Source organism: Oceanobacillus halotolerans (genome assembly GCF_010993955.1).
Lineage (GTDB): Bacteria > Bacillota > Bacilli > Bacillales > Amphibacillaceae > Oceanibacillus_A > Oceanibacillus_A halotolerans.
The window spans coordinates 458,906-574,248 of the sequence record NZ_WIXL01000001.1 but is presented as its reverse complement, the minus strand read 5'-3'; the positions used below and the strand labels follow the sequence as shown (position 1 = coordinate 574,248).

The 115,343-nt window shown below is 37.4% G+C and carries 89 protein-coding genes, 1 pseudogene, 1 riboswitch and 2 other annotated features (1 of these 93 cut by a window edge); of the genes and pseudogenes, 25 read left to right on the top strand and 65 right to left on the bottom strand.

Annotation, left to right across the window (positions count from 1 at the left end; genetic code table 11):
- Positions 1-1,181: the 3' portion of a SulP family inorganic anion transporter gene (locus GHC26_RS02455; RefSeq protein ID WP_163969650.1), read on the top strand. It extends 82 nt beyond the left edge of the window; only the last 1,181 of its 1,263 coding nucleotides appear in the window; the start codon falls outside the window, past its left edge; it ends in the stop codon at positions 1,179-1,181.
- 48 nt (positions 1,182-1,229) lie between these two features.
- On the opposite strand, the gene GHC26_RS02450 is transcribed toward GHC26_RS02455, so the two are convergent.
- The 5 genes from GHC26_RS02450 to GHC26_RS16095 form a co-directional block, all read right to left on the bottom strand.
- Positions 1,230-2,327, bottom strand: coding sequence for a prephenate dehydrogenase (locus GHC26_RS02450; RefSeq protein WP_163969649.1), 1,098 nt, complete (start codon positions 2,325-2,327; stop codon positions 1,230-1,232).
- Between the two features lie 15 nt (positions 2,328-2,342).
- Positions 2,343-3,428, bottom strand: coding sequence for a histidinol-phosphate transaminase (hisC, locus tag GHC26_RS02445; RefSeq protein ID WP_163969648.1), 1,086 nt, complete (start codon positions 3,426-3,428; stop codon positions 2,343-2,345).
- A 16-nt stretch (positions 3,429-3,444) separates the two neighbouring features.
- Positions 3,445-4,542, bottom strand: a complete 1,098-nt coding sequence (locus GHC26_RS02440) for a bifunctional 3-deoxy-7-phosphoheptulonate synthase/chorismate mutase (RefSeq protein ID WP_163969647.1) — start codon at positions 4,540-4,542, stop codon at positions 3,445-3,447.
- A gap of 77 nt (positions 4,543-4,619) precedes the next feature.
- Positions 4,620-4,841: a binding site (T-box leader), on the bottom strand.
- 70 nt (positions 4,842-4,911) lie between these two features.
- Positions 4,912-5,139: a binding site (T-box leader), on the bottom strand.
- 219 nt (positions 5,140-5,358) lie between these two features.
- Positions 5,359-5,631, bottom strand: coding sequence for a nucleoside hydrolase (locus GHC26_RS16100; protein WP_318936969.1), 273 nt, complete (start codon positions 5,629-5,631; stop codon positions 5,359-5,361).
- Positions 5,632-5,689: 58 nt separating this feature from the next.
- Positions 5,690-6,166 carry a nucleoside hydrolase gene (locus GHC26_RS16095; RefSeq protein ID WP_318936964.1) on the bottom strand — a complete coding sequence of 159 codons (477 nt, stop codon included), beginning with the start codon at positions 6,164-6,166 and terminating at the stop codon, positions 5,690-5,692.
- Between the two features lie 194 nt (positions 6,167-6,360).
- On the opposite strand from GHC26_RS16095, the gene GHC26_RS02430 reads away from it, so the two are divergent.
- Both GHC26_RS02430 and GHC26_RS02425 read left to right on the top strand, forming a co-directional pair.
- Positions 6,361-6,585 (top strand): hypothetical protein, encoded by a 225-nt coding sequence (locus GHC26_RS02430; protein ID WP_163969646.1) that lies wholly within the window; start codon positions 6,361-6,363, stop codon positions 6,583-6,585.
- Positions 6,575-6,919, top strand: a complete 345-nt coding sequence (locus GHC26_RS02425) for a type II toxin-antitoxin system PemK/MazF family toxin (RefSeq protein ID WP_163969645.1) — start codon at positions 6,575-6,577, stop codon at positions 6,917-6,919. Before GHC26_RS02430 ends, GHC26_RS02425 begins: the two co-directional genes overlap by 11 nt.
- Positions 6,920-7,159: 240 nt before the next feature.
- Here GHC26_RS02425 and GHC26_RS15840 read toward each other — a convergent pair whose 3' ends face one another.
- From GHC26_RS15840 to wecB, 15 genes are all read right to left on the bottom strand, one after another.
- The gene (locus tag GHC26_RS15840) at positions 7,160-7,558 is read right to left on the bottom strand and encodes a transposase (protein WP_264175945.1); all 399 of its coding nucleotides are present in this window, start codon (positions 7,556-7,558) and stop codon (positions 7,160-7,162) included.
- Positions 7,558-7,740 (bottom strand): hypothetical protein, encoded by a 183-nt coding sequence (locus GHC26_RS15835; protein ID WP_226376824.1) that lies wholly within the window; start codon positions 7,738-7,740, stop codon positions 7,558-7,560. Before GHC26_RS15835 ends, GHC26_RS15840 begins: the two co-directional genes overlap by 1 nt.
- Before the next feature lie 369 nt (positions 7,741-8,109).
- Positions 8,110-8,358, bottom strand: a complete 249-nt coding sequence (locus GHC26_RS15830) for a hypothetical protein (RefSeq protein ID WP_226376823.1) — start codon at positions 8,356-8,358, stop codon at positions 8,110-8,112.
- A gap of 1,628 nt (positions 8,359-9,986) precedes the next feature.
- A complete protein-coding gene (locus GHC26_RS02415; protein WP_163969644.1) occupies positions 9,987-10,169 on the bottom strand; it encodes a hypothetical protein in 183 nt (60 codons plus the stop codon).
- A 455-nt stretch (positions 10,170-10,624) separates the two neighbouring features.
- Positions 10,625-11,668, bottom strand: coding sequence for an Ldh family oxidoreductase (locus tag GHC26_RS02410; protein WP_163969643.1), 1,044 nt, complete (start codon positions 11,666-11,668; stop codon positions 10,625-10,627).
- A 20-nt stretch (positions 11,669-11,688) separates the two neighbouring features.
- On the bottom strand, positions 11,689-12,423 hold the full coding sequence (locus tag GHC26_RS02405; protein ID WP_163969642.1) for a FadR/GntR family transcriptional regulator: 735 nt from the start codon (positions 12,421-12,423) through the stop codon (positions 11,689-11,691).
- A gap of 36 nt (positions 12,424-12,459) precedes the next feature.
- Positions 12,460-13,731: a TRAP transporter large permease gene (locus tag GHC26_RS02400; RefSeq protein WP_163969641.1), complete on the bottom strand. Its 1,272-nt coding sequence runs from the start codon at positions 13,729-13,731 to the stop codon at positions 12,460-12,462.
- Positions 13,728-14,219, bottom strand: a complete 492-nt coding sequence (locus tag GHC26_RS02395) for a TRAP transporter small permease (RefSeq protein WP_163969640.1) — start codon at positions 14,217-14,219, stop codon at positions 13,728-13,730. Before GHC26_RS02395 ends, GHC26_RS02400 begins: the two co-directional genes overlap by 4 nt.
- 16 nt (positions 14,220-14,235) lie before the next feature.
- Positions 14,236-15,228, bottom strand: coding sequence for a DctP family TRAP transporter solute-binding subunit (locus tag GHC26_RS02390; protein WP_163969639.1), 993 nt, complete (start codon positions 15,226-15,228; stop codon positions 14,236-14,238).
- A gap of 31 nt (positions 15,229-15,259) precedes the next feature.
- Entirely contained in the window at positions 15,260-16,003 is a 744-nt protein-coding gene (locus tag GHC26_RS02385) for an HpcH/HpaI aldolase family protein (protein WP_163969638.1), read from the bottom strand.
- Between the two features lie 14 nt (positions 16,004-16,017).
- Positions 16,018-16,770 (bottom strand): fumarylacetoacetate hydrolase family protein, encoded by a 753-nt coding sequence (locus GHC26_RS02380; RefSeq protein WP_163969637.1) that lies wholly within the window; start codon positions 16,768-16,770, stop codon positions 16,018-16,020.
- Between the two features lie 864 nt (positions 16,771-17,634).
- Entirely contained in the window at positions 17,635-18,288 is a 654-nt protein-coding gene (locus tag GHC26_RS02375; protein ID WP_163969636.1) for a response regulator transcription factor, read from the bottom strand.
- Between the two features lie 253 nt (positions 18,289-18,541).
- The gene (locus tag GHC26_RS02370; protein ID WP_163969635.1) at positions 18,542-19,210 is read right to left on the bottom strand and encodes a response regulator transcription factor; all 669 of its coding nucleotides are present in this window, start codon (positions 19,208-19,210) and stop codon (positions 18,542-18,544) included.
- Between the two features lie 628 nt (positions 19,211-19,838).
- Positions 19,839-21,005 (bottom strand): nucleotide sugar dehydrogenase, encoded by a 1,167-nt coding sequence (locus tag GHC26_RS02365; protein WP_163969634.1) that lies wholly within the window; start codon positions 21,003-21,005, stop codon positions 19,839-19,841.
- Positions 21,006-21,033: 28 nt separating this feature from the next.
- Entirely contained in the window at positions 21,034-22,155 is a 1,122-nt protein-coding gene (gene wecB, locus GHC26_RS02360) for a non-hydrolyzing UDP-N-acetylglucosamine 2-epimerase (protein WP_163969633.1), read from the bottom strand.
- Positions 22,156-22,733: 578 nt separating this feature from the next.
- Between wecB and GHC26_RS02355 the strand changes: the two genes are divergently transcribed.
- Positions 22,734-23,780, top strand: coding sequence for a C40 family peptidase (locus GHC26_RS02355; protein ID WP_163969632.1), 1,047 nt, complete (start codon positions 22,734-22,736; stop codon positions 23,778-23,780).
- Positions 23,781-24,651: 871 nt separating this feature from the next.
- On the opposite strand, the gene GHC26_RS02350 is transcribed toward GHC26_RS02355, so the two are convergent.
- From GHC26_RS02350 to GHC26_RS02340, 3 genes are all read right to left on the bottom strand, one after another.
- Positions 24,652-25,575: an RpnC/YadD family protein gene (locus GHC26_RS02350; RefSeq protein WP_163969631.1), complete on the bottom strand. Its 924-nt coding sequence runs from the start codon at positions 25,573-25,575 to the stop codon at positions 24,652-24,654.
- 182 nt (positions 25,576-25,757) lie between these two features.
- Positions 25,758-25,943, bottom strand: coding sequence for a hypothetical protein (locus tag GHC26_RS02345; protein ID WP_163969630.1), 186 nt, complete (start codon positions 25,941-25,943; stop codon positions 25,758-25,760).
- Positions 25,936-26,916, bottom strand: a complete 981-nt coding sequence (locus GHC26_RS02340; RefSeq protein WP_163969629.1) for a nuclease-related domain-containing protein — start codon at positions 26,914-26,916, stop codon at positions 25,936-25,938. The genes GHC26_RS02345 and GHC26_RS02340 overlap by 8 nt, the downstream gene beginning before the upstream one ends.
- 599 nt (positions 26,917-27,515) lie before the next feature.
- Here GHC26_RS02340 and GHC26_RS02335 point away from each other — a divergent pair.
- The 3 genes from GHC26_RS02335 to GHC26_RS02325 all read left to right on the top strand — a co-directional run bounded on the left by GHC26_RS02335 (position 27,516) and on the right by GHC26_RS02325 (position 30,305).
- Positions 27,516-28,514: an LCP family glycopolymer transferase gene (locus GHC26_RS02335; RefSeq protein ID WP_163969628.1), complete on the top strand. Its 999-nt coding sequence runs from the start codon at positions 27,516-27,518 to the stop codon at positions 28,512-28,514.
- A gap of 79 nt (positions 28,515-28,593) precedes the next feature.
- A complete protein-coding gene (tagD, locus tag GHC26_RS02330) occupies positions 28,594-28,983 on the top strand; it encodes a glycerol-3-phosphate cytidylyltransferase (RefSeq protein WP_163969627.1) in 390 nt (129 codons plus the stop codon).
- A 254-nt stretch (positions 28,984-29,237) separates the two neighbouring features.
- Entirely contained in the window at positions 29,238-30,305 is a 1,068-nt protein-coding gene (locus GHC26_RS02325) for an LCP family protein (protein ID WP_163969626.1), read from the top strand.
- Positions 30,306-30,732: 427 nt separating this feature from the next.
- On the opposite strand, the gene GHC26_RS02320 is transcribed toward GHC26_RS02325, so the two are convergent.
- The 22 genes from GHC26_RS02320 to galU all read right to left on the bottom strand — a co-directional run bounded on the left by GHC26_RS02320 (position 30,733) and on the right by galU (position 69,799).
- Positions 30,733-31,959 (bottom strand): YheC/YheD family protein, encoded by a 1,227-nt coding sequence (locus GHC26_RS02320; protein WP_163969625.1) that lies wholly within the window; start codon positions 31,957-31,959, stop codon positions 30,733-30,735.
- Positions 31,960-32,137: 178 nt separating this feature from the next.
- Entirely contained in the window at positions 32,138-33,403 is a 1,266-nt protein-coding gene (locus GHC26_RS02315) for a YheC/YheD family protein (RefSeq protein ID WP_163969624.1), read from the bottom strand.
- 163 nt (positions 33,404-33,566) lie between these two features.
- Complete coding sequence (locus GHC26_RS02310) at positions 33,567-36,521, bottom strand: peptidoglycan-binding protein (RefSeq protein ID WP_163969623.1); 2,955 nt, start codon at positions 36,519-36,521, stop codon at positions 33,567-33,569.
- Between the two features lie 845 nt (positions 36,522-37,366).
- Positions 37,367-39,937: a peptidoglycan-binding protein gene (locus GHC26_RS02305; RefSeq protein ID WP_163969622.1), complete on the bottom strand. Its 2,571-nt coding sequence runs from the start codon at positions 39,935-39,937 to the stop codon at positions 37,367-37,369.
- Positions 39,938-40,097: 160 nt separating this feature from the next.
- Positions 40,098-41,294, bottom strand: coding sequence for an L-2-hydroxyglutarate oxidase (gene lhgO, locus GHC26_RS02300; protein WP_163969621.1), 1,197 nt, complete (start codon positions 41,292-41,294; stop codon positions 40,098-40,100).
- 223 nt (positions 41,295-41,517) lie between these two features.
- Entirely contained in the window at positions 41,518-43,446 is a 1,929-nt protein-coding gene (locus tag GHC26_RS02295) for a TRAP transporter permease (RefSeq protein WP_163969620.1), read from the bottom strand.
- A 20-nt stretch (positions 43,447-43,466) separates the two neighbouring features.
- Complete coding sequence (locus GHC26_RS02290; RefSeq protein ID WP_163969619.1) at positions 43,467-44,459, bottom strand: TAXI family TRAP transporter solute-binding subunit; 993 nt, start codon at positions 44,457-44,459, stop codon at positions 43,467-43,469.
- Positions 44,460-44,627: 168 nt separating this feature from the next.
- Positions 44,628-46,307, bottom strand: coding sequence for an ATP-grasp domain-containing protein (locus tag GHC26_RS02285; RefSeq protein ID WP_163969618.1), 1,680 nt, complete (start codon positions 46,305-46,307; stop codon positions 44,628-44,630).
- A gap of 49 nt (positions 46,308-46,356) precedes the next feature.
- Positions 46,357-47,409, bottom strand: a complete 1,053-nt coding sequence (locus GHC26_RS02280; protein WP_163969617.1) for a CapA family protein — start codon at positions 47,407-47,409, stop codon at positions 46,357-46,359.
- Positions 47,410-47,454: 45 nt separating this feature from the next.
- Positions 47,455-48,894 carry an acylphosphatase gene (locus GHC26_RS02275; RefSeq protein WP_163969616.1) on the bottom strand — a complete coding sequence of 480 codons (1,440 nt, stop codon included), beginning with the start codon at positions 48,892-48,894 and terminating at the stop codon, positions 47,455-47,457.
- A 183-nt stretch (positions 48,895-49,077) separates the two neighbouring features.
- Positions 49,078-50,724 carry an acylphosphatase gene (locus GHC26_RS02270; RefSeq protein ID WP_163969615.1) on the bottom strand — a complete coding sequence of 549 codons (1,647 nt, stop codon included), beginning with the start codon at positions 50,722-50,724 and terminating at the stop codon, positions 49,078-49,080.
- A gap of 91 nt (positions 50,725-50,815) precedes the next feature.
- Complete coding sequence (locus tag GHC26_RS02265; protein WP_163969614.1) at positions 50,816-52,438, bottom strand: acylphosphatase; 1,623 nt, start codon at positions 52,436-52,438, stop codon at positions 50,816-50,818.
- A 39-nt stretch (positions 52,439-52,477) separates the two neighbouring features.
- Positions 52,478-53,947 carry an ATP-grasp fold amidoligase family protein gene (locus tag GHC26_RS02260; protein ID WP_163969613.1) on the bottom strand — a complete coding sequence of 490 codons (1,470 nt, stop codon included), beginning with the start codon at positions 53,945-53,947 and terminating at the stop codon, positions 52,478-52,480.
- Positions 53,922-56,069 (bottom strand): glycosyltransferase family A protein, encoded by a 2,148-nt coding sequence (locus GHC26_RS02255; protein ID WP_226376822.1) that lies wholly within the window; start codon positions 56,067-56,069, stop codon positions 53,922-53,924. The genes GHC26_RS02260 and GHC26_RS02255 overlap by 26 nt, the downstream gene beginning before the upstream one ends.
- A complete protein-coding gene (locus tag GHC26_RS02250) occupies positions 56,062-58,017 on the bottom strand; it encodes a glycosyltransferase family 2 protein (protein ID WP_226376821.1) in 1,956 nt (651 codons plus the stop codon). Before GHC26_RS02250 ends, GHC26_RS02255 begins: the two co-directional genes overlap by 8 nt.
- A 30-nt stretch (positions 58,018-58,047) precedes the next feature.
- Positions 58,048-59,574: an ABC transporter ATP-binding protein gene (locus GHC26_RS02245; protein WP_163969611.1), complete on the bottom strand. Its 1,527-nt coding sequence runs from the start codon at positions 59,572-59,574 to the stop codon at positions 58,048-58,050.
- A gap of 15 nt (positions 59,575-59,589) precedes the next feature.
- Entirely contained in the window at positions 59,590-60,366 is a 777-nt protein-coding gene (locus GHC26_RS02240) for an ABC transporter permease (RefSeq protein WP_163969610.1), read from the bottom strand.
- A gap of 620 nt (positions 60,367-60,986) precedes the next feature.
- Positions 60,987-61,781: a glycosyltransferase family 2 protein gene (locus GHC26_RS02235; RefSeq protein WP_404821757.1), complete on the bottom strand. Its 795-nt coding sequence runs from the start codon at positions 61,779-61,781 to the stop codon at positions 60,987-60,989.
- A 46-nt stretch (positions 61,782-61,827) separates the two neighbouring features.
- Positions 61,828-62,955: a glycosyltransferase family protein gene (locus GHC26_RS02230; protein WP_163969609.1), complete on the bottom strand. Its 1,128-nt coding sequence runs from the start codon at positions 62,953-62,955 to the stop codon at positions 61,828-61,830.
- A gap of 12 nt (positions 62,956-62,967) precedes the next feature.
- Positions 62,968-64,107: a glycosyltransferase gene (locus GHC26_RS02225; RefSeq protein ID WP_318936963.1), complete on the bottom strand. Its 1,140-nt coding sequence runs from the start codon at positions 64,105-64,107 to the stop codon at positions 62,968-62,970.
- A gap of 1,089 nt (positions 64,108-65,196) precedes the next feature.
- Positions 65,197-68,532: a metallophosphoesterase gene (locus GHC26_RS02220; protein ID WP_163969608.1), complete on the bottom strand. Its 3,336-nt coding sequence runs from the start codon at positions 68,530-68,532 to the stop codon at positions 65,197-65,199.
- A gap of 376 nt (positions 68,533-68,908) precedes the next feature.
- On the bottom strand, positions 68,909-69,799 hold the full coding sequence (gene galU / locus GHC26_RS02215) for a UTP--glucose-1-phosphate uridylyltransferase GalU (protein WP_163969607.1): 891 nt from the start codon (positions 69,797-69,799) through the stop codon (positions 68,909-68,911).
- A 680-nt stretch (positions 69,800-70,479) separates the two neighbouring features.
- Between galU and GHC26_RS02210 the strand changes: the two genes are divergently transcribed.
- The 5 genes from GHC26_RS02210 to GHC26_RS02190 all read left to right on the top strand — a co-directional run bounded on the left by GHC26_RS02210 (position 70,480) and on the right by GHC26_RS02190 (position 80,029).
- Positions 70,480-71,796 carry a nucleotide sugar dehydrogenase gene (locus GHC26_RS02210; RefSeq protein ID WP_163969606.1) on the top strand — a complete coding sequence of 439 codons (1,317 nt, stop codon included), beginning with the start codon at positions 70,480-70,482 and terminating at the stop codon, positions 71,794-71,796.
- 389 nt (positions 71,797-72,185) lie between these two features.
- Positions 72,186-74,555, top strand: coding sequence for an accessory Sec system translocase SecA2 (gene secA2, locus GHC26_RS02205; RefSeq protein WP_163969605.1), 2,370 nt, complete (start codon positions 72,186-72,188; stop codon positions 74,553-74,555).
- A gap of 20 nt (positions 74,556-74,575) precedes the next feature.
- Positions 74,576-75,451, top strand: coding sequence for an accessory Sec system S-layer assembly protein (locus GHC26_RS02200; protein WP_163969604.1), 876 nt, complete (start codon positions 74,576-74,578; stop codon positions 75,449-75,451).
- Between the two features lie 401 nt (positions 75,452-75,852).
- Positions 75,853-77,940, top strand: coding sequence for a glycosyl hydrolase family 18 protein (locus GHC26_RS02195; protein ID WP_205599188.1), 2,088 nt, complete (start codon positions 75,853-75,855; stop codon positions 77,938-77,940).
- A gap of 214 nt (positions 77,941-78,154) precedes the next feature.
- Positions 78,155-80,029, top strand: coding sequence for an LTA synthase family protein (locus GHC26_RS02190; RefSeq protein WP_163969602.1), 1,875 nt, complete (start codon positions 78,155-78,157; stop codon positions 80,027-80,029).
- A 53-nt stretch (positions 80,030-80,082) separates the two neighbouring features.
- On the opposite strand, the gene GHC26_RS02185 is transcribed toward GHC26_RS02190, so the two are convergent.
- On the bottom strand, positions 80,083-81,945 hold the full coding sequence (locus GHC26_RS02185) for an FAD-dependent oxidoreductase (RefSeq protein WP_163969601.1): 1,863 nt from the start codon (positions 81,943-81,945) through the stop codon (positions 80,083-80,085).
- Between the two features lie 90 nt (positions 81,946-82,035).
- Here GHC26_RS02185 and GHC26_RS02180 point away from each other — a divergent pair, with 90 nt between their 5' ends.
- Together GHC26_RS02180 and GHC26_RS02175 are read left to right on the top strand one after the other, a co-directional pair.
- Entirely contained in the window at positions 82,036-83,217 is a 1,182-nt protein-coding gene (locus GHC26_RS02180; RefSeq protein WP_163969600.1) for an acyltransferase, read from the top strand.
- Between the two features lie 133 nt (positions 83,218-83,350).
- On the top strand, positions 83,351-84,349 hold the full coding sequence (locus tag GHC26_RS02175; RefSeq protein WP_163969599.1) for a YecA family protein: 999 nt from the start codon (positions 83,351-83,353) through the stop codon (positions 84,347-84,349).
- Positions 84,350-84,474: 125 nt separating this feature from the next.
- On the opposite strand, the gene GHC26_RS02170 is transcribed toward GHC26_RS02175, so the two are convergent.
- The gene (locus GHC26_RS02170) at positions 84,475-86,331 is read right to left on the bottom strand and encodes an FAD-dependent oxidoreductase (RefSeq protein WP_163969598.1); all 1,857 of its coding nucleotides are present in this window, start codon (positions 86,329-86,331) and stop codon (positions 84,475-84,477) included.
- Between the two features lie 430 nt (positions 86,332-86,761).
- Between GHC26_RS02170 and GHC26_RS02165 the strand changes: the two genes are divergently transcribed.
- On the top strand, positions 86,762-88,762 hold the full coding sequence (locus GHC26_RS02165; protein ID WP_163969597.1) for an acyltransferase family protein: 2,001 nt from the start codon (positions 86,762-86,764) through the stop codon (positions 88,760-88,762).
- Positions 88,763-88,866: 104 nt separating this feature from the next.
- On the opposite strand, the gene GHC26_RS02160 is transcribed toward GHC26_RS02165, so the two are convergent.
- The gene (locus GHC26_RS02160) at positions 88,867-92,019 is read right to left on the bottom strand and encodes a S8 family serine peptidase (protein WP_163969596.1); all 3,153 of its coding nucleotides are present in this window, start codon (positions 92,017-92,019) and stop codon (positions 88,867-88,869) included.
- Positions 92,020-92,436: 417 nt separating this feature from the next.
- Here GHC26_RS02160 and GHC26_RS02155 point away from each other — a divergent pair, with 417 nt between their 5' ends.
- Entirely contained in the window at positions 92,437-94,512 is a 2,076-nt protein-coding gene (locus GHC26_RS02155) for a GLUG motif-containing protein (RefSeq protein ID WP_163969595.1), read from the top strand.
- A gap of 53 nt (positions 94,513-94,565) precedes the next feature.
- Here GHC26_RS02155 and GHC26_RS02150 read toward each other — a convergent pair whose 3' ends face one another.
- Positions 94,566-95,687, bottom strand: a complete 1,122-nt coding sequence (locus GHC26_RS02150; RefSeq protein ID WP_163969594.1) for an S-layer homology domain-containing protein — start codon at positions 95,685-95,687, stop codon at positions 94,566-94,568.
- 366 nt (positions 95,688-96,053) lie between these two features.
- Between GHC26_RS02150 and GHC26_RS02145 the strand changes: the two genes are divergently transcribed.
- The 3 genes from GHC26_RS02145 to GHC26_RS02135 are packed head-to-tail and all read left to right on the top strand — an operon-like array spanning position 96,054 to position 96,850.
- Positions 96,054-96,245 (top strand): hypothetical protein, encoded by a 192-nt coding sequence (locus GHC26_RS02145; protein WP_163969593.1) that lies wholly within the window; start codon positions 96,054-96,056, stop codon positions 96,243-96,245.
- Positions 96,242-96,607, top strand: a complete 366-nt coding sequence (locus GHC26_RS02140; protein ID WP_163969592.1) for a response regulator — start codon at positions 96,242-96,244, stop codon at positions 96,605-96,607. Before GHC26_RS02145 ends, GHC26_RS02140 begins: the two co-directional genes overlap by 4 nt.
- A 27-nt stretch (positions 96,608-96,634) precedes the next feature.
- A complete protein-coding gene (locus tag GHC26_RS02135) occupies positions 96,635-96,850 on the top strand; it encodes a hypothetical protein (RefSeq protein WP_163969591.1) in 216 nt (71 codons plus the stop codon).
- Between the two features lie 53 nt (positions 96,851-96,903).
- Here GHC26_RS02135 and codY read toward each other — a convergent pair whose 3' ends face one another.
- The 14 genes and pseudogenes from codY to GHC26_RS02065 form a co-directional block, all read right to left on the bottom strand.
- Complete coding sequence (codY, locus tag GHC26_RS02130; RefSeq protein ID WP_163969590.1) at positions 96,904-97,695, bottom strand: GTP-sensing pleiotropic transcriptional regulator CodY; 792 nt, start codon at positions 97,693-97,695, stop codon at positions 96,904-96,906.
- Positions 97,696-97,739: 44 nt separating this feature from the next.
- Positions 97,740-98,375: a response regulator transcription factor gene (locus tag GHC26_RS02125; RefSeq protein ID WP_163969589.1), complete on the bottom strand. Its 636-nt coding sequence runs from the start codon at positions 98,373-98,375 to the stop codon at positions 97,740-97,742.
- 100 nt (positions 98,376-98,475) lie between these two features.
- The gene (locus GHC26_RS02120) at positions 98,476-100,224 is read right to left on the bottom strand and encodes a methyl-accepting chemotaxis protein (protein ID WP_163969588.1); all 1,749 of its coding nucleotides are present in this window, start codon (positions 100,222-100,224) and stop codon (positions 98,476-98,478) included.
- 131 nt (positions 100,225-100,355) lie between these two features.
- Positions 100,356-100,820 (bottom strand): chemotaxis protein CheW, encoded by a 465-nt coding sequence (locus GHC26_RS02115; RefSeq protein ID WP_163969587.1) that lies wholly within the window; start codon positions 100,818-100,820, stop codon positions 100,356-100,358.
- Positions 100,821-100,978: 158 nt separating this feature from the next.
- Positions 100,979-101,064, bottom strand: a riboswitch (cyclic di-GMP riboswitch).
- Between the two features lie 16 nt (positions 101,065-101,080).
- On the bottom strand, positions 101,081-101,242 hold the full coding sequence (sda, locus tag GHC26_RS02110) for a sporulation histidine kinase inhibitor Sda (RefSeq protein ID WP_163969586.1): 162 nt from the start codon (positions 101,240-101,242) through the stop codon (positions 101,081-101,083).
- A 258-nt stretch (positions 101,243-101,500) separates the two neighbouring features.
- Positions 101,501-101,767 (bottom strand): annotated as a pseudogene (locus tag GHC26_RS02105) (DnaB-like helicase C-terminal domain-containing protein); the annotation flags it as partial.
- Positions 101,768-101,852: 85 nt separating this feature from the next.
- On the bottom strand, positions 101,853-103,442 hold the full coding sequence (locus GHC26_RS02100; RefSeq protein WP_163969585.1) for a sodium:solute symporter family protein: 1,590 nt from the start codon (positions 103,440-103,442) through the stop codon (positions 101,853-101,855).
- 1 nt (position 103,443) lies between these two features.
- Complete coding sequence (locus GHC26_RS02095) at positions 103,444-103,581, bottom strand: hypothetical protein (protein WP_163969584.1); 138 nt, start codon at positions 103,579-103,581, stop codon at positions 103,444-103,446.
- Positions 103,582-103,717: 136 nt separating this feature from the next.
- The gene (locus GHC26_RS02090) at positions 103,718-105,673 is read right to left on the bottom strand and encodes an oxidoreductase (protein WP_163969583.1); all 1,956 of its coding nucleotides are present in this window, start codon (positions 105,671-105,673) and stop codon (positions 103,718-103,720) included.
- A gap of 283 nt (positions 105,674-105,956) precedes the next feature.
- Entirely contained in the window at positions 105,957-106,802 is an 846-nt protein-coding gene (locus GHC26_RS02085; RefSeq protein WP_163969582.1) for a replicative DNA helicase, read from the bottom strand.
- Positions 106,777-107,253, bottom strand: coding sequence for a hypothetical protein (locus GHC26_RS02080; protein WP_163969581.1), 477 nt, complete (start codon positions 107,251-107,253; stop codon positions 106,777-106,779). The genes GHC26_RS02085 and GHC26_RS02080 overlap by 26 nt, the downstream gene beginning before the upstream one ends.
- 15 nt (positions 107,254-107,268) lie before the next feature.
- The gene (locus GHC26_RS02075; RefSeq protein ID WP_163969580.1) at positions 107,269-107,829 is read right to left on the bottom strand and encodes a sigma-70 family RNA polymerase sigma factor; all 561 of its coding nucleotides are present in this window, start codon (positions 107,827-107,829) and stop codon (positions 107,269-107,271) included.
- 763 nt (positions 107,830-108,592) lie between these two features.
- The gene (locus GHC26_RS02070; protein WP_163969579.1) at positions 108,593-108,790 is read right to left on the bottom strand and encodes a hypothetical protein; all 198 of its coding nucleotides are present in this window, start codon (positions 108,788-108,790) and stop codon (positions 108,593-108,595) included.
- Between the two features lie 141 nt (positions 108,791-108,931).
- On the bottom strand, positions 108,932-109,765 hold the full coding sequence (locus tag GHC26_RS02065) for a nuclease-related domain-containing protein (protein ID WP_163969578.1): 834 nt from the start codon (positions 109,763-109,765) through the stop codon (positions 108,932-108,934).
- Positions 109,766-109,953: 188 nt separating this feature from the next.
- On the opposite strand from GHC26_RS02065, the gene GHC26_RS02060 reads away from it, so the two are divergent.
- Positions 109,954-110,214, top strand: a complete 261-nt coding sequence (locus GHC26_RS02060; protein ID WP_163969577.1) for a helix-turn-helix domain-containing protein — start codon at positions 109,954-109,956, stop codon at positions 110,212-110,214.
- 69 nt (positions 110,215-110,283) lie between these two features.
- Positions 110,284-110,784 carry a competence protein ComK gene (locus GHC26_RS02055; RefSeq protein ID WP_163969576.1) on the top strand — a complete coding sequence of 167 codons (501 nt, stop codon included), beginning with the start codon at positions 110,284-110,286 and terminating at the stop codon, positions 110,782-110,784.
- Between the two features lie 235 nt (positions 110,785-111,019).
- Here the strand turns inward: GHC26_RS02055 and GHC26_RS02050 are convergent, their stop codons facing one another.
- Together GHC26_RS02050 and GHC26_RS02045 are read right to left on the bottom strand one after the other, a co-directional pair.
- A complete protein-coding gene (locus tag GHC26_RS02050; protein WP_163969575.1) occupies positions 111,020-111,535 on the bottom strand; it encodes a DUF1643 domain-containing protein in 516 nt (171 codons plus the stop codon).
- Between the two features lie 18 nt (positions 111,536-111,553).
- Positions 111,554-111,961, bottom strand: a complete 408-nt coding sequence (locus GHC26_RS02045) for a hypothetical protein (protein WP_163969574.1) — start codon at positions 111,959-111,961, stop codon at positions 111,554-111,556.
- An 818-nt stretch (positions 111,962-112,779) separates the two neighbouring features.
- Between GHC26_RS02045 and GHC26_RS02040 the strand changes: the two genes are divergently transcribed.
- The 4 genes from GHC26_RS02040 (at position 112,780) to GHC26_RS16140 (ending at position 115,260) form a co-directional block, all read left to right on the top strand.
- The gene (locus tag GHC26_RS02040; protein WP_163969573.1) at positions 112,780-113,094 is read left to right on the top strand and encodes an integrase core domain-containing protein; all 315 of its coding nucleotides are present in this window, start codon (positions 112,780-112,782) and stop codon (positions 113,092-113,094) included.
- A 147-nt stretch (positions 113,095-113,241) separates the two neighbouring features.
- Complete coding sequence (locus GHC26_RS16145) at positions 113,242-113,664, top strand: competence protein ComK (protein WP_226376820.1); 423 nt, start codon at positions 113,242-113,244, stop codon at positions 113,662-113,664.
- 151 nt (positions 113,665-113,815) lie between these two features.
- Positions 113,816-114,811 carry an IS21 family transposase gene (gene istA, locus GHC26_RS02030; RefSeq protein ID WP_163969571.1) on the top strand — a complete coding sequence of 332 codons (996 nt, stop codon included), beginning with the start codon at positions 113,816-113,818 and terminating at the stop codon, positions 114,809-114,811.
- Positions 114,730-115,260 carry a Mu transposase domain-containing protein gene (locus GHC26_RS16140; protein ID WP_404821761.1) on the top strand — a complete coding sequence of 177 codons (531 nt, stop codon included), beginning with the start codon at positions 114,730-114,732 and terminating at the stop codon, positions 115,258-115,260. Before istA ends, GHC26_RS16140 begins: the two co-directional genes overlap by 82 nt.
- Positions 115,261-115,343: the final 83 nt, after the last annotated feature.

Here is a 115,343-nt window from a genome sequence, read left to right as displayed (position 1 = left end):
CTGGATTAATTGTAGCATTTTTGTTAATCCCTCAAAGCATGGCGTATGCCACAATAGCTGGAGTACCAGTTTCACTCGGCTTATTTGCGGCTACTTTTCCGCTCATCATTTACGCTTTATTTGGGACCTCGAAATATTTATCGGTAGGTCCCGTTTCCGTTGTTTCCTTATTAGCTTTTTCGGCTGTTTCTAGCATTGCTGCACCAAATTCCGCTCAGTTCCTGCAGCTCATTATTTTTCTGGCACTGCTTGTGGGTGTATTGCAATTTTGCATGGGATTGATTAAATTTGGATCTATTTTTGATTATGTCTCCCCCGCGTTTATCACTGGGTTTACCTCAGCAATCGCAATTATTATTGCATTAAACCAAGTTAAATCCATTATGGGGGTATCATTGCCAAAGTATGATAATCTAGTTGATTATGGGATGGAAATTTTACGACACGTTTCTGACATCAATGCCTATACTGCGTTAATCGGCATCGGAAGTATCCTTCTATTGGTAACGCTTAAGAAAATGTTCACCATTTCTCCCGGGCCATTTATTGTCATCGTGTTATCGATTGGACTCGTGGATTATTTTAATCTTCATCAAAAAAACGTCGATATTGTCGGCCAAATTCCAAGCGGATTTCCAGATCTTTCTATGACAATACCGACATGGGATCTCATTTTATTGTTAATGCCAACAGCATTTATGATTAGTTTTATATCCTTTTTGGAATCCTATGCCATTGGCAAAACATTAGCGAACAAAGAGAATGAACAGCTCGATCCTAACAGGGAACTAATGGGTTTAGGCCTTGCTAATATTACCAGTTCCGCTGTTGGATCCATCCCAATTGCTGGGGCGATTTCAAGGTCAGCAGTCAACCATCAGTCTGGTGCAAAAACGAACTTATCCTTATTGATCACTGCCTTTTTCATGTTCGTAGCCATTCTTTTTCTAACACCATTATTTTATTACTTACCAAAAGCGACACTTGCAGCAATTATTATTGTGGCTGTTTCCAAACTGATCAACCTAAAGCAAATGATCGATTATATAAAGAATAAACTGTCAGATGGTCTTATTCTCATCGCTACGTTTCTATCCACCTTAATGATTGATATTTTCATCGGACTACTTATTGGAATTACGGTGTCACTTTTGGTTAAAGGAGCGAGAAGTTTCGCATGATCACCATTCGACATCAAACGACAAAATTCGGGAAGTGACAGGCACCAGTTAGGCCGCTTCAAACGTCTTATAATCATTCATTCTTAATAGATCTTGAGCCTTTGTGCGATCCTCATCTTTCTGAAAGCTAATGCGCATGACGCCGAGCAGGCCTTCTCTATTTTCAATAATATGAAGGTTGGTGAGACTGATGCCATGTTCAGCTAGCAATGTCGTAATGCCTGCAATAGCACCAGGGACATCCATTACATCCACATACAAATCATAATACGAAGGGATGGCACCTTTCGAACGAACTGGTAACGAATCACGATACTCCTTTGCATCTGCAAAGAACTCAGAAATCGCCTGATCATTCCCTTTTTCTAATACCTGTTTGAAATCCAATATTTCCTCAACAAAGTCATCGACTATTTCTAGTAAGTTGGCCTGATTTTGTTTCATAATATCTTTCCACATCTCTGGACTAGCCGATGCAATTCGGGTAATATCTCGAAACCCACCAGCTGCTAGCACATTTACCAATGGATGATTTTCTGCATATTTACTTGCTTGATTCACTAAACCCGCTGCCATAATATGCGGGAAATGGCTAACGACACCTGTTACATAATCATGTTCCGCTGTATCCAGAACAAGAAAATGCGCATTAACACCTTGCAACCATTGTTTTAGTTCGTCTACTCGATCAGAAGCATGATTTGTAGGCGTTAGGATGTAATAGGCATTTTCGAATAGATAGGCCTTGGCACTTTCTACACCGGTTTTATGGGATCCTGCCATCGGATGACCGCCGATAAATGTAACCTCCTGCCACAACTCCTCAGCCAGTTCCATGATCCCATTTTTCGTACTGCCAGTATCGGTTATAATGACATTTTCCTTCAGGTCAAAACCTGCTAATTGTCTCATGACCCTTTTCATCTGTAACACGGGGATTGCCAAAATAATCACATCCGCGAGTTCTGCACTTTTGCGGAAAGAGGTTACTTTTTCATCAATAATTTGAAGTGATTTTGCCGTTTCTGCTTCACTTTTCCGCTTATCATAGCCATAAATCTGTGCCTCTGGATGTTTATTCTTGATGGCAAGGGCTAAGGATCCGCCGATTAATCCTAGCCCTACAATCAATACATTTCCACGCATGCCTACTCCTCCTCATTAAACCTTCTCGGTGATAAGCTCTTTTATGGCACTTCGCACTTGTTCGTTATGCTCTTCTTGACCAACCGTAATCCGGACTGATGTTGGAAATCCTAATGCTTTTCCAGAACGAACAATGAGCCCTTTTGTCAATAAAAATTCTGTAACCTCATCTCCATCCAGATGAAAATCAATCAAGATAAAGTTTCCTTGTGATGGAAAATAATCAAGCTGATGGTCTTTGCAAAATGTATAATATTTTTCCAGCTCGGCTGTATTTTTCTTGCGGCAGCCTTCTACAAATGCTTGGTCTGTTATGGCAGTAGTTGCAGCTCGTTGACCAAGTACATTGGTATTAAACGGAAGACGAACTGGTTCCAGTTGCTGAATAATGTTTTCCGATGCAATCCCATATCCCACTCTAAAACTAGCAAGGCCATAAATTTTGGAAAATGTTCTCGTGATGATCAAGTTAGGAAATGTATCAATAAGTGACAGTGAATCATACGGATCTGTCACATACTCATAATAAGCTTCATCGAGAACGACTAATACATCACTTGGAACTTGACGGAGAAAATCTCTTATCTCACTCTCTGGAATATAGATCCCTGTTGGGTTATTTGGACTACAAACCCATACAATGGCAGTGTCCTCATCTATTGCTGACAGCATTTCAGCCAAATCGTGATCTCCATTTACCAACTCTACTTCCCGCACTTCTGCACCTTCAATAATGGCTGCCTGCTTATATTGTGGAAAGGTTGGTGAAGCCATGACAGTGTTCTTGCCAGGTTCAAGCATCGCTCTGGAAATAACTTGGACCAGCTCATCTGTGCCATTGGTGAAAATAAGCTGTTTTTCATCTACCCCTAAATGGGAGGCAGTTGCTTCCCTTAATTGAGAAGCATTGCCATCAGGATAAAGCATAAAGGACGAATCCATTTGTTTTAATGCTTCATCCACATGTGGTGAACAGCCATATGGGTTTTCGTTTGAAGCTAATTTTATAATTGATTCGAGTTGATACTGCTTCTTCACTTCTTCTATTGACTTACCTGGTTGATATGCACCTAAATCAAGAATTTGCTCTTTCCATTTCATCCCAGTTCCTCCTTTATTATCGAATAAGCGCTTCATTTTGCGCTAGCTTACCGTTAAATGCCTTTATACCGTCCATGAACTCCTTGAATTCCGGAATATTCATTTGTTGTGCGGAATCCGATAAGGCCACTGCTGGATCTGGATGAACTTCTGCCATGATGGCATCTGCACCTATCGCTAGTGCTGCTTTTGCTGCTGGGAAAAGTAAGTCTTTTCTGCCAGTAGAATGGGTGACATCAACGACAACTGGAAGATGGGTTTCCTGCTTTAAGATTGGTACAGCAGAAATATCTAACGTGTTCCGTGTTGCCTTCTCATACGTCCGAATTCCCCGTTCACACAGAATGATTTGATCGTTTCCTTGTGAAATGATATATTCGGCCGCATTCATAAATTCTTCAATCGTAGCGGCCAATCCTCGTTTTAACAGGACAGGCTTCTTCACTCTCCCTACCGTTTTCAATAGTTCAAAGTTCTGCATGTTACGCGCACCAATTTGAATGACATCAACATAGTCTAGCGCTGTTTCGACATCATGTGGGGTTAAGATTTCACTGACAACAGACATGCCAGTTTCATCGGCAACTTTTCGTAAAATTTTCAACCCATCTATTCCAAGACCTTGGAAATCGTATGGAGATGTACGAGGTTTGAAAGCGCCGCCTCGCATAAGCGTTAGACCTTGTGCTTTCATTGCTTTTGCTACCTCTTTAACCTGCTCATAACTTTCCACTGCACATGGTCCCATAATGAAACCCTGCTCTCCATTGCCAATCTTTGTACCATTCACATCAACAATGGTGTTTTCAGGACATGTTTTACGGGATACTAGTAATGCTTTTTTATGATTATCTTCCTGAAGCTCCAGACTTGCTTTGAAAATTTCTTTGAAAATGTGCTGAACCGTGGATGACTCAAACGGGCCTTCATGGTTTTTCATAATGACATCAAGCGATTGCCGTTCACGAACTGGATCAAATTTTACCGCACCTTGCTTTTCTTTGTATTCCCCTATTTTTTGTACAATTTCACCACGTTGGTTTAACAGCTTCAATATCTCTAGATTTACCTCATCGATTTGGTTACGTAATTCTTTTAATTCATTTGCACTCATGTTTCATTCCTCCTTAAAATTTTAATTAACGTGTCGTGATATACGAAAAAAATCGTCCCTGTCGTAAATTGATCTACGACAGGGACGATTCTCATCGCGGTACCACCCTCATTGTGAACGAAATGTGCGTTCACCTCTTGATTCTAGTTAACGATCTGTTCGACCGTCTTTCTCAGGAAAAATGATGAGAAAGAAGCTCCTGGACTGTAATTCGTGCCTTATCTATGACTGATTCACACCACCATCAGCTCTCTGGACAGGGAGATAAGACGCTACTTCGGTCCGTTCATTGCTTTTTGATATATTTCATTTTGGTTTAGTGGTGACGGCGAACTCTCAAGAATTAAAAAGTCCCCACTGATAACGATCAGTAGGGACGATTGGTTCGCGGTACCACCCTAGTTGTGAATAGACGATTCACCACTCTAATTGGTTAACGATCAAATAACCGTCTTTTTCTTGTTAAAGACTCTAGCTTTAAGAAGAAAAAGAAGCTCCAGGACTGTAATTCGCACCTTATCTATGACTGATTCGCACCACCATCAGCTCTCTGTTCAGGGAGATAAGACACTACTTCGATCCGTTCATTGCCTTTTATGATTTTCTTTTCAGTTTAAATGTTATAGTTTCATATTATATGCACTTCTGAATAATCTGTCAACACTTATTTTGTAGTTTTTCAACCAATCGTCAAAATGAAAATGACAAAACTCTTTAAAAAGAAGGTGCCTGTCACTACTCGAATTTTGTCGAAAGTCGTCTTCTACATGGATGATTTCTTTTCTGTTATCACTAAACGAATGATTTCCTTGTCCTCTAATTTGAATAAGATCTCAGTACGCTATCAAATAAGTTCCAAAACTTGTCCTGCTTTAACTGGTAAGCAAAACACACATTTGGTCCTTTGTTTGTTATACCTAGAATATCAACAGAAGTCATTCCATACGTACATTCACCTTTTGTTTCAATATCTAGACGCACATGTTTAAAGTTAAAGATGGAAGGATCGATTAAGTACGAGACTGTACAAGCATCATGGAATGGTCCTCCTCCAAAGCCAAAAACATCTTGATACTTATTTGAAAGAATTCTAACAGTTCAACGACAAAATTAGAAACTGGATTATCAATGTCAGCAAATTTGTTAATTACTTCTTTCGTTGCCGAGGCTCATCTAGGCCAAACATTGCAATCGGTACACCACTCTCATAAACTACCTTAGCTGCTTCTGCATCAACCCAAATGTTAAATTCTGCTGCAGGGGTCCAATTACCAAATGTCCCTCCACCCATTAGTACAATTTCTTTTATTTTCGGAACAATGTTGGGTTCCTTAATCATAGCCATCGCAATATTCGTAAGGGGCCCAGTTGGCACTAACGTAATATCCCCATCAGAACATAAGACTTTCTCTATTATTACATCAACAGCATGCTGTTTAACGGCTTTAGATTTTGGTTCATCAGGAAGTTTCGGACCATCTAGACCCAATTCACCATGAATTTCTTCGGCTATTTCCATCTTCTTAAGCAATGGCTTTCCCGCTCCTTGTGCAACTGGTACATCATGTAGCCCGATAATGTCACAAACTTTAAGAGCATTTAATGTGTTTTTTTCTACTTCCACATTTCCAGCAACCGTTGTAATCGCTTCAATGTTTAGATTACTTACCTTTGAAGCATAATCACATCTATGCTATAATCAATTTTTTCTCCTCCTTCTAAACTCTACGTAGCGGGGAGTTGACACCTGTAGTCTGTCTTGTGTAATGTTACTGAAATGTTATAATAAGGAAAATATGACTTGTGAGGTGTCCAATCATGTCTGCTCTAAAAAAAGAAGATGTCTTTAATGAGTTCGATAACCTAATTAAATCTTTATCTGAAGAAGAAAAACAAGTCTACGCTGAAAAGGTTATAGATATTAAAAAAAAGGTTGAGAAATTACTAAACCAAGAAGAGGATAATCTTTATAATGGAATAGTCAATGAATCTCTTAAAGAAGCTTGGGATAATGAAAAGGACGATGCCTATAATGACTTATAAAAAACAAGATATTGTTTTAGTCCCTTTCCCATTCAATGATCAACCGGGATTCAAAAAGCGCCCTGCTGTTATTATCAGTAATGAAAATCATTACAAAGAGTATGGGAAGTATATATGTCTAGCAATTACTAGCCAAGAAAAAAGAAGTGATACTGTTCGCTATGAACTTAAAATGTATAAAACAACTTCAATAGGCTTACTTTATAGTGACCAATGGGTATTACCAAATAAGGTTTTTTCTATTGAAAATAGAATAATTTTAAAGAAATTAGGCACTATGGATGAAAAAGATTTTAGAAAAGCCGAGGCCATGTTTAATGACATTTTACGTTAAATAATATAAGTATTATGTATAATAAAGTAGGGTGGAATTATTTGACCCTTATAGCAATCTAATGATTCACTCTCATAGTATGAGGGGCTGACCCATTGGCCTTGCATCAATGTTATTAAAATCCATAAGAATAAAAATTTACCAATTGGTTTCAGATTTTAAATTAAAAAATGAGAACGGGGTATTAAGTTGACCTTGTTCCCATTTTTTTCCATATTTAAATGTCAAAAAAAATAAACACTATTTCTTCTTTTGTGGCTTGATAATGGCTACATTCCCTTCAAACTTCGTCTCCTTTTCATTTGGTATAGGGACTTTCTGGCGCCCTCGTGATTTCTTGCTTTTGCCTTGATATAACTCTTCCATAAATTCACTGTATGGTTTATACATATACGTTCGCATTAACCTTAAAAACGGCCAAAGTTTCTTCTTCGACTTTAACTGTAATTGTAGGATCAAAGCCAGCCCATATGCGGCTAAGGCAAGGAACATCTGATTCCACATTCCTTGTGGTTTCGTACTCCAAATCTTGACCAGTTTTAAATGTTGTTTTACCCATTTGAAAAATGTCTCAATCATCCATCGATAACGATAGAGATCCATAATTTGCTCTGCAGGTAAATCCCATCTCGTCGTCATTAATCGATAGAGTTTTTTTCTTCGCCTTCGAATCCTACTAGGCGAATCGGTTCATCCGCATAGCTATATTGAACTTTTGCGTCCATAAGAATAGCTGGATGATTGGTCTCATACTTTACTTTTGGTACAGCTTTTATACTCTTGATATTCGTACGACGAAAGAAATCCCCTTTTCCTGCCAACTCATCAAGTTCTTTACTGATGGGTAGCCACGATCCATCAGATAGGTTACATCAGCTTCTTCGACTAGTAAGTAGGTGTTTCAACATCTCCTACATTTCCCGTGGAAGGTACAATCTTGTCAGGATAGGAGATATCTTCTGAGACAACCATGATACGGATATGCTTTTTCACTACATTCCATCCTTTAGTGACGAAAGCCCAATCACAGAGCTGTGGAGGAAGTTTTAAATGGGTAGAATCTATGATTCTTAGTCGCCCTATTTCAGGACTTATTCCTTTATAATCTTTTGTGAGTTCTTGAATCTTATGTACAACTTTTTGGAATAGTTCCTGAGCCCACTCTGTGGGTAAATTGTTTATTCTGCGACTTAATTGTGATCCACTAATACTAGGTGATTAATAGCTTCACAAAACTCTGGATTGGCACGAAGACGCTCTTCCATATCTTCGTAGGACTCCCACTTATCTAGTTGTGCAGCCGCAAAAATTTTCATTAATGCATCTACAGAAAGCTTGTCATACTCATAATTTAAGAGTGGAGATGAAAAAACTTCTGTAGGTAAAACCGATAAACATTGACTAATTAACTGTTTATGACCTATACTTTTATTTGGCAATTTAAAAGCTCCTTTGTAGAAATTTTGGGAACAAGTATGGTCTCACTTCTACAATAGGAGCCTTTTTTATTTTTGTAAATAATTTTCTTACATTTAATGAATTGGAAGTTATTTCCACACATGCAAGGCCAATGGGTCTGACCCTATCATTTTTTGGTGCCTGTCACCACCCGAATTTTGTCGAATGGTCGGCTAACATTTGTAGTGTAATAGGACAAACTAGCTATAACATAGGCTGTTTTAGAAGGGACTGACAGCCTATGATTAACTACTCAAGATTGCTTGTCAATGAATTTGTATTTGTTCCTCTAGAAAGCATGGAACCTTTCATCCAAAATCTAGACATCCCTAAGAAACAGCTTAGTCGTGAAATAAAGAAAGTCAACAAGGAAATCTATTCTTCTTACTTGCCAGAAGTGGTGTTTGATGTAAAGACCTGCAAGTATTCTGTGGTAGGGAATTATACAACCTATTACGCATATCAACATCTCTACCCTAAAAACAGACTTATTCTATGTAAAGTTTTTTATGACTTAGAAGAGAGCGAGAAGTACTTAATCACAATCGACTGGATGATGAAACATCGTATAACGAATTGGTATGATCGTCGTGATATAATTACTAAATTGATTTATGAATTTAACCTACCTAAATCAGAATTAACCACCTATCTGAATAAAAAAAAAAGACATTGAGAACTATTTAGATCTACCCCCAAATGTCAAGAGTGAGACCATCCGGCAACAAAAAGAAAGGATCATCACTAAGATATCTCAGGAAGCATTCAAAAACGATGTCAATAAAGATTACCTGTATATTCTTGTCTTATACAAGGGAGAACACATTACACAACAACAGCTAACATTTATTAGCTGGTTAAGAGGTAACGGAATTAACTTTGAAAAGCAGGAGCTTACACTCGAACAAGAACATGAACTGATGGATGAAGCGTTATATCTTAAACAGCATTTCTTGAATCATATTCGAAAGCGGATTAATAAGATGCGAATAACTAATGGGGATAAGCCTATTTTTAGGAATGACCGATTTTAAAAACATTTAATACAATTAAAAACTTCACTACATTAAAAATACTACCAAGATGGGGTGACACCAGCCTTATAGTATTACTGATTTCCGTACGTTGAACATAATTCCCTAGAGAAAATACATCTTACATCTAAATTAAGAACTGAACTGGAACATAGGCAAAACTCTGCCCGAAGTTATTAAAATAACTTGACTGGAAATCAAAAAATAAAAGGGGCAATTCTTTAGAAATCAAGAGAACCATCTCCATGCTTCAATTCCTTTCCCCCCCCTTGTCCTTTATAATCTAAAACCAAGTATAAGTCCTACCTCTATATTAATTCCCTTGCTCCATGTATAAAGGCTAATATAATTATTTGTTTATCAGAAACTTTATATATCATTCTATAACGATGTACAAAATCTCTCTTATTTTTTCATTATTAAATTCTGGTACTATTCTATCTCTTTCGGAAAATAGACTCAAACTCAGTGATTTACTTTTAACCCCATCATAAAATGACGCAGCATATGCTGGAGAATCTTGAGAAATATATTCAATTACATATTCTAATCATTAAGTGCATATTGAGCCCAAACTACTGTCTTAGCCATTTATCCATTCTCTTTTCCATTTCCTTGTGAGAAACAATATTTCCTTTTTCAAGATCATCTAGGCCCTTTTCTATTTTAGAACGGACATATAATGTATACTGAATATCTTCTATGGAACAATCATTTGGCAAATGGTCAATCAGCTTCTTAATTTCATCCTTAAGCATAATTCTCACCCTCAAACTTTTATAACATTATACGGTTAACTTATGTAAAATTTAATCAATGTAATTCCTAACCGACCACCCACACATCATTATAACTATTTCTAACGTACTTTTTTCTAAAGGTCCAGACGAAGTGGTGGCGAAAGTAATGAAGTATTTGAAACAACGGGACATGGAAACTTTTATCCAGCTGGTAATGTTGATGAGTAATTCTCGTAAGTCCCTTCTGTATAAATTCTTGATGCGGTTCGCGAATCTTACATTTGTGTAGTTAATTGCGCCTCTCCTTTTCCTTTAGAGCACAAGAATAATAAAACTATATTAAATGACTGCCTCATATATTCTGAGGCAGTCATTTATTTAGTATGTGCTAAGTATGGATGCTTCTTCCTGTACGAAGGAAGTATTAAAAGCCTGATCCATTACCCGTCACCTAGTCTCTATCCTTAGACACCTTATAATTCAAATGGAATGTCCAATGATTCTCCTAGCTTACGAAGTTCCTCCAGGACGCTTTCATCAACAGGAACACCTTTTTCCGCATTATCTCTCTCACGTTTAAACTCAATTTCACCTGGCAAGAATGTTTCCTCAACACCTGGTGCTTTTTTCGTATCTTTTACAAAAGAAGAAAGCATCTGAATTCGTTCATCATATTCTTCTGGTTTTAAGAAGAAGGAAGTATCAATTGCTAGCATAAAATAGGAAATAGACTGTTTTTCTTCTAAGTTATACATAGACGAGATTGTTTTGGAGAATTGACCTCCAGAAATAACACCAGTTAAAACTTCCGTTAATAACGCTAGCCCAAAACCTTTTGGTCCACCAACTGGTGATAAGAATCCACCATCTGTAACCTCAGCAGGGTCATTCGTTTCCTGACCATTTTTATCCACACCCCAGCCAGACGGGATCGATTCACCTTTTGTTTTCGCTACTAAAATTTTTCCTAGTGGTACATTACTTAACGCCATATCTAATACAATTGGATCCTTGCCCTCAGCATTTGGTGCAGCGATAGCAATTGGGTTATTCCCAATAAGTTTTTCTGCACCGCCAACAGCAGGCATTAATGGTTCAACATTACTAATGACAAGCCCAATCATGTTTTTCTGCGTTGCCAGCGAAGCATAATAAGCTGCTATCCCAAAGTGGTTACTGTTTCGTACTACGGTTAAGCCAATTCCTGATTCTTTTGCTTTGTTAATAGAATTATTCATGGCAGTTTTTCCGACTACCTGGCCAGCACCATAATTTCCATCCATTAATGAAAGCGAAGTACTGTCATTAACCGTTTCCACAACAGCATCGATGTTAATAAATCCTTTTTTAATCCGTTCAATATAAATAGGAAGACGAAGAAATCCATGACTGTGAATACCGCGATAATCAGCTACTAGCATCGTATCCGTAATCGTTTTGGCATCTTCTTCTTTCATTCCTACTTCTTTCAAACAGTTAATCGAAAATTGATAGACTTTATCTCTTGCTACATGCATGATAATTCCTCTCCCTGCTATTAATAGTTTTGAAATTCCTCACGAGCAATTTGGTCCATTTCATTTAATTTTAAAATCCGATTCTCTACATCATTTAAATGAAGAACTAATTGCCGCTCTGCTTCATCTTCATCTTTATGGATAACTGCCTCATAAATCAGCTTGTGATAATCTAGAGAAGCCGTTAACACATTGTCATCATAGGCAACCTGTTTCTGTACTTTAAATAACAAATCAGAAATGGTATTGTACAAAAATAGTAATACTGAATTATTGGCAGCCTCTGCTATTTCCCTATGAAATCCAATATCAGCAGCAATGTACTTCTCTTTATCTTTTTCCTTAATCGCCTTGCTCATATCATCAATGTATTGTTGAATATTAGACAGATTTTTCTCGGATCTCCGTACTGCTGCTAAGCGAACTAGATCTTTTTCCAGCATGACACGTGTATGCTGAATATCTTCATATTTCGCATCATTTAATAAAATCTGCAAGGTGAATGACTCTTCAATAATTCTTGAAAAATCAGCTTGAACATACGTTCCAGAGTGGGTTCTGTTTAATAGCCCCTGTAATTCCAGCACTCGTAAAGCTTCACGAACGGAATTTCGACTGACATCAAATAACTGGCTTAACTCTCGTTCATTTGGCAGCTTTTCCCCAACCTTAATTTCCCGTTTTATGATTAAACCTTTTAATTGATCCACCACAAAATCAGATAATGATGTTTTCTTTATTGGTTCAATTTTCATAACACATACCCCATTTAACAAACATATTCATTTTTATTAATCAAAGATTTCTGGAATCCATAGCGATAACTCAGGTATCAACACTATAATGATGTATGATAAAACCATGACACCAAGTACGTGAAGCACATCCGGGAATGTTTTTTCGACTGGAATGTCAGCAATTTTGGCTGATGTGAACAGTCCAACTGCTAATGGCGGTGTAACGCCACCAATTGCTAAGTTTACCATCATCAGGACACCGAAGTGAAGTGGCTCTATCCCAATTTGCATCGCAATCGGAAATAAGATTGGTGTCATAATAATAATCGTTGCAATGGTCTCCATAAATGTACCCATCACTAGTAAAATAATACTAATAAATATCAAAATCAGTATATCACTAGTCGTAACGCTTGTTAAAAAGGTCGCCAATTCATTTGGAATTTGCTGTGTCGTTAAAATCCAACCAAATGGCGTTGCAGCAGCAATAATGAATAATATGATGGCACTATTTACAGCGGACTGCTTAAATACAGAAAACAGTTTGCTTACTGGCAATTCCTGGTAAACGACAGTTGCCAATATTAAGGCATAGACAACCGCAACAACTGCTGATTCTGTCGGTGTAAATGCACCTGACATCACACCGCCCAAAATAATGACAGGCAGCAGCATCGGGAGTATGGCAGATATAAACGATTGGAACAATTCTTTAAAATCAAATGCTGTGGTATCCCCACCATAATTTCGTTTACGGGACACAATAATTCCGTAGATCACTAATAATAATGTAACCAAGATTCCAGGCAGGATTCCAGCCAGGAATAAATCACCAATGGAAACACCAGCACTGACACCAAATACGACCATTGCCATACTAGGCGGAATAACCATTCCCAAAACACCAGCACCAGCAATTAATGGTGCGATAAATCCACGGTCATATCCTTTTTTGATCATTTCAGGAGTAACAATCGAACCAACAGCAGCTACGGTTGCAACACCAGAACCAGAAATTGCTCCAAAGAACGCGGAAGCTGTAACCGAAACACCGGCCAAACCACCCTTAATAAATCCTAACAGAGCATTAGCAAAACGCATCAATCTTGGGGTTGTACCATACATCATCAAGTTCCCTGCTAGCAGGAAAAATGGGAGTGCCAGCAAGGGAAATGAATTCAGACCACTAAACATTTGCTGTGGAATAATACTTGGTGCTACAGCTGTATCTTGAAGGAATAAAAATGCAAGACAAGATACACCAATTGCAAAACTGACAGGAAGACCAATCAACAGTAAAATCCCTAATATAAGAAAAATAATCATACAGGTTGATCTCCTTTTTCATTACTATTTCGTATAATCCCTAGCATTTGAATGATAAGGTAAATGATCATCACGATACCAGTTACTGGGATAATAAGATGGACAATCCCAGTTGGAATCTGTAATGAAGGCGTCATAAGTGACATCATATCTCCAAGTGATGTAATCGAATAATAGGAGATAACGGCTAGGAATACGATACATATTAATTTGTTTAGAATTTCAATAAAGGTTCTGCCAGCAGGTGGCAGCTTTTTAATGAAAAAATCAATACGTGTATGTTCTTCATACTTGATGCCGATTGCAGCGCCTAAAAATGCAATCCATACCATTCCGAAACGCGCAAATTCTTCTGCCCAATGAATATTCATATCAAATACATAGCGAAAAACAACCTGTGCAAATACAATAATGGTCATGAGGGCAAACACAACGACGGTTAAGCCACTAATTAACTTTTCAATCCACCGTAACACGTTTGTTTCCATTTGATTCCCCCCAATCCTACTCAGAGTCCTGGATAAGTTTGATTAATTCATCACCATTTTCCTCAGCAAATGAATCCCATAATGGCTGTACAGCATCTTTGAATGATTCACTATTAATCTCATTAATTTCCATTCCTTCTTCAGCTAGCTTTTCTTCCAATTCTGCATTCTGTTCATCCAGCATTGTTTGCTGTTCTACTTTTAATTCTTCCGCTTTTTCTAACAAAATGTCTTGCTGTTCGTCAGATAATTTATCCAAACTATTGGAACTAATCATTAATGGCGCAGAATTATAAATATGTCCAGATAGAGATAGATAATCCTGTACTTCATAGAAATTTGACGAGTCAATCGTTGCTAATGGATTTTCTTGTCCATCCACTGTACCTTGCTGCAGACCTGTAAATAATTCATCAAAACCCATGGATATGGCATTTGCTCCTAGTAACTCAAACATCTCTAAGCGAATTGGAATTTCAGCACTGCGGAATTTAATTCCTTCCATATCAGCAGGCTCCACAATGGGACGTTCATTATTGGTAAAATGTCTAAATCCGTTCTCCCAGTATGACAATACTTCAAATTCATGTTCCCGCAGCATGTCTGACAGCTTATCACCATATTCCCCATCATATGCTCTTCTAACATGATCGATATCATTGAATATAAACGGCAATTCCTCTACACCAAAAGCAGGATCAATCGATTCAAAGTTCGCAATACCATAGTATAATGCCATATCTAAGTTACCAGCTTGCATTTGTTGGATCTCATCTGCTTCACTGCCTAGTACTGCATTATGATTAATTTGCAATGTAACTTCCCCGTCTGTTTCTTCTTCCACTTCTTCAGCCAATTTGTCTAAATAAACACCACCTGGATGACTATCTGGGAATATGTGACCTACCGTTAACTCTACACTCCCTTCTCCACCACTGGATTCTTCACCTCCGCAAGCGCTTACAAATACGATCATAGTCACTGCTAAAAATAGCATTATTTTCTTCATGAAACTTTCCACCCCTTCTATCTCGTACTAATTATTTAAAGTTTCCAACTTCCTTCATCATTTTAGTAACAAACATCTTATCAATCCCCGTCATCATTCTTGTCACACCACGTTGTCTCCATTTTTCAATATTGGATTGAATTGCTTTCATTTCATAGGAGAAGTCAACACCAATAAGCTCTTTCCCCTGTTTTTCAACAAGCTCTATTAAACTGTTATACTTTTCTTCAATTAGCGGATGAGAACTGTCACCAGGAATCCCTAAGGACACGGACAGATCAAATGGCCCTATCATAAACGTATCAATCCCATCCACTTCGATAATCTCCTGGAAATGATTCATTCCATGCTGCCCCTCTACCAGTGCAATAATTTCTGTGTCCCGATTGCTTTGTTCCATAAAACTCGTCCAATCATTCGTCCAATGATTTGCTTCTGGAATGCATGGACAGGAACCTCGATCTCCAAGAGGCGGATATTTGGCACTTTGTACTACCCGTACTGCATCCTCTTTAGAGGAAACGTGCGGTACTAAAATACCATCTGGACCTAAGTCCAAAACCCTCATAATTAAGGAAGAATTATTTTCATAGACACGAACAATTGTCTCCAATCCAGACAACTTTGCAGCTCGTAAAAGATTCTCAAGGCTTTCAAGCGAGATATTGCCATGCTCTAAATCAATAACAACAAAGTCGAAGTTACTATTTCCAATGATTTCTACCACGGTTGCACTATTTATTTGCACCCATGTACCTAAACCAAAGTCAGACATCATGCACCTCCTACCTACACTAGTTTATTAGCCAATTCACCAATTCCTTCTACTTTAACGGTCATGGTACTTCCCTTCTCAACAGGACCAATCCCATGTGGCGTACCAGTTAAAATAATGTCACCAGGCATTAATGTCATATGCTGACTAATGTAGCTAACTAGATGTGGCACTTTAAAAATTAATTGATCCAATGTAGAACGCTGCTTGTTTTCCCCATCTACATATAACTCGACTTTAGCATTCTCTAAATCTACTTCTTTTACGATTCCTGGTCCAATTGGACAGAATGTATCAAATGATTTCCCTCTAGTCCATTGACCATCACCAAATTGAATGTCTCTGGCGGTTACATCATTGGCGCATGTATAGCCAAGTATGTAATCGTTTGCATTTTCCTCCGAAATATTTTTTGCTTCCTTACCGATGACAATGGCCAATTCAGCTTCATAATCAACTTGACCAGATTGCTCTGGATAATAGACCTCATTATTGGGACCAACAACGGATGTTGGTGGCTTCAAAAATAATAGTGGCGCTTTTGGCAATGGTAACTCCACTTCTTTAGCGTGATCTTTATAATTTAACCCTACACAAATAACTTTACTTGGTTTACATGGCGCAAGAAGTCTCACCTCTTTACGTTGTAGGGTCTCTTCGGTAATCTTATAATCTCCTGTAAATAGATCCCCCTGGATTTTTTTAATGTTGTCCCCATTAAGGACACCGTATGATGTAACATCACCTTTTGTAAAACGCACAAACATATAGAAACCTCCTTTATTATATTAGTGACTTACTTTTAGTTTTTTGGTTTGGTGGTTGGACCACAAAACCGATACAAACGTTATTATAAGTTAATATTCTATTTTGGTCAATACTTTAAATTATAAAAAAAGTTAACGTTTTGACATTTTTCGATAAACAGCTGCCGCTGAAAACTGTTTTAACCGTTCAATGACACCTTGAATGGCTAATTGTCTTAAATTATCATCATTGATTTACCTCATTCTATTTCTTGACACACTTCTAGAAGCCTAGAAACGATCCCCCATACTCACAACTGCTTCTTTACATACAGATTATTTTCTAAGGTATGATATATGTTAAAATATTCATATAGAATAGTGGGAATATTATGTTTCATATGTTGACATTGAAGAAGAGAAATTCACGGAAACAGGGAGGAGTTAGCATATTTATATAATTCAATCTATGTTACGATAGTTTATGAATTACTAAATCATCAGGAGGTAGTATCATGCCTTCACTTGAGTATGTATAGGAAAAGTTAAAGGAGTTTAATAAAGTATCAAGTGCTATAAAAATAAAGAAAAAGGAAATCGAATATTATTCGGATTGTTTATCCGAACTACTTTGGCATGATGTAAAAATTGATTTGGTTTTATATGGCCATCATAAAAAATAAATGAAACTAGGAATACTTATTGCCCAAATACTCGTCTTATTTTCGTTAGGAAAAAAGCTAATCTTTAAAAGGTAGGAGTATATCGAGGATTTCCCATTTTTTCTTACCTTTAAAAAAAGAAAATCCTCCAATCCAATTAATCGGGGATTTCCTTCATGACAGGCACAAGATCACGAATTGTTGTACCTTTCGTAAGGCGTAGCTAAGCACCTAATCGCAGCATCCCAATCCGGTTTAGGAATGATACGGCTTCACTTCGCTTTTTTATATTTAGCTTCGAGTAAATATGACTCACATGTACTTTAACCGCACCAACGCGTAAATCTAGTTTTTTACCGATTTCCGTGTTGCTTTTATTTTGCTTTAACAGATACGCCACATCGGTCTCACGTTTTGTTAAGTGAATACCATGTTCATGCAATAACTGGGAGAAGGTATATTTGTTTCGTTGCTTTAAGTGTAAGACCTCTAATAGAAAGTCTTCCGTCCAGTCGTTTGGCAAGACATAATGACCACGTTTTAAGACACAAATAGTATTTGATAAATCAGTCATATCATCTATAAAACCACTCACACCAACACGTATATATGCAAGAACATCAATTGTTTCAAATGTATGGGATAAAATGATAACTGGGATACGTGGATGTTGCTGTTTAATATAATCGACCTTAAAGATTGCATTTCGTTGGTCCAACTCATCAGGGACAAAAACAATGAAATCTGGATTTAATTCCTCTATCCTTGTTGCTATATCATCATTGTAGGGAATATGATTTATCGTGGCTTTTGCCTGACATTGATTATCTACACTCACTGAGTGATTATCATGCTGGATAATACTGATTTTGTCCATCTCTCCTACCTACCTTCTTTTCTATCAGTGTAGCTTCTATTAATGCATGGATTGGACGCACTAGGAAAACTGTATCAGCATTGCTCCCTACAAAGATCCAACATTGTCAAGGCGTGGGGTTCTTAATCAGCTTTCCAGTTAATGCGAAATAAAAACATCCTTAAATGGTATAATACTATATATAAATTCATATTTTTAGTGACTTCTAAACAAAAAAGTCATATTTTACTAAAAAATTTATCAACTTTGTTTTTTAGTAGTTTTCCATCTTAAATAATGATTGTAAAAAAGCAATCGCATCATTCCGATTACGGATCCCCAATTTCGTATAGACTTCACTTATGTAATTTTTAATGGTTCCTTCCCCTAGGAATAATTTTTGTGCCATTTGTTTATTTGTCATCTCTTCCATAAGCGCATATGCGACATCTAATTCACGTTTTGACAAGTAGATATACCGTACCTGTAATTTTCTATTGAGTACTTCTTTTTTGTTGTACTTGGCATCTCTAATATTTTTCGCCAATATCCTTGCCGCTTCCCCCACAATCACCATCTGACCTTCATAGGCATCTCGAATAGAACGTACAATATGATTGACATCCAGCCGCTTCAGCAAGAATCCATCTGCACCAACATTGATCCCCGTAATAATCCGATCTTCTTCCGCAAAGGTCGTCAGTAAAATTACTTTTACATTAGGGAAATGTTCTTTAAGATGTAACGTTGCTTTAATGCCGTCTAATTTCGGCATATGAATATCCATTAGTACTACATCTGGGGGACTTTTTTGGACATGTTGGATTGCTTCATATCCATTCGATGCTGTCCCAATTATTTCCATATCCTCTACCTTTTCTAGTAATGCTTGAATCCCTTCTCGAACAAGTAGCTGATCTTCTACAACCAATACTCGTATCATACAAGCAGCAACCCCCTATATACATGCCCTATTATTTTGTTATATATGAACGATATCGATTAAAACACACCTCAAAAATTGAAATACCTTTGCTTGGTTTGAGAAACAATCGAATTATCCCATTTTCAATTAAAAAATTAGATAATACTTGTTTGTTTTCAGATTTTCATTGTGATAGTTTAATGGAATCGCATTTTTCCCAATATTTGATATATATAAAAGTATTATTTTATAATAATGATAATATGTGGGTGTTTTCGCCAATTTTTCTGATAATTAAGCTTACAAAGAAAATAGGATTGGATCCAACTAATCATTATGTAGTTAATTTAACTTTTGTATCATTTCATTCAACAAACAGATCTTTTATCATACTTGTAATGGCTTTCATTTTATTAGATTCGAATTGATGATAAAGTGATGTTACCTACATCTAAATCGATCACAATATTCTTGGGTTCCACCGAGCATCCCCTTCATTTTCAAAAAACTTTCGTATAAACCGATAAATGTCCATAATCTATGTTACCATGAAACAGACAGGCATAACATGTGCTTGCAGTCATAAAAAAGTCATATTAATTAGTAAAAAGTCATAAAAAAAAGAGGTGACAAACGCCACCTCCTGCTAATCTCGACTAAATATATCTCTTGTATATACTTTTTCCTTTACGTCTTTGAGGTCCACTGACAGTCTATTTGCCACAATGACATCAGAGGTACGTTTGAATTCATCAAAATCCTCCACTATTTTCAGACCTTCAAATTCATCATCATCAAGTGCAGGTTCATAAATTACAATCCCGACACCTTTAATTCTTAAGCGTTCAATGACCCCTTGTATCGCGGATTGCCGAAAGTTATCAGAATCAGTCTTCATCGTCAGGCGATAAATCCCTACCACCTCAGGATTTCGAGCTAGGATACGATCTGCAATATGACTCTTTCTTGTACGATTTGCATCAACAATTGCCGTAATGATGTTATTTGGTACATCTTTAAAGTTAGCTAATAACTGCTTTGTATCTTTCGGTAAGCAGTAACCGCCATATCCGAAAGAAGGGTTATTATAATGGTCCCCAATTCGTGGATCAAGTCCGATCCCTTCAATAATTTGCTTTGTATCCAGCCCATTCATTTCTGCATAACTATCCAATTCATTAAAGAAGGACACTCTCATTGCTAAATATGTATTCGCAAATAACTTGATCGCCTCTGCCTCTGTTGAATTGGTAAATAAAATAGGGATATCTTCTTTCAGCGCACCTTCTGCTAATAAATGAGCAAACCTTTCCGCTCTTTCCGATTGCTCCCCGACAATGATCCGCGATGGATATAAATTATCCAATAATGCTTTCCCTTCTCTTAGGAATTCTGGTGAGAAAATAATGTTTGTTGTATCAAATTTCTTTCTTAATTCCTCTGTATAGCCAACTGGTATGGTTGATTTAATAACCATGACGGCATCCAGATTGATGGAAAGCACATTTTCAATCACCGCTTCAACCGAACTCGTATCAAAATAATCTTTTTCGGGATCATAATTTGTCGGTGTTGAAATAATGACGTATTCGGCATCTTTATATGCTTTCTCATTATCTGTTGTAGCCGTTAAGTTTAACTCTTTTGTTGCTAAAAAGTCCTCAATCTCTGGATCCACAATTGGTGACTTTTGGTTATTAATCATATCTACTTTTTCCTGCATGATATCGAGTGCAATAACTTCATTATGCTGTGCTAACAGAACGGCATTGGAAAGTCCTACATATCCTGTCCCTGCAATGGTAATTTTCATTAGAAATCCCCTTTTTCTACAGTTTTCCTTATCTTTCCTTATTCATATAGTCTACAATCGCATCGGCAATCCGGCGTGATGCTTCCCCGTCACCATATGGGTTTGAGGCTTTGGCCATCTTTTCATGTGCTGCATCACTTGATAACAGTTCATTTGCTAAATGGTATATATTGTCCTCATCGGTTCCTGCTAATTTTAACGTTCCAGCTTCCACACCTTCTGGGCGTTCGGTTGTATCCCGTAATACGAGAACTGGCACTCCTAAGGATGGCGCTTCCTCTTGCACTCCACCAGAATCGGTTAAAATTAAGTGTGCTCGTGCTGCAAAGTTATGAAAATCCACCACACCTAATGGATCAATTAACTTAATCCGATCATCATTACCAAGAATTTCATCAGCTGTTTGCAGAACAAGTGGATTTAAGTGGACTGGATACACAACTTGAATGTCATCATGGGTTTCGACAAGTCGCTTAATCGCACGGAACATTTGCTGCATATTATTCCCTAGATTTTCCCGACGATGTGCTGTCATCAAAACAAGGCGCTTATCACCTATCTGATCTAATATCTCACTCGTATAACTCTCATCAACCGTTGTTTTCAACGCATCAATTGCCGTATTTCCTGTGACAACTATTCGATCACGGTCCTTATTTTCATCCAGCAAATTCTGCTTAGATTTATCTGTTGGTGCAAAATGCAAATCAGCCATAACACCTGTTAGCTGGCGATTCATCTCTTCCGGAAACGGAGAATACTTATCCCATGTACGAAGACCTGCCTCGACATGACCAACTGCAATTTGATTATAAAACGCAGCAAGGGAAGCCGTAAATGTCGTGCTCGTATCACCATGCACCAGCACTATATCCGGCTTCGTCTCCTTCATAATCCGGTCCAATCCCTCTAGCGCACGAGTTGTAATTTGCGCAAGGGACTGACCCTTTTTCATAATGTTCAAATCAAAGTCAGGTGACACACCAAAAATAGCTAGCACCTGATCAAGCATCTCTCTATGCTGTGCGGTCACTGCCACTATCGACTCAAATTCATCTGATCGTTTATTTAATTCCAGAACAAGTGGAGCCATCTTAATCGCTTCTGGCCTTGTCCCAAAAATCGTCATCACTTTTATCCGTTTACTCAATTCATTCACTCCAGTGGATATTTTCATGAATACATTCTTATAAAATTTTACACGATTACTGAAATTATAACAAAAAAAGTGATAGATGATATGGGTGAAAATGTGCGATTGGGATGTTGGTGCACGAGTTTGGGGTGGTGTCGCACGAGTTTGGGAGGTTGTTGCATGAGTTTGGGACGCTACTGCATGAGTTTTGGCTGTTGCTGCATGACCTAACCCTATGTCTGCACGAATTTAGTCTGTTCTTGCACGAGTTTAGAATAATGTTGCATAACTTGATCCTGTTCTTGCACGAATTTAGAATGATGCTGCATGACTTGATCCTGCAGCTGCTCGACTTTCATCTGCTATTACTCGATTTTAGATATGATCGGCATGAGTTCCTCTCATTCTCGCAAGACTCCCCCTACTTCAACCACTAATTTGACAAATATTACAAAAATATTACAAACATCTTCAATATCTAATAATCTACTAATAGCGTGCTATAATTAATCTAAAACCATATGGGGATTTTTTCCGATTATGGAAGGGATTCACCATAATGTAATCACGTGTCGGATAAGGGGGAAATTATAATGGCGAATAAAAAGGCAATCATGACCGCTACAGCTGGTGCGTTTATTGCGTCAACTTTCGTGGCAACAGATGAAGCTGAAGCAGCAGATCATAAAGTCAAAAGTGGCGATTCACTTTGGTCCATCGCCCAAAAGTACAACACAAGTGTGTCGCAATTAAAAAAGCTAAATGACTTAAATGGGGACATCATTTTTCCAAATCAAGTCATTATTACTGAGAAAAAATCTAGTTCCACCAACAATTCCAAACAGCAATCCAGCTCCAATGACTCCTCTACATATACGGTGAAGCGAGGCGACACCCTCAGTGGCATCGCATCCAAGCATAATATATCGTTATCTAACTTAATGAAATGGAATGACTTAGATACAACCTTGATCTATCCTGGAAATGAACTTGTTGTATCCAAATCAGGATCAGGCTCATCAGGAAACAACAATAATAAAGATGAATCCAACAGTAATTCAGGATCTAACGGAAAAGTTGGAAGCGCTAAAGTATACACTGTTAAATCAGGGGACACCTTATCTGGTATCGCTTCCCGCCATGATGTAACAGTTGCAAACTTACGGAAATGGAACAATCTGAAGTCAGACCTTATCTTAATCGGACAAAAGCTTAACATTGGTGCAAAAGGGGACAGTGGATCCAGCTCAACTGAAAAACCATCCGCTGACGTAAGCTATAACGTGGACAGGCTAATTAGTTCAGCCAAAAACATGCTTGGCATTGATTATGTATGGGGTGGTTCAACACCTAGTGGATTCGATTGTAGTGGATTCATTTACTATACCTACCAAAAAGCAGGCATGAGCATTGGTCGCTTATCTAGTGGTGGATATTACAACCGCGCTTATTATGTAAATAACCCCCAAGTCGGAGATCTTGTCTTTTTTGAAGGTACATACAAAGCCGGCATCTCCCATTTAGGGATTTATTTAGGGAATAATCAATTCATCCATGCAGGCTCAAATGGTGTAGAAATATCTAGCTTAAGTAATTCGTATTGGAAAAAGCATTTTGATGGGTATAAGCGGTTTTATTAATTGATTTTTTTGAAGGGGGGTGTTTCTATCCTCCTTTTTTATTTAAAAAATGTGATCTCAAATCCGCTTCTCTGGCATGAGTTAGCGATGTCTTCGCATGAGTTTTCAGATTCTCGCACGACTTAACGCACCCCTCGCACGAGTTTTTCAACTTCTTGCACGAGTTTAGATAGTTCTCGCACAACTTATGCTGGTTGTTGCACGAGTTCTCCAATTCGTTGCATGAATTCGCTCTGCTACCGAATGAATTGACACCTGTTATAGAGTTCTGATGCAATATGAAGTATTACATAGTAGATTATTCATTTATTAAACGGACTCTAGCGGAAAAAGCATATAATTTTTATGATTTGACTGATTTAAGAAGTGAATAAATTGCTCAGTCATTAAATAAAAAGATTTTTGTTTCTGATTCAAGGTTGGGCTATTTGGTGTTTGAGGTGGATAATGTTATAGATATTGCAGGTGAGGTTGTGTGAATTATTCCTTCTTTTGCATGACTTGGCAATGTCTTTTCCACGTATTTTCCCAGTTCCTCACGAGGCATACTTCTTATCCATGGGCACACGCTTCTCCTGCCAATCCATTAATTAACTTAAACGTCTATCAAAGCAACTTCCTCAACTCCTCAACTTCCTTTTGGTCCAAACCTGTGAGCTTCGCTGTAGTTTCCGTATTATATCCTTCCTTCAGCATTTCGACTGCTACTTTCTTAAATCCTATTTTTTTACCAATTTTTTTTTCCTTTCTCTATCCCTTTCTCCTCATACGATATCGGCAATTCCATAATCTTCTCTGCATCATCCATCTTTTTGATTTCTTCCATAAGAACATTCTCCTCCTGTTCAATATTCATTTTCTTATAAATGATTCACCCATCCTTTTCATCAGAGCGCTTCTTCAATTCCTCAACTTCCTTTTGATCCAAACCTGTGAGCTTCGTTACAGTTTCCATATTATATCCTTCCTTCAGCATTTCGACTGCTACTTTTTTTATCCCAATTGCTTTTCCAATTTCTTTTCCAATTTCTTTTCCAATTTCTTTTCCTTTCTCTATACCTTTCTCCTCATACGATATCGGCAATTCCATAATCTTCTCTGCATTATCCATCTTTTTGATTTCTTCCATAAGAATATTCTCCTCCTGTTCGTTTAATTTTAAATACCGCTCGAAAAATCCATAAATTAACCTTTCTTTCGCAGGATTTAACTTCATACGCACCAACATTCGCAGGAATTCTTTCTTTACTTGGACCCGTTCACCTTCCGTGTACCCCATCTTACTTAACAGTGCCGCCGCAACTGGATTGTTAGATTGGATATAGTTGCGCCAGTTCATTTTCCGCAAATGCAATGCTAAAAAGTTAAACGTTAACACATGAAAAAACGGAAATTCCATTTTATACCGATTCTGTTCCCAATTCTCATCATAACTAAAAACAGCAATTGGTATAATAGGCTTCCGATACTTATGATACAACAGGCTAAAATAGAGATACATTCGCTTGTTAAATTCTGATTGCACATAACTTTGTGGCTCAATGTGAATGATAATCATTGCCTCGTTTCCCTTTAATTTCGTTTCAACCACAATATCTAGCCTGCGCTTTTCTCCCTCTAATAAATCAGTAAAAATTTCATCAGGCATTGGCTGTACAACTGAAAAATCAATATGGTGATATATATCTGGAAAGAATGCTTCGATAAATTCTGCGAGAAATGTGTGGATTAATTCTTTAAATAGCTGATCATGTTTGATATAAGCCGAGGTTTCTTTCTCTTCATATACTTTCATTTTAACACACCTTTTTAATAGGAATGAAGGGAATTAATAAGTTGGAAGTGTTGCTGTAACACGAATTATAGGCACTACTTCATAATTTTTTCTTATGCCCGCACGAGTTGCAGGCTTTCCTGCATGATCTTCTCCTTTCCTCGCATGAGTTGCAGGCTTTCTTGCATGACTTTCTCCGTTCCTCACACGAGTTGCAGGCTTTCCTGCATGATTTTTCCATTTCCTCGCATGAGTTCCTTCTTTTCTCGCACGAGTTGCAGGCTTTCTTGCATGAGTTTTTCCTTTCCTCGCATGAGTTGCAGGCTTCCTTGCATGACTTTTCCATTTCCTCGCATGAGTTTCAGACTTTCTTGCATGAGTTCAGACATTTCTCGCATGACCACCTTGTACAAGTGCACTTCGCTTCTTCCGCCAGACTCTTCTCTTTTGATCATACAAAAGGTTGCTATGCTGCAATATTCTTGTTGCGATACCTCTGGATTCCAGATGCAAAAATCGCATGCATGCTTTGTTCGTTATAAAAGGACGTATTAATAACAAATAATCATCTAAAGCGCGGTGATGTGCATATTTAGAACGATGATTACAATTAAGGCATAGCCAATTCCCAAAAATTCGCCGCATACCCAATCGCTTACAGGATGGACAGTGAACACCAGTTAACAGATCAGATTTCTGAACTTGATAGGTTTTCATTATCTCCCCATCATAATTTTCGCAGGCATTTAATATCATATGGCCAACTTTTTTCGGATCAAACTTGCGAAGATCGTGGCTTTTCAATTCATTAACTTTTTCTCTTAATAACTTTGGAATATTCTCACCATGTGCAACAATTTTGCCGATTTTCTCCTCATCACCAACCACTTTAATAACAGTACGCGGATCACTTATTGCTACAAAAAAATAGACTGGAATATGTTGAAGGTTATATTGTTGAAGCCAAGTTTGAAGATTTCTTTGTTGGTTTTCTGCTTGTGTAATGGGGTGTTTGTAGCCTTGTTCCACTTCTCCATTAGAACGAGTAAACGTATTAAGAGCAGTATTAAACGTAATCGTTCCATCGTAATTTTTCACTTCGACTGGTATGATTCCATATTCCGTTATGATAATATTGTCCAGCTGTACATTTTTCCCGTTCACTTTCAAGTTAACATCTTGTAGGATAATATAATCATCCGCGAATTGTTCCAAATGATAATCCACTTGCTGTTCCCCGACATAGCCTTTTCTTCGTTTCTGTGCATCAATCTCCATTTCTGTATACCTTGGGAATGTAGTTGGTAGCCGAGTATCTAACTTTTTAAGTGGCAAAGGCTTCGATCTTCTTCTAATAATCATGTGATTAACCTCTTTCCATTCACGTTTTCCTTATCATATAGCATTTTTATGAAGTAATGAAATTCATAAAATAAACGTTTCTAGTAGAAATAATAAGGATAATAATGTTTTCCTTATAGAAAAAGCTAATTTTATAAAGGATAAAATTTAAGAAACGTTCATTTTATATCTTTTGAGTAAAGTACGACTATGTTGACAAGTCATGCGAGAATGATCAGAAGTCATGCCGTATTCCTCAAATCTCATGCGAGCACACTTAAAACTCATGCGGCACCGCCTCAATCTCATGCGAGAACTCTCAAATCTCGTGCGACAATCCCAGAAACTCATGCGAAAACTCTCAAACCTCGTGCGGCATTCCTTGAATATCATGCAGCATTTCTCAGAACTCGTGCAGCAATCCCAGAAACTCATGCGACACCTCTCAAAACTCGTGCAGCTTTCCCTTAATCTCATGTGAGAATGCTCAAACCTCGTGCGCCATCGTGAGAAACTCATGCGGCCTCGCTCAAATAACAGCACTCCCCTCACGAATACACTTCCACTTTTTCGTTAACGCTATAAAGTACGTAATCTGTATTTACGAAGGGGACGTTTACATGCAGAATGACAATAATACCAATGCAACGCCAGCTCAATCTAGGAAAAAGAAATGGATCCTAATTATCGGTGCTGTTGTTCTTTTACTAGTGGCTGGAGCTGGGGTGTATGCATCACATATATATAATAAAACCGAAAATATCGTGGAGGAGTCCCATGAAGAGGTTGGCCGTGAGAATGAGACATCTGAGTTAAGGGATGTGAGCGTGGATCCGGTGGAAGATAATGTTTCTGTCCTTTTCATGGGTGTCGATAACAGCGAACATCGGGATGAAAATGCAAGCCGAACCGATGCACTGCTTCTCGCGACGTTTAATAAGGACTTAGGATCGATTAAACTTCTAAGTATTCCGCGTGACACGTATGTGTATGTAAGAGAGGTTGGTTATTTTACGAAGATCAATCATGCGCATTTTTTCGGTGGGACGAAGGCGACGCTTCAGACGGTGGAGGATTTCCTCAATGTTCCTGTCGATTATTATGTGCGTATGAATTTTAATGCATTTGTCGAAGTAGTCGATGCTTTAGGAGGGATTATGTTTGATGTTCCGTATGCCTTTAGTGAATCTGACTCTGACGATAATAAAAATGCAATTTACCTTGAGGCCGGCTATCAGCATTTAAATGGAGAAGAAGCGCTCGCACTTGCAAGAACAAGAAAGCAAGATAGTGACGTGGAACGAGGGAAACGTCAGCAAGAGATTATTACTGCTGTGGCTAAAAAAGCAACGTCCGCTTCATCGGTATTCAAGCTTGGGGATGTATTGGATGCGATTGCGCCAAATATGAAAACAAACCTTACCTTTGATCATATGAAAAGCTTTCTTGCCTACGGATTGGATGAAGAAATTAAAGTCGAGGACGTTAACCTTGATGGAGTTGGAACGCGTCATGAGGATGGACTTTGGTATTATGATGTGTATGAAGAAAATCGGATTGAAGTGGAACAGGAATTACGACAGCATCTAGATTTGGAAATAGAGGATGAAGGAGAATAAGGGGGAGACACTCCTCGCCTAATCTACAAACTCATGTTATGATAAAGAAAATTCCTAAATCCTGTATGGAGTGTTAACAGTGAAAACCGTAATCACCTATGGAACATTTGATTTATTACATGCTGGCCATATTAATATATTACATCGTGCCAAAGCGATGGGCGATTACTTAATTGTCGGCATTTCAACAGATTCATTTAATGTCATCAAACATAAAGAGGCGTATCACACCTTCGAAAATCGTAAAATGATTCTCGAAGCGATTCGTTATGTGGACAAAGTCATTCCAGAGGATTCTTGGGAACAAAAGATTCATGATATTGAAACATACAACGTAGACATATTAGTAATGGGGGATGATTGGGAAGGCGAATTTGATTATCTCAATGAATACTGTAACGTCATTTATTTGCCACGCACAACTGGTATTTCCACCTCACAAATTAAGGATAATCTTCGTAACCTATAATTAGTACTGGCACCTAATCACCTAATCACCCATATGTTTTGGGTGTTTTTTTAAAATTTTCTTTCGATAAGGTGAATCTTTTTACCATTTCATTCGTCTAATATGTGTGATGGATTTTTGACAAAATGTAACAAACTTTTAATATACGAAAATGGTTTTTCATAGTACAATATAGGTTAGTACTTTTCTACTAACCTTATAACAATAGATAATGATAAGAAGAAGGCACTTTAACATTAAAGGGGAAATTTATAATGGAGAAAGACAATACGTCGCAAAGTCGCTTGGTTAAGCGAAAAAAGAAAAAACGTACGTTTCGAAAAAGAGCATTATTTATTCTCATCCCAATACTAGTTGCATTTTTATCCATTATTGGCTATGGGACGTATTTATATATGAAGGCCGATACCGTCATGAGTGAATCCTATGAAGATGATGGTAGAGAAAAATCAGAACTACGTGAGGTAAAAGTTGATCCCACCGAGGATAATGTATCCATTTTAATCATCGGGGTAGATGAAAACAATCACCGTGATAATGAGGGAAGCGCGAGATCTGATGCGTTAATGGTTGCTACCTTGAATAAAGAGGATAAAAGCGTGAATTTAGTCAGCATTCCGCGTGACTCCTATGTCTATATTCCAGAAGTTGGCTATGAGGATAAAATCAACCACGCTCATGCATTTGGTGGTCCGCAAGCTACAATCGGTACGGTTGAAAATTTACTGGACATTCCAATTGATTATTGGGTAAAAGTGAACTTCCATGCATTTGTCGATGTCGTAGATGCACTGAATGGAGTAACAGCCGAGGTGCCATATGAATTTTATGAATCCAATTCGATGGACCAACGAAATGCAATCCATCTATTACCTGGTGAACAAGAATTAAATGGAGAAGAAGCATTAGCACTAGCTCGTACACGGAAACTAGATAATGATATTGAACGTGGAAAACGTCAGCAAGAACTCATTAAAGCAGTAGTCGATAAGGCAGCTTCTGCTAATTCCGTATTTAAGTTTGATAACATAATTGATGCTGTTGGTGAAAATATGACAACCAACATGACATTCGATGAAATGAAAAGCTTTATCTCCTATGGAACAGATGGTAAGAATATTGATATTAACACACACACCTTAGAAGGAAACGATTGGCAGCCAGAAAGCACGTATTACTGGCAGTTAGACCAAGTCGCATTAAATGAAACAAAGTCTATGCTAAAAAGCCATTTGGAGCTTGAAGGCGAAAATGGAGACAGTGAAAGTGAAACTGGTGAAACAGAAAGTGTTCTTAGTGAAGGGACATCTAACTCCTATTAGCCTAAAACCTGCTAACCTCTTATGATGGGAGATTAGCAGGTTTTTTATGATGTAGGGGATCTAAAAATCGTGCATAATGTAGGTGAACTCATGCTAACATGCCACTCAGCACTACTAGCTCATACGAGCGTCGCCGCGCATCATTGCTTGTTGTTTACTTTACGTATACTCATTATTCTTTGAAAGCCATCCAGTAGAGGTCTGCAATTATCCCTGCAATTTCCGCGATCAGCTGAATATCAAGAATAATCATGTTATAGATGACTAATGATGTTAATAAATGTTGCACTATTAAAGATGATTACCATGATGCCGAAAAAGACGCAAAGGCAATGAATGATTAAGACAAGTACACGATGCGTACATATTTAACTGAAAATTTATTAACATAAAATCCAAACTACAATTGAGAATTATTATACCTTTACTATTTAGGATTAATAACACTTTTGACTATATTTCCAATTACTCGTACAGGTTTCGTCACTTTCCATGATGTGCTATTCTCTATAGCAAAATATTTCTTTTTATATAAATCTTTTTCTTTCTTGATAAGGTTATATTTTTCTTGTAACTCTTCCATTTCTGTTTCCGTGTTTTTGTTATGTTTATCTAAATCGTATTTTCCTGTTTTTTGATCTGATTTTAATTTATGTTCAATAACATATTTATAATATTCTGTTCTTGTCTTTGCTGATTCAGCTAAAAGCGGTTTTGTTGTAGGCTCACCATTAGATTCAAATAAATATACTTTTCCAGTACTATCAATCCCTATATCTAACCCAATTGTCATAATAGGAGCTTTCTTAATTTCTTCAATTTTATTGGGTAGTATTAATGCCAAATCATCTAACTTTTTAGCAATATCTTGCCATTTTTCACCGAAGTTTGCTTTTAAAAATGGCTTCACCTCACTAATACCCCCGCCTTGATTCACATTTGAAATTACTTGTTGTCCAATACCTATTCTAATAAACTTCTTTACTACTATCCATTTCCCCTGTTGTCCCTTCTGTATATGGATTCTACAATCAAATGGGTCACCTTGAATTGTTCTAGATGAGATATATTTTTGTATAATATATCTCTTATTTTTAATATGATCATCGTAAAAGTCCTTAAATTCTTCACTAGAGTACACTTTTTCCTCTTTTTGGTGCCCGAGCATATAGTTCTTATTATGCTTCTTTAAGATAAAAATCCCTCTACCTCGCTCACCTCTTATTGGTTTCATTACAATTACTTTATGTTTATTTATAAATTTTTCAATATCGCTAAATTTATGCACTTTCAGGGTTGGAATGACAAAATGCGAACACTCATCATCTTTAAGTAATTCTTGTTGTAGTTTTTCCTTATTTAGTGTGTTCCCTTTATCATATGACAATATAGTATTTTTTCGTAAATAATTTATAATCTCTTTATATTTGCGTTTAAAACAATATTGCGTTATATCTATAAAAGGTGGTAGTTCTCTATGTACATTTATCCATTTATTGTTAATTAACATTTTACCTTCAACTTTTTTAGTATTCATATTAACATCAGGTGGTCTTATATATATAAGTTCAATTCCATGATAATTACATAACATTGCTGTTAATTTAGCCAAGTCTGGAGGGTGTTTAAAGTTCCTCATAAAACCAATAAGCATTTTTATTCCCCTTTCAACTGCATACATTCCTGATACGTTATAACCTTTACAATAAAAGGTAAGATGAAAAAAGATTTATATTACAACTTTTTAAAATTTCCCCGTTTCTATCAGACAGCCAAGTGAAAAATCTTATCATTACCAGTATATATGAACTTTTGTTGTTATGTATAGTACATTAAGAGTAGAAAAAAATGATATTCTCCAAAATAACTTTGCGAAAGATCCGTTTTACTACACTACCTACTCGTCGTGCTGGTTTCGTTAATCTCCAAGATCTACTATTTTCAATTGAAAGGTACTTCTTCTCATAGTAGCTTTTTTCTTTCTCTAACTGGTTATAGTTTTCTTTTAACTGATTAATTTCCTTTGCGAGATATCCAGTTTCCGACGAAAATTCCGCCATTTGCACAAAGTCCCTCGCTGGTTTTAATTTTGTTTCGATAACGTACTTATAATACTCTGTTCTTAAAATAGCTGATTCAGCTAACAATGGATCTGTAGTCGGTGATCCATTCGATTCGAATAAATATAATTGTCCATCATGGTCGATTCCTACATCAAGTCCCATTGTCATAATTGGTGTCTGTTTTACAGCTTCTATTTTATATGGCAATGTCTTTCCTAACTCAGTTAACTTGTCCATGATAGTATCCCAATTATCCCCAAAGTTAGCTTTTAAAAAGGGTTCTACTTCACTAATTCCGCCACCTTGATTCACATTAGATATTACTTTTTGGCCGATTCCAATCCGAATAAGCATTTTCGCGATGCACCATTCACCTTGACCATTTTTTTGGACATGAATCCGGCAATCAAACGGATCCCCTTGAATAGTTCGGGAGGTCACATATTTTTGAACGATGTATTTCTTATTTTGAATTTTGTTCTCAAAAAAGCGACGAAGGCCTTCTTTTGTTAGTGTTTTTTCATCTTTTCTGTATTGTAGTATATATGTATTTTCATTTTCCTTGCTATGTAAAAGGTACACTCCTTTACCTTTTTCCCCATAAACTGGCTTGATGACAATAGACGAATACTTCTCTAAATATGTTTCAATATCTGCAAGGCTTTTGATTCTTGCTGTAGGTAAAACCAAATGAGAAAATTGCCCATCCTTCTTTAATTCCTTTTGTAATTTTGATTTATTTAAGGAATTCTTTTTGTCATAGGATAAAATTGTTTTCACTCGCAAATAATTCATGATTGGTTTGGATTTTTTATGAAAGCAGTAAGGATCAATATCAATAAAAGGAGGTAATTGCGTACGAACTGGTACCCATGTGTTGTGTTTAAATAGTTTTCCTTCCACCATGTTAGCATTTACATCAACGTCATAGGGATGAATATAAATAAGTTCAATCCTATGACACATACAAAGCATTGCAGTGAAATGTGCTAATTTTGTTGGTTGTCTGGAATTTCTCATGAAGCCGATAAGCATTGGCATACCTCTTTTCTTGTGTGGAATAGTGACAAAAGAATTATGTTTATTTTTTCCAATTTTTACTGATGTATACTTATCAGATACTAATATTTAACAAATAACTACAAAAAAACGACTCCCCATCACTAATGATAGAGAGTCGTTCGACAAAACTAGTATTCTATTTATATTCTGGAACATCTAAATATAATGTATATGAACCTATGGATTGATATAAATCATACATCGAATAGATTTGCTTGGATGCCCATCCAATGTCTGTTGCATACTGGTGTGTTACATATCCATTATTAGCCATTGCATCTGGATTCCAACGCATTTTGTACAGTGTATTTTGGCCAGATTTAATATAGCTATTGCCGATAAACCTCGCACCACCAATAATCGCTTTTTCTGGTGTGTCCCATCCTTCATTATAAGCACGGAATGCTCCACCTTTATAAGCATTGCTATCAACAGCACCAATACCATACATGTTATATACCGTTTTAATATTCGTTAGATCTTCTTTATTTTTGGAAGTGACAAGTACTAGATTACCAGATTTATTTTTCCCAACTTTTACACCATTGGATAAACCTGACGTTCCATGACCCGTTTCCAATATTGCATGTGACATGAGGTAAACATCATTGACTCCGTGATTACGGCTTGCATCGATAAATGCTTGACCTTTCCCATCTAATATTCCTTTTCCACTTAGATAGTTATTTAGCACAGTCTTAGATGCATCACTGGATCTAGATAGGTCTAGGAATTGGAATTGTTGTTTCTTGTCATTGATGAAGTTGTTAGGATCTAAATAATACTTAACATCTTCATCACGTGCGTTCACCCATTGACGATTATCATCATGTTCAATCACGTACCAATTTCCAGTTTCTCCAATGATTTCCACTTTTGTTCCATTATCCAATTTACCTACTATATCATGCTTTGTACCAGGTCCTGAACGAACATTCAGCCTCGTAGCTGTTACCTTACTATTTGTAATAAAACTTTTTGAAACATAGGCATAATGTTTGTCGGTTTGTGGTGATACTTTCATTTGCAGATTAAGTGCTTCTTGCAACGTTAAATTATACTTAGTATACCTCGTTGCTTTAAGCAAATTATCGATAGTTGTTAATGTTACTTCATCTGCAATTCCAGTAACAGGGAGATTATAATCCTCCTGAAGCTGTTTTAAACGGGTTTCGGTCCACTCACCGAAGTAGTTTGTAACCTTTATACCATTGTAGCCTAACTCAATTAAATTTTCTTTTAATGGAATCACATCTTCATGTCGTTTGCCAAATTGTAATGGACTAGACAAGGTATCATCGATTTTTTGTAAGGTAGGGTCATCCCCTATTCCATTTACTCTTAATCCATAATGGGACTGAAATTCAGAAACCTTTTCCTCTAATGCTTTCCCATAGAAGGTTTCGTCACTAGCTATTTCCATCTCACTTTCAGATATAGGAAATCCTAATGTATCCAGCTGCTCTTTCAGCTTACTAACATTTGTGTGAGACTTCCCATATTGGAATGGACTATTTAAAATTTCATCGATTTTTTGGAACGTACGATCATCAGCTATCCCATTAACAACAAGCCCATAATAATCCTGGAACTTTCTTACCTGACTTTCTGTAAATGACCCAAAAAGTGTTGTCACTTTAATGTTACCAAACCCAAGTTTATTTAGACTGTTTTTTAGCTCAATTGTATCATCGTGTCTTTTTCCTTGTTGGAATGGACTTTTTAAAATATCCGTGATCTTATTTATAGTTTCCCTATTAAATGTACCGGTAACATCCAACCCATAATAATCCTGAAAATCCATTACACGTTGAACGGTTTGGTACTCAAAATAATTCGATACTGGAGCACCATCAAACCCAGTTTTAATTAATTGCTCTTTTAAATCGATAATATTCTGATGGCGATCCCCTTGTTTATAGCCATTTTCTACTAATTCATCTAACTTTGTACGTGTAAAGGCATCTGCTATACCATTTTCTTTTAAACCCACAAAGCGTTGAAATTGTTTCACCCGTGTCTCAGTCCAATTTCCAAAATTCTTCGTCACACTAATGTTATCGAATCCCATGTCATTTAGCTTTTCTTTTAATGGAATAATAGAATCATGACGATTGCCTACTTGAAATGGACTGTTGTAAATTTCATCTAGCTTTTCTAACGTTTTTCCATTTGCTTTCCCTGTTGGATTCAAACCATAATTCTCTTGAAATTGTTTGACCCGCGTTTCGGTCCAATTTCCAAAGTAGTCGGTAACCTTGATTCCACCAAAACCAATCGTATTCAGTTTCTTTTTTAAGTCGGTTAACGAACTATGTCGATCACCTTGCTGAAAACCGGTTTCGACAAATTCATCTAATTTTGCCAGTGTATAATCATCTGCTATCCCATTAGCTTCTAAGCCGACAAAACGTTGAAACTGTTTTAACCGTGTTTCTGTCCAATTTCCAAAATTCTTCGTCACACTAATGTTATCGAATCCCATACGATTTAACTTTTCCTTCAACGGAATAATTGCCTCATTGCGATTTCCAACTTTTAGTGGACTATGATAGACATCATCAATCTTGTTGATGGTCGTTTCATCTAGAATACCTGTTACATCTAATCCAAAATTATCTTGGAATTGCTTCACACGAGTTTCGGTCCAATTCCCAAAATAGTTTGTCACTTTAATACCATCGAATCCTATTTCATTTAGCTTTTGTTTTAAATCGATGAGACGTGGATCTCGAACACCTTGCTCTAACGTTACAGCTGTTTTGCTGGCGTTTTGTATGTATGCCTTACTATCTTTGGCATCAGCGTCTTGTTGTTCGGTGGCATCTTGATCACCTGTCATTTCTTCAGAAGCTGGCAGTTCTTGATCTTCCTTAGCCTCTTCTTCATCTGTTATTACAGTTTGATCTTCTGCAGTACTTGTCTGATCTTCTGTATTGGAACCCGAAACGTCTTCTTCTATTTCGGCATCTCCTGTTTCATCCATGTCCTTGGAATCCTCATCTTCTGCTGTTGCTGCAACTGCCATGGGTGTTGAAAGGATTAAAAATAATAGTATGGTTAATAGAGTAATAGAATTTTTTGCCTTCACTACTCGTTTCACCTCCTTAAAGTAGAATCTATTTCACTTATATAGTATCGGCTATTTTTTTGCTATTTTCAAGCACAAAATTGCCTATTTTACATATATTTGCTAGATTGTGTCGATAAGAAACTGTCCTTTTTGTCAACAAAAGTTAGAATTTACTCACACACCTATAAACTAAGTTTTTTGCATAATTTGCTGCTAATAATCTATATGATGCGTCATAAAGAGTTTAAGCAAAGAATTTCCGTTACGGAAATACACTACGCTTTCCGCGGACTACCCACGAGCCTCCTCACTCGTACCCTCGCTGCGGGGTCTCTTAGGCTCGTTTTTCCGCAGGAGTCTCCGTATATTTCCTCCGCTGATGTGTGCTATCCTCTTTCTAATCATTATTATTGCTAATACGATAGTTGATTGGAGCGTAGGACAGTCGACTCCTGCGGAAAAAACAACAGCTGAAGATCCCACAGGAAGCGGTCTTTGCTTCCTATGTCTAGCTTCAGTGCCTACCCCCTCGAGGTCTTAAGTCAATCCTCATTACGCGCAAAAAGCGCCACACCGAGGCTCGGCTTAAGCTTGGCAGATAAGAAAATACTTACTGCATAAGTGCAACTATGGCTTTCGCCATTTGGCGACAAGCCTAGTTTTCTAATCGGAGGTAACCAGGCACTTCCGCTTTTCTATAGAGGAAGCTAAAAGAGACTGTCCGAAATGGAAATCAACGGTTTTCATTAGTTGCGCATAATACATCAACTATTCATTAAGGACACACATACCTAGGGAACAATAATCTGCTTAAAAAACAAAAAAAGTAGATAAACTAGCATTCTAGCTCATCTACTTTTTCGTTACCTTTTCTTGATGTTAAAGGAATTTGCAATTGCATCAGCAGTTATTTCACCTAACCAATTGCGATAACTTGCTCTTTTCAGTAGAGCATTTTCTGTTGAATTATCAATGAATAAGTATTCTAGTAATATAGCAGGCATTGTCGAATTCCGTAAGACATTAAAATTAGCGCTTTTCATGCCTCGGTCATTCACACCTAATTTACGAATTAAATACTGATGCATGTCTCTTTGTCTTTGTTTCGTTATGCTTGAAACACCGCCATTATAGATATAGCTTTCAAACCCACTAGCACTACCATTAAATGAGTTGTTATGCACACTCACAAAGTAATCTGCCCCCCAACTATTCGCCATATGGGCTCTGTCTTCTAGTTCAACAAATTTGTCGGTAGTTCGAGACAGTTTTACATCTACAGCGTAATAATCTGATGATAAAACATCCGCTGCTCTTAACGCGATATCAAGGACAATATCTTTTTCATTTATACCATAGCCTTGAGCACCTGGATCATGATCACCATGCCCTGGATCAATAAAGACTTTGATAATGCTATCTTCTATCTTTTTCCGTGTAATACTATCAGCAATACCTGAAATTGGTAATTCGTGATCTCTTTGAAACTGTTTCACACGCTTTTGCATGAAATCACCATAATAATTGGTTACCTTAATGCCACCATACCCAATTTTATTTAAATTTTTCTTAAGCTGAATGGTATCCTTATGACGTTTTCCCTTTTGAAATGGGCTGGAATAAATTGCATTTATTTTTTCAATAGTTGGATCATCCGCAATTCCAGTTACTGCTAAACCATAATGGTCTTGGAATTTCTTTACTTGCTTTTCGGTGAATGATCCATATAGCGTTGTTACCGTAATATAGCCAAACCCAATTTCATTTAGCTTATTCTTTAATTCAATCGTGTTGTCGTGACGCTTCCCATGTTGGAATGGGTTATTATATACCTTGTCCAATTTTTCAAGTGTTACAGGGTTAGCTATTCCAGTTGCTTTCAGGCCATAGTTTTCTTGAAATTGCTTCACACGTGTTGCTGTCCAATTTCCATAATAATTGGTAACCTTAATTCCATCAAAGCCAATTGCATTCAATTTTTCTTTTAGTGGAATAATGGCATCCTTGCGATCCCCTTTTTTCAAGATGTTTTGCAAGACTTCATCAAGCTTATTTAAGGTAGCTGCATTTGCTCTTCCTGTAGCAGACAAACCATAAGCCTCTTGGAATTGCTTCACACGTGTTGCCGTCCAATTCCCATAATACTCGGTTACCTTAATCCCGCCAAATCGTGTTTTATTTAGCTTATTTTTAAGATCAACAATAGACTGATGTCGATCCCCTTTTTCATAACCATATTCCATAAATTCATCTAGTTTTGCTAAGGTATAGCTATCCGCTATGCCATTATCTTCTAAGCCGACGAAACGTTGAAACTGTTTTAGTCGTGTTTGGGTCCAATTCCCAAAGTTCCTCGTCACACGAATGTTGTCAAAGCCCATACGATTTAATTTTTCCTTCAATGGGATAATTTCATCATGGCGATTTCCAACTTGTAGTGGACTTTTATAGACATTATTAATCTTGTTAGTCGTAGTAGCATCCAGGACTCCTGTAACTTCTAATCCATAATTATCTTGGAATTGCTTCAGACGTGTTTCTGTCCAATTCCCAAAGTTGTTTGTCACTTTAATACCATCGAAGCCGATTGCATTTAACTTTACCTTGATGTCTGCAATAGCCTCATCTCTATCACCGAGACGAAGAGTATTTGCCAAAATTTCATCCAACTTATTAAGTGTAGCTATATTGGCTCTACCTGTTACCTCTAAACCATTGTCTTCTTGAAATTCACTAACTCGTTGTTCTGTAAATGATCCATAATAATCAGTAACAGTAATACCACCAAAACTTGTTTTATTCAATTTTTCTTTTAAATCAATAATGGATGAATGCCGGTCTCCCTGTTGATATCCATTCTCTAGTAAATCATCTAGCTTATCACGTGTGTTGGCATCCACAATCCCATTAGCTTGCAATCCTACAAAACTTTGAAACTGTTTAACTCTTGTTTCAGTCCAACCACCAAAATAATCGGTAATCTTAATGCCATCAAAACCAATAGCATTTAGCTTTTCTTTTAAAGCACTAATACCAGGATGCTCCATGTCGAATTCCAGAGTTTCGGGAGTTTTACTTAGATTTTGTGCCTTCACTTTAAGTGATTCACTATCCTGACTATCCTCTTGATTACGATTCTGGTCATTAGCTGGTACCTCTTCGGTTTTAGTTGGCTCCCCTATTTCAGGTTCTGTCATACCTTGTGATTCATCTTTCTTAGTATGTACGTCTACTTTATTTTCGGATGACTCATCTGCCTTATCTTTATCTACAGTATCTACTTCCTCTTCTATCACTTTCTCAGGTGATTCTACTACTGTCTCACCGTCTAGATCGCTAGTACTATCACCTTCAGTCGCACCTACTTCTAGTGGACTAAAGTAGATGAAAACGAATACCATCATGAACAGTAACATCAGGCTTCTTTTCCTCAATCTAGTCTCACCTCCTTATTTAGATAGTTTATTACTTATCTAGTATCTATTAAAAAAATATTTTTTTCAAGAGTATAATAAGCATTCCATTTTTAGGATAATTAAAATAAATCAACCTGAATCAGGTAGATTAGATCTATCTAATTCAAGTTGATTTGTCTCAAATATGGGGGATTTTGGATGAAATATATTTCCCAATTTCAATCGACGCTGTTGCAGCTGGTGATGGTGCATTACATACATGGATAGAGCTTTTCCCAACAATAATTTCAAAATCATCTACTAATTGTCCATCGCTTTTTAAGGCTTGAGCTCGTACACCTGCTTCAGCTGGTATTAAATCCTCCTCTTTGATTGCTGGTACTAGGCGTTGTACATCTTTCACAAATAGTGATTTACTAAAGGAACGTACTGTTTCATCGATTCCCTCACGCATATAATCTTTTGCTAATTTCCAAAAGCCCGTATACCCTAAGACTTCATATAGATCTTTTAGATTGAAATCCTTTTTGGTATATCCTTCTCGTTTAAAACCCAAAACGGCATTTGGACCAACTTCTACATTCCCGTCAACCATTCTAGTAAAATGAACACCTAAAAATGGAAATTTAGGATTAGGTACTGGATAAATTAAGTTTTTTACTAAATGTCGTTTATCTTCTTTAAGTTTATAATACTCTCCTCTAAACGGAATAATCTTCATATCTGGCAGATAGCCTGATGCCTTGGCAACACGATCACTAAATAGCCCTGTACAGTTAATAAACCATTTTGTCTCAAAGGTTTGGTTATTTGTTTCCACAAAAGCACCATCATCTGTCTCCGTCACGTTTTCAACTTTCGTATTGACTTTAATTTCTCCATTACCGTTTTGAATGATTTCTGCAAACCTTTCACTGACTTCTTTATAGTCAACAATGCCTGCAACTGGTACGTGAATAGCCCCCAAACCATTCACATGTGGTTCTTTTTCCCTCAATTCTTCCGCTTTTATTTTAGCGATAGCTAGTCCATTTTCTATCCCTCTATTGTATAGGTTATCTAAATAACCCATTTCTTCTTCGTTTGTAGCAACAATCACTTTACTACAAATATCATGATTGATTTGATGTTCTTCACAGAAAGCTGTCATCGACTGACTTCCTGCTTTTGCAAATTTTGCTTTAAAGCTACCAGGTTTATAATAAATACCAGAATGAATAACACCACTGTTGTGACCAGTTTGGTGTGAGGCCAATATACCTTCTTTTTCTAGCACAAGTACTTTTGCATCTGGAAAACGTTTCGTTAACCACATCCCAGTGGATAGACCTACAATTCCGCCTCCAGCTATAATAAAATCATATTTTATGCTCATAATTTCCTCCTTAACTATTCTTTTATGTAGGGTCTTTTCCCTTGCTTAATTGTTTTTTCACTATCGTAGTTCACCTATACTGCGATTAAAAGCCGCATTGATTTCTAACTATTGTTCAAGATTCATACTTTAAAAACAACGATCTTTTAGAAAACAGCCTTTACATATTTCAAACCCGTTCCTTTACATTTGGAAAGGAACGGGTTTTTTGTTTCAGTTATTGTTAAGAGACTGTACTGACGGGTGGATTTCGTTTATTAACACGAAATAAAATATAGAACCCAATCAAGCCACCGATTAGATTAACCCAATAATAAGGAAAAATCAATAATATTCCACAAGCAAAAATAGCCACTCTAATTGCCATTCCTAAATTCACCTTATAAAAACCGATAACCGAAACAGCTATTAAGTATATACCTAATGCCGCTGTTACGATCGATAGAATAATCGACAATGGTTCACTATCAATTATTAAAATGGATGGCTGATACACAAAGACAAATGGAATAATAAACCCTGCAATAGCCAACCTAAATGCCGTCCACCCCACTTTAGATGGTGATGTATTTGCTACACCAGCTGCCGCATATGAAGCCAACGCAACAGGTGGTGTTAAGGTTGATAATGTTGCAAAGTAAAATACAAATAGATGGGCTGCAAGGACACTGACACCAGCTTCAATTAAAACAGGTGCTGCAACCGTTGCCGCCATAATATAAGCAGCAGATGTTGGTAAACCCATTCCTAAAATAATACAAGATAGCATCGTTAATAGTAATAAGACAGATAGCTGACCATTCGTAAAATCTAGCATAATAGATGTAAAGGATACACCTAGTCCTGTTAATGACACGACACCAATAATGATACCGACAATCGCACAGGCTGCAGCTACTGCCAACGCACCTTTACTACCCTCTTCTAATGTATAAATGAATTCTTTCACACTTAACCGAGTTTCTTTTCGAAAAGAACTAACCACCCAGACACTGATAATGCCAAAAAACGCAGCATATACTGGTGTGATTCCAGTGAGCAATAACGCTACCACGACAAATAACGGAAGAATCATGTGTCCTCTTTTGATAATGGCTTCCTTTAAAGATGGTAATTCTTCGTTCGATAATCCTTTTAAATTAAGCCTTCTCGCTTCCTTATCAATCATAATCCATACGGCTAAATAATATAAAATAGCTGGAACAATCGCTGCAATCATCACTGTTGCATATGGAATACCGGTTAATTCTGCTAAAAGAAACGCAGCAGCTCCCATGACAGGAGGAATAATTTGGCCACCTGCTGATGACACAGCCTCTACAGAACCAGCAAATACTGGTTTAAACCCTATCTTCTTCATCAACGGTATTGTAAACGAACCAGTTGTCACGACATTAGCTACTGCTGCACCATTAATGGTACCCATTGTACTACTGGCTAAAACCGATACTTTAGCTGGACCTCCATACCTTTTTCCAGAAACAGCAAGCGAAAGCTCAGTGATGAGTTGTCCCATACCAGTTTTTCCCATAAAGGCACCGAATAGAATAAACAAAAATATATACTGTGCAGAGGTACCCAAGGCGATACCAAATATTCCCTCTGTACTAATATACATTTGTTCCATCAATCTTCTATAGGATACACCTACATGATTGAATGGTCCTGGTACTATATCGCCATATAAGGCATAAAGAAAGAAAAGTGCTGCTAATAAAGGTAAAATAAGGCCAATCGTTCTTCTAGTCGCTTCAAATACGAGTAGAAGAAAGATAGATCCTAAGATAATTTCCTTTTGATCTGCAATACCGCCTCGTAATATAACATCGTCATAAAAGAAGACAATATAGCCAGTTGTCACCAATGCACCTATGGCTAATAGAATGTCCAGGATATTTGGTGCTTGTTTTTTGCTGTAAAAACCCTTTTTTCGAAAAGGGATAAGTAAAAAGATCAAAACCATAATTCCGCCAATATGGATGGCTCGATATTTGATTGCAAGCAGTGATCCGAAGCCGGCATTATATAAATGAAATAATGCCAAGCTTACGGCTAGCGCTAATATGATATATTTCCATAAAGGATTATGAACTTCTCTAAGGCGATTTTGATCTGACACTTCAATTTGGGGGTTACTATTCAGCTTACTCATCCTATCATCCTTATGTCGTTCTACTCTGGCTTAAGTTCATCAGGTACTTCAATATCATTATCTTCAAAGAACTGAACTGCTCCTGGATGTAGAGGAATCGTAACCCCATTTAATCCATCCTCTACCTTTAAATCAGCTATCCCTTGATAGTTATTTTTCAATTGATCGATATTTCCATAAAGCGTTTCTAGCATATTGTATACCGCTTCGTCATCTAAGTCTTCACTACTAATTAACATATTCCCTACAGCAACAGTCTCTACTTCAGATGGCTGTCCTTTATAGGATTCTGCTGGGATTGTGTATTCAAAATACCAAGGATATTCCTCTAGCACACTTTCCCTAAGTGAACCATCAACTGGAAGAATTTTTATGTCTCTTGAATTTGACATTTCCATCATGCTAGCGTGTCCTAATCCTCCAGCAATATAAACCATATCCACTTTACCATCCGTAAATTGGCTAGCAGATTCCGCATTATCTAAGTATTGAACATCTGCATTTCCACCATCTTCATAGCTAATACCAGCTAAGTCAAGAATTTCCCTAGCATTTTGTTCTGTTCCACTTCCAACAGAACCTGGTGCTAATACTTTCCCTTCTAGCCCAGAAAAGTCATTAATGCCTTCATCTTCACCTACGACAAAGTAGGCTAAGTTAGGATATAAATACGTTAATGCACGGATATTTTGGATTGGCTCTTCAAATGGACCTGTTCCTTCCCATGCCTGTAAAGCAATTCCATTTTGAGAGAATGCAACATTTGCTTCTCCCACATTTATATAGTTAATGTTTTGCGGAGAACCAGCTGAGGATTGAGCAGAAGCTTTCATCCCTTCTACCTCATCAGACCAAACATTTGCAATCCCATTTCCTAATGCATAGTAGATACCCGCAGTCCCTGCTGTAGCAATATTAACTTGGCTTGAACCATCATTTCCACCTTCATCTGAACCACAGCCGGAGATAACCAACACAATACTTATAAAAAATGCTAATTTCGTCAACCTCATATTATCACTCCTTCTTATTCCTATAGTAAAAAACGAAAGCCACCTTCATTGTCCTATATTCTCAAAACTCTGTACAATAAGTTGGTGAATTTCTATATATATATAATCTATAGTACCACAAAATGTCTAAATATTTATATAAATCAGACGGTATATTAATGCCCCTTTTTATTTTTTTAGCAACCGTCCGATTGCTCGAATAGGTTTAGTTAATTTCCAAGATGTACTATTCAATACTTCTTCATATTTCTTTTTATAGAAGTCTCTTTCCTGTTTTAAGGTCAAATCCGATGTTCCCTTATTGTTTCCTTTTTTACGTTTCTTTTTAGAGCCCCTCGTTTGCTTTGCGGTAGAATAGTCAAAATAAACTGGATGGTAGCCATCTTCTTTCACGTCATTTCCTTTTTTCAATTCACCACTAGCAAAAGGGGATCCCTTAATTTCAAAGCCAACTTTAACTGGTTTATTTCTTGTTTTTTCCTCCACATTACCCACCTCAGCTTTAGCAGAACCATCCTGGTTTAGCATTTTTCTAAACTTATCAACAGACTCTGTTGGCCCTGATATCACAACAGATATTCTACTATTTGTTATGTATTTTAGGTAACCATTTAATCGAAGCCTCAATGCCTGCTTTTGGATCCATTTTTCAAATTTGATCCCGAACTTCCCTTCCAATATAAACCTAGTAGATGTTAAATCACCCGATGGACAATCTGGCACTGTAAACACTTTGCATGTACCATTTTGGAACGTTTCAAAGATTGACTTAAATTCAAAAAAGTAGTTCGGTCCTTTGCTATAATCTGGTTGTACTGTTTCTGGAAAATAATAATCAATTACTTCCTTTGGAATATCTCTTGCTTTTCCTTCCATTGGATACAATTGTGAATTAATATGTGGTCTGGAGTTTACTTCAATCACTGTTCCAATATCTCTTTCTTCATCAACCATCATATCTAAACCACATTGTACTAATCCAGGGATGGCCTTACAGGCATTGACGGCAATTTCTTTTATGTGATCACTCAACTCATCCGTAATATCAATTGAATCTCCACCTGATGATATATTATTCTTTGTTTTAAGAAAAATACGTTCGCCTTTCGGTGGAACACTGTCTATGGTATATCCAGAAGCTTTTAATATGTTATGTGTTTCTTTATCTACCTTTATCGGCTTATCAGAAAGTGCAGGCACCGTTTTACGTTGCTTGTTCTTTCTCTTAATTAAAGTAGAAATATCATTTTTCCCGTCACCAATTACATTTGCTGGTATTTTCTTCAATGCCGCTACAACTTTATCGCCAATTACATTAATTCGATAATCTTCACCTTTTGCATATTGCTCTACAATCAGTTTAACAAATTTCAAATCATATTTGACGAAAGATAGTGCTTCTTTAAACTCACTTTCATTTTTTATATTCGCAATAACGCCACGTCCACCTGTACCATCTGAAGGTTTTAAAACGACTGGATACCCTAATTGGTTAGCATAGTGAATAATTTCCTCATCACTATTTTCTTCACCAAATGTATCCCCCTTAGGTGTTGGGACCCCAGCCTTCAACAAGTAATCTTTTGTTATATTTTTATTGATACATGCTTTAATGGCTGATCTTGGGACAGCATCTCCCCTCGTAACGGTGAAATAATGTGTTTTATCCTTTAGGGTTAGCGAATAATCTAACTCAGACTTTTTTCGATTGTTATTAATAAACTTAAGTGTCAGTCCACGTCGCCATCCTTCAAGCGCTACACAATACATACCAAGGCTATATCCAGAAATTCCTTCAGGTATTGAATCTTCTAAGTGAGCTAAATAGGTTGCTTTATCATTTTCCATTTCTTTTTCATCCTTTACCCAATTAATGTGCTTAATGCCTATAACTCAACTAGGATACAGGCATATCAGGAATCCATTTCCTCATATGTTGTGTAATTCGTTGATATACCTCTTTTGCATGAAAATCACCCATATGCGTCTTAATAATCTCTCGTTCCTTTACAATATCCTCTAATAAGTAGAGTTTATAGTCCTTTTTATCAGTTGTATCAACAAATGTCAGTTTCATTTCTGGTTTCGTTATATTTACGATAGCGTTTTGGGATGACTTTTCAATATCTACTGTTAAAAAGGCACCTATTTGTCTATAAATACCCTTTTGTCCGGAAAAGAAATTACCTAGTGAATATATAGCAAAGGAATCAACACCTCTTGAATTTAATATGTATGAAGGTGGTTGCAACACATGGGGATGATGTCCTAAAATAACATCGGCTCCCGCATCTGACAATGATGCAGTAATTTCCTTCTGATCTGACGTTGGAAGCATATGGTATTCTTTCCCATAGTGAATAGACAATACGATAACATCAGCTACGTCCATCTTTTTCAGTTGGCGAATAAACTTTCCAATCGGCAACACATTCGCACCCTCAAATGTATTCACTAAATATCGTTTATTGCTCGGTATTTTCATTCCCTTCATACGCTTTGTATAGGAAATAAAGCAAACCCTTAAGCCATTTTTATGAAAAATACGAAGGGTCTTTTGATCATCTGGAGAGTTATAAGCACCAACATAAGGCATTCCAAGTTTATTCCAATTCTCAATCGACCTTAAAATGCCTTCTTCTCCTTTATCTAGCACATGATTATTTGCCAGGTTGACAATATCGACATTAAAATCTTTTAACGTATGTCCTATTTCCATAGGACTATTAAAATGTGGAAAGTTGGATAATCCTAATTCAACCCCTCCAATGATCGACTCTTGATTGACAATAGTTAGGTAATCCTTCTTAAATAACGGTTTTGCTTCTGCTAATAATTCACTGAAGTCATAGCGATCTTTTCCTATTTTTGCTTTGTTATATAAACGATCATGCAGTAAAATATCCCCAGTAGCAGCTAATGTTACTTTTCGACTTTGATTGTCCATCATCCTGAACCCTCTCTTCTAAACGGTTAGCTTGCGCTTAATGTTATGTTAGTTATCATCTCTAATTTCAAAGCCAATCCGTATTTGTTTTTCCCATGGATATGCTTTCACCTCGGATACCTCGGCACGCTTTGGTCCTTTTTGACATATCTCTTGAAACCCATCGACTATCTGCTCATCAATTCCAGCTACAACGACAACTACTTTTCCATTTTTTAAATTTCTCGTATAACCGTGCAACCCTTGTTTTATAGCTTGTTTACGTATCCATTTTCGAAAACCGACACCCTGGACTTTACCAGTAATAACATACCGTCTTGCATGTAATTTTCCTGCTGGAGCATTAGGAACTTCTAACTGTTGTGCAACATGACTACGTAATAACCTCAGGATGGTTTTATAATCAAAATAAATTTGCTTTCTTTGGTCTGCTAATCCTTTTGTTTCAGGGAAATAGTAATCAATAATGCCCGCGGGTATATTTCTTCGTTTTCCATACAGCGGAAAAATATGAAGTGCAATTCCTGCTGTAGCATTTATTTCAATAACAGTTGCTTGATCATCATCCATTATCAAATCTAACCCAGCATGTTTCAAATCTGGTATGGCTTGTACAGCTTGCACGGCTATTTCCTTTATCGTAGCTGGTAATTCATCTGTCACATCAATCGAGTCACCACCAGCTGAAATATTGCTTTTTCCATTCAAATAAATCACTTCATCTTTTGCTGGTACATCTTGAAGTGATAGCTGTTGGTCCTGTAAATATTTCGTTAGTTGATCATTTGTTTTTATTAACCGAGTAGATAAATGTGGATTCGTTTTTTTAGCCTTATTCTTCTCTTTGATAAGATCTTCTATAGAATGAATGCCATCGCCCACGACATTTGCAGGAACTCGTTTAACTGCGCCTAAAACGGAATCTCCTACTACATAAACCCTAACATCATCACCCTGCACAAAGCGTTCAATAATTAAGTCGGTAAATCCGAGCTCATCTCGCACATAGGTGATACTCTCTAGTAGCTTTTCTTTCGTCCGGATATTGGTAATGACACCCTTGCCTAAGCTTCCATATGTTGGTTTTACGACTAATGGAAACCCTAAAGATAAAGCTTCATTTAAAATTGCTTCATCACGTTCCTGTTGGTAAAATCGTATCCCTTGAGGAACTGGAACACCAGCTTTGGAGAGGTATGCTTTTGTATCTTCTTTACTTGATGCAATATCGACAGCTTGATTAGCTACTTTATCTCCTCTTGAACGATAGAAAAAGTGTGTTTTCTCATCAGAACGCAATGAGAAGGTTTTTCCTAATGGCTGAAATCCAATAATCTTAAGATCGGTTACATCAGAAGGCTCATAATACCATTCTAGCGACAAGCCACGTCTCCAGCCTTCTAATGCTACCAAGTACGTATCAAGGTTAAACCCACGTGCTCCAGCTATTATTTGTTTTGATAGCCAATCTGGATATTGTTCCTCCATGTCATACCCCTCGTTTCCTTAAGGATTACTAGTCAAAATGTTAGTAAACGTCGTATTTTCCATATTAGACGCAGTAAAATAGTTTGGTTGATTTCCGCTCCAGCCAGTCGCTTTCCACGGACAATGCTTCATAGTCACCGGTTACTTGCTGAAAAACTTGGTAGGTTTTCCGCTATTTTCTGCTTATTTAAACTTTTTCACTAGGTCACCAACAACGCGTATTGGCTTTGCAACCTTCCAGGAACTACTTTCCATAATTTGGCGATTATCTTTCTCCATTCTATTTTTCTGTTTGGTCATTAGCTTTAAATCTCTTTCCATTTTCCTTAAAGCATGTTGCATTGATTTGGGGCTAGAAGTGTTATATAGTTCCGCAATATCAAACCCAACTGTTACTGGTTCTTCCCAATCTTCTTCCTCAATTTCTTTCACACCTGAATTGTTTGCGTACTGACTAATCATACCTTTGAATTCATCAATAGCTACTTTATCGGTTCCAGCAACGATGATTTCAATCTCATCAAACACCATATTTTTTACATGCCCATGTAAATGTCGATCCTGTGCTTGTTTTTTCAGCCAACGATGGTAACTTTGGCGTTGTACAGTCCCTCGTACGACATATCGTTTCGCATACATTTTCCCTTTTGGCGCTGGCATTACTTCCACTTCGATTGCAGAACGACTTTCCAATGGTTCTAAAACGTTTGTCATATCAAAGTAAACGCTGGAATTTGCCGTTTCAATTCCTTTTGTTTCCGGAAAGTAATAATCAATGATCGCACCTGGAATATTGCGTGCTTTCCCTTTTAATGGGTAGAGAATCCCGCCAATTTGTGCTGTCGGATTTAACTCAATGACGACTCCTGGTGCTTTTAAGGACGTTCTATTTTCATTAACAATTATATCCACCCCACCATGGTATAAACCAGGTACAGCTTTGACCGCATCAATCGCAATTTGTTTAAATTCATCTGGCAATGTATCCGTTACATCGATTGGGTCTCCACCAGAGGATATATTTGTTTTTTGCCGTAAATAAATCACTTCTCCTTTTTTAGGGACACTTTCTAAGGAGTAGCCCGCGGACTGAATGAATTCTAAGATTTCCTTATCCATTTCAATCAGGCAGCTGTTTAACCGTGCATTTTTCCGACGTTCGTAATTCTTTAAATCAATCAATTCTTCGATAGTATGATTCCCATCCCCGATAATGTTGGCAGGAACTCTGTTATATGCGGCGATGACTTCATCTTCTATGACATAAACACGATATTCTTTTCCTTCGACATATTGCTCCACGACGACCTCAGGATATTCTAGTTCATGCCGTACATACTGAATCGCTTTTTTAAATTCCTGCTCATTCTTGATGTTGGTGACAACACCATTTCCTAAGCTTGCATTTGTTGGCTTTAACACTAATGGGAAATCAAGCTCTTTACTATAGTTAATAATTTCTTCATCCGTTGCTTCAGCTTCAAAGCCCTTCCCTAATGGAACAGGGACCCCTGCTTTATCCAACCATACCTTGGTATCATCTTTTTCAGAGCCAATTTCAACCGCTTCATTGGTTACTTTATCTCCTCTGGTCCGGAAAAAGTAATGGGTTCTTTGGTCTGAGCTTAGCGAGAATAATCGTCCTGGTGGATTAACACCAAAAATGACCATATCCTGAAAATGCTCTGAATCCCTTGTATACCATTTTAATGTTAGACCTCTTCTCCAGCCTTCAAGTGCTATCGCGAAAGCATCTAACCTTGTTTTCCTAGCATTTTTTACGATTTCATTTGGAAGTTGAGGCAGGCTAATCCCTTGTTCCTCTTTCATGTTCCATTCCTCCTAAAGCTTCACTCGCTCGTTGGGGTTATGATGTAATCCTCGTTCCGTTATTGACAGAAAAACTTTGCCAAAATACCATCTACTTTTTAAAAATAGCCCCAATTGCTCGTATTGGCTTGGTAATTCTCCATGACAAGCTGTTTTGTAATTTGCGCCGCTGTACTTCAGCTTTTTTCATATCTAATTCGGTTACTTCTATTTCTTGTTTCAACCGTTGCAATTCCTCTAGCTGTGTCTTTAGGTCTGCTCGGACTTCAAAGCCGACCTTTACTGGTTGTTCATAGGCACTTTCTGTAATATTCGTAACATGTGCTCTTTCTTCATCTTCTAAAAGCCCATTTCTAAAATCGTCCACCATCTCTGGATCAACTCCAGCAACAACGACATCAATATCCCCATTTTCAAGGCTTTCTACAAAGCCATGTAGGTAGCGTTCAAAGGCTTGTTTACGTAATCCTCGCTGATATCCAATATCTTGAACATCACCAGAGACGGTATACTTCTTCGCAACGATTTCCCCCATTGGTGAAGGGGTTACAGTGGTCACGACAGCCTCTCTGGAATGTAATGGATCCAATACTTCATAAAGATCAAAATAGGTTTTACCTTTATTCATTTTTACATCTATTGTTTCTGGAAAATAATAATCTATAATAGCCGCCGGGACATCGCGGGACTTTCCTTTCATCGGATATAAAATTCCACCTAGCTGGGCGGTAGGATTTAGTTCCAAGATATACCCTGCTTCTTCTGGCGATTTATCTGGATGAATAATTAAATCCACCGCGCCATGCTCAAGTCCAGGAACAGCATGCAAGGCTTTAACAGCAGTATCTTTAATGCCCTGGGGCAGTTCATCATAGACATCAATCGGATCACCACCAAGTGATAGGTTGCTTTTACCACTTAAGAACACTTGTTCCCCGTCTTTTGGGATATCATCTAACGTTAGCTCTTTTCGACTTAAAAAATTCGTTACTTCCTCATTCATCGTAATGGGACAGCTAACGAGACGAGGGTTTTCGCTCCGTTCATCATTCTTTAGATCAATTAATTGTTTTAACGAATGCTTTCCATCTCCTACGACATTTGGGGGAATCCGATTAATCGCACCAACTACTTGATCCCCAACGACATAAAGACGATACTCCTTACCTGGAATATAGGTTTCCACGATTACATTAGGAAAATTTAGCTCAGAACGCACATAGGTGAGGGCATCCTCTAATTCTCCCATACTCGTTATATTAGAAATAACCCCTCTTCCAAAGCTGCCATCTGTTGGCTTTACCACAACCGGAAAACCAATGGATGAAACATATTCCTTGATCATTTCATCTGAGTCCTCTTCGGAAAATTGTAACCCTTCTGGAACGGGAATATCAGCAGCTTTTACATATTCTTTTGTTTTTTCTTTGTCTCTTCCAATATCTACTGCTTTATTGGATATTTTATCGCCTCTTGTCCGAAAGAAGTAATGGGTTTTCTCTTTTGAACGAAGGGAAAATAGCTGACCAGGATTATCGACAAACCACGTTCGCATTTCACTAAACTTCTCAGAATCCTTCACATGCCAGCGTAACGTTAATCCTCTTCTCCAGCCTTCCAATGCTACTGCATACGAATCAAGTAAGTTCCCATGTGCATCTGCTACGATTTCATTTGATAAATGTGGTAACCACTCTGGGTTTGTTTGTTCCATCAGAGTTCCTCCTATATTCCGTTCCCGAACCTTGTTATATTAATTGTTCGTTGTATCCTTTATGAATGCTTGATAATCAGCAAATTGCTTTTTGTTTAACAAATCTTGTACTAGTCTTCCTTGAGCTTCTGCAAAATAATCTCCTAGCCACTTATCGGTAGGATCATCAAATTCGTCATAATTACCTGGCTTTGGAGTGAATTCACCAAATACTAACCCATCACGCGAACGAAGGAAATCAATCCGGACAAATGGAGCTGGGATAGCCAAACTAATTTCCTTAGCCATCTCAAGCTCTTCTGGGCTAACCCCTTTTCCTTTGAAAATGTCATCGTCATATTTTCCTGTTCGAACTCGTTTTCCATCACTCGTCCACCAGCAATATTTTAGTTCTGGTACACGACTTATTTCTAGTATGAGCCCAACGTTGCCATAAAAACAATAAAATTTAACATCACTGGCTGGAATTTGTTGCTCGTGATCTTCTAGTACTAACTCTTCCATTGACCACTGATCTTCCTCTACCCAATTAGAAGCAAGATCCTCAGCCATGCTTTCTTTTAATGCATCCCAGCTCATTAGATTAGTCGAACGTTTGATATCGACAATTTTCGTAGGACTATACACGAGATAAACACCACGAGAGCCAGCACCATCAACTGGTTTAATCACAACACCACTTTTTTCAGGGATGTTTGCATACGTATATTTTTCTGGTGAGGTCCAAGGTCTTCTCACCCCTAGCTTGTCCATAAACGCATACGCTCGTTCCTTGTCATCTACCACCCACTCTGGTAATGAGTCGACCAGCTGTTTTTGGCGCATTCGCATCGTTAAGCTAGCACGGAAAGATGAGAGTTGATTCAATGCGACGGGATTTTCCCCTTCTAGTCCTACACGGATCATAAATTCTGGTATATCTTCCACCTTTAAGCTTGGCAAAATTTTTTCATATACATGCCTTTTGTACATCTCTTTCTCATTCATAAAACGGCGTGCTGCGTATCTTAAAGCATTTGTATAATTGGTATCCTTTGCTTTCTTTTGGGTCACTAATTCATCTATGTATGGGAGTAAATCCCCTTCTGCAGATTTTTCTTTTACGAGTTGTACAGCTTCACTGGCATGTATACCTAGTTGATTCAAGGTTGCCTCGTGTAAGCTTTCTCTTGTCTCGTATAGCTGATTTTTCGTTTCTACTAGTTTCGCTTCGAGCTGTTTAATCTGTTGTTCTTGTTCTAATGCTTTTGTACGTCCTGTTATTTTGGCAAAAAAAGATCGTACGTTTCGCAGTGGCGCACTTGCCTTCCATGTCTTACTTTTTTCGACATTTTTTATTTCCTTTTCATTATACCTTTTTTCGCTTTGTTCGTGTTTGAGTAATTCTTCTTTTTTTATTAATTCCTCTATTTTTTCTTCATGATGTGATTTGTGTGGACCTGCTTCTTCCATCGGATGGTTATTACTACTGTTATTTAATTGATCATTGTGTCGTTTGATGGTAACCATCTCCTTTATGAAAGCGTTGATTTTCCACTACCCAATCTGCTAACTGCTTCAAATATAAGGAAGGATCCTCACTAACCCAGTTTTCACTAGCTATTTTCGAAAAGCGTAATTTATTTCCATGTTTTTCCTTGATGGTGTTCCGAATCGTTTGATTGGCTGGATACCATTTCCCGCGTTTTCCGACATAATCCTCCAAATGATTCACACATCGCCTTAATTCGCTAATACTAGAGGCTTCCTTTAGGACTACGCGAACTGTAGCTGGTTGAAGCTTCGGTACATATTGTTGCTTTTCCTGTAAAATTTTCGGATTCATTACAATCACGACATCACAACGAATCGTTTCACCATAGACGAGTAGTTGAATCGAATACCCATCCAGCATTCCCCGTATTGCTGGCTGAATTTCCTTAGGAGTCGTAACCTTGTAATCCGCCAATTGCACTAAGCCAGTTCGTAGTCCTTCTTCTTGCTGTGCTTTCAAAGCTGCTTCTATTTCAGATACATCTTCTTTTAAGCGAAAATCGGCAACAAGCACAACATCAAAATAGCGAGTTCCAGCCTGCTTTTCTTCTCGCTGTGGCCACATTGGTTCTGGTACGGGAAATAAGCGAGTTTCCTGTGAAAAGGGAAAATAAAGCGACACTGCTGATTGATGATAATACCGGTGTGCTTCTGCATATTCTTTTCGTACACCCATTAAAAAGCCATTATAACCAAATGCAGAACTTCCAGTCAGGGAACGAACAGATTGCCTTGGTAGTGACAATGGACCTGTATGCAAATCGACAACATTTTTCGCACCAAACACCTTCATTAGCCGACGTTTAAACTCACTATCTGCCGCAAATCTTACGTTGTCCCAGTACCCGATTTGTTCGATGACTGGTTCTCGTCGAAATAGAAGAGACGACATATTCGAAAAGATGTAATTCCCTGGTGTCCCTCTTCGATAAAGCTTCAAATCTTCCTCTGTTAGTCTTGCATGTTCTGACGTATTCGCAATGACATCCGGATTCTCCATTAAATGCTTCACTTGAATTTCTATTTTCTCTGCATGTGACCAATCATCTGCATCATTAATCGTGACAAAATCACCTGTTGCTTCCTGTAAGGCGATATTTCGCGCTACATAAGGTCCACTATTAACTGGGGTGGAAAGCAATTTAATCCGGTTATCCCGTTGCATATAGCCTTTTACAACATCAACTGTATGATCAGGACTGCAGTCATCCACAATAATGAGCTCAAGATTCCGCCACGTCTGCTCTAAAATAGATTGTATCGCTGTGCCAATCCCATCTTCTGCGTTATAAGCAGGGAGAATAACAGACACCTTTGGACCGTTCGCTATCTTTTTATCCATTGGCTTTGTTTGCAGGTCGTCATAAGTAATTTCACCATCATTTGTTCCAAACGTAATTGGTTGAAGGTTGTATAAACGTAAAGTCTTATTGATCCATTCCAACCGTTTCTCCATCGTTTCTTCCAAATTTGCTAAAGCCAAATATAAATCAGCATGCTCTTTTTGTGTCAACTGTCTTTGTAAAATCTGTTTCCCCTTATCAGGCATCCCTAATCTGTCATAGCATTCTGCCTCGATAATGGCTACTCGTCGCAAACGATCGGTATCATTTTCACGTTGGACCACAGCAGGCAAATAAGCTAATGCTTGTTCAGCACCATCTCTTGTATTTTTATTGGCATACCAAAGCATGAGCTCCCATGCAGCAGCTTGCTTCAGATAACGATTTGGTGGCTCCTTGTATAAGGTTTCTAATTCTTCTAATGCTTTTTCAGTGAATCCAAGATTATAAAGACGATAGAGATGCTTTTTCAATTGATTGGCTGCCTTTTTTCGTTTATAGGCCTTACTATACAGTTCTTTGCGATTTCGTCTGCCAAGTAAAGCAGCAATAATGGTTCGTATAGCGCCTTTCCACTTTCGCATAGATTGAAGCAAGCGCCAAACCTTACTACTCTTTATGTGTAAAAAAGCACCTTGTATCTCCTGTAGCCTTTTTTCCGACTCTTTTCGTTCTATTATCGCTTTTGCTAGTTTTTCATCTAATTCCAGTAGTTCTTGTTCAAGCTTTTGATCAGACTTCCAATCATTAGTCATGGCCTATCAAAGTCTCCCAATCTTCATTTGCAAGATCAACATGATTCCGTTTTTCTACAACGTGATTACTAAAGGACTCTCGAATTCGGTGATTCAACGGATACCATTTCCCCGCGGAACCAAAATACGTTTCCAACTGCTCAAGACAATGCTCGATATTATCTGCTTGTCCATTCTGATTTGGTTCCTCTGTCACCACAACTTGAATCGTCTCAGCCTGAATGTCGGCTACATACTTCTGTTTATCTTCTAAGACGGCTGAATGAATGACAATCAGCTGATCTGTATTAATTTTTTCCCCATAGACAACCATTTGAACACGATCCCCGTCTAAAACGTTTCGCACATCAGTTGTAATAGCAGATGTAAGCGTTAAGTCGAACTGATTCATTTGTACGAGACCAATTCGTTTTGTGTCATGCGCAAGGTGTCTGTTAATCTCTTTTAGAACAAACGAGTCAGACCCCACGATGCGAAAATCAGTTGCAATTACAACATCAAAAAAGCGTCTTCCATCTTGCTTTTCTTCTCGTTTCGGCCACATTGGTTCTGGTACGGGAAAAGGTCTTTTTTCCATTGGATAAGGATAATAAAGGGATTCAGCTTGTTGATGATAGGATTCTAAGCTTTCCACATATTCTTTCCGTACACCCATGAAAAATCCGTTGTAGCCAAATGCTGAACTTCCTGTTAAAGAGGATACGGACTGTCTAGGGAGGGACAAGGGCCCAGTAGAAAGGTCAACATACGCTTGCTTGCCAAATTCCTTCAACAGGCGTCGCTTAAATTCCCCGTCTGCCGCAAAACGAACACTATCCCAATATCCTATCCGCTCCAGGACGGGTTTACGCCTGAACATGATCGAAGACATATTTGGGAAAATATATTTTCCTGGTGTTCCGCGTCGATAGAGTTTTAAATCCTCTTCTGTTAAGCGGGCATGCTCCGATGTATTGGCAATAACCTCACTATTTTCCACTAAGTGTGTTGCTTGCTTCTCGATTTTTTCCCGATGTGACCAATCATCCGCGTCATTGATCGTTACAAAATCCCCGGTTGCTTCGTTTAACGCAATATTACGAGCGACATATGGTCCACTATTTACCGGTGTCTGTAACAATTTAATCCGCGAATCCTGTTGCATGTAGTCTTTCACAACAGCTACCGTGTTGTCTGGACTATGATCATCGACGATAAGTAATTCTATGTTGCGCCATGTTTGCGACAAAATCGACTCAATGGCTGTTCCAATTCCATCCTCTGCATTGTAAGCAGGGAGGATCACAGATACTTTCGGTCCGTCTGTAATGGCTCTGTCCATTGGATCTGTTTGTAAGTCATCATACGTTTGATTTTCTCGAGAAGAAAAAGAAATAGGCTGTAGTTGATAAAACCCCATCGCTTTATTAATCCAGTTTAGCCGCTGATCCAATGTTTCTACTAAGTTAGCTCTTGCTAAATAAAGGTCTGCATGCTCCTGTTCTACTAATCGTTTATGAATAATACTTTTCGCCTGTTCTGGATCGCCTACAAGATCTAAGCACTCCGCATGAATAATTGCAATTCGCCTTAATTGATCTTGATCTGTTTCGCCATCATGGACAGCTGGGATATAGGTGAGCGCTAGTTTGGCACCTTCTTCTGTGTACTTATTTGCATGCCATTGGACTAATTCCCAAGCAGCTAACCGTTTAATCGGTGCATTTTTTGCTGTGTTATGGAATGCTTCTAATTCTTGAAGTCCTCTTTCAACAAAGCCAAGGTTATACAGGTGGTATTTAATTTGTTTTAATTTCTTACGCTGTATTTGCTGTTTTCCATTAATGATGCTTTTCAGCTTTTCTTTTTGTTCAGCTGAAAACATATTCGCCAATGCCTGACGATGGTTTTCACGTAAGACCGAATACAACAACCAGTCAATCGGTCCAATGAGTATCTTTTTCAACATACGAGGCATCCTGACACACCACCTATTTCCTTATGCTTTTTTGTTCGGGACTCTTTGGTTATTCTTTTTCTTCTTCACACCAGTTGCGATCCGATATTTTTCAACCGCTTCTTCCGCACTTCCATCAAATTTGATTTGTCCTTGCTCCATCCAAATGGCACGGGTACAAACCTTTTCCACGAAATTCATACTATGACTTACAATAATGACGGCTTTGGCGCGATCCATCATGTCTTGAATCCGCTCACTTGCTTTTTGTTTAAATGCCATATCTCCAGTTGAGAGTGCCTCATCAATAATAAAAATATCTGGCTTTAAAATGGCAGCGATACTAAACCCGAGTCTTGATTTCATCCCACTCGAATAAGACTTAACTGGTTTATCAATCGCTTTTTTCAACCCAGCAAATTCAACAATTTCATCATATTTTGCATCCACTCGTTTTTTCGGGATTCCTAACAGCATAGCATTTAAATAAATATTGTCAGCACCACTTAGCTGTGCATTAAAACCTGTACCATAACCTAGTAATGAAGAGGTTTCTCCATTTACTTCCAATGTCCCTGTATCAGGGGTTAAGATACTTGTGATCACCTTACATAACGTGCTTTTTCCTGCACCATTATGGCCGATAATCCCAACAACTTCCCCTTCTTTAATCTCAAAGTTCAAATCTTTAAGCGCCCAAAAGGTATCCTTGTTTAATTTAAAAGAAACTCCTACATTTTCGGCTTTTACAACGGTAGTATCTTTAACATCTGTCTCTGTTTTAGCTAAATTAAGGCTCCGTTTTTTGGCAGGCCTTTGTGGAACGGTTGCTTTATAGTGTTCCACGACCTCTTTGGGATCTCCTATTTCACGAACTTCGCCACCATCAATCCACATTAAGCGATCACAGTTTCGCTCTGCATACCGTAAACTGTGTGTCACGATGATTACCATTTTGGCATTTTTTACCAATTCCTTCATTTTTTCAGCCGCTTTTCGACCAAACTTAGCATCACCTGTATTTAATGCCTCATCTAATATGAGAATTTCTGGCTGCAGGTGTGCGGCAACACTAAAGCCTAGTCTTGCTTTCATCCCACTGGAATAATATTTCATCGGCTGGTCAATGAAATCACCTAAATCGGAAAACGCGTGAATGTCATCAATGTAACGAGAAATCAAGTCTTTCTCGATTCCGAGCATCATCCCATTTAAAAAGACATTTTCTCGGCCTGTCAGTTCTTTATTAAATCCCATCCCAAAGGAGAATAGTGCCGTCACCTTGCCATCGACCTCTATCTCCCCTTTGTCTTGTTCTAAAATTCCGGCAATAATTTTACTAAGTGTTGTCTTCCCAGCACCATTGGAACCAATAATACCGAGAATTTCCCCTTTATAGCCGGTAAAATCTATGTCTGTGAGCGGCCAGACTTTCTTGACCTTCTCAGTCTTTCCTCTTTCTTTGAAAAAACGAAACACACGGGATTTATAGTCATCTTTATGCCCACTATAAAAGGAAACACCTATATTTTTCGCTTTGATTACTTTTTCTTCATTGTTATCTGCCATGGTAAAAAACCCTCTTTATAACGCTTTAATGATTTTGTGTTCGTTTTTACTATAATAATATAGAACTAACACCCCAACGATCAGGGAGATTCCCAATATCACAAATAACCCAGTGAAATTTGGGCTTGTTTGATGCATCAAAATATCTCGATAAGACGTAACGAGTATAGCGATTGGATTGAAATCGACTGCCCAACTATATTCAGGTGGTAGGCGTCCACCTTGCCAAATGATAGGGGATGCGTAGAAGAATACCCGCATCAAATGGGACAAAATATTGTCAATATCCCGTACAAAAACAGTTACGTACCCTAGTAATAGGCCAATTGCTAGTAAAAATACCAATGTAATCAGCACTAATAGTGGCAGGTAGATAATCTCCCAGCCTGGAACAACGCCAAAGAATACCAAAAACAAAGCAATTACAATTAATCCGAATGAAAAGTTAAATAATTGCGTAATCGTAAAAGATAACGGAAAGATCGATTTTGGTAATGCGATCTGGTTAATAATGGAACTATACCGTAATATGGATTTAGATGATGAATTTATCGTTGTACTAATCCAGCGCCAAACAACGAGTCCGATAACAAGAAATACGGGATAGCCTTCTCCGCCTCTTCCTAGGATAATCACAACTAAAAAGTAATACACAAGGACGTTTAATAACGGATCTAATAGCCACCAGAAATAACCTAAATAGCTATTTCGGTGTTCTGCTTTTAGTCCTGATTTTACTAAATAAATTAATAAGTCTTTTCGTTTTAATACTTCTTGTAAATATGTTTTCAAACCATTGACACCCGCCTAGATTCTTACAATCATGTATTATTTGGCTATTTTCTAAAAGGTTGTTGCTTTGTCAATTACGCATCCTTAATAAATAGTTGATATTAAATGCAACATAACTTACCGTTCCGGCAGAACACTTCGCTTTCACCAGGGGCACAAGTGCGACATCTGTTCAAACTTGTCGTTTTCACAGTGTCTTCCTAGCCATGGACACGGCCTCAGCCTCCTCAGAAGCAAAGAACGCTTCTTCCGGGGTCTTCGGACACGTGTTGTTTCCATAGGAGTCTACGTATTCTGCCCTCACTGGTAGAGATTTTCTAATTAATAAGTAGTTATAGCTCCTGAAATTAACATTTCGTGTATTTCTTTCTCACCAGAACAGTAGATTAATCAAATCTGTTGAAAATGCGAGACTCCTGCGGGAAAAGGAACAGTCTGAAGACCCCACAGCGAGCGCCTTTTGCTCGCGAGGAGGCTGAAGCGTTCCCCGTGGAAAGCGAGTATTTTCACACAGCGTTGGTTTAGCACTCATATTAAAAAGGATGGAAGTAAGTCAAGCTAAAGTTAAGACGCATCATATATATTAATATCAACAAACTATGTGAAAACAGCCATTTATTCTACTCTTTTTGTGGTGAGATTTTGTACTTCATTAGATTTCGGATTCCTCTTGTAGCATAGTGGAGGAAATACCATATGCTTTTAAAGAGGTTTTGTTTTTCAATTTTTCGGTAGACATACCATTGGCGTCTTGCTGCTTTTATTTTATTACTGGATATCGAATCATCTACTGTTCGGTACTTGGCAAGGATTTCTGGAATGCCATACGCAAGATGACCTCGTTTTGTGAGGGCTAACCAATAGACATAATCCTGTCTAGTTCGTATATCAACCATTTTTAAGTACCCTACTTTCTCCCGATCCAGCATAACGGTCAGGCAGCCTATCACACAATGCCTCAGTAAATCTTCATACCCTACAGCTTTTGGTGCTCGGGATACAGCATTTTTCAAGGTACCGTCTTCTTGCATGCGGATGTATTGTGTAAAGGAAAAACCAACATCTTTCTCCTGCATAAAACGCAGCTGCTTTTCTAGTTTTTCCGGATACCATAGGTCGTCACTATCCAAAAAGGCAATATATCTCCCTTTTGCATGTTCCATTGCGGTATTACGGGCAACAGCTGAACCTTGGTTTTCTTCTAGCACAATTAGGTTGATGCGATCATCTTGTTGTTGATATGCTTTCACATATTCTACGGTTTTGTCTGTAGAACAGTCGTCTACAATGACCATTTCCCAATTAGAGTAGGTTTGTGCTAAAACAGATTCAATGGTTTCTCTAATAAATCGCTCCGCATTATATGCAGGTGTAATAATAGAAATTAAAGGGGTTTGTTTTTTAATATGTGCCACTTTACCAACCCTATCATTTTAATCTAATGCTCTTTACGTATATCTCCTAATCAGCCAACAGCTCGGCATACCAGTCGACTAGTTTCTTTTCTTCTGTTTGCCAGTTTAATTCGTTTAAGACGGCTTTTTTTCCGTTTTCCCCCATTTGTCTTGCTTCTTCTGGGTGCTGTCGCAAATAATCGATTGCCTCTTTTATCTCGGAATCATTATATGGATCAACCGCAATCCCACATTGATATTTTTCCATAAAGTTTTTCCACACCGGAAAATCCGAGCAAATAACTGGCAACCCAGCATTCATATATTCAAAAAACTTCGTGAGTTCTTTCTTCTTATAATGATCGGTTGGCGGGAAAAGCGCAATCCCTGCTAACCAATTATGGCTTAAGTACCGTTCTTCAATCTGCTCTTTTGGAATGAACTGATCAATTCCTTCAATCTCCAGCCTATCTTGGTCCTCCCCAGCGATGGCATACATTTCATTAGCTAGTTCACTTGGACATTTTCCGATAAAATGAACCCCTATCCCCTCATCAATATTGGGGATCTTGGCATGGATTTTGGCACCACGAACATAGGAGACATTACCAGTATACAATAATTTATCTTCAATCGGACTATTTGTACGATCATGATTAATAAAATCCTGATTCACCGTTGGGTAGTTTAGTATACATCTTCCCCTTGGATAGATATCTTTATAATACTTTTCCGCCAAACAAAGCTCCATATGGCGACTGAAGAATTTCTCGATATATTTATACGTTGTGGCAACCCATTTTTTGAACGGTTTTGCTAAATAATCCTTTTGCATGATACTCGTAATATAATCTTCATGAATATCATAAATGACTACATTATGTTTCTTTTTTAACAGCCATGCAACTGGCAAAAGCTCTGGGTCATGAAAATGATACACATCTGCCTTTTGCTTTTTTGCTTTCTGATAGGCATCCAGTGTACCAAAAATCATTCGTTTTAATCTGCTTGTATATTTCTTTACAGGGATATGCTTAATCGGCTTTTCTGTTTGGGAATTCTGGTCCGCAATTTGCGCAATTAACGTCACATCATATCCTGCCTGTGAAAGAGACATACATTCTTTATGGTAAATTCGTGGGTCATATGGATGATGAACCGTTGTCATATGGACCACGCTTTTTGGAGAGTTCATCCCCATCAGCTCCTATTGAAAATTTCGTTGTGGCTGTTCTCCCGATTGATCAAACGTATCTTCATATTGTTGCACAATGTTTCTCGCATCAAACTGCGCTGCTCGTTCTAACCCTTTTTCTATCAGTTTCGTTTTTTCCGTTTCATCTAAAGTTAAGACTTCCACAATATTGGAAGCCAGCTCTTGATCATTTCCTACTTCACATAGCTTTCCATATTTACCATGGTCCAACACTTCACTAGCTCCAGGTTTTGCATTTGTCGCAACAACTGGTGTGCCTGAGGCTAGTGCTTCAGCTAAAACATGGCCAAAGCCTTCGCGAATAGAAGATAAAACAAATACATCTGCATGATGAAAATACATGTATGGGTTTTGCTGAAATCCAATGAAATGGACACTATCCTGCATATGTAAGTCTTCTGCCTGTTTCTTTAAATCATCTTTTAATTCCCCTTCACCGAGGATAACAAGCTGTGCATTGACCTCTCTATGTACTTGGTGAAATGCTTTAAGCAAAGTTGCGTGGTCTTTATCTTTCACGAGTCTCCCCGCTGTTACGATAACCTTGGATTCTCCATGAAAGAGCTGCTGATGTTCTTCTGGCAATTCCCCATGTTGAATATTCTCCTGGATATTGCGTAAGTCAACAGGATTATAGATAACTCTGATTTTTTCTGCTTTTACGTTGTATCGCTTCACAATATTGTCTTTCACACCATGTGAGAGTGCAATCACATCACTAGCCAACTTATACAAAAATCCATATACCTTTAGTTTAAGATTTGCAGAGAAGGTCCCTCCCAAATACGCTGCTTCCCGAACGACAATTTTCGCACGGGTAAAAGAACATAATCTAGCGAGAATGGCAACTGTGTTATAATTTGGAATCGTACTAAAGACAATGTCTATTTGTTCACGTCTAATTACTTTCGCTAATGGAATAATAGCAGATCGCAATCGTTTTGTGTTTAATTTAATGAATTTTATATCAGAATTCAGATATGCTTCATAATTCCCCTCGTAATTCAATGTTACCAAAACTGGGGTGAAGCGAGATCTGTCTAAATGATTAATGATATTTAATAGGGTTCTGGCAGCTCCACCTGCACCCATTTGATAGATGAAAAATAGTACCTTTTGCTTCTCCACCATCTTCAGCCTTTCCTGCCTTTTTTAGATCGGTATACGTTCTAAAGCTATACGCAAGGCATTATAGCATTATACCATAGCATGGGGAAGAAATAAATTGTCGGAAAGTTGATGAGATTTGGGTAGCGTAACGTGGTCGCTTACATAATTAGCAATAAATGAAAGTTGGGTATCATTCGGATATGGAAAATAACCTTTTATACAGGCAAAAACTGCTTCCAAAGATCATCTTCACCAAATTCTTAGCTTTTAGTCATTTGTTAAAAGGAAATAAATCTTGACATCGTTTACTAAAGGCTATTTTCTAAATGATTGTTGCTTTCAGGTATCAACATACTGCACATAAGATGGATTATACGCAATAAAAAAGTGCTGTTGATTTCCGCTCCAGACAGTCGCTTTCACCACGGGCATAAGTGCGACATCTGTTCAAACTTTACGTTTTCACAGTGTCTTCTTTACCGCGGACAACGCTTCAGCTTCCTCGGAAGCAAAAACCGCTTCCGATCTTCAGCTGTTGTTTTTCCGCAGGAGTCGACTGTCTTACGCTCCAATCAACTATCGTATAAACATAATATTTAATAGGAAATGTTGATCAAATCAGTGGAGGAAATATACGTAGACTCCAACGGTTCGTCGGCTAAGCTCGGTCACGTCCTGTGACCAACGCCGACACTAGAACGTCCTGTTCGTCGAAAAGGCCTAGATGAGACCCCGCAAACGAGGAACGAGTTGAGGAGGCTCAGCAGCCACCCGTGGAAAGCGAAGTATATTTCCGGAACGGATAAATGCTCTAAACATCATATACTGCGCACAATATGAATTATGCGCAGCAGTAAGAACAACATAGTATACGAAAAGCGCCTTACTAAATGATTAAAAAATCATAAATCAAAAAGAATTTCGCCTGCCAGTTATTATCCCTATTGTCTTATACGTACCTGATTCCTGATTACCGCTACGCGCAGGTTCACAACTTGTTTCCTTTTCCTTGTGCTATTCTTCTTCATAGTTTCTTGATCTACTTAACGATTAGAAAAAAAACATCCAAGTTGTTACTGAACTTGGACGTTTTTTCATATAATTCTATAACTAGTTTTGTATCCCTTTAATTCTACGATAAACTATTACAGATAATCCTGTAATAATACTTATCAAACCAGCTAATAGCCATCGATACATCGACGTTGCTGTTTCAGGCAGTAATTCACCAGATTCATCCGTTGACTCGTTATCTTTTACTTTTTCACTACCTGATTCCTTACTACTACCATTCTCTTGTTCATTTTCCATTGTATCACTTTCCTCTAGCGATGAATCGTTGCTTTCTTTTTGTTGTTGATTATCACCTGTTGTAGGCTCTTTTTCTTCAGCATTTTGTTCATCCGATGAGTCTTCTTCAGGATTTGCCTGTTCCTCCTGCTCTTCCTCCTCATCATCTACTTCTTTTTGTAATGTAAATGTATCCACTAGTTCGTCATCAATAGTGTAAACCTCCGCAGTTAGTGTATCACCATCAATAAGAAAAGAGGTGAACAGCTGTGTGTCTTCATCAAATAATACATCTACATATTCATATGTTTGAGCAGGATAAAACTTTGGTCCAGCCGAACCACCTATCATATACTGTGTGCCATTCCCATCTGTATGTGGTTGTCCATCCTTCATTAAATGTGATTTCATATAAGCATGATCATGTCCCGTCAAAACTAAGTCAACACCTAATTCTTCTAATACAGGCGCAAACGTTTCAGCAGTTGCTCCAGTCCCTGTTAACGGATTGCTAGAGTATGGAGCTCTATGAAACATAGCAATCGTCCATTGCTTATCAGACTCTTCTATTTCTTGGCGTAACCACTCTTGTTGTTCTTCCATATCTTGTATTCCAAATTCTGAGTTCAACATTAGAAATCGAGCATTTCCATAATCAAAAGAATAGACAAACCCTTCTTTACCGGAAGGACCGTTTTGTGGATAAGGGAACAAGTTTTTAAAGATATTCTCCCCATCTCCATATACTTCATGGTTACCAAGCACAGACATAAAAGGTAATTTCGTCGTTACATCCTGAGAAGCTTCCATGAAATATTCCCATTGTGAAATGTTATTACCTTCGTCTACGATGTCACCACCATGTAAAACAACGTTTGTACCTGGAAACTTCTCCAAACTTAGGTTATATAAATCTGTCCAGTACTCAAATCCCTCTCTATTTTGTGCCTGTGTATCGGTAACAAACATAAACCGAAATGGTTCTTCCTCTGCTGACTCCGTAGTGAAAGTTCCGACTTCACTCCAACTTCCTTCAGTCCCATCGCCAACACGATACTGATATGTCATACCAGGCGATAATCCAGTAGCCTCACTGTAATGAAGCATCATTTCTGCCTCTTCATTTGAAAATAACTCACTAGTTCCCGTATAACGCTGTAACTTTTCACTATCAAATCCGTTTCCTTCTGGCACCACCTCAACTACTGAATCCGTAACCGCCGTGCCTGTTCTCCATGTAAAATGCTGAGATGTTTTCGGATCGCTCACCCAAGTTAAGACAATATTTTCTGGCTTTTGTGTTCCTAGTTGTGGAAGTGTTTCAAAAGACATTACCTGACTCACCAACTCACCTTTACTGGCCTGGATTTTTATTGGTATCCTAGCTATTGTTAACAGATCCGTATTCATTTCGCCATTACGATCTGTCTCCTCGAAAAGAGAACTCCATTCTACTTCTTCAACATCCTCTTTCGGAACATGATAATAGCGTTGCTCCCCATTTGGCATAAAGATTCGATAATAATCAAAACCATCATACGGATATTTGGCAATTGGCATGTATGTACCTACATCAACACTCTTAAATGGTTCACCAGCTACACCACTTCCACCCTTATAGATATCTGTTGGTTCCACAACTTTGATGAGCTTTTGATCATTTAGTATATTAATTTTTGCTCCTTCAACAGCATTTCCTTGTTGGTCTTCTACAGTAATCTTACTAGGTGTGTTTAATGATTTTCCTTCTATCGATAACTTCAATGGTTGTTCAATTGGCGCACGAAAAGGTTTTACAAAAAACGGCAGTGTTCCGATCGATGAATCTGTATATGTTAAGGAACCATTCGTCATCGCTAAATCAACTTCCCCTGATGCATCCAACCCTAGCCGAAACGTCATGGTTGCGAATACTTCTTCGTCACTGTTTGATATGTCTTGAAGATTGTCCCACTTTAAATGAATCTCACCTGTTTTCTCATTGACGGTATTTTCAACAATGGCATTCTCGTATTTTTCTGGTATTTCAATTTGAATACCACTTTTATCACCCTCGCCATCCACCAATTCAAGTAAATTACTATCATAGGAAAATTGAGCTTCCATTCCACTAAGCGTATTTGCTTCTTCCATCATTAGATCCAATTCAAAAGTCGAACCAGCATAAGCCTCTTCAGGACCTTCCCATTTAAGTTGGGGTCCTCCCGTAGATATTTCAAATTTCCAGCTATGAAATTTATGGTTACCTGCATTATCATATACTTCTACCCGTGCTTCATGTAATCCCTCAGCTAACGGAGTATCAGGGGTGTAGGAAACCTTTCCTGTTTCCACATCAAATTCTGGCGTAACTGCATTCCCGTCAATTTTCATAAAAATGCGATCTTCATCAATCCCAGATTCTTCGTCTACTCCTATAGCACTAATTTCTGGCTGATTTGTATTGGTAATTTCATTTTCACTAGGAGTAAAATTGGATAAGGTAGGATTGGTAACATCCTCATCGAATTCACCATAGATAGCTCGAATATTATCAATATAAATTGTATCAGCTGTTTTGCCATCATCATTTGTTGCCATATACCGAACAGGTAAATCCATACGAAAAGGCGCTTCCCAATCCGACGGAATAGAGGCCTCTACATATTTCCAACCTTCCCATGTCACGCCATTTGGGTAATCATTTGTGAAATCAATATTAAAGCTTTGTCCATTAGCATCAGTCACTTGTTGTCGTAGCCAATGCTTATTCCCATCACCATAGACCCACATGCCAATTTTTTCAGGGGTACCAGGAATGTCAATCTCAGTATCCTTGGAGGCATACACACCAGATGTTCCTTGTGTTCCGATAAAATCATAGTCTAATTTCAAGGCATTGTTTCCAAATCGTACTACCTCGTTTGAGATAGAAGCATTAATAGTGTTATACCTCGCACCAGTTACTTTCCAACTACTTATTCCCTCTTCAAAATCCTCAAGTACTATGTAGGGTGCGTCTACTTCCACATCCATTTGGCCTTCACTTTTTTGCGCGTCTATTTCTTGTTGTTCCGGATCCGTTTGTTCCTCAGCTAAAACAGAAACTGTAAAATGACTAAACATATTACTTATCACCAATAAACATAACAATGATAGAATTAAGAACCTTTTCAACTTTATCTCCCCTCCCTTTTGATTCACTTCATAATTAGTTCTTACAGCATTTTAGTGGAAAACACCTCCTATTCTTAAAAAATTTCCTATATTTCTACTATAACGATACTAGATTAAGTAGCTGTAAACTGAAGTTAAATATTCCTTAATATAGTGAAACTTCAATCAGTGGGGGTTTCTTTTCCTCCCCCACTGATTGTTAGTTGAACGAATCGGACATTTACGGGCAGTTTGATCCCCCACTTATCTTTCTTGGATCTCCTCGAAATCTTAAAGTGGGGGTCTTACTGCCCGTTACATGCGGGATAAAAAGAAAAAGGAATTTGGATGTTGACCAAATTCCTTTTAATATGAGTATTTAATTGTTGAACTAAAATCAACCCTTACTATTTAAATCTTCTAATTTCTGCTCCATGTACGCTTTTATATCATCATGTAAATCATCCCGATTTAATGCAAAATCAATGGTTGCCTGCACAAATCCTAATTTACCGCCAATATCATATCGTTCTCCGGTAAAATTATAGGCTAGGACTTGCTCCTTTTCGTTTAATTTTTCCAACGCATCCGTCAATTGAATTTCCCCATCCTTCCCTGGTTCTTGCTGTTGTAAGATCGAGAATATTTCAGGAGAAAGGACATATCTGCCCATGATTGCTAAATTAGATGGTGCCTCCTGTCTTGGTGGTTTCTCCACTAAGGACTCCACTGCTGTTACATCGTCTGTAAATTGTTTAGATGATAGCGGCTTAATAATTCCATATTTCGAAACATCTTCATATGGTACATCATGGACCCCGACAACAGAAGAATCGAACTTATCATGGACATCAATTAACTGCTTTAAGCATGGCTCCTCCGATTCGACAATATCATCCCCTAATAAGACGGCAAATGGTTCATCCCCAATAAAGGTATGTGCACAGGCAATCGCATGTCCGAGCCCTCTTGGTTCTTTTTGTCTGATGTAGTGAATATTCGCAAGCCTTGAGATGGATTGAACCATCTCCAGCATATCGGTTTTTCCTTTTCGTGCTAAGGTTTCTTCTAGCTCATACGATATATCAAAATGATCTTCAATTGCTCGCTTTCCACGTCCAGAAATGATGATGATATCTTCTATTCCAGATGCAACAGCTTCTTCAACAATATATTGAATCGTAGGTTTATCGACAATTGGAAGCATTTCCTTTGGTTGTGCTTTTGTCGCTGGTAAAAAACGTGTCCCTAACCCAGCTGCTGGTATAATAGCTTTTTTTACACTCATTGTTTTTTCTCCTTCGTTCGCCTTCGTCTGCTTTCGTTTAGCATTCGTATATGAATAAGTTTATCACACAGAGGTATTCTAGCAAATCGGTATCACTATACAATGCAATCATTTTACAAAATCTGTATAATAAGATATATGTTCGATGTTGTTTTTTTAATGTCGCATTTTTATATGATGCACATTAAAATTACGCAATTGATTTCCGCTACGGATAGTTGCTTTCCACAGGCACGGCCTCAGCCTCCTCGGAAGAAAACCGCTTCCTGCGGGGTCTTCTGACACGTGCTTTTCCTGCAGGAGTCGACTATCCTACGCTCCAATCAAGCCTTGTTTGATAGTACATTAATAAAAGGTAAAATAGCATAACATAGTGGAGGAAATACACAAAGACTCTCTAAACGAGGAACGAGTTGGGAGGCTCACCAGCCGCCCGCGGTAAAGTAGACACTGTGAAAACGAAAAGTTTGAACAGACGTCGTATTTATGCCTCTGGTGAAAGCGAAGTGTATTTCCAGAACGGTGGGAAAACAATTTCTTTAATTACTACGCATATTAACTATGCATTAATATCAATCCACCTAAATAGTTATTGCTATACAAGAACAAACTATAAAGGTATAGTATTTTTGGAATAGGTTATTGACGAAACTTTATGTAAAAAAGGAAGGCAAAAAATCATGAGCTTGTTTGAAAAGATAAAAGCAAAAAAAGAAAAAATCTCCGTTATTGGTTTAGGCTATGTGGGATTACCATTAGCTATTGAACTTGCGAAAAATTATGATGTAGTCGGTTTTGATGTCAATGAAGAAAAATTGGAGAAATACCGCAATGGTATCGATGTGACAGATGAAGTTGGGAACGAAGCAGTTCAAAATACGACAATGACGCTCACAAGTGATGAAGCGGAATTAAAGAATTGCAAATTTCATATTGTAGCAGTTCCTACACCAATTAACACCGATAAAACACCAAATTTAAATCCTGTCATTGGTGCTAGTGTTACTGTAGGCCGAAACTTAACGAAGGGTTCCATTGTGGTATATGAATCAACCGTTTATCCAGGAACAACTGAAGAAATATGTATTCCAGAGCTAGAAAGAGAGTCAGGCCTGAAGTTCGGTGAAGACTTTAAGGTCGGCTATTCACCAGAACGAATTAACCCTGGTGACAAAGTAAATACATTAACGAAAATTATTAAAATTGTTTCGGGTTCTGATGACGAAGCACTTCAAGAAATCTCCCAAGTGTATGGCTCCATTATTGAGGCAGGGGTCCATGAAGCAGAATCGATTAAAGTAGCCGAGGCTGCCAAAGTTATCGAAAACTCTCAGCGTGATATCAATATCGCCTTTATGAATGAGCTATCAATGGTATTTAATAAAATGGATATTAACACAAAAGCCGTGCTAGAAGCTGCTGGAACAAAGTGGAATTTCTTGAAGTTTACCCCTGGACTGGTTGGCGGACACTGTATTGGTGTTGACCCGTACTATTTCACATATAAAGCCGAACAATTAGGCTACCATTCGCAAATCATCCTGTCGGGTCGCAAAATCAACGATGATATGGGCAAATATGTAGCAAGCAATATTATCAAGAAGATGATTAAAGCTAAGCAAGAAATTGATGGTGCGAGAGTTGCGATATTTGGACTAACCTTTAAGGAAAATGTGCCAGATGTTCGAAATACGAAGATCATTGATATTATCAATGAATTAAAAGAATTTGGTGTAGAGGTGCTTGTGCATGATCCAGTGGCAGATCCAGATGAGGTTTATCGCGAATTTAACATTAAACTAAATGCGTTAGAGGACTTAAATAACCTAGATTGTGTTGTACTAGCTGTACCACATCGAGAATTTAAGGAAACCTACGAACTAGATATGCTAGACCGTTTATATAAAGATGAAAACAAAAAAGTTCTAGTGGATGTAAAAAGTGTCCTGGATCATAAAAAATGTGAAGAAAAAGGGTATTACTATTGGAGCTTATAATAAAGATCCCCGCTCAGGCAGGGATCTTTTTTTGTATTTTGAGAGTAGATCAGTTCTATCGGTCAATATTTAAGGTGGTCTACCAATAATAGTGCTTCATCAATCCCGTTGGCTTAAGTGCACCTTACTTTGGCTCAACATTCCCAACCATCGGCTCAAGTTCACAATTCCTCCGCTCAAGTTCAAAATTCAAAGGTCGAAGTTCACCATTCAACGGCCGAAGTTCACAAAAAATCTACCTATTCAGCACAAATTCACTCCACACTCAGCTACAAAAAATAATAGATCTTGGTGAAATTTGCTTTCCTATAATTACACATGTTTCCACAATCTTATTCATGTTATAATAAGTTCTATATGATTATTTATAGCTAAGGAGCTTTTTATATATGAAATTCTTGCAAAAACGACAAGAAGCAAAAAAACAAAAGGAATTAAAACCTTACGATAAAATCGTTCAGAAAATAAATAAAATGGAAATAAACTATGCCAAGCTTACAGATGAAGAACTTCGGCAAAAAACCGACGAATTCAAGGATCGCCTACAAAATGGAGAAACGATACATGACTTAGCTGTCGAAGCCTTTGCAACAGTACGCGAAGCATCGAAGCGTGTTTTAAGATTGCGTCATTTTGATGTACAGCTTTTAGGTGGCCTTGTGCTGTTAAAAGGAAACATCGCTGAAATGGCTACAGGAGAAGGGAAAACGCTCGTTGCATCCTTGCCAAGTTACCTTGTCGCATTGGAAGGAAAAGGCGTTCATATTATTACGGTCAATGATTACCTAGCACGACGGGATAAGGAATTGATCGGACAAATTCATGAATTCCTCGGTCTTTCCGTTGGCTTAAATGTACCTGGCCTTGGCACCACTGAAAAACAACAAGCCTATCAATGTGATATTACCTATGGGGTTGGGACGGAATTTGGTTTTGACTTTTTACGAGATAATACAGTCCAGGATCTTCGTCAAAAGGTACAACGTCCGTATCATTTTGCCATTGTGGATGAAGTGGATAGTGTGCTCATTGATGAGGCGAAAACACCCCTTATTATTGCTGGAAAGGACAAGCCAAGTGATCGGTTATATGGGGTATGTGCCAATGTAATCAAAAGCCTGAAACAGGATGAAGATTTCACCTATGATCTGGAATTAAAAGTTGTTAATTTTACCGAAAAAGGGTTAAATAAATGCGAAAAAGTGTTCGGCGTCGAGAATTTATTTGATCTTGAACATAGCTCATTATTCCACTCCCTATTACAAGCATTACGTGCAAGAATGCTGTATGAACGTGATGTTGATTATATTGTCGAACAGGGTGAAGTGAAACTCGTCGATATGAATACTGGCCGTATTATGGAAGGTCGTAGTTTGAGTGATGGGCTTCACCAGGCTATTGAGGCAAAAGAAGGACTTGTCATCACCGAAGAAAATAAAACACATGCATCCATTACGATTCAAAACTATTACCGTATGTACCCAACACTTGCTGGGATGACGGGGACAGCAAAAACAGAAGAAACGGAGCTGCGATCTGTTTATGGCATGGACGTTATTTCCATTCCAACCAATAAACCAAACCAGCGTATGGACCACGATGATATGGTTTTTGAAACTAAGGAGCAAAAATACCGTTATCTTGTAGAAGATGTCAAAAAACGCCACCAAAAAGGACAGCCTATTTTAATTGGGACAACATCCATTTTACAATCAGAAGCTGTCGCAGAACACCTTGCAAAAGTACAGATTCCTTATCAGCTATTAAATGCTAAAAGTGTGCAACAAGAGGCAAACTTAATTGCTTTAGCTGGACAAAAAGGGGAAATAACGATTGCGACGAATATGGCTGGTCGTGGTACCGACATTATGCTCGGAGATGGTGTTAGTGAGCTTGGTGGGCTTCATGTGATTGGAACAGAACGGAATGAAAGTCGCCGAATTGACAACCAGCTAAAAGGTCGTGCTGCTCGTCAGGGTGATCCTGGTTCCACTCAATTTATCATATCACTCGAGGATTACCTGTTTATCCGCTATGCGGCCGATGAATTAGAACGGATGAAACCTAAATTTAAAATTAATAAAGACGGACTGATAACTTCTGCCAACGTGACGAAATTTGTGGAAACAGCACAAAAAATTAGCGAAGGTGTCCAATCCCAGTTCCGTGATTTCAATCTAAACTTAGAGATGGTTATTAACGACCAGCGAAAAGTAATTTATCAATTACGTGATCAACTATTAGAAACGGACAGTCCCATTGGCTTTATGATCAAACATACAAAGGATCTCCCATATGCTTTTATTGATTCATTCTGTCATGACGATCTTTTACCAGAAGAATGGGATTTAAATCGATTGGAAAACGAATTAAATACGATCTTGATGTCGGATGTTGCCTTTGGGGAAACCGAGTTTGAAACAGCAGATGATGTGAAAGAGTTTATCAAACCAACTGTAAATGAGCATATCGAACTCATGACTTCGTTTAAAGAACAAGAGAAAATAGAGAAACCCGTGAAAGGAATTGGCCTGTTTGTCATCGATACGTTATGGAAAAAGCATTTGAATACGATGAATCAGTTAAAAGAAGGGATTGGCATTCGCCAGTATCAGCAAGAAAATCCAATTGAACTCTTCCAAAAAGAAGGATACAAGGTGTTTGAAGCCATGTATCATGATTTGGAATATGAACTCGCTGTACGGGTAAATGGGTTTATTCAAAAATCAGTTAAAGCAGATAAAGAAAGTACGAATTAAGCAGTGGAAAGGAAGATTGTATGTTTAACTTCTCCAAGAAAAAGAAAAAAGAGGAAAACGAGGCTGTTGATGCAGCAGCGTATTTAGATCAAGAAGACACGACAACGACAGATGAAATGGAAACAACCTTATCCATTCCAGATAATTGGAACGTATCAAACGAAGAGCGTTATGTTTATGCCTTTCATAATAATGAAGCACCAAATCTAAAGGTGAATCAAATTTCAATTTATGGAATGGAAATTTTAAAGCAGAATGACAACCAAATTGTCGTCACGGGATTAATACGCAATACCGTTCCAAAAACAGTCAAATTTGCCAAAACGAATATCTTACTACTAGGATCTGATCAAAAAGTTATTGCAAAAAAGGAATTTGATCTAGCTAGATTAGGGAATATCCCAGCTAATGGTGCACGTCCTTGGAAGTTTGTGTTTGGAAAAGAGGATATTAAACAAAAACCTGATGCACCATTGCGTGACTGGACATTAGCATTTGAATTAAAGAAAAAACACCAGCTTGATTTAGAGGAATCGTGGGAAAAATCGATTGCTGATGAAACGAAGACGAAGTTAGAACAAATTGTCTCCAATGCACCATCATTAAAGCCTGGTGAAGTGAATTTTATGGGGTTAGATGCAAAACAAAAAGACAGTGGGGACCTTGTTGTGACGATATTAATCCGCAATGGCTCTGAGAAGAATATCTCCCTACAGCAAGTTCCATTAGGTGTGAAAGATGCTAGTGGTGATGAAGTGGCCAAGGGAGGATTTAAGCTAGAAGATTTCAGTGTGAAAGCTAATACAAGTAAACCATGGACCTTTATCTTCCCAACCTCTATGATTACGAAAGAAGATATTGACTTATCTCGTTGGCAGGTATATCCGTTACAATAACACAAAGACTATTACCGATTTGTAATCGGTAATAGTCTTTTTTGCTTCTAGAGTCGGAGTCGCCAAGTCTTATGGAGTTTTTAGGGTCCTCATTCCGCTATTTCTTATAAATACCTGTTTCTAGCATGATATGCTCTATTCGGTCATTTCCCCCCTATTTTTAGTTGCTTTTGCTCATATAACGGAATCAGGAACCTCTTCACTCCCTTTTAGGCCGCTTTTCTGGATTTAGCGGATTGAGGATTCATACTAGTCATAATTGATCCTCATTCTTGTGCCTCTTACTCTACAAACCCAAAAAATAACTTGATTAGAACCCATTCCTGGATTTTACATATAAATTCAATACCTAATCATACTAAAACAACGAAGTCTTAATCATGCCACATATGGAGGTAACCATGGATTTTATACATTACAAGCTGGAAAAAACAGATCAAGGCTATATTGCTTATTTATATGTAGATCCTACTATAGAAGAGTTTTCGGCAGAACTTGGCGAAACGCCTACCGAACGCACCCATAATCTTCGCCAAGTAGTTCAGCAATTTGTCAAGAAGCGGTTAAAAGGGGTGCCGATTATTACAGCGAAAGTAATGATAGGTACAACCCTACTCACTTCTATTCCGATGCAGTTTGATTCAGTAAGTGCACATGATGCCTCCTTCAATATGTCTTATATTTACTTCGGGAATACAACATCGCAAATCCAGGCAGTAGATCGAACAAATGAGAATTTGAATGTGGTCTCTCCATCCTATTTTGATTTGAACCAAGATGGTACATTAAAATTAACCCCAATGCTCGATCGTCACTTCATTCAGGAAATGCACAACAGAGGAATAAAAGTAGTTCCTTTCGTTAGTAACCATTGGGACCGAGAATTAGGACGAACTGCATTGGAAAATCGGGAGGTATTAACAGATCAAATTGCTAAAGCCATCATAGATTATGAATTAGACGGGGTAAATGTGGATATCGAAAATGTAACAGAAGTAGATCGCGATAACTATACCGATTTCGTTAAATTACTTCGGGAAAAGCTTCCAGCAGATAAAGAAATATCTGTTGCTGTTGCAGCAAACCCCAATCACTGGGATAAAGGTTGGCATGGTTCTTATGACTATAAAGCCTTATCCGAGCACGCTGATTATTTAATGCTAATGGCATATGATGAAAGCTACCAAGGTGGCCCAGCTGGACCTGTCGCTAGTATGGGATGGGTGGAGAGATCTATTAAAGCAGTTGTGGAAGACAACAATGTTCCTCCAGAAAAAGTCGTCTTAGGCTTACCCTTTTTTGGACGGTATTGGAATCATGCTGAAAATACGGGTGGCTATGGTGCTTCTAATCACCAGGTAGAATCCCTCATTACCAAATATAATGGAACCGTTACATTTGATGAAGCTTCCCAATCACCAAAGGCATCCTTTACGATAAAAGAGGGAGACCCTACCACAACCATTTCTGGACGTACACTTAAACCAGGTACTTATGAGTTATGGTATGAAAACAATCAATCGATAAAAGCCAAAATTGACCTCGTCCATAAATATAACCTAAAAGGAACAGGCAGCTGGAGTCTTGGCCAAGAAAATGCTGCTGTCTGGGAGCATTATGGAGTATGGTTACGAGAGCATATTGACACAATTCCAGTGGATGGAGATGGGCAGGAAATTACCGACAATACGGAAGCAGCTCCTTCCATAGATTATCCGTTTGTAGATTCTGGGAATCATTGGGCACGAGATGAGATTTTATATGTTCAACAAAAGAAGTGGTTTGAGGGAATAGGTGACAGGAAATTTGCACCAAATGATACGCTCTCAAGAGCAGCAGCTGCAACCGTAATCGTTCGAGCACTAGAGTTACAGCCACTTAAACCAACCACTCAACCCACGTTTGCTGATGTAAAGAATCACTGGGCAAAGGACGCTATTGAAATTGCAGCACAGCACGGAATATTTCACGGAAAAGGAAATGGTGAATTTGCTCCAGACGAAACATTAACACGTGAACAAATGGCAACGGTACTTGACAACATTTTCCGCGATATGTATGATCCTGCTAAGAAGTCTGATCCTATCCCATTTCAGGATATTTCCAAAGACAAATGGTCCTATGATGCCATTGTCTCCATGAAGCAGCAAGGTTTTTTCCAAGGTACAAGTCCTACTACATTTGAACCTACTACTAGTGTATCCAGAGCTCAAATGGCTACGATTTTAACAAATGCAGCCGATCGAATTGCACAACAAAAAGGAGAAGTTGTTTTCCCACGAAATCTGAAATTACAGAACGAAGGTGCAGATGTTACGTTATTGCAGATTTACTTAAAACGTCTAGGATATACAACGCAACCTGCAACAGGAATTTTCGACAAAAAGACAGACTCATTGATTCGATCTTTCCAGCAAGACCATAATTTAACTTCTGATGGAATTGTTGGTCCACATACGAGTGGAAAGCTATTGGACGTAATACGATAGGTGAAGGTTAACTCTTTTATTTCACCTTCACCTATCACACCCGTAATTGTAACTAACACATACGCTGAATCCTATAGTATTTTTGAATCTCTTCGTCAAAAACACCAGAATATAGAGATTTTTTCGTTCCTTCACCTAATTATACCTTTACTACATATTTTTGATCTTGTACCATATACTTAATTGTTTTATATAATAAGGGATGTGATCAATCTTGTTTGAAAAATTTAAGATAAAAGGCTCTCTTCAATACTTTGCTTTCCTTTTCGTCATCCTATTAAAATTCATACTAGTTCGGTACTTATTATTTGATAGCAGTGATGTCCTATATACAATTTGGGTGGAACTAGGGTATATACTGGTCATCTTTAGTTTAATAGAGCTAATCCCTAAAAGAACCCTTAAAACTATTCTATATGTTCCTATCAATTTAGTTATCACCCTATTTCTTTTAGCGCTCCTTATTTATTACAATTATTATGGCCACATTGCTACAGCTCATGCCTTTTCTCAAATAGGGCAAGTAGGTGCAGTTTCTGATAGTATTTTACAATTAATGAATCCTATTTATTTAGTTTTATTTATGGATTTCTTCCTTTTAATCATTTATAAGCTCCTTATAAAAAAGAGAGAGTCAAATCCAGTAGCAAAACCATCATTCACCTTTATTATGACTACACTAGTTACAGGTGTTATTCTAATCAGTTTGAATATAAACATCCACAAAAACAACGAGATTGCCAGTACTGTTCTTGCGGCTGAAAAACAAGGACTTCTGACTTATGAGATTCTTGCTGCAACCGATACCTTAACAAACCAAGAACAAACCCCAATTTTAAAAGATGGGGAAGAAGATGAATTAATTCAAGCAATAAAAAGCACTAAAAATATTTCACCAATCCCGCAAGATCAACGAAAGCAAAATGGTATTGCAAAAGATAAAAATATCATCGTGATACAGGCTGAAGCTTTTCAAGACTTTGTCGTAAACTTAGAAATTGATGGAGTTGAAGTCACTCCATTCCTAAACCAGTTAGTCGAGGAAGGATTATATTTTCCTAATGTTTATCAACAAATAGGAGCAGGGAATACGTCAGATGCTGAATTTCTATTTAACACTTCACTGTATCCTGCGCCATGGACAGCTACTTCTGAGACATATGGAAATAAAGCGATCCCTAGTCTCCCAAAGTTACTAACGGAAATCGGCTATACTTCCCTAACATTTCACGCAAATGAAGTCACATTTTGGAATCGTAATCAATTATATCCCGCTTTAGGATTTGACGACTTTTATGATATTCGCTTTTTCGGGGTAGAAGACATGATTGGTATTGGTCCTTCTGATGAACATGTCTATCAAAAAGCATTTCCAGAGTTAAAAAAATTGCATGATAATCAGGAACCATTTTATGCACAGTTTGTAACATTATCTAGTCACCACCCTTTTAAAATACCAGAAGATAAATATGTTATTGATCTTCCAGAAAGGTTTGAGGAAACTCAGGTTGGTGATTACATAGAATCAATGTCCTATACGGACAAAGCACTTAAACAATTTGCCGATCAGTTAAAAGCAGAGGGAATGTGGGAAGACTCCATATTAGTATTTTTCGGAGATCATTTCGGCTTAAAACCTGATGGACTAAGTGAACAAGGTACGGCAATCCTAGAAGAATTGATAGGACATGAATATACATTTCTTGATCAGTATAACATCCCTTTCGTCGTGCATACCCCAGGGAAAACAGACGGGGAAGTTATCGAAACAGTTGGTGGGCAAATTGATATGATGCCGACGCTGGCAAATCTGATGGGAATGTCTCTCGAAAATCATGTATATTTTGGCCAAGATTTGATTAACTATCCGAATAATCTGTTCGGCGTTCGTTATTACATGCCATATGGCTCCTTCTATAATGACGAAATTAATTTCCAACCAGCTGAAGGGTTCTCAGACGGAGAAGCGTATGACTTAAAAACAGGTGAACCCTTAGAAGACTTTTCTACCTATCAAACAGATTATGAACGTATATTGGAATTACTTGAACTATCCGATAATTATATGAAAAGCTTACCAGCTAGATAACCATACAAAAAAGCAAGGTACTTTTTCTGAGAGTACCTTGCTTTTTTAGCTTATTATTGATTTTCGATTAAAGAAGCACTTATAGCATATATTTCTTTTTGGGTTAATGTTTCTTCTTCAGGTATTTTATCAGCTATTTCATTCTCCATAATCCCCTCATCTAACAACGCCTGCCAGCTATTAGATTTACTTTCTTCAAAAAGGACATTTACTAGTATGTCTGCTGCTTGTTCTCTATTTAATAGTTCGTCTTCTTGATTATAAATATCCGCATGGATCCTGTTAAGACGATCGCCAATTTGGTTATATAAATCAGGATTAGAACGAAGAATTGCTCCTTTTATCATATTAATAAAGCTATGTGTTGTGGCCTCTTCATCCACACGTAAATCATTTGTATACCCACCAACTACTAACCCATAATCGATTAATGTTTGGATAGACACATCATACCATTCCCCTTGATATGGATAATCTGTTTCCAGTGGTTCCACAAACGCTCCTTGTTCAGCCAAACGTTCTCTAAGCTGATCAATAAGGGATTCATCAGCACTCATGTCACGAAAAGATATATCTTCCTCTATTCCAATTGCCGCTGCAGCACCTGCAGCTTCTCCTGTTACCATACCAGTCGGAACAACACGTGCACTTCCTGCTGCTAATGAGGAATAACCTGTTGATCTACCAGTAACTAATAAACCGTCAACTGATTTTGGTATTAAAGAACGAAATGGAATAGCATATTGTTTTGGGTCACTTACGACATATCCATAATCATTAGGTGTTTGTGCTTGGACATCAACAGGATATGCTCCAAATCCAATTCCATCCCAGTGATCTTTATTTGTCCATACATCTGACATAGGGAGCTGATATTCTGCTTCAATGTGACGTGTTTCCCGTACATAAAGTTCGGAAGGAAAACTTGCTATTTTCGCTTCCTCAAATCCAGGAAATTCAGCCTGTAAAAAGTCAAGTATATGCTCAGTTTCACGTTTTCCTTTTTCGATAGCTTCCTTTTTCGATTCTTCGTCTAGTCCATCTATACCAAAGATTTGTAAGGCATTAATATAGTAGTCATTATTTATTTTTGCTAGGTTTAAGCCTCTAAGCCTAGTGTTTTCCTCAACAGGCTCATAATCATAATGAAGATCGGAAAAACCCCATGCTGCTTGATCTGTTACTTCAGCATAACCGAACTTTTCAGAAGCTGCAGTCTCCCTCACCTTTTCCCAATTCACATCATTTAGGTGAATCATTAAGGTTACAGCCATTTTTTTATCGGCTAATCCAATATCTTCTCCTCCAACAAAATAAGGTGCTCCTGACATAACTGCAAAATCAGCATCCTGTGTTGCATCAATAAACCTCTTCCCATTAACAGTAAATTCTCCATGCTTATTTTGGAGGCTCACTGCTGTGGCTTTGTTCTGATCCACCACGGACTCGATTACATCTGTTTCAGCTGACAATCTCAGGTTTTCTTCCTCATCTACTAATTTTTTAAAGGCTACTTTTGCTTCTTGTATGCCAAAAACATTGCCGCCACCAACCATTTGGTGCCATTCTTCAAATACTCCTTCACTAACAGAATTTCCATCTTCCCCTTGAGGGATATCTAAGAAATTCAACATCCCGTATGTAAATAATCCACCTAATTCTTCACGGTGCTCTACTAATAACGTTTTTGCACCATTACGTGCAGCAGAAACCGCAGCTGCAACCCCTTCAGGCTCTCCACCAATCACTATTACATCATATTGCTCATTAAATTCTTTGAGAGCTTCAGGCTTTTGATAGTCATCAAGTTCCTCATCAATTGCTGTATTATTAGGTTGTATCCAATAATAGATACCAAAAACTATTATTATTGCTATAATTAGGATAGATATGCCTATCCAATGTGACTTTTTCATACAACCACTCCAAAAATTACATTTGACGCACAGATAATTAAACATTACCATTAATTTTAGTTGAAATCAATTATTGATAGGGTTGGTATAATGAAAAAGAAACAAATAAAAGAAATAAATATTACGAGAGCTATCGCGATATTGGGTGTATTACTTGTCCATGTGACATCTTTTCCTGTTAGCGTTTATGATACATCAAGCTCTGTATATGGGGTTTACAACTTTTCCAATATCTTTTTTAAATTCGGAACACCTACATTTATCTTCCTTAGTAGTTTTGTTTTATTTTATTCCTATTATCATCGTCCATTAAACAAGTCATTAATCACCAATTTTTATAAAAAGCGACTACTTTATATCATCATGCCCTATGTTATCTTTTCTCTAATCTATTATATGTATAATGCCCCGTATTACACGACGGTAATGTCAAACAGTGAAATGACCATTGATTTTTTGAAAAAGCTTGCAACAGGGGAAGTATTTGCACATCTTTATTTTGTTTTTATTAGTATTCAATTTTATGTCCTATTTCCAGTTCTATTATACTTCTTCAAACGATTTAAGGGCTTAGTCAAGCATGCTGTTTGGATTGGGATTTTAGTACAATGGCTATTTGTCCTAATAAACCATTATTATCTTGGACTAACTAACAAGGGAAGTATTTCGTTTTCCTACTTCAGCTATTATTTTCTAGGTATATATGCTGGTATTTATTATGACCAAATTATTGACTTCCTCACAATAAAGAAACATGAATTAATGAAAACAAGATTTGGCTTGTTAACCTTATTAATCTGGTCTAGTTGGTTAATTGCCTCGTTAGCACATGTGTATGTATGGTATACGACTAGAACAACAGGTGCCTGGGCTCCTAATCTTATTTACGAGTTATTATGGAATGTTCATACGTATTTATCAGCAATTATTCTATTACAAGTTTCCTATGTGATCTATCGTAGACTATCTAATAGTTTTGTAAATGTACTTATTCATTTAGGTACCTATTCCTTTGGGGTTTACCTAGTCCATCTACTGATTTTAAATCTTTATGAGCGGCTTATCCCACCATTCGGAACCCCATTACTCTATCACATAAAGTATATTGCAGGATTTATTGTGACTTTAATGATATCTTGGTTAATTGTTAGTTTATTGTCATCACGTTTCAAGTATTCTTGGATCTTATTTGGGGCTACACCCAAAAAAATCCCTTACAAAGAAAAGCAATCATACACAACTGATGAAAGCGACACAAAGTCAGTTATATAAGGAAGAATACAAGGGGCGTTATCAAAAGGAGTTATCATCCTATAAGTTAGGATAAACAAGTATAACTTGAATAAAACGACATTTTCCTACATAATTGTAAGGTAACAATTATATTACGTGGGGTGTCTATTTAATGAGTAAAATTAAACGAAATGATCCTTGCCCATGTGGGAGTGGAAAAAAGTATAAAAAGTGTTGCGGTGCAAATACTATCAACACGAACCAATTCAAATCAACTAACGAAGAGCTTAATTATATACATCAAGAACTAATTTCTTTTACAATCAATAAATATGAAACTAAACTTAATAAGCAAATCAAATCGTATCAAAAATCATCTCTACAAGATAATGGTGCCATAACAGATGTTTATAACACAGGTCTTATTATCTGGATTATGTTTCATGTCGCATTTCTGGAAAATAATAAAACAATATTTGATAACTTTTATAGGATTTATGCCTCAAAGCTAAGTCCACAAGCGAAAAACATCCTTTCTAAATGGGCTGAGTCAACTCCATCTGCCTATGAAGTAACCTCGGTAGAACATAAGAAACAAGTTGCGGCTATAAAGGAAATTTCAACAAATAAGATATATATCATTCCTTCCCATAAAAAAGACGAATTAATAGTCGGATCTATTATTATTGGATCTCTTGTTCCGTTTATTAATTATCACAACTTTGTTTATACGATGATTAAGTTATATCGACAGGACTCAAGTGCAATGAATGAATTAGTTGACAAGTATAATCAAGCAAGTGGTGGTCTTCATGAACATTTTCCTGAGTTTTTAGCTGATGCACTGATGCAGGGTGCAGATGAACTAAAATGGGATCATCCATTCCATGAAGAAATCGGACAACTTTTGGCAAATCACTTAGTGGAAAAGGACATTAGCGATCGAATAATTATGGAAGGGGTTAAACATTGGAATAAATATTGTCAACAAGAGAATCCCATTATTCAAAAGCCTAATTCGTATGCTGCAGCTTTAGAGTACTTTGTTCAACGGTCGATTCTCGGCAATTCTTCTATTACCCAAAAACAAATTGCAGAGGAATATAACACTTCACCAGGTAGTGTCTCCACCAATTTCCGAAAACTATCCAATGTATTAGGGAATCAATAGTGTAGATTTCTAAAAGAGTGGTACTCATCAAATTATGATGAAGCACCACTCTTTTGTTGTATGTTCCAATGATATGAAGTATGAAGTATATTTTCTAATTTCGATTTTTCATATCGATTACTTCCTTATTCATCGTGTTGGACACGTTCCACATGTGCGATAACTGAAGCTCCAATAGAATATAATTCTTTCAAACGTATTTCACGATTTTGTTGTATCCTTTTACCAAGTTCATCCGTAATAATTCCCTTTTCAATTAAGGATTGCCATTTTTTGTTCTCTTCTTCAGTCAAATACAGGTCTGCTAACACAGAAGCAATATCATCTCTTTGAATCTCATTATCCTTCTTATTCGATATCTCGGAATTAATACGATTCATGGTATCACTCTGCTGTTCTTTTACAACAGGATTTACCCGTTCCATAATACCGCTTACTATTTCTATAAAATCATTCCATGTTGCTAGTTCATCGACACGTAAATCATTCGTATATTTTCCAAAAATGAGTCCATGATCCAATAATGTCTGAATGGATTGATCATACCACTCACCTTTATACGGATAATCTAATTCAAAATGATCAACATAAGCACCTTGTTGTTTTAATCTACCCCTTACCTCCTTTATTAATGTTTCCTTTTGACTCATTTCTCTAAGTGTAATCTCTTCCTCAATGGCTACCTTTGCTACTACACCTGCTCCTTCCCCAACTGCCATCCCAGTAGGAACAACACGAGCACTTCCAGCTGCTAAAGAAGAAAAACCAGCTGATCTACCAACTACTAGTAAGCCGTCTATCTCTTTAGGAATGATCGAACGAAGAGGAATAGCATACTGTATCGGAGCTGCTACAACCCGTCCATAATCTTCTGGTGTTTGAGCTTGAATATCGACTGGATATGCTCCCAACGCAATGGAATCCCAATGATCTTTGTTTGTCCATACATCAGACATTGGGAGCTGGTATTCCGCCTTAATATGTCTTGTTTCTCTCACATATAGTTCAGAGGGAAAACTAGCAATTTCCGCATCTTCAAACCCAGGGAATTCTTGCTGTAAAAAGGATAAAATATGTTTCGTTTCCCGTTTCCCTCTTTCAATTCCCTCTTGTTTTGACTGCTCATCTAAGCCATCAACGCCAAATATTTGTAACGCATTAATAAAATATTCGTCATCTATTTTCGCTATATTTAATCCCCTTAACCGTGTATTTTCTTCGATTGGATTATACTCTCTTAGAAGATCACCAAACCCCCATGCCACTTGATCCGTTACGGTAGCCGGACCAAATTTTTCAGTACTAGCAGTTTCCTTCACTTTTTCCCAATTAACGTTTTTTAAGTGAATCATTAATGTAACAGACATTTTCCTATCCTTTATCCCAATATCTTCTCCACCTAAAAAATAAGGAGCACCACTCATTGCAGCAAAATCTGCATCTTGTGTGGCATCTATAAAAATCTTAGCCTGGACATCAAATTTGTCATTTTCATTCTTTAACGTTGCAGCAGAAACTCGTTGGCGCTCTACTACAGAATCGGTCACTTCTGTACTAGTTAATAGGTTGAGATTCTCTTCTTCCTCAACAAGCTTTTGAAAAGCGGCTTTCGCCTCTGTTACATCAAAGGCATTTCCTCCCCCAACAAGCTGATGCCACTCCTGAAAGATTCCTTTACTTACGGAACCACCATCTTCACCTTGTGGAATGTCAAGATAGTTGAGCATTCCATAAGTAAATAATCCCCCTAATGATTCACGGCTTTCTACTAGTAGAGTCTTAGCACCATTACGTGCAGCTGATACCGCTGCAGCAACCCCTTCTGGTTCACCACCAATGACTACAACATCATAGGTTTCATTTCCTTTATCATTAGTAGTTCCTTCTTTATCTCCAATGCCCTCATTATAATATAGAAAGCCTACAGCACTACCTAAAATGAACAATAATAGTACTGATAGACCAATCATCCGTTTCCTCATTACAATAATCCTCCAATAAAACCGTTCGTATTATAGCTATTAATTAATTAATTCAAATTGTAACCATAGTAAAGCATAACATATCTTCATCACCACTATAACCAGTATAGCTCATCTAATCACAGCTTACACTTGCGTATCCCTATTATTATTAAGACACAACACAAAGCTAATATTCTTAAGGTATATTGCTAATCCTATTAAGCTGTAATAAAATAAAGAAGGCACGTTTTTTTAAAAAACTATATCTACAAGAAGGTACGTTTTCTTTTAAATAGAATCGTTTTTATTTAAATTGATCTATGTGACATAAATAGAAATGGCCAAAAAGTCTTATATTAGCCACAATTTTTTAGTTTTTTATGTAGAGAAATCTACTTTTATTTTTTTGATCATAAAAGGTAGAAAGTCAAAAAGGAGTTACAAAAAAATGTCAGACTTACGAATAGCAGAAAAGAAATTCCGCCCTGAATTAGAGGGGATACGGGTTGTAGCCGCATTATTAGTAGCAATCTATCATATTTGGTTAGGTTCTGTATCCGGTGGTGTGGATGTCTTTTTTATTGTCTCGGGATATTTAATAACGACATCTTTAATTTCAAAGATGGAAAAACAAGGTGAAATTCGCTACTTCGAGTATGTATTAGGATTAATGAGACGATTATTCCCAATAGCCTTTGTCGTTATTTTCACCTCATCTATTCTTGCCTTTTTACTGTTACCACAAACACAGTGGAGACAAGTAATATCTGAAATGTTTTCGTCGGCATTTTACTTTCAAAATTGGCAGTTAGCCACCAATGCTGTAGATTACTTAGCTCAAAATAATGAAGCAAGTCCATTTCAACACTTTTGGGCACTATCACTCCAAGGTCAGTTTTATATAACGTGGCCTTTAGTTATTTTCTTAGCATTCATAGCTGCAAAAAAAATATTCAAAACACCACCTCGCAAAACGCTTTTAGCCTTATTGAGTATACTTTTTGTCGCTTCACTCACATATTCGATTTATATCACAAATGTAAATCAGCCATGGGCTTATTTTGATACTTTTGCACGTATATGGGAGTTCAGCTTAGGTGGGATATTAGCTCTATTAATTCCATATTTAGCTTTCAATAAGTCCATTTCTACCATCATGGGTTGGATTGGTTTAATTATTATATGTTTTACAGGTATGGTGTTACCTGTCTCTACTGTTTTTCCTGGTTATGTAGCATTATTACCGACAACTGGTGTTATCTTAGTTATTCTATCGGCAGAGAATGCAGGTCGGTTTGCTGTGAAAAGATTTTTAGGCTCTAAGCTTTTAATGTTTCTCGGGGGCTTTTCATATGCCTTCTACTTATGGCACTGGCCTCTTCTCATTTTCTATTACACTTATTTCAATACGGAGACTATCTCTACTACCGCAGGAATATTTATTATGTCCATTGCGCTCAGCTTATCGATTATAACAACTAAACTAATAGAGTCCCCAATTAGAAGACTATCAGTGAAACAATCAAAAGTGAAATTAATATCCATATTATTCCTTTTTATAGTACCAGTTGTAGCTCTAAATATAGCCTGGGGACAATACTTAGACAAGGAACAACAGTATTTAAAGGAACAATATGATACTGTTGATTATCCAGGAGCTCGTGTTCTATACGATAATATTGAAGCTGCCTCAGATGTAAAACCGATAGCATCTCTAGACCCAAATAATGAGTTACCTGCCTTTTATACTGAAGATTGTTATGTATATATGAATGCTTCTGGAGTTAAAATGTGTTCTTATGGCGAAACAGATAATCCAGAATATACGATAGCACTTGTAGGTGGATCTCATTCAGGGCATTGGTTCCCTGCTCTGGAAGGATTTGCTGATGAAATGAATATACAGATTGATGTGTATAACAAAGATGCTTGTAGATTTTCAACTCAAGACTTTAACGGGAAATTAGATGATACTTGTATGGAGTGGAATGAGCTAGTTGTTGAACCATTACTCGAAAGCAAACCTGATTTAATCTTCACAACAGCTACGGTTGCGGACGGCTCAACGGTCCCACAAGGATATATTGAAATGTGGGAAAAATTTGAGGGAATTACAAACATCTTTGCGATTCGAGATAACCCAAAAATGACCGAGGATATTCCAACGTGTGTAGAAGTAAATGGACCTGAGGATTGTACAGTATCTAGATCAGAGGCATTACCAGAACCTCAGCCATGGGAAGTGACAGAGGGAATACCTAATAATGTCTACTTCGCTGACCTATCTGATTACTTCTGTGATGACAAAACTTGTCAATCTGTCATTGGAAATGTACTGGTATACCGGGATGATCATCATATTAGTACTTTATATTCCAAAACACTTGCGACACCATTGAAGAAAGAAGTTTTAAAGGCATTGGAACAAGAATCGGTCAATAATGAATAAAGGGTGAATGGCTATGGGCCATTCACCCTTTCTATTTAGTTAAAACTTATACCACTCCAGGTAGAAGAGTCTATCAGACGTCTCCTCATTCCTCTCATTTATTCTTATTCACTTTCAAACCCTAAAACTCTTGCCATCATTGTCGAGAATTGACCACGATTAATACTATCTTTGGGGCCAAATGTACCATCTGGATAACCAGTTATAATTCCGTTAGCAACTAACGTTTCGATAAATGGATACGACCATAAGCTTTCATCAACATCAGGGAATGTCATCTCACTACTTCCTTCCAGATTATACGCACGAACTAAGATAATTGCAGCTTCTGACCTTGTTAACGTATCTGTTGGTCGGAACGTCCCATCATCATACCCAGTAAAGATTCCTGCTTCTACAGCTGCACCAATATGCTCGGATGCCCAGTAATCATCAGGAACATCAGGGAAATCACTCTCTGCTAATGGTAAACCCATTTCTTCCACAATAATTTTCGCTGCTTGGGCACGGCCAATCAAATCACCAGGTCCAAACGTACCATCTGGGTATCCATTTAAAATCCCTTTTTCTACTAGGAAGGTAATCGTATCTTCTGCCCAATGACCATTTATGTCGGGAAAAGCGCTATAGTCATACGAATAAGAGCGAACATCACTCGTTAAATCATCCAGTATTGCAAAGGCTTTTACGTTTGTATCCTGGTCAATCCATATAGGTTCCTCGTATAATTGTCCATTGTCTACACTTGGAGTGGTACCATCCAACGTATAGTAAATAGATGCCTCACTGATATTAGTCGTTAATTCCAACTGAAAGGCCTCTGTGAAAGCACCTGAAGTTTTACTAGCAATAGGAGCATTCAATACGTTATCAATCTCGTACAAATAGGTGACGACATTACTAATATGTCCATCTTTGACTGCTATTGCCTTTAAAGTGGTATCCACCTCAATCTCAATTGGCGCTTCGTATACAGTTCCATTTGATAGACTCGGATCTGATCCATCTAGTGTATATCGAATTTCATTTCCTTCATAACTGTTTAATTTTACATTAATCGCTCCTGTATAAGTCCCACTTTCTATTGATGCAACGGGTACTGGAACTTCTTCTACTTCATTCTCCAAATAGGTAATATCAAAAACGTACGGATTATTATCCGAATAGTCTTCAAGGTTAGTAATTACCACATAATATGTGCCAGTTTGTATCCTATGATATTCATTAGTGTTCGATTTCAATTCCCCATTATTTTGCCAATAGTAGTCATCTTCTACAATCACATCCCCATAGGAGTCTACTAATAATGCCACAGGTTCATTGTAATAGGCAGTACTATCTGTAGAAGCTTTAATCGCAATATCTCCATTATATGGCAAATCTACTTGATAATAATCATAGTCTTTATATTGTTGGAAATACCCTCCACCCATTGATCCATAGTGGATATAACTAGCTTGATCCATATAATCGTTTGGTTCTGTCTCAACGATCAAATCAGTATTATTAATCGTACTAGACTCCATTGTTAATTCATATGGCTGTTCTGACCAATGGTTAAAATAATCATAGATTGCGATATAATACGTTCCTGGTTCTGCTTCAAAGGAATACCATTCATCACTTCCTGACAAATTATAGTCTATTATATGGCGATCTAACACAGCATCCCCGTCTGTTTTATATAGGGATCCTATTAAATCAAGATGGTAACTGTTATTGATAACATCTATCGTGACGGATGACTTTTCCGTCACTTCAAAAGTATACCAATCCACATCCTTTGGTAAATCCACCTTATCACTATATACAGAACCTGATTTAATTTCTTTTGCCTCTTCTTGGTTATTTGCTATATCTTGATCTAATGCAGGTAAAGTTGTGGTTAGTGCACTATAAGCATTAACTCTTCCATATCCATCAAATGTGTTCCATTCCATATTGACTAACTGTTCAGCTCCAGCCTGAAGAGCCCACTCAATTTCATTTGGTGCCCAATCTGGGTGTTTTGCCTTTAGTAAGCCTGCAACTGCACTTACAATTGGAGACGAAAAAGAGGTGCCATTTTTCCCTTTGTAGCCACCTAGGTAATCTGTGCTGTATATATTAGATCCAGGTGCTGTAATATCGATGAAATTACCATAGTTTGTGAAACTAGTAGGCTGATCATTTTCGTCTGTAGCAGATACACTTATGACGGATGTATAGGATGCAGGGTAGGAATAGGAATCTATCCCATCATTTCCAGCTGCAGCTACTACTACAATTCCTTGGTCATATGCTTCTTGTATCGCTTCCTCTACAGACTCATCATAGTTATAACCACCATAGCTCATGTTAATCACATCAGCACCTTGACTTATCGCATAATAGATCCCTTTTATGGAGTTAGATGTTGGAACTTCACCTTTAACATTTGCAACTTTTACTGGCAGTATATTGGCATGAAAGTCAATTCCTGTCACACCAATATCATTTGTATTACTGGCAATAATACCAGCAACATGAGTTCCATGACCATGATCATCTGATGGATCACTGTCATCATTCACATAATCATATCCTGCTAGCACACGGCCAGATAAATCCTCATGGGTGGCATTCACTCCTGTATCTAATACCGCTACAGTGACATCTGATGATCCTTCAGTGATATCCCAGGCATCAGTCATACCAATTTTATTCAGATACCATTGTCTACCCATTTCTGGATCAGTGGGTGTCATAGTAGATTCCATTAAATAATCTGGTTCTGCTGATCTAACATGTTTCGTATTTTTTAGCTTCTTTAATGTTTCTTCGTAATCATGATCGGCAGGAACCCTCACGAAGTACAGACCTTTCTCCTGTAAGAACGTACTTTCTTCAACCAGCTGTACATCATATGCTTCATAATCTAGGGTTTCGCCATCCTTTACCCTGACGATAATGCTACGATCGTTCACATCATCAAGGTTAATCTGAGGAATACTTTTTAACTGAGCTTGATTCTGTTTCTGATAATACTGTCTCAAATCTGCTTGATCGTCATCTATTTCTTCTATATTTTTAATTGTTTTTTTACTAGATATACCAATACTACGTTTGATTGGCTTCTCTTTTAGATAATTATATTGTTCTAGTAATACCCCTGCTTGATCTGTATAGGATTTACTAGGTTTTACTTCGCTTGCTTCCATATTCTCAGTATGTTCTTTTAGTTTATTATGACTTGAAGTTATACCGTCATCGGCAGCACCTTGTATCGGAAAAATCACCGTTATCATCCATACTATTATTATGCTACTACTTATATATTTTCTACCCAAAAGATCAGCCCTTTCCTAAGGCAATAGCAATGTCTGTTCTTATTGTAACGTATCATATTGTTTGATTCTATCAATATATTAAATTACTACATCTTTCCATAATAATCATAAAAACACTAACCATTCCCTAATTCCACCATACTCCTACCCTGAATTTCAATGGAGCTGTCATGGTAATACCTAATCATAACTACTAAAAATTGTATACCCAAGTATACATTACATCCTTATTTTAAAGTGTTAAAATTACAACGATTCTAAGTTTTTAAATATCAACATACATTGAAAGAGGTGGGTGGTATGAGAACGTAATCACAGCAAAATGTCAATAGACATAATACCTATAAATAAGGAGGAATATAGTGAATGGAAACATGGATATTGGAAAGCAAAACAAGGTGGATAAAGACGTTTATACTCTTGTTTAGCGTTATGGCCGTGTTTGGGGCTCTTATCTTTCTTGGAGCAAACACATCTCAGGCTGAAGAGGATATCGTCTATATTAGTACTGCAGAAGATCTTGATAAAATTCGCTTAGATATGAAAGGACATTACGTGTTAACCAATGACATTGATTTAAACGTTGCACCTTACAACACTGGTTCGGGTTGGGAACAAATTGGAGATGGAGACGACCAAGGGCGTTTTGAAGGTACCTTTGATGGAGCTGGACATACCATTAAAGGATTGATGATTGATCGTTCGAATTCGAGTGCTCCCCATGGGGATGGTTTATTTGGCATCATTAATAATGGTGCTACCATTAAGAACGTCACCTTAGAAGATGTGAATATTAACTCACGGAATCACACAGGTGCATTAGTAGGTGTTGCAGATAGCGGTACACTTATTGAAAATGTACAGGTTACTGGTAATATCAATGGTGGAGGAGCTTCTACTGGTGGTGTTGTTGGATCATTATCTAACGCAACCATTAAAGATAGTGAAGCAACTGTTACGTTGAATGGGGTCACTTCTGTTGGCGGACTTGTTGGTCAAGCTGGTGGCTCTAATGCTACTGTCAATAACTCTACATCAGCTGGTTCTATTACAGGACGTGATAATGTTGGTGGCCTTGTCGGCAAGCTAGGTGGTAATGTTTGGGATAGTTCCTCCTCTGCTTCTGTTAGTAGTACAAGAACAAATGATGACATTGCAAATGCCGGTGGTCTTGTTGGGAATTTCAATACATTTGATGGAGAAATAAAAAATAGTAGTGCCACAGGCCATGTTGAGGCATTTGTAGACAATGTTGGTGGATTAATCGGCTACACAACTGTGAACACCTCTGCCTCTATTACCGATAGTTATGCAACTGGTGATGTGTCAGGTAGACATAAAGTAGGCGGATTGATTGGCTATCACACCAAAGTCTTAGTAAGTGATAGTTACGCCAAAGGGAATGTGGATGGTGAAGATCATGTTGGTGGATTCATTGGGTTAATGGAAGAAGAATTCACAACAGTTGATAAAAGCTTTGCAGAAGGAAATGTCAACGCTAAAGGTGCCAATGTCGGCGGATTCATCGGTAAAATGACTAGTGATACTACTATTCAAGATGCTTATGCTAAAGGAGACGTAAATGGTGCTGAAAATACCGGTGGATTCGTTGGAGCAAATGAAGTTGCAACCATTGATCGAGCATACGCTAGTGGTGCTGTATCTAGCAGTGGACAGAATCAAGGTGGTTTTGTTGGAAATGACTATCGTGGTGACTACGATTCCAACTATTATGACGAAGAAACAACCGGTTTTTCTGATAACCAGGCAGCAATTCCAAAATCAACTGAGGAAATGTATACAAGAGTAACATTCGAAAATTGGAACTTCACCACTACTTGGAAAAACGTAGAAGGTGATTACCCACTCTTACGAGAAGAACCGTTTACTCTCATTACAGATGTTGACCCTAATTATTGGGGAAGAGACCACATCACTGAGGCTGTAGAACGTGATGTTGTAGATGGTGCACCAGATCCAAATAATGATGGCAAATTTCTGTTTAAACCTAGGAAAGACATCTCGCGGGCAGAAATGGTGATTATCTTAGTAAACGCGCTAGGTGTTAATTTAGATGTGGATACCACGACGTTTAACGATAATGATGATATACCTCATTGGGCCATTCAACATGTTGCAAAAGCACAGGAATTAGGAATCGTGGAAGGAGATCAGGACGGAAACTTTAATCCTGGTCAACTCATCTCTCGAGCAGGAATTGCTACCATGGTTCAACGTGCCTATAATTTAGATGCCACATCAAGTGGAGATATTGGATTTGAGGACGAAGATGATATCCCTTCTTGGGCAAAAGAGAGCGTAACAGCAGTTTATGATTATGGCTTAATGGAAGGCCAAGGTAGCAATAAATTTGCACCTAAGGCTACAGCCAAAAGGGTCGAGGCAGCAGTTACAGTATTACGCGCACTTGATATAAAGTAATAAATGACATATAAAACCCTACAGGGCTTATAAGCCCTGTAGGGTTTTGTACTTTAATTACTTATGTCAAACCATACCTCGTCATCCCCACTTTGGTTAAATACAGCTAGTGGTTCATCGGTCTCATCCACCATAAAATACGTCCATCCTTCATGTTCGCCACCTGTATAAATATCTGTTCTTAGATTAGGACTTAATCCAGATACTGAAACCCAATTATCATACTTAACACCATCTTTACTAACAGCATCAAATTTTGCGTGATTGATATTGTAAGGCTCCTCTTCTAAATCTAATACTTTGATTCTAAATTTAGCAAGAACATATTTCATACCAGGCTCTGGTGGATCATTAAATATATTGGCGTTTCTAATTATTTCCCATGCTTCATTTCCTGAGATGGATTCTTTCAATTCTATTTCATATTTCTGATAGCCATCTAACCAATCCTCATGTTCTACTGTAACGATATCTCCAATGTTAGCTGGATTCGTTCTAGAATTATCTTCTAATGGTTGATCTGAAGATGAATCTCCATCCTCTGGAGCAGGTTCTACTTTATAGTCATCATTCATTCCTCTTGCTAACATAACGGAGAATTCAGCACGAGAAATACTGTTTGACGGCTTAAAAGACCCATCACCAGTACCATTACTAATCCCATTTGCTGCAATGGTATTTATAAAATCTTTTGCCCAGCTATTTGAAATATCATCAAAATATTGACCATTTCCCTCTTCTAAATCAAATGATTCTGCTATAATCTTGGCCATTTGCTCTCTTGTGAGGGTATCCTTTGGACCAAAATCACCATTTGGATAACCATTTAGATAACCTGCTTCTACAGCAGCTTGTACTGCTTCAAAATAATATGCTGACTCGTCCACATCTGGAAATAGTGAATTTTTCGGTATGTTATTTGTATCTAGATTCTTTGCTCTTGCCAGCATCAAAGAAGCATCTGAACGATTAATATTATCAAATACACCAAAGGACCCGTCAGGAAGACCCTTAACTACTTCCTGATCATATAAATAATTAATCTCCTCTTCTGCCCACGGGACCTTTTTTAGATCTGGAAATATCGTTGTTGCTGCAGCGCTTGATGAAAACAAAAGTACATAACTCAAAATCGCAACGACTATTATGCCACATTTTTTTAACGTATCATCCATCCTTAATCCTCCTCTTATAATTTATTGAATATTCAATATTATTTTAACATAATAAATAATCAAAGGAAATGGGATAAACAGGGGGACGGTTCTTCTGTTTCACTTCACGGTACCAAAGCAACAGTATACTATGCTAGTTTCTCGCCAACTATATCCTTTTTCCCTTTACAAGTTGAATAAGTTCACCGATATATTAGTAGAGGACATGGTTTAGAAGCTATCTGCTAATGGCAAACTGATCGAAAGGGTAGTGGACTTAAAGTTTTGGAAAGAAGATAATCCAAGTTGTCAAAGAGGTTACACATTTAGGTGGCACTATTTCGTTCGCCCTTTCTTAAACTAAGCGTTTAAAAGGAGAATTACAGGATGCTTTATACATTAAAGGAAAATCCAACAACCGTGCAGCGAAAGAGGATTCATTCTAGGACAATGACCATGATTAGAATGGCTCATAAGTTCCATATGGATCATGCCAACGTATTGGAAGGCATCCAGAAGTTAGATGAGTTAATCACAAAACACCAACCATTCATAAAACGAGAAAGAGTCCCACTATGAAGACAATTTTAATTGCAGATGATTCCAAGTTTATGAGAAACTATTTAAAACAGAAACTTCAGCAACAACGACTTCTAACTATTATAGAAGCAATTAATGGCCAAGAAGCGATTGACATATATAAACTCTCGAAACCAGATATGGTTTTTCTTGATATTACTATGCCCAATGTAAATGGTTTAACTGCGTTGACAGAAATTATCGAATTTGATCCGAATGCTAAGGTGATTATGTGTTCATCCATGGGTACAGAATCAAATATCATCGAAGCCATACAATTAGGTGCGATAGATTTTATAGTAAAACCCAACTTTGAAACGTTGGGAACGATTCTTAAAAAGCTTGATAGCAATACAAATTAATCATTTACATGAATGGAGTGTCCAAATATGGCAACATATGGTTCCTGTCAATACTGCGGAAAAATAGATCACCTTATTAACAACCTATGTGACGATTGTTATCAGGAAGAAATGCGTCATTTAAACGAAATAAAAGCATTTTTATCAAAATACCCAACTTCCAATGCCATGGATATCGCTTTAAAAACGGGCATCCCCATTGACAAAATTACCCGACTCGTCAAAAAAGGGTCGTTACAATAAACAGGGATAGGTTCTTTCCTTCCACTACCATCCATTAAAAAAAGAAGACTAGCTTAATAGATTCGTTTGGAATAAAAGAACTGACCCCATGTTTCGTCTAGCTCCATCAAAAGTTGATCATTTAATAACTTTATATAAGTTCCTCTTGAGCCTAAGGATCTCGTTTTAATAACACCAGCACTCTCTAATTTTCGTAATGCAGTAATAACAACAGAACGAGTAATCCCAGCACGATCAGCAACTCTAGATGCAACAAGTAGTCCCTCGCTACTACCCATTTCATCAAAAATATATTTTATTGCTTCTAATTCGCTAAAAGAAAGTGAGCCAATGGCTAATTGAACAACAGCATTGCCGCGAACTTCTTCATCCTTTTCAACAGACTTTTCATGTAACATTTCCATACCGACAACTGTTGCACCATATTCAGCCAATAGTAAATCTTCATTGTGAAATCGTTGTTTTATACGAGATAGGATTAATGTACCTAGTCTCTCGCCTCCCCCGATAATCGGTATAATAGTGGTTAAACCATTTTTAAATAATTCTTTGTTTGCAACAGGAAACGCTGTATATTCACTTTCACTACCTAGATTTGTCGTTGTTTCGTGAATTTCTAGTAAATTGGCATTGTATTCTTGTGGAATTTGACATTCTTTCATTCGATCATTTTTACCTTGTTGAAGGATAGAAAAACTAAGTAAGTCTCCTTCCCTGTTCAAGATGAACGTATTGGCATTGATAACCTCTTTTAATGCTGTAGCAATCTCATCATAGTTATGCCAATTTCCATTTGTATTTTGGATAATTGCATTGATTTTTCTAGCTTTTGTTAAAATACTCATAGATATTCTCCTATAGGATAAGTGTTTGCCGATTATAGAATCTTTTATAGACTAATCCAATTATTTTTAACAGCTAATAATGCTGCATTTGTACGATCGGATACATGAAGTTTTTTATAAATAGTTGCTAAGTGGTTATTGACAGTTCTACAGGAAATAAAAAGTCTTTTTGCTATATCGGAATTTGTATGTCCTTCCACAATTTGCTCTAATACTTCCCATTCTCTTTCTGACAATATACCCTTAGGCCTTTTCGGTTTAATACCAGAAGCACTAATATATTCCCTTAGGAGAATGGAAGACAAATGGGGATGGATATATTGTTGGCCATTCAACATATATTTAATAGCAAATAGGAACTCAATTGGTTCCATACCATTAAATAAATAGCCTTCTACCCCTAATTTAAATAAATCTATTAGTTGCTCTTCTTCAACATCTTCCAACCATATTCCAATCTTTACATCACGATCTTTAAAAAAGCTAATTAAGTAAGCTAAATTTTTTATTCCTTTAAGATCGACAATAAGTATATCTGGTTGGTGATCTTCATTAAAAATATGATCATATTCATTTCCATTTAAAGCAGTAACATGGCAATTTGTCAGTTTCTCTTGTAAAAACGTTATTAATCCATCTCTTAATAAATCACGATCTTTGATAATGGTTATCTGTTCCATTTAATGGTCTTCCTTTCCTTTCTAGCGTTTCAGTAAGAACTGCAACCATAAGAGAATGATAGTTAACACCTTCGAAAACTATCATTCTCTTTCTTTCATATTAAATTTTAAATTCCCGGACTAACCCATTTAATTCTTCAGCCAAATGAGCAAGTTCACTGGAGGAAGACGAGACCTCTTCCATAGAACTGTTCGTTTGTTGCGATGATGCAGATGTTTGTTCAATTCCTGCAGCTGCTTCCTGAGAAATAGAGGCAATATCTTCAATAGATGCACTCATTTTATTACTATCATTTGTAATAGCTGATAGGTTATTGGAAACCTCTTTAATATTAGTTGCCATTTCAGTGATGGCATGGTTAATTCCAGTAAATGTCTTAGTGGAATGTTCAATCTGCTCTGTTCCTAGTTCAACCTCTTTATAACTATCCTGTAAGGAGTCCACCACAACGCTTGACTCGTTTTGGATGGTGGAAACAATTGAGGTTATATCATTCACAGAATCTGACACTTGTTCGGCAAGCTTTCTAACTTCATCTGCCACAACCGCAAATCCTTTTCCGTGATCACCTGCACGAGCTGCTTCAATAGCTGCATTTAATGCTAAAAGATTGGTTTGCTCTGCAATATCATGAATAACATTTACTAATTTTGAAATCTCTTGTGACTGTTTATCCAATCCTTCTACTTTTTGAACAGCACTTTGTACAATTTCATCAATCTTTGCCATTTGTTTACTAGATGCTTGCATAAGCTCACTTCCATCTTTTGTCATACCCATGACCTCACTAGAAGCCTGTTCTATCTGTTTTCCATTTTCATCCATTTCGCCTACCTTGGTATTAAACGATCCCATCATAGACGATAAATCACTAGAACTATTCGCTTGTGTTTCTGCACCTGAAGCCAATTCTTGCATCGTTGTAGCAATTTGCTCTGAGCCGCTTTTCACTTCATTAGAGGATTGTGTTAGTTCCTCACTTTGACTGGAAACCTTTTCAGAAGCATTCGAAACATTAGCTATAATACCTCTTAATTTATTCTGCATATTATTAAGTGCATTCGCTAATTGTCCTGTCTCATCCTTCGATTTCACCTTTATCTCTTCCTGCGTTAAGTCCCCATTTGCAAGATAGTCCATGTGCTTGGATACTCTATTAATTGGCTGAGCTATGCGATTCGCAAATAGCCAGATAATGATAATTCCAATCACTAACGTAGTCCCTATTACGATAAAGATGATGTTTAAAATATTAGTTGCAGGTTGGTTAAAATCCATCATATATGTACTTCCATTCACAACCCAGTCCCAATTTTGGTCTGTTTTGGAATACGATATTTTTGGTTCTATCTGATTTTCATTGTCAGGTAAAGGCCAATCATATTCGATAAAATCTCCACCATTATTCCCTACTTCTATCATTTCTTGGGCAAATTTCGAACCATTCTCATCTTCTGCATCCCATATATTTTGGCCTTCTGTATGGGGATGAACGATTTGATTACCTTCCTGATCTAATACAAATAAGTAACCATTCTCACCTAGGTCAATATTAGGATTAATCGGTCTTGTCCCATCTTCATTCATTTCACCTAATATAGCAACTTTCACTTTTTCTTGCGCCTCTTCTAATGATAGATTCCCCTTCTCTACCTCTTCATTCATTGTATCAATTAATTCAATTGTTAATTCAACACTGTTCTTTAAATTGGTTGACCCTAAGTCATTTAGACTATTTGCGCTGTTTTGATAGCTAAATACGCCTAATACAATTAATGGTACTGTTAATAGCAATACAGAAACAATGATTAACTTCGATTTAATCGAATTTAGCTTAATTCTTTTCATATTCATACTCCTTTCTTACCTATTTTTTTGTTGATAATCCTGGCAGGTATCATAAAATCACCACTATAACTTCTTAGAATTGTTTCTCAATAAAAGACTTTACAATAAAACCTTTAGCCCTAAAACCCTCACTATTTTTCACTCCCCTCTTCTATTACCTCACTAATTTCCTCAGAATGTAACAGTTGCTCTATATCTAAGAGAATTAGTAAATGGTCATCTAACTTAGCGATCCCCTTAATGTATTCCTTATCGATTCCACCAAACCACTTATTGTTTTTATCTATTATAGAAGAATCAATATCCATAACATCATCTGCAGAATCAACTATTAATCCAACCTGCCTATTATGTAAATTCACAACTATTATCTTTGTATGGTCGCTATAATCTGTCTCACCTAGATGTAGACGTTCTCTTAAATCAACTAAAGGTGTAACCTCCCCTCGGAGCTTAATCACTCCTTTGACAAATTTTGATGTGTTAGGGATCTCCGTAATACGTTGTACTTTTTCAATTGATATGACATGCTGTATATCAATCCCGTAATGCACATTTTTTAATTCGAAGGCTACCACTTTAGCTATACTTTCCATATTTATACCACCTTTGATTTGGTCAATACTATTTATGTTTTTCTATTTAACAGATTTAACATTTTTCACCTTTGCCATGTTCGTTTTCGTATAAACTTAACCAAGAAAAAAGCAGTCCATATTTTGAACTGCCAACCAGAATTTTTTTTAAACCCTAATTTGGTAGCTAGGCAATCATAGTTATCATAACCTTAGACCCTACACTTTGCGTCCTATCCTTTCAAATAGTTTGCCTTTTTCAAATAAATTGCTGCTATGTTTTATTTAGTCGAATCATTGCCATTAATGCAGGATAATTCCGTATTTGTGAACTTTCTTTTCCCCATTTCATCTGCAATATTTTGAATGAATTCTTTGCTCAATCCCTCTTCTTTTGCTTTAAGATATGGTTCAATTAACAGGTGATTTGAAAATGCCTTCATAAAATATCCCCTAATTTAAAAAAATTCTTTTATTTATCTTGTTTGAGTCTTCTATATTTTTGCAATTTCTCTTTCTAATACTAAATTTTATAGTATATTTCGACTATTTTCAACATTTTTTTACAAAATTCTACAATAATTTTTAAAACACCAATTACTGGATTTTATTTCCATTAACAGTTCATGAAAGGGAGAACCAAAGAGACAGCTCTTCTGCTTCACCCTTACATAGCAAAAGAACCGACCCCATGTTTACCATTACCCCCTAAACCTCCCATACTCCTTCATAAACGTCATCCTCACCGTTCCAACTGGTCCATTCCGTTGCTTTCCAATGATTACTTCCATTTGGTCTTGTTGTTCTGTGTTTCGATGATAATAATCTTCTCGATATAAAAAGGAAATAACATCAGCATCCTGTTCAATATTGCCTGACTCTCGTAAATCTGACATCAATGGCCGTTTATCTTGTCTTGCCTCTACTCCCCGTGATAATTGTAAAAGAAGGATAATGGGAAGAAGCAGAGGGACGGTTCTCCCGTATCATTTTGAAGCACAAGAACCGTCCCCATGTTTCCTCTTTCCTCTCCATTGTGAAACTAGTTTGATATTACATTATAAAGACAGGGACGTAATAAAGAACAAAAGTTAGTATTATTAGTGCTATTCCACTATAAATTAATAAATTCGTATACTTTTTGGTAATAGCCATATCTCGTTTTTGATAAAAACCCTCTGGTGTAATGAGCATTTTCTCCCTGAATTGTTGTTCTTCTGATGAGACTTCTCCTAGTTTTGATCCAATCCAAAGTGATAGTAATGACAATATCGCACCGATAACAGCAGCATCTAAGTATACTGGTAATGTATACCCGAATTGTCCCATTAATTCTCCACCAACAACACCTAGGAATCCCATAATAATAGCCCAGAACGCACCAGTTTTGTTGACACGCTTGGAAAATACACTTGCAAATGCGACAGGACCCCAGGACGCAGCAAATAATGTAGCAGCAAAGTACCCTATCCACATAATTGCTGGTGGTTGCCATAAAGCGATACCTAAAATAATTATACTTACTCCAACCATTGAAATTCTACTAAACAGTAACGTGTTTTTATCATTTTTATTTTTTAACCCTAAATCATGTGCCACACTATTCCCGATTAGCTGCAAGAAAGTAGAACAAGAAGAAAGCGCGGCAGCCATGATGCCAGTCAAAGCTAGTACACCTAACCAACCTGGCATAATATTCATTGCCGACCAGATAAATACTTCTTCTGAAGGTGAAATATTAGGATTGATAGCTGCAACAGTTCCCATTCCAATTTGTAAGAAAAAGTAGATAAACATCAGTGATATCATAGCAATGATTCCAGAACGTATAGCTACATGCTCATTCTTAGCCATAAGATAACGACTAGTTTGCCAAGGGCTAACGGAAACAACAGTACCCCAAACAACCCCTAGGATAATCGCCCACAAAAACACCTCTATCGGTGCACCCATATATGCATTTTCACCTGTTAGACCATGCCAAGTTAATGCATCTGGTCGTTCAGCTAAATTAGCGGTATTTAAAATTGCCTCAGGCCAACCGCCTCCAACATAAATAATATATGGTATGGCTATAAATGTGGCTACTACGAAAATAATAAACATTAATGTATCATTTGTAAGTACACCTTTTGCGCCTGACAAAAACGTAAAAGACGTATAAGCTAACCACATAATAATTAGCGAGACAAAATAAGGCACGTCTAATATAGACCCTAAGAGCAATGCACCACCTTGAGTAACTGCAACTAAGTATGCCGCTATACCCACAACGGTTGTTATTCCAGCTGCCTTACGAACTTTACTCGAATTAAACCGTTTTCCAAAATACTCAGGAAGTGTTAAGGCCTTACTCCGTCGTAAAAACCTTCCAAATAAAAACACACCAATTACATACCCACTAGCATTAAAAATCGTTAGTAATAATAACGTGATTGCGTACCCATCGTAAGAAAAACCAACTTCTCCCATAAACGATACTGTGCTAAGAAATGATGCAACTAAAGATCCCGTAATCATTAAGGTTGATCCATTTCTACCTGATACATAATAATCTTCTACATTGGAAATCCTTCTTGATAGATACAAACCAATTAATATATAGATGGCAAATGAAAATAGGATACCAACTGCAAATAACATATTATATTGTTTCCTCCTCGTTTTGGCTATTCATATCTACGGAAGAATCCTTCTGTTGGCGATTTAAATACCATTTTGTAATTAACCCCATTATCACTAAGGCACCTCCATAGCAAAATGTAAAGATCAGTTCACCCAAACAAAAACCCCCTTTATATCTAAAGATTCTAACTTCATTTCACAAAGTTACTTCCTTCTGGAGACTATGGGAATAGCTACACTATCCCGCATAGACCATCTTCAGTGAACCCTAACCAAATCAAATAAAACCTATATTATATGCTAATACCTAGTTTAAACCCTTCCCACGTCGCTTCATCTAATGACCTTGGACTTAAAGCATCCCCAATTCGATGAACTTTTTTTACTTGATCCTTTAATTCTCTATATAACTGTAAGGATTTTTCGGCATTGTTTCCTACTGCTACAATAACGGCCTCTGGTTCTTTCACTTCTTTTCTTCCGCTAAACATATGTTTAATAACTATATGGTCTTCTTTCATTTCACTTAACTTAAAGTGCGGGGACAATGTAACATTATATTTATCAAATGTACTTAGTATTTTATTGCGAATATATTGTTGGACTACTTCCCCTACCCCATATGTCCCAGAGACAAGTTCAACGTTCTTTCCTTGTTTTGCTAATAATTCTGCTGCTTGTACACCTGGCCAATCACCTTTCCAATCAAGCACTAAGACAGAATCCTCTTTTATTGATTCACCATCTAAAACATCCCATGAAGTGTAAATCGAATATGTGGTGTCAGATGGATGATGCGGAACATCTGGTTGTGAGCCACCTGCTAAAATCAGCGAATCTACTTGTCTATCTTTTAAATCTGCAATAGAGAATCGTTTTTCGAGTTGTATACGTACACCTAATCGCTTTAATTCCCTTTCCAGATATTCTCGCCAATCGTTTACTTGTTCTCTATTCAATGCACCTTGCATCACATTTAGCTGACCACCAAGTTTGTCATTTTCCTCTATTAATTCAACATCGTGACCTCTGCGTCTCGCCGTAATCGCTGCCATCATACCACTAGGACCCCCACCTATCACTAACACTTTACGTGGTATACCTGCTGGAGGAATTTCGTTAAAATACTGTTCCCTTCCAGTAACTGGGTTGACGGTACAACGAATAGGTAAATGCTCTTGGTAACGCCCGATACAACCTTGGTTACATGCAATACAAGGGGTTATTTGTTCTTCTTGCTGATTTAATATTTTATTCGGCATATGCGGGTCAGCAATGAGTGCACGTGTCATCCCTACTACATCACCAAATCCCTCTTGTATCATTCCTTCAGCAATATCAGGCTTGTATATTCTGGATGTAATAATGAGTGGTAAATCACCGATTATCTCCCTTACTTCATTAGTCCTTGCAAAAAGATCATCTGCAGATTCCGTTGATGGCGGTACAATATATGAGCTTCCTTTGTAAGTAGCAGATGAGCCAATTACGAGACTCCAATAATCTAATAAACCTAAGTCATTAAGATGTTTAATAACATCTAATGTTTCCTCTGTGGATAATCCTTCATCATCCTTTGATTCAAGCGATAAACGCATTCCTAGAACCATATCATCTCCAATAGCTTTTCTAACACGCGTTATTACTTCCCTCGCAAAGCGCAATCGATTATAAAAAGAACCTCCCCATTCATCTTGGCGTTGATTCATCTTTTCCGTCCAAAACTGCCCAAGTAAATAGGAATGAGATCCAATGAATTCTAACCCATCTAAGCCAGCTTCTTTTAGATGAACAGCAGACTGGACAAATCCATCAATAATCTCTTCTATTTCCTCTACTTCTAGTTCTCTAGGAATAATATGAAAACGCTCGGTTGGAATAGCAGAAGGTGCAACAACATCTGTATTATCATCATTCATGTAGGATTCTCTTCCGTTATGCATTAATTGTGCAAAAAGCCTAGCACCATATGCATGAACATTCGTTGCTAGTTTGGAATGTGTCTCAATAATTTTCGGATTGGAGGCATCAATTGCATGTGGTGTGTTAAGTCCTGTTTTATGAACACCATGCGCCTCCATGACGATTAATCCAACTCCCCCTTTTGCACGTTCTGTATGATAAGCGATAAAATCGTCTGTAGGTAGATGATTTTCCGCAAGTGTTGTTTGATGTCCACTTGTCATAATCCGGTTTTTCAATTGTGTATTACCAATGTACATTTGTGAAAATAAATTAGGATACTTCAATCTCGAACTCCTTTCTAATCATCAACTTTTATTTAGCTTTACTGGTTAGCTTTCTATGTTCACCCCTTTTTTGAATCCGCTTTCAATTAGATCCTGATACACCTCCTATATTAATCTGTATTTCTACATACTTATGTTATTTACCTTAATAAAATTACAATTATGAAAATATAACCCTCATTCAACAAAATTCGGGTGGCGCCTGAACGATCCCCCTTAAAGAAGCAGAGGGACGGTTCTCCCGTTTCAATATGCAACAAAAGAACCGTCCCCATGTTTACCATTACCCCCTAAACCTCCCATACTCCTTCATAAACGTCATCCTCACCGTTCCAACTGGTCCATTCCGTTGCTTTCCAATGATTACTTCCATTTGGTCTTGTTGTTCTGTGTTTCTGTGATAATAATCTTCTCGATATAAAAAGGAAATAACATCAGCGTCTTGTTCAATATTGCCTGACTCTCGTAAATCTGACATCAATGGCCGTTTATCTTGTCTTGCCTCTACTCCCCGTGATAGTTGAGAAAGAAGGATAATAGGAATATTCAATTCAACAGCCAATAGCTTAAGCTCTCTTGTGATTTCACCAACTTCTAAATCTCGTCGTTCCCGTCTAGTACCAGGCTGGATTAATTGTAAGTAATCAATGATGGCAACAATCTGTTCTTTTGGATTTTCATGAACAATTTTACGAATGGAGGATCTAATTTCCATAAGGTTTCGCTTTTCATCAAAGATCTTCAAATTCCACTTCCCCATTTCCCCAATAGCCGTCAATGCATGATGGTAATCATCACTGGAAAATGTCATCCCTCTCCATTTTTGGCTATCGATAAGTCCCTCTCTGGAAATCATTCGCTTTAACAGCTGCTTTGTCCCCATTTCTAAGCTATAGATTGCGGTGGTGCCAGCATTATGACAATGCTCTGCTGCTACATTTAGGGCAAAAGCAGTTTTCCCAACAGATGGCCTTGCTGCAACAATGATTAAGTCACCACACTGTAGGCCACCTGTCATCGCATCTAAATCGCGAAAGGATGTTAGGAATCCGGTTTCTTGCTGATTGGTCGAACACATTTCATCGGTAATCTCTAGCAAATAATCATGGGTCTTCAACGATAGCTTCATCCAAATCCTCACACCACTTATGCAATCGATCCTGTATAAAGGGGTTAAGGTTCCCAAATGTCAGTTGATACATTTCCGTTGCCCGCTCTCCTCCTCTTTCTTGTCTTAGTCTTTGTTTAGGTATGGTCAAGTTTTCGTCAACAGATGGGGAAAGGAATGGGTCAACTGAGTGGACCAATGACACCATTTGATACACTGGAGCACTCCCCCTTTTTCCTTTTTGAAACATGATCAATCCCTGTTCAAGAAGCTGCATTCGGGCATTTCCTACTCCTTGCTTGGATAGTCCTGTCATTTGCTGCACGATGGAATTTGGTGCATTAAACGTTTCCTTCCAGCCTGTTATATTATTGATGCTCATTAATGTATACCATAAGGCAATCGCACTAGTGGATAGCTCATGTAATAAGACCCATTCACGAAAGGCTTTGACTTCTTTGAAAAAATTCATGTCGACATCCCTCCCTTATCCTCTCTGAAAAAAATCGCCTTTGCTTAATTCGTTTCTTAATTTCCGTTTGGCTGTTTTAGCCCAGCTCTTTACTGCTTCGACCGTAACCCCTTCTTGTTGTGCAATTTCCTTCTGTGGCATCTCTAAAATGATCGCATAGTAAACCCATTTCCACTGATTTTCAGTTAATCGTGATTGGACGTTTTCCCAATTTAGGTCTTCATTGCGTGTTATCTCTACTGAGGGATCTATGAGTGGCATTTTGGTAGCAGCATTTCGATTTCCGTTATCCTGTCTGACCTGTTCTTCTTTCGTAACTTTGTCTAGGTTGGCGCTGTCTCTGGATTGCTTTCGGATTCTATCAATTAAGCGGTTTTTGATGGTGTAGTTAAAATACGTAGCAAGGGGGCCTTTATTTGGCTGATATTTCTTATAAGCCGTCCACATGGCATACATTCCTTCGACATAGTACTCATTATGGGGATCCTGTATTCCTAGCTTATGAATTTGGTAATGAATTCTGTTTTTATTTTGCTCAAATATCTCCTCAAATGTTACGTTCTTCTTTTCATCCATATCCTCTCTCCTTTATCATTATTGCCGGCAAGATAAGATTAGCGCAATGATAAGCATTATGCACGGTGCCTAACTTTCTACATTCCGTGGGAAAATGGGATTTTGAGAAGAGGAAATGATGTTTTCGACCTACATTTTGCTTGAAAATGGAAATTTTACCCTACTAGTGACAAGTTAGGACAAAATTACACTTTTTTTGATATTTTTATTAAAGAATATGATTGATATCATAAGCTTTTAGGTATGTAACCTTTTGCTTATATGGTGGATTACGCGCAGTAAATGTCCTTAATTCTTTATAAAGTGTTTATAAAGTGAGTGCTAAACCTACGCTGTGGAAAACACTCGCTTTCCACGGGGAACGCTTCAGCCTCCTCGCGAGCAAAAAGCGCTCGCTGTGGGGTCTTCAGACTGTTCCTTTTCCCGTAGGAGTCTCACATTTTCCACAGCTTTGAATAGTTTTCTAAATTAAGAATACAAAATATTGTCATTATCTATCATTCGCTTCCAGCAACTGTTATATCGTCAATAATGATGATAAAAACGAGTGTAGCACAACTAATAAAAAATTAAGTGCGGCATATGATGTATTACTTTTATGGATGAAGCATGATTAATTTAAAGGTTTATGAATTCTAGGCATATAAAGGGAAAGGTGGCAGAATTATAAAGAAGTGAACGAAAAGAAAAGCCATGCAGAAATTGATTTCTACAAGGCTTCCTTTTTTATGCTTCTTTCGACAAATTTAGGTGACACTAACCCTTAATTTTGCCAATTTTTATCGGCATTTTCTTTTATGTATAACCGGGTGATCTCTCCACAGTCTAAGCAAATGTCACTGTACATTTGCGCAACACTGACAAGAATACCTTTCCGATATTGTGGTCCGATACTACCTGACTTTGCGGTTAATCCAATTGAAACGCTCTCTTCTATCGTTGTACTACCACAAGCGAACAAGACATTTTTCCTTCCTCCCTTTTCTAGTAATCTCCTTTTTTACATTACCATAAAGGGGGAAATATTTCATAGGTGTCGTCACCATGACATCCCAACATTTGTCGAAGGTTTAGTTATATTGGTGGCTCCCATTATTAACGTTCAAACACCTTTCTGATGTTCATAACAATAGATTTTACCTTCAAATTTTTTATTATTCATGCAAAAGGACTTCACTTTATCCGATACAACCTTTTCACAAACTACGCATCGTGGCTGTTGCTCAGCGTTTCTTTCCGTTTTTTCGTTCTTTAAAGAATGAATATGCGCTTTTCTTATGTCGGGATCAGTTATATTCGATTTGAAAAGAACATCGTAAATCGTTGACATATCACGTTCACTAAGTAAAGGTTCTTTATGTTGCAATTTCAATATGGATACTTTTCGGTGGATAAACTCAGATAGTTCTATATCATAAACGATAAGTTCATTGGAGGCAATCTTTCGATAATCCATATCCACTTTGAACGTGCAGCGTTTTGTAAAAGAGACCATCGAAATAAATAAGCTATGATACTTCTTATCTATCACTAATTTAAGTGCTTCTATATGTCCGTAATTTTGAACAAAAGGATTCATCATCTTAAATTTACCATTTACGAGCCATGTTTTTCTCCCTACCCCACCGTAAATGGTCCCTTGATAATTTTTCGTTTCTACAACGAATACGCCATAGGGGGTAATGACAACATGATCAATTTGGGAATACCCTGATTTTGCATTTGGATTTTCGATAAGTATGTCGCTTAAAAACCGATAATTCTTTGGCAATTGATCCAATTGAATATCGATCTTATACTCACCGATTTCTCCTTTTCGTTGCGAGACATACTCATTATTTTTCTGTGCTTTTGGGTTAGTCGACACTTTTGATGACTGTTTATTCGTTGGTTTTTTCTTATCCTTTTTCTTCTTAAAAAAATTTATTAATAACATAGTTGTCTCCTTTACCTAACTTTAAACTATACGACAATTGTATCAAACTCTTATAAATAGTACACAGCGATGTTCTATTTTTCCTGCTAGAATTTAAAAGTTGCCCTAAGTCAACAAACAAGGTGTATACACTGTGGTAGTACCCTTCTTTTAAAAGGATAATTGCTTAAAAAAGAAGGGGATTCCTATTGGAAAATAAGGAGATTAAGAAAGAAAAAATCAAGCAACTAGTCGGTGAGGAAATTGTTATCGCTAGAAAGTCCATGTTGAAGACACAGGAAGAGTTTTCGGAAATGATAGATTTAGATGTAAAGCAGCTTGGCCAGCTAGAACTGGGTTATTCCTTACCGAGCTTTATGACACAAGTACATCTTCGAAAAGCAGCAGGATTAAGTATGGATCAATTAATAGACAATCTCATTCCCTACCTGGAAGATGATAAAAACTAATTCATACATAGCCCATCAGTAACGAGTCGACCCCCCTCCCTCTGCCATCCCCGAAAAGGAGTGCCACAAATGTTTCCTATTTTATCCCATTCCCCCATCACCCAAAACACAATGGCCATTTTGCCAGCCGTACATATCGATTATAACTGCATTGTTTTGGAGCGGAACAAACAAATACTTGTCAAGCAAACGCCAATACAGCTCATCAAAAATGGTTGTTTGGATAATCTCGCAACCTATGAAGGAAGAAAAGCAGCGGTCATTAAACGAACCGGCTTCACACGGAAAGTGCCAATCCCCATTAATCCCGATCAACACCTCTACACATTCCCAACCCATGCTGCTGATCACGCGGATTGTAGCTGGATTTTCTACCAGCACGTTTCTTATGTTAATGCCTTGGCAAACGACCCAACACAATCTATGATCCGCTTTTCTAACGGAGAAACCCTTACATTACATGTATCCCCTTATATTTTACGGAAGCAATTAAAACGTACGTTGGATTGTGTTGCGTTAGGTCACAGAGACACCCCGAGATTTGTCGAATGTTTAGCTGAATTTGATTAATGAATCCACCCCAAATCATCAAATAACACTGTATTACAGTACTTGTTTCGTTTCTGGGTTGATGTTCCTTCATAATAGCCTAGTAATATATCCATATTCATAAAGTAAATCCTGCAAACATTTATAAAAATATAATACAAAAAAGGAAAAGCCTGCAGAAACACTTCTCTCCACAGACCTCTCCCTCCACAGACCTCTCATTCGACAAACTTCGGGGAGCCACTATGACCTTACCTTATATAAAACAAAAATGATAACTTCCTAAGGACCATTTATCATTCAAATCTCGTGGGTGTCTAGGACATCTTCCTTTATTATCTTTAAAACACTTTAATTTGTGTTGAAAGGGGATTAATAACCTCTCAACCTCTCTCTTTCTCCTGATATATTTTTTCTGATCAGAACCCCAGCCAACAATAAGTATATTACTCTCCTCTGCTGTTTTTCTTATATACTCATCATTAACTACTTCATATTCTTCTTTTCTATATTTCAAATCACTTGGACTCGTTGTCATAAATGCAAACAAGTTAACAATATCCATACCTCCATATCCTTCATCTATTAAATAATTTGTTAGGCTAATAACCGTCTTATCGTTCTTTATAGAATCTGCTTTACTAGGATTAAGCATAATGATAGAAACGATATCATTTGATTTATCCCAAATACGAGTTAATTGATAACGATAATTATTATTATCTGAAATAATCGTACGTGATGTAATCGTATTTTCAATTATTTGAACCATAACTATACCCTCCTCCTTTCAAAATAAATTTTTTTCTATTTCTACAAGTAATTCTTCATTCGACTTATCGATCTGAACAGTGCCTGTTGATGAATATAATCGAGTTAGCATTTGAACCATCATTTCCACTTCACCAGGTTCACATTCCCACTCCTCTACCACATAATTACTTGGTTGATCATCGATTTTTATTTTATACAACTCCTCTTCCAGTTGGTAAACTTGAACATAATAAGTAGGTTCGTACTTCCCAGTGATCACCCAATTATCATTGTCATCAAGGTCCCCAATATTGGTGTAGTATTTTCCATTTTTCTTTATCGTTTGCCCAATTGTTTCATTTTCACTGTTTTTTGCCGCATCCTTACTTTGCCTACTCCATCTAAGAAACAAAAAAATAATCATAAACAGAAGAAAATAATTCATCGCAACACCTCGCTATCTTTATATAGCTATTTTACAAAAACCTTAATCTTTGGTAAGGGCAAAATTTACACCTACAAAATAGAATACGAGTGTCCTAGTGATATCATTTATACAGTTTATCATCCTTCATTTGCTTGATAAGTTTTGCAGGGTTAATACTTTGGCGTCACTTCCCAAGCCAACATCCATCTTACTAAGCCATCACTGATCACAGCTTGTATTGAAAATCGTAATCACCCCTCATTTAAAGGCTGAATGGCTGCTTCAAGTCCAAACCCGTCAATAATAAGTGAGCATTAATTTCGATTTCAATAAGCGATACTTATACATATGAAAGAGTTTTTCCTTGTATTCGCCAACGCCGAAATGAGTGTCTGGAATAAAACTGAATCCATCCGATGGAATGTACTCACCAATTAGGTGAAAAAAATCCGAGCACTTCAGTGCGATGAATAGCTCTCCTCTTGATAAATTTCGGGAAGTGATAGGCACCCTTACTAACTAAGAAACAACTGACGAAACCACAACCTCCAACTGCAAAGCAAAAGCAATCCTGGAAAACATTTATTAAAAATCATTTAGAAGTTACTTGGACAGTTGATTTCTTCACAATTCCAACATTCAACTTTAAAATATTATATGTTTTAGTCATTGTTCATCACAAGACAAGAAGAATTATTCATTTCAATAATACCCCGAATCCAAATACAGAATGTGTCATACAACAATTCAGAAATGCTACCCCTTAATGGTGAAGTACCTAAATATTTAATACATGATAACGATCCGATATTTAGAGCCAACAATTTTCAGGATTCTTGCAAACAGCTGGCATTAAAGCTAAAAGAACTGCTTACAAGTCACCTTGGCAAAATGCTTATGCAGAAAGAACGATTGGTACACTCAAACAAGAATGTACCGATTATATTATCCCTATAAACGAAAAGCACCTTTATCACTTACTGCATGATTACATTCATAATTACTACAATACGAACCGAACACACCAGGGAATTGGTGGACAAACACCGATTCCTACACCAACACATCTACCTGTGAAAGTAGAAGAGGTGAAAATGAAAGCAACTCCAGTGATGAATGGACTCTATCATACTTACAAACGGATTGCTTAATCTTAATTTCATAGAATAAAAGATGAGCCTTTTTTTAAAAATTGAATAGGGAAGGCTTTTTTGTCATGCCTATTTTTAATAGGATTCTTTCTTCATCAATCAAAATAGAACAACTTTACATTTTTCTTCAGCTGTTTTCGGAAAAATATGCAAAGAAAAGAAGCCCATCTGAGGAAATTTTGTGTAATCTCCTCGGATGGACTTTTTGAAGTGGACACCAAGGAATCAACTCCACAAACCTCTCCCTCCTCATTAAACCTCTCATTCGACAAACTTCGGGGCGTCACTGTGCAAATCCTAATTAAACGTACCGGATTCACACGGAAAGTGCCAATCCCCATTAATCCCGATCAACACCTCTACACTTTCCCAACCGACCATGTGGATTGCAGCTGGATTTTCTACCTTCACGTTCTTCAAATTAATGCCTCGGCAAACAACCCAAAACAATCTATGATTCGCTTTACTAACGGAGAAACCCTTACATTGCATTTATCCCCTTATATTTTACGAAAGCAATTAAAACGTACGTTGGTATGTGTTAGCTTCTGTAACTGGTCAAGAGTCTAAATTGTTTCGTATTTATTCAACTATTTCCCTCTACAGAATTTCCACAACACTAACACTTTATCACATAAACACCATTATAAAACATCGTTGCATAGAACCGAATATTATCTTATGTTTAGTACTGCATTTCAAATTATGGGGGGAATTATATATGAATACAACTTTGGCTAATAATACAGAAATAGACAGTTTAATAGGAAGTGATATTGAAGACATTGCAATAGCTGCGGATAGTAGCGTAAAAAGTGTAATAAGCTATTTAAGTTTGGATAAGAACTTTGTGAAAAAGTCTAATACAAACCCTGACTATCAAAAGATAATAGATGCACACATCATAAAAGCGTCTATTCGTGCACCACGGAAAAAGTATAGATATAAAGTTACGAATATATTATTGGAACTAATACAGCATTACATCAACGAAAACAAAGCAAGAGTGAAAAAAGGCCAATCCAAACTTAAACGAAATAAAAAGCAAATTCATCAGGAGATTGTAAACCATGGATTTGATATCCATTACAGTACGACCTGTAGACTGATTAGTGAACTAGAAGAAAAGAAGGTAGAAGCCTTTATAAAGTGTGTCTATTATCCTGGACAATATTGTGAATTTGATTGGGGGAATATTGCAATATACATTGATGGGAAGATGCGTCATTTAAAAGCTGGCGTATTTACTAGCGCATATAGCAACTATCGATATGCTGTTCTTTATGAATCAGAGAACCAAAAGGCTTTTGTAGATGTGCATAACCAATTTTTCAACCATTGTAGAGGTGTCTATCAGACGATTGTTTACGATAATATGAGTCTTGCTGTAAACCATAGAAAGTCAAAAAACGGTAAGAAGAAACCTTCCAAAGTCCTCAAATCATTATCAAAACACCATAAATTTAACCACCGTTTTTGTAATGTACGGAAAGGCAACGAGAAGGGACATGTTGAAAAGACAATAGGTGTTATCAAAGATACGATTTTTTCAAAACAAGACTCCTTTTCATCAATTGAACAAGCAAATAAATACTTAAATTCAGAGATTGTAAAACTAAATAGTAACGAAAGTCAATACGATCGAAAAACACACATCCAACGTTTAAAGAAGAGAAAAGTTGCCTTCTTCCATTACAACAAGACTTTGTTTATATAGAACAAGACAGAAGAATAGTAAAAAATACAGCCTTCATTCAGTTTAAAAATAACTTTTACTCTGTTCCAACGGATTATGTAGGAAAAAAAGTAGATGTAAACTATTCAGATACTATCATCCACTGTATCTATCAAGGCCAAATAATTGCTAGTCATACTCGTCTGCATGGAAAGAGTGAATACGGACTGTCACTCATTCGCCATTTAGATTTATTCCATAAAAAGCCAGGTGGATTCAAACATAGCTTACTTTTCCATCAGTTGCCTAAAATTATACAAAAGACATATATAAACTATTTTCATGAAGACACAAAAGAGTTTATAAACTTTGTGCAAAATCATCTAGAGGGAAACAATCAGATGATGGGAGAAATCCTAAAAAACAAATTATCTAAAATCAAAAGGAAAATTACAAAGGAGAAAATTCTTGCACTATTTGAAAGAAAGTGACCAATTCATTGTTGGCTAATCTATTATAACAAGATATAAGGAGGAGGAAATTCATAGTAGTACTAAAATAAAAAACTATCCAT

Coding starts and splice junctions, on each gene's coding strand:
- GHC26_RS02065 (WP_163969578.1), bottom strand. CDS start 109,765: ATGTTATTAATAAATTTTTTTAAGAAGAAAAAGGATAAGAAAAAACCA.
- GHC26_RS02170 (WP_163969598.1), bottom strand. CDS start 86,331: ATGAGGAAACGGATGATTGGTCTATCAGTACTATTATTGTTCATTTTA.
- GHC26_RS02140 (WP_163969592.1), top strand. CDS start 96,242: ATGAAGACAATTTTAATTGCAGATGATTCCAAGTTTATGAGAAACTAT.
- GHC26_RS02120 (WP_163969588.1), bottom strand. CDS start 100,224: ATGAAAAGAATTAAGCTAAATTCGATTAAATCGAAGTTAATCATTGTT.
- GHC26_RS02430 (WP_163969646.1), top strand. CDS start 6,361: ATGTCTGCTCTAAAAAAAGAAGATGTCTTTAATGAGTTCGATAACCTA.
- istA (WP_163969571.1), top strand. CDS start 113,816: ATGAATACAACTTTGGCTAATAATACAGAAATAGACAGTTTAATAGGA.
- GHC26_RS02450 (WP_163969649.1), bottom strand. CDS start 2,327: ATGCGTGGAAATGTATTGATTGTAGGGCTAGGATTAATCGGCGGATCC.
- GHC26_RS02440 (WP_163969647.1), bottom strand. CDS start 4,542: ATGAGTGCAAATGAATTAAAAGAATTACGTAACCAAATCGATGAGGTA.
- GHC26_RS02225 (WP_318936963.1), bottom strand. CDS start 64,107: ATGGTGGAGAAGCAAAAGGTACTATTTTTCATCTATCAAATGGGTGCA.
- GHC26_RS02265 (WP_163969614.1), bottom strand. CDS start 52,438: ATGGAACAAACAAACCCAGAGTGGTTACCACATTTATCAAATGAAATC.
- GHC26_RS02080 (WP_163969581.1), bottom strand. CDS start 107,253: ATGAATTTTTTCAAAGAAGTCAAAGCCTTTCGTGAATGGGTCTTATTA.
- GHC26_RS02315 (WP_163969624.1), bottom strand. CDS start 33,403: ATGCTTATCGGCTTCATGAGAAATTCCAGACAACCAACAAAATTAGCA.
- GHC26_RS02410 (WP_163969643.1), bottom strand. CDS start 11,668: ATGCATGTAGCAAGAGATAAAGTCTATCAATTTTCGATTAACTGTTTG.
- GHC26_RS02055 (WP_163969576.1), top strand. CDS start 110,284: ATGTTTCCTATTTTATCCCATTCCCCCATCACCCAAAACACAATGGCC.
- GHC26_RS02325 (WP_163969626.1), top strand. CDS start 29,238: ATGGAGAAAGACAATACGTCGCAAAGTCGCTTGGTTAAGCGAAAAAAG.
- GHC26_RS02245 (WP_163969611.1), bottom strand. CDS start 59,574: ATGGCAGATAACAATGAAGAAAAAGTAATCAAAGCGAAAAATATAGGT.
- GHC26_RS02165 (WP_163969597.1), top strand. CDS start 86,762: ATGTCAGACTTACGAATAGCAGAAAAGAAATTCCGCCCTGAATTAGAG.
- GHC26_RS02125 (WP_163969589.1), bottom strand. CDS start 98,375: ATGGAACAGATAACCATTATCAAAGATCGTGATTTATTAAGAGATGGA.
- GHC26_RS02230 (WP_163969609.1), bottom strand. CDS start 62,955: ATGAACTCTCCAAAAAGCGTGGTCCATATGACAACGGTTCATCATCCA.
- GHC26_RS02135 (WP_163969591.1), top strand. CDS start 96,635: ATGGCAACATATGGTTCCTGTCAATACTGCGGAAAAATAGATCACCTT.
- GHC26_RS02365 (WP_163969634.1), bottom strand. CDS start 21,005: ATGAAAATTACCATTGCAGGGACAGGATATGTAGGACTTTCCAATGCC.
- secA2 (WP_163969605.1), top strand. CDS start 72,186: ATGAAATTCTTGCAAAAACGACAAGAAGCAAAAAAACAAAAGGAATTA.
- GHC26_RS02155 (WP_163969595.1), top strand. CDS start 92,437: ATGGAAACATGGATATTGGAAAGCAAAACAAGGTGGATAAAGACGTTT.
- GHC26_RS02210 (WP_163969606.1), top strand. CDS start 70,480: ATGAGCTTGTTTGAAAAGATAAAAGCAAAAAAAGAAAAAATCTCCGTT.
- GHC26_RS02350 (WP_163969631.1), bottom strand. CDS start 25,575: ATGAAAGTATATGAAGAGAAAGAAACCTCGGCTTATATCAAACATGAT.
- GHC26_RS02260 (WP_163969613.1), bottom strand. CDS start 53,947: ATGGTTACCATCAAACGACACAATGATCAATTAAATAACAGTAGTAAT.
- GHC26_RS02185 (WP_163969601.1), bottom strand. CDS start 81,945: ATGAAAAAGTCACATTGGATAGGCATATCTATCCTAATTATAGCAATA.
- GHC26_RS02075 (WP_163969580.1), bottom strand. CDS start 107,829: ATGGATGAAAAGAAGAACGTAACATTTGAGGAGATATTTGAGCAAAAT.
- codY (WP_163969590.1), bottom strand. CDS start 97,695: ATGAGTATTTTAACAAAAGCTAGAAAAATCAATGCAATTATCCAAAAT.
- GHC26_RS02270 (WP_163969615.1), bottom strand. CDS start 50,724: ATGAAAGAGGAACAAGGGATTAGCCTGCCTCAACTTCCAAATGAAATC.
- hisC (WP_163969648.1), bottom strand. CDS start 3,428: ATGAAATGGAAAGAGCAAATTCTTGATTTAGGTGCATATCAACCAGGT.
- GHC26_RS02050 (WP_163969575.1), bottom strand. CDS start 111,535: ATGGTTCAAATAATTGAAAATACGATTACATCACGTACGATTATTTCA.
- GHC26_RS02320 (WP_163969625.1), bottom strand. CDS start 31,959: ATGCTTATTGGTTTTATGAGGAACTTTAAACACCCTCCAGACTTGGCT.
- GHC26_RS02280 (WP_163969617.1), bottom strand. CDS start 47,409: ATGATGGACAATCAAAGTCGAAAAGTAACATTAGCTGCTACTGGGGAT.
- GHC26_RS02045 (WP_163969574.1), bottom strand. CDS start 111,961: ATGAATTATTTTCTTCTGTTTATGATTATTTTTTTGTTTCTTAGATGG.
- GHC26_RS02415 (WP_163969644.1), bottom strand. CDS start 10,169: ATGCTTAAGGATGAAATTAAGAAGCTGATTGACCATTTGCCAAATGAT.
- galU (WP_163969607.1), bottom strand. CDS start 69,799: ATGAGTGTAAAAAAAGCTATTATACCAGCAGCTGGGTTAGGGACACGT.
- GHC26_RS02150 (WP_163969594.1), bottom strand. CDS start 95,687: ATGGATGATACGTTAAAAAAATGTGGCATAATAGTCGTTGCGATTTTG.
- lhgO (WP_163969621.1), bottom strand. CDS start 41,294: ATGAGCATAAAATATGATTTTATTATAGCTGGAGGCGGAATTGTAGGT.
- GHC26_RS02175 (WP_163969599.1), top strand. CDS start 83,351: ATGAGTAAAATTAAACGAAATGATCCTTGCCCATGTGGGAGTGGAAAA.
- GHC26_RS02275 (WP_163969616.1), bottom strand. CDS start 48,894: ATGGAGGAACAATATCCAGATTGGCTATCAAAACAAATAATAGCTGGA.
- GHC26_RS02425 (WP_163969645.1), top strand. CDS start 6,575: ATGACTTATAAAAAACAAGATATTGTTTTAGTCCCTTTCCCATTCAAT.
- GHC26_RS02100 (WP_163969585.1), bottom strand. CDS start 103,442: ATGTTATTTGCAGTTGGTATCCTATTTTCATTTGCCATCTATATATTA.
- GHC26_RS02345 (WP_163969630.1), bottom strand. CDS start 25,943: ATGTCTGAACTCATGCAAGAAAGTCTGAAACTCATGCGAGGAAATGGA.
- GHC26_RS02145 (WP_163969593.1), top strand. CDS start 96,054: ATGCTTTATACATTAAAGGAAAATCCAACAACCGTGCAGCGAAAGAGG.
- GHC26_RS02195 (WP_205599188.1), top strand. CDS start 75,853: ATGGATTTTATACATTACAAGCTGGAAAAAACAGATCAAGGCTATATT.
- GHC26_RS15840 (WP_264175945.1), bottom strand. CDS start 7,558: ATGACGACGAGATGGGATTTACCTGCAGAGCAAATTATGGATCTCTAT.
- sda (WP_163969586.1), bottom strand. CDS start 101,242: ATGAAGGCATTTTCAAATCACCTGTTAATTGAACCATATCTTAAAGCA.
- GHC26_RS02385 (WP_163969638.1), bottom strand. CDS start 16,003: ATGTCTGACTTTGGTTTAGGTACATGGGTGCAAATAAATAGTGCAACC.
- GHC26_RS02290 (WP_163969619.1), bottom strand. CDS start 44,459: ATGAGGTTGACGAAATTAGCATTTTTTATAAGTATTGTGTTGGTTATC.
- GHC26_RS16145 (WP_226376820.1), top strand. CDS start 113,242: ATGCAAAGAAAAGAAGCCCATCTGAGGAAATTTTGTGTAATCTCCTCG.
- GHC26_RS02400 (WP_163969641.1), bottom strand. CDS start 13,731: ATGATTATTTTTCTTATATTAGGGATTTTACTGTTGATTGGTCTTCCT.
- GHC26_RS02250 (WP_226376821.1), bottom strand. CDS start 58,017: ATGTTGAAAAAGATACTCATTGGACCGATTGACTGGTTGTTGTATTCG.
- GHC26_RS02395 (WP_163969640.1), bottom strand. CDS start 14,219: ATGGAAACAAACGTGTTACGGTGGATTGAAAAGTTAATTAGTGGCTTA.
- GHC26_RS02295 (WP_163969620.1), bottom strand. CDS start 43,446: ATGAGTAAGCTGAATAGTAACCCCCAAATTGAAGTGTCAGATCAAAAT.
- GHC26_RS02380 (WP_163969637.1), bottom strand. CDS start 16,770: ATGTTTGTGCGTTTTACAAAAGGTGATGTTACATCATACGGTGTCCTT.
- GHC26_RS02180 (WP_163969600.1), top strand. CDS start 82,036: ATGAAAAAGAAACAAATAAAAGAAATAAATATTACGAGAGCTATCGCG.
- GHC26_RS02390 (WP_163969639.1), bottom strand. CDS start 15,228: ATGAAGAAAATAATGCTATTTTTAGCAGTGACTATGATCGTATTTGTA.
- GHC26_RS02355 (WP_163969632.1), top strand. CDS start 22,734: ATGGCGAATAAAAAGGCAATCATGACCGCTACAGCTGGTGCGTTTATT.
- GHC26_RS02255 (WP_226376822.1), bottom strand. CDS start 56,069: ATGACTAATGATTGGAAGTCTGATCAAAAGCTTGAACAAGAACTACTG.
- GHC26_RS02115 (WP_163969587.1), bottom strand. CDS start 100,820: ATGGAAAGTATAGCTAAAGTGGTAGCCTTCGAATTAAAAAATGTGCAT.
- GHC26_RS02340 (WP_163969629.1), bottom strand. CDS start 26,916: ATGATTATTAGAAGAAGATCGAAGCCTTTGCCACTTAAAAAGTTAGAT.
- GHC26_RS02285 (WP_163969618.1), bottom strand. CDS start 46,307: ATGGAAAATGATAAAGCAACCTATTTAGCTCACTTAGAAGATTCAATA.
- GHC26_RS02085 (WP_163969582.1), bottom strand. CDS start 106,802: ATGAAGCTATCGTTGAAGACCCATGATTATTTGCTAGAGATTACCGAT.
- GHC26_RS02335 (WP_163969628.1), top strand. CDS start 27,516: ATGCAGAATGACAATAATACCAATGCAACGCCAGCTCAATCTAGGAAA.
- GHC26_RS02375 (WP_163969636.1), bottom strand. CDS start 18,288: ATGGACAAAATCAGTATTATCCAGCATGATAATCACTCAGTGAGTGTA.
- GHC26_RS02370 (WP_163969635.1), bottom strand. CDS start 19,210: ATGATACGAGTATTGGTTGTAGAAGATCAGCTACTTGTTCGAGAAGGG.
- GHC26_RS02405 (WP_163969642.1), bottom strand. CDS start 12,423: ATGAAAATTGAACCAATAAAGAAAACATCATTATCTGATTTTGTGGTG.
- GHC26_RS02200 (WP_163969604.1), top strand. CDS start 74,576: ATGTTTAACTTCTCCAAGAAAAAGAAAAAAGAGGAAAACGAGGCTGTT.